A 115,343-nucleotide genomic window follows, 5' to 3' on the forward strand; every position below is an offset into this window, starting at 1 on the left:
TCGGCGGCATCCACCTCGGGGCCGACCTCGGCCAGCGTTCCCGGGCCCTTGAGTACCAGCAGATTGAACAGCATGTCGATGCCGCTGAGCACCGCACCGACAATCCCGGCCTTGCGCTCGGCGGCGGTTTTGCCATTGACCGCCTGATCGATGTTCAGCCCCATGTTGGCAATGCTGGCGCCGATCACCGGCAATGCGATTGGCCAGCCGACCACGGCCATTGGCCCAAACACCTTGACCCCAGCGCTGAGGTAGCCGATCCACAGCTTCTTGCGCAGGTCACCGTTGGAGGTCAGGGACAGGCTGGCCTCGGCAAACATCGCCGCGCGGGTCGAGTCACTCAGCCAGGTGAAGGCGTCGCCACTGACCGCGCGGTTGTTCTGATTGATCAGCGAATGATCGTAGCGGCCCCACGTGGCCACCAGGCGATTCATCAGGTCACCAAGATTGGCGCTGATCTGCTGCCGGTCGGCCAGCGAGAAATGCGCAAGGAATGTCTCGCGCGCGGCGGGTGTGTTCATCCGCTGCAGGATCCAGAAGTGCAGGTCGGTGTTGCTTTCCAGTACCTGGAAGGTATCGCTGTCGCCGGGCAGGTAGAGGATCTGCCGACCCTGGGGCGCGACGAAGCGCAGGACGCTGGTAGCGGCGTAACCGGTCAGATCCAGTGTGCGCACACTGTTCGGGCAAGGGTGTCGGGCCTGCAGCATTGGCAGGCTGACCGGCCACGTCAGCGGGCCGACCACCGCTTGCGTGACGAACTGGAAATCCTCGCCACTCAGCTGACGTTTGTTCCGCGCCTGCAGCGCTTTGATCAGGAAATTGCACTTGGCCAAGGTACGAAAGTCGCTGCCGCTGGTGTTCCAGAATGCGTTCAGTTGAGCGTCGTACAGCGCGCTGAAGTTGATGCTCCAGAAGTCCTTGAGCACGTCGTTACCGTGCAGGCGCACTTCATTGCGCTCATCGAAGGTGCGGGCATCGGGACCGGCAGTATAGAAACCGCCATAGACGTCGAGCAGGTCGGCGTTGTCTTGATCGGCCGCGCGGAAGCGGTGAATCACCAACTGGGTCAGGGTCATGCTTGAAGTGGGCGTGGCGTGCACATGCTCCCAGCCGGTGAAGGCTTTCGGACTGCTTTGCGAGGCGTTGAAGCGGTGGAAATACACTTGATCCGGATCCAGGCCGTGGACCTGGTATTTGTTCAGCAGGTCGCTGGCGACCTGTCGAGCGGCGTCCTGCAGGCTCGGGCAGGTCTGGATGACGGTGGCGGCAATCGCCTTGAGCGCGGCCTTGTCGGCGGCGTTGGGCATCGGGTTGGTCATGTGATCGGGCTCTCTGTCCTTGAGAAACGGGTGGCACAGGATGGCCCGGCTGTTCGATGCATGTGCACTACATAGTTATGTCACCTGAGCAGTTGAAATCGTGTACGCGCGAGGCGCAACTGCGTCCATCCGCCGCGCTGCCCTTACTGTTTCGCAATTGCAGGTGTATCGTATTTGCCTTTTGCGGGCCCGGTGCCCGACGCAGATACGTGAGGTAGTTGAGTTCATGTCCTTTACCCGTCGCCAAATCCTCGGTGGCCTGGCCGGTCTTGTTGTCGTTGGTGTCGGAGCGGGAGGCGCGTCGCGCTACTGGCTGGGCAAGATGGCCGATGCTGACGCGGGCCACGACTACGAGCTGATCGCGGCGCCACTGGACGTTGAGCTGGTGCCGGGGCACAAGACCGAGGCCTGGGCGTTCGGCCCATCGGCGCCGGGCACTGAATTGCGCGTGCGTCAGGGCGAGTGGCTGCGGGTGCGTTTCATCAACCACCTGCCGGTGGCGACCACCATTCACTGGCACGGTATCCGTCTGCCGCTGGAAATGGACGGCGTGCCGTACGTCTCGCAATTGCCGGTGCTGCCCGGTGAATACTTCGATTACAAATTCCGCGTGCCGGACGCCGGTAGCTACTGGTATCACCCGCACGTCAGCAGCAGCGAAGAGCTGGGGCGCGGGCTGGTCGGGCCGTTGATTGTCGAAGAGCGCGAGCCGACCGGTTTCAAGTACGAAAAGACCCTGAGCCTGAAGAACTGGCACATCGACGAGCAAGGCAATTTCGTCGAGTTCAGCATTCCCCGTGAAGCGGCGCGTGGCGGTACGGCGGGGCGCTTGTCGACCATCAACGGCGTGCCAACGCCGGTGATCGAGTTGCCGGCCGGGCAGATCACCCGTGTGCGTTTGCTCAACCTCGACAACACCCTGACGTATCGCATCAACATTCCCGGCGTCGAAGCGCAGATCTATGCGCTGGACGGCAACCCGGTCGAGCCGCGCCCCTTGGGCAAAGAATACTGGCTGGGGCCGGGCATGCGTATCTGCCTGGCCATCAAGGCCCCGCCGGCCGGTGAAGAATTGTCGCTGCGCAATGGCCCGGTACGTCTGGGAACCTTACGCTCGGTGGCCAATAACGATGCACCGACCGAGTGGCCGAAAGCCTTGCCCGCCAACCCGGTGGCCGAACCGGATCTGGCGAATGCCGAGAAACTCAACTTCAATTTCGAATGGGTCGGTTCGGTGTCGGTGAATGTCGACAACGGCAAGCCGCCGAGCCTGTGGCAGATCAACGGCAAGGCCTGGGACATCACGGACAAGACCTGCGCCGATCGGCCGATCGCCAGCCTGAAGCTGGGCCAGAGCTACATCTTCGAACTGAAGAACATGACCCAGTACCAGCACCCGATTCACCTGCACGGCATGAGCTTCAAGGTGATTGCGTCGAACCGGCACAAGATCACTCCGTACTTCACCGACACTTATCTGCTGGGCAAGAACGAGCGTGCGCAAGTGGCGCTGGTGGCGGATAACCCGGGGGTGTGGATGTTCCATTGCCACGTCATCGACCACATGGAAACCGGCCTGATGGCCGCCATCGAGGTGAAGTGATGCGTCAGATTCGCCCCGCCGCGATCATCGACCGCAGCCGTGACCGCGATTTCATGCGTGAAGCGCTGGAGCTTGCTGCCCAAGGCGCAGCCCTTGGCGAAGTGCCGGTGGGGGCGGTGCTGGTGCAGGACGGTGAAATCATCGGTCGTGGCTACAACTGCCCGATCACCACCAGCGACCCGAGTGCCCACGCGGAAATGGTCGCGATCCGCGCCGCTGCGCAAGCGGTGAGCAACTATCGCCTGCCGGGCAGCACCCTCTATGTGACGCTGGAACCGTGCAGCATGTGCGCCGGGCTGATCGTGCATTCACGCATTGCGCGGGTGGTGTATGGCGCGCTGGAGCCGAAGGCCGGGATCGTGCAGAGTCAGGGACAGTTCTTTACCCAGGGCTTTTTGAATCACCGGGTGTTGTATGAGGGCGGGGTGCTGGCCGAAGAATGTGGTGCGGTGCTGACCGAATTCTTCCGCGCCCGTCGGGCAAGTCGGGATTGAGATCAAAAGATCGCAGCCTTCGGCAGCTCCTACAGGGATCGATGTAGGAGCTGCCGAAGGCTGCGATCTTTTGATTCTGCTTTATTTGCGGGCGACGATGACCGCACGCATCGGCGCCGGCAGCCCTTCGATGGTCTTGCTGTGATCCTCGGGATCAAGGAAGTCGCTCAACGATTGATACTTCATCCACTCGGTACCGCGCTGTTCTTCAACGGTGGTGGTGCTGACGTCCACACATCGAATATCAGTGAAACCGGCGCGGCGCAGCCACAATTCCAGTGCCGGTACCGAGGGCAGGAACCACACGTTGCGCATCTGCGCGTAGCGATCTTCTGGCACCAGCACTTGATGCTTGTCGCCTTCAACCACCAGCGTTTCCAGCACCAATTCGCCGCCCTTGACCAGGCAATCCTTCAGCGCCAGCAAATGCTCGATCGGCGAACGACGGTGGTAGAACACGCCCATCGAGAACACTGTGTCGAAGCCTTCAAGGTTCGGCGGCAGGTCTTCGAACGGGAACGGCAGGTGCCAGGCATTCGGTTCCGACAAATAGCGCTGCACAGCCTGGAACTGGCAGAAGAACAGCCAGTTCGGATCGACGCCGATCACGCTGTCGGCACCGGCGCCGAGCATGCGCCACATGTAGTAGCCGTTGCCGCAACCGACGTCGAGGATGCGTTTGCCCTTCAGGTCCAGATGTGGGGCGACCCGCGACCACTTCCAGTCCGAGCGCCATTCGGTGTCGACGTGCACGCCGAACAGGTCGAACGGCCCCTTGCGCCACGGCGACAGGCCCATCAGCGCGGTGCGCATTTGCGCGCGGGTTTCGTCGTCGCAATCGGTATCGAGTTTCAGGCCGTTGAGCAGATCGACTTCGCTCGGCTGGAGTTTCGGCAACGCGTCCAGCGCACTCTGCCAGCGCTCCAGATCGCCGTGGCCCTTCTGCATTTTCTTGTCGAGTTGCACTTGCAGGGTGTTGGCCCAATCGGCCAGCGGGGTGCCAGCCAAACGGCGGGCGAGGGGGGACAGATCAATCATGGCAAGGCAATCAACGAGGCAAAGTTAAGACACTGGAACCACGGCACGACTTTCGAGAACCCGGCGGCCAGCAGGCGTTCACGGTGTTCTTCGAGGCTGTCGGGCTTCATGACGTTTTCGATGGCGCTGCGCTTCTGGGCAATTTCCAGTTCGCTGTAGCCGTTGGCGCGTTTGAACGCGACGTGCAGATCGGTGAGCAGCGCGTGCTCTTGCGCATCGTTGAAGCGCAGCTTCTCTGACAGAATCAGCGCGCCGCCGGGCAGCAGCGACTGGCGGATACGCGAGAGCAACGCGGTGCGCTGATCCGGGGCGATGAATTGCAGGGTGAAGTTCAGCGCCACCACCGAGGCCGGTTTGAATTCGAGCGCGAGAATGTCGCCTTCGATCACCTCGACCGGGAGCAGCTCCTGGAACATCGAATCCTGACCGTTGAGGTATTCACGGCAGCGTTCGACCATCGCCGCCGAGTTATCCACCGCGATCACCCGGCAACCGTCGGTGCGCACGTGACGGCGCAAGGCCTGAGTCACGGCGCCGAGTGAGGCGCCGAGGTCGTACAGCACGCTGTTCGGTTGGGCGAACTGCGCCGCCAGCACGCCGAGGTTTTCGACAATGGTCGGGTAACCCGGCACCGAACGCTTGATCATGTCCGGGAACACCCGCACCACGTCCTCGTTGAAGGCGAAGTCAGGCACCTGGGCCATCGGCTGGGCGAAAATGCGATCGGGTTCTTTGCTCACGGTGGTTCCGGCGGTGTCGGTGGAAAAGGCCGGCATTTTAGCCAAAGTGGCGCTGGGATGCTTGGGTTGTCTGATAAAGCGCCGCACGCAAGCCTTAAGCACACGCCTGTGGCGAGGGAGCTTGCTCCCGCTCGGCTGCGCAGCAGTCGCAAAACCTGATTACGAGATATACCTGCAGTCGCGTGCACCGAGTTTGGGGTCGCTTCGCAACCCAGCGGGAGCAAGCTCCCTCGCCACAGGGGTTAGTGGGTTTTTTGGGAGAAAGCTGAGGCCGTGATCCCCCACTGCCCCAGCCAGTAACTGAGGATGATCACGTATGGCGCGGCGTGGAATGGGGATACGAAGCGATCGATACCGATCACACTGTCCGAGAACACGAACGCCAGCGCACCCGCCGTCGCCAAGAGCGCCGAACGCTGCGGCACATCGGTGCCGAGACGGGCGAGGGCGCGCCAGAGCATCGCGCTGATTGCCGTGCCGTAGACGATCACTGGCACCAATAAAGGCCCAAGACCGCTGGAAATCAAAAGTCCCAGCAATATCGCGCCAACGCCAAGGGCAAGCACCAGCGGCAGCACCGCCAAACGCTTGCAGTCACTCAGGTAAGCCTTGAGATACGCCAGATGCGCCACCAGAAACGCACCGAGGCCAAACACAAACAAATCCCCCGGCCACGCCAGCAACACGTCACCGAGCACAGAGAAAATCAGCCCCAGACTGATCCAGCGCCGATAGTCGCTGGGCGGTGCATCATGCAGCCAGCCGAGCAGCGCCAGCACCGGTAACGGTTTGACCAACAGGCACAGCAACGCCGCATGGGTACTTACCCCATAAAGGAACGTCACCGCGCCCATCAGCGCCAGAATCAGCCAGCCCACGATCAGTTCACCGAAATGGCGCAGTCGAAGGTTTCTGCCGGCTCGACTTCCGGTTCCCAGGGCTGCTGCGAAGTCAGGCGCAGGCGTCCGGTGCCGGTGGCGAAGGCCTGAAAGCGCCAGGTGGAAAAACCGCCCGCACCGACCATGCCCGAATCTTTCGGACTGCTGTAAACCTCGGGGCTGAGGGCATGTAGCACGCCGCCGGCCGAATCCTGAATAGCCCAGCGATAGCCCGTGGTCGGGTTGCTCGGCAGCATGACGATCAGGTTTTGTCCGTTAGTGAGACGCACGGGGCATTCGCTCTGGTTTTCCACGGTCACGTTCTGTTTTGGCTGCGTGGCGCAGGCGGCCAGCAAAGAGAGGGCGAGAGGGACAAGCAGGCGAGTGGCGGACATAGGCTCAGTGGCTCCGGCGTTGACGACGAACGGCGAGCATAACTGAAGATGAGACAAAGTGTGACAGTCGGGCAGGTTCAGTGTTGTCAGCACCGACGCCATCGCGAGCAGGCTCACGCCTGCAAGGGTAGGCGGTGTTCACAATATTTGTGTTCACTACAAAACCCTGTAGGAGTGAGCCTGCTCGCGAAAGCGCTGTATCAGACACTACATGATGATCAGAACAACACCTTCGCCACATCCGCAAAGCGCTTGGCAAAGTGCACGGTAATGCCTTCCTTCAGATAGTCCGGCAATTCCTCGAAGTTGCCGCGGTTCGGCTCCGGCAGGATCAGTTCGAAGATCTTCTGTCGCCGCGCCGCAATCACCTTCTCGCGCACTCCGCCAATCGGCAGTACATGCCCGGTCAGCGTCAGTTCGCCGGTCATCGCCACGCCTTTTTTCGGCGGTTGATTGCGGGCAAGCGAGAGCAGGGCGCTGGCCATGGTCACGCCGGCGCTCGGGCCGTCTTTCGGTGTGGCACCTTCCGGTACGTGCAGGTGGACGAAGGCTTCGTCGAAGAACTTCGCATCGCCCCCGAACTGCTTCAGGTGCGAGCTGACGTAGCTGTAGGCGATCTCCGCCGACTCTTTCATCACGTCGCCCAGTTGCCCGGTGAGTTTGAAGCCGCGATTGAGCGTGTGAATTCGAGTGGCTTCGATCGGCAGGGTCGCGCCGCCCATGCTGGTCCACGCCAGGCCGGTGATCACACCGGTGCCGGACAGCACTTGTTCGTTGCGGAACACCGGATGACCCAGCGAAGCTTCGAGGTCTTTCGGGCCGAGCTTGATCACCGCTTTCGGGTCGTCGATGAGTTTCATCACCGCTTTGCGCACCAGTTTGCCCATCTGTTTTTCCAACTGGCGCACCCCGGCTTCACGCGCGTAACCGTCGATCAAGGCCTTGAGCGCGCTGTCGCTGATGCTCAGGCTGCCTTTGGACACGCCAGCCTTTTCCAGCAGCTTCGGCCACAGGTGACGCTTGGCGATGGCGACTTTTTCTTCGGTGATGTAGCCCGACAGGCGAATCACTTCCATGCGGTCCAGCAACGGCCCGGGAATCGAATCCAGGGTATTGGCGGTGCACACGAACAGGACTTTCGACAGGTCCATGCGCAGGTCGAGATAGTGGTCGAGGAATTCGACGTTCTGTTCCGGGTCGAGGGTTTCCAGCAGCGCCGAGGCCGGGTCGCCCTGGTAGCTCTGGCCCATCTTGTCGATCTCGTCGAGCATGATCACCGGATTCATCACTTCGACGTCCTTCAACGCCTGCACCAGTTTGCCCGGCTGCGCGCCAATGTAAGTGCGGCGGTGGCCCTTGATCTCGGCTTCGTCACGCATGCCGCCGAGGCTGAAGCGGTAGAACGGCCGGCCGAGGGATTCGGCGATGGATTTGCCGACGCTGGTTTTACCCACGCCCGGCGGGCCGACCAGCAATACGATGGAGCCGCTGATCTCGCCTTTATAAGCACCGACCGCGAGGAATTCGAGGATGCGATCCTTGATGTCGTCGAGGCCGGCGTGGTGTTTGTCGAGCACTTTGCGCGCGTACTTGAGGTCGAGTTTGTCCTCGCCGTACACCCCCCACGGCACCGAAGTCGCCCAGTCGAGGTAATTGCGGGTGACCGCGTACTCTGGCGATCCGGTTTCGAGGATCGACAGTTTGTTCATTTCCTCTTCGAGGCGTTTCTGCACCTGTGCCGGCAGCACTTTGCCTTCCAGGCGTTGCTCGAACTGTTCGAGATCGGCGCTGCGGTCGTCCTTGGTCAGGCCGAGTTCCTGCTGGATCACCTTGAGTTGTTCTTTCAGGAAAAACTCGCGCTGATGCTCGCCTATCTTGCGGTTGACCTCGGCGGAGATCTCTTTCTGCAGGCGCGCGACTTCGACTTCCTTGCGCAGCATCGGCAGGACTTTTTCCATGCGTTTGAGCATTGGCACGCAGTCGAGCACTTCCTGCAGCTCATTACCTGTCGCCGAAGTGAGGGCGGCGGCGAAGTCGGTCAGCGGCGACGGATCGTTGGGGCTGAAGCGGTTGAGGTAGTTCTTCAGCTCTTCGCTGTACAGCGGGTTGAGCGGCAGCAGTTCCTTGATCGCGTTGATCAGCGCCATGCCGTAGGCCTTGACCTCGTCGGTCGGCTCGGTCGGCTGGTGCGGGTATTCGACTTCCACCAGATATGGTGGACGGTGGTGTTTGAGCCAAGTCTTGATGCGCACGCGGCTCAGGCCTTGGGCGACGAATTGCAGTTTGCCGTTTTCGCGGCTGGCGTGGTGCACCTTCACCAGCGTGCCGTATTCCGGCAGGGCTTTGGTGTTGAAGTGGCGCGGGTCCTCCTGGGGCGTGTCCATGAAGAACAGGGCCAGGGAGTGGTGTTCGGATTTGCTGACCAGATCGAGGGTTTCGGCCCAGGGTTCTTCGTTGACGATGACCGGCAGTACTTGGGCCGGGAAGAACGGGCGGTTGTGGATCGGGATGACGTAGACCTTGTCCGGCAGGTTCTGGCCGGGCAGGGCGAGGCCTTTGCCGGTGGAGTGATGTTCGATGTGCTCAGCTTCGGTGTAGTCGTCGGGGTTGTCGGGGAATTCTTGCTGGTCGCTCATTGGGGCACCTGCGCAATGGGGTATGGGTCTTAGATGGGGCAGGCTTTGGGTGGTTTCAATGGGGGGCGGTGTTTCTGCTTGGGTGTTCAGGGTTTTGACAGGCGTCACGCTTTGGGCTTGGCGGCCTTTGGGCCGACCAGGTTCTTGGTTTTTTGTGTACATATCCGTTTTTTCGGTAACGGCTACTTAGGGTTTCGCCCTTACGGCGACTCACTTTTTTGACAAACGCCTCAAAAAAGTAAGCAAAAAAAGGCTTGCTCCTGCGTTCGGCCCGCTCGCTGGGGCTCGGGGTTCCTTCGCTGCGGGACTGATCCGTGGGGCAGCGCCTCCGGTTTGCTTCGCTGCACCTCCTCTCGCTGTGTTTGGCTGCGCCAAACGGTCGCTGCGCTCCCACCCCCGGATCAATCCCTCCACTCAGCCTTCCGACGTCGCCCGTGGATCAAGATCAAGATCAAGATCAGGAGCTGCAGCCGAGCTAACGCTCATCCTGGAGTGGGGCGGCTGCGCCGCATGGGGCATACACAAATCAAAACTGTGGGAGCTGGCTTGCCAGCGATGGCGGCCTGACAGCCGACCATTCTCCAACTGGCTGCATCCAATCCCTCTGTAGGAGCTGCCGAAGGCTGCGATCTTTTGATCTTCAAAATCAAAAGATCGCAGCCTTCGGCAGCTCCTACGCAGTTACATCGTGTAATGGCTTCGCTTCGCGAGCGGGATCGCTCCCACTGGGGGATTAGTTGTGTGTGGGAGACTGCGAGATTTCGTGGTTATCCAGCACTCGGTTCACCGCCAGTTCGGCGAGCATGATGATTTGCTGAATGGCCAGAATCGTCCGGCGCTGCGGGATGTCGATGTACTTGGCGATGTCGCTGGTCATGAGGCTGGCTTGGGCCAGTGATTCGCAGGCGTGAACCAGCAGGCTTTCGTTGTCCATGTCCGGGGCGACCTGGAACATGTTGCTGGGGTTGTGGAATCTCACCGCGGCGGCGAAGGGTTTCAGGTAGTGGTCGAGGGCGCGTTCGGCGGCGTCGTGGAGTTTTCTGGAATCGAGGGATTCGTAGGGGGACGTGCTTTCCGCTGCGGGCGGATCAGGGGTTGGTTTGATCATGGTGAAGCTCCGAATGAGAAGTGGAGCTGCCACATATAGCCGCGACGCGATAACAGGAGGCAGCTGTACGCGGGTTCGCGGACCGAGCCATTCGGCAATCTCGGCATACCCGAAGGTATCCCGCGCACAGCCACCATCAAACCAAACACAGAGCACCTGAGCGCTCCCGTTTGGGCTGGCGATTATGCATCAAATCGAATGGACTACGGGCCGCGACGCCCGGCCGCTGAATTTCCAGCGACCCTCAGAGCCTATCCAGTCGATTTCCGAGGCACAACCGACGCGACCTGTCGGAAAACTCCGTGCAATCACCAGCATTTGTAGGACGAGCACATTTCCCACAGACAAACACTTTTCAACCTGTGGGAGCGAGCCTGCTCGCGAAAGCATTGTGTCAGGCACCGTAGATGTGGAATGTGCTGACGCCTTCGCGAGCAGGCTCGCTCCCACAGGGTTCTCAGGTGTATGCAGAAATGGTGTGCACAAAAAAGGCGATGCCCCTCACGGAACATCGCCTTTCCTTTACCGCCGCTAAAACTTATTCCGGCAGTTTGTACGCAATCACATAGTCACCCATCTTGGTGCCCAGCGAGCCGTGACCACCCACAACGAGCAGCACGTATTGCTTGCCGTCCTTGCCGGTGTAGGTCATCGGAGTCGCTTGGCCGCCCGCAGGCAGACGCGATTTCCACAGTTCTTTACCGGTGTTCACGTCGTAGGCGCGCAGGTACTGGTCGAGGGTGCCGCTGAGGAAACCGACGCCGCCGGCAGTGACCATCGAGCCGCCCATGCTTGGCACGCCAAGGGTGAAGCCGATCGGGATTGGCGAGCTGTCGCGGCTGGTGCCGTTTTTGCGTTTCCACACGACTTTGCCGGTGGTCAGGTCGATACCGGCGACGTAGCCCCAGGCCGGGGCCTGGCACGGTACGCCCAGTGGCGACATGAACGGGTGCATGATCACCGCGTATGGCGCGCCGGTGTTTGGCTGCACGCCAGCGGTTTCGCTCTCGCGTTTGCTGCCGGCGGCGACTTTCTCGCGTGGCACCATTTTCGAGACGAAGGCCATGTAGTTCGGGCTGGTGAACAGCATCTGGCGAACCGGATCGACCGAGACGCCGCCCCAGTTGAACACGCCGACGTTACCCGGGTAGATCAGGCTGCCCTGTTCCGATGGAGGCGTGTATTGGCCTTCGTAGCGCAGTTCCTTGAACTGGATGCGGCACAGCATCTGGTCGAACGGGCTGGCGCCCCACATGGCTTTTTCGGTGAGTTCCGGGGCCAGCAGGTTGAGGTCCGAACGGGCCTGGGTCGGTGCGGTGTGGTCGCCTTTCACGGCGCCTTGCGGTACCGGGATTTCCTTGATCGGGATGATCGGCGTGCCGTCACGACGGTCGAGGACGTACAGGCTGCCCTGTTTGGTCGGAGCGATCAGCGCCGGTTTCACGCCGTCGGCGGTTTTCATGTCGAGCAGGGTTGGCTGGCTGCCAACGTCCATGTCCCACAGGTCGTGGTGGGTGAACTGGTAGTTCCAGCGCACTTTACCGGTGGCCAGGTCGAGGGCAACGATGCCGGCGCTGAATTTCTCGGCGCCCGGGGTGCGGTCGGCGCCCCACTGGTCAGGGGTCTGGTTGCCCAGTGGCAGGAAGACCATGCCGAGTTTTTCGTCGACGCTGGCCAGCGACCACATGTTGGCCGAGTTGCGGCTGTAGGTTTCGCCCGGCGCCAAAGGCTCGGTGGCGTCTGGCTTGTCGCTGTCCCAGTTCCACACGAGGTGGCCGTCGCGCACGTCGAAGGCGCGGATCACGCCCGATGGCTCGTTGGTCGACTCGTTGTCGGTGACGTGACCGCCCATGATCACCAGATCACGGGTAATCGCCGCTGGCGAGGTGGAGTAGTAGCCACCGGCGGTGAACGGGCCGATGCCTTGGGTCAGGTCGACCACGCCGTTTTTGCCGAAGCCTTCGCAGATCTTGCCGGTGTCGGCGTTCAGGGCGATCAGGCGCGCATCAGCGGTTGGCAGGTACAGGCGACGCGGGCAAGCCTGAGCAACGGCTTTGCCGGCGTCGGAGATGACGGCGGAAGCGGCGTTTTCCGACTTGGCGTAAGCGGCTTCGTCGTAGTACGACACGCCACGGCAGGTCATGTGGGCAAAGCCCTTGAAGCCGACCGGGCTCTTGATCTGCGGGTCGAAGCGCCAGATTTCCTTGCCGGTGTCCGGGTCCAGCGCCAGCACTTTGCTGTGCGCGGTGCAGGCATAGAGCATGCCGTTGGCTTTGAGCGGGGTGTTTTCGTTGGTCAGCTCCACCGGGTCATCAGCGGTCGGCAGGTCGCCGGTCTGGATGCGCCAGGCTTCTTGCAGCTTGCCGACGTTGGCCGGGGTGATCTGCTTCAGCGGCGAGTAGCGGTCACCGAACTCGGTGCGGCCATAGGCCTGCCAGTCACCATCAGGCATGGCTGGCGCGGTGCTGGTCATGTCCGCGGTGTCACGGCCCAGTTCGCCAAAGGTTTCGCCCGGGTGGGTGAACAGGCTGGCCAGGGCAGTGACGCCGGCCAGAACCACGGCCACACTCAGACCGCCAGTGCCCGTCGGCGCCGGGCCGTTGAGCAGCAGCGGACGACGGAACCACGGCAGCAACATCACGATACCGAGGACGAACCACAGCGCCAGTCGCGGCACCAGTTGCCACCAGTCCAGACCGACTTCCCACAGGGCCCAGACCGTGCTGGCGAACAGCACGATGGCGTACAGGCCCAGCGCGGCACGACGACGCAACAGCAACAGAATGCCGCTCAGCGCAATGCCGATACCGGCCAGCAGGTAGTACAGCGAGCCGCCGAGCATGCTCAGCTTGACTCCCCCGGCCAACATGGCCAGGCCCATCAGTAGAAGCAGAATGCCGAGCAGGCTCGGTAGCAGACGGCCCCGACTCGAAGCACTTTCGGTGCTCATAGTGTGATTCTCCGTGACGTTTATGTAGTCCCGCGCTGTAGTCACTTTAGATGACGATTGGGCACAGGTATGGTTCAGATAAAAACTTGTCTAGCTAACGAATTTCTTCTGTAGGAGTGAGCCTGCTCGCGATAGCGGTGTGTCAGTCACTGGTAATCTCGCCTGAAACACCGTTATCGCGAGCAGGCTCACTCCTACAATGGATTTGCGTCAGTCGTTTAGAACGACGACTGGATCTTGATCCCCGCGATCAGTGCGTCATCAACCTGATCCACGCCGCCCGGATGGCGGATGTATTGCAGGTTCGGGCGCACGGTCAGCCAGTTGGCGAGGTGCACACCGTAATAGAGCTCGGCGCTGTATTCAGTGTCCTGCGGTGGCAGGAAGGACGGATCGTCGTAGTCGTAAACGGCGTGCGCTTGATTGCTCGCTTCGGCGTTCTTGCGAAAAGCCGGGTTGACGTGGACACGGGCCAGGGCGAAACCGATGTCGTCCTTGGCGCGGGCATCGAACGGGCCTTTGTAGACCACGCCGGCCTGCACGTAGTTGTCGATCGCGTTGGTTTTCTTGTCGTGCATCGTCGCGTTGGCGAACACGCTCAAACCGCGCGAATGGTCGCTGGCGATGCTGGTGACTTGCTGCTGGGCACCGAACCACACGCCGTGTTTGCTCGACGCGCTGCGGTAGGCTTCGCCGCTCAGTGCGGCAGGCTGGCCGTTCTGGTCTTTATAGACGTCAGAGGCCTTGGCGCTGCTGTAGTAGTAACCGGCGCGGTATTCGCCCGGCAGGCCATTGAGCTTCGGCGTCCACACCAGCTCCACCGGCAACACGGCGCCCTGGGTGCCGCTGCCGCTGAGCTTGAAGCCGTTGCCGCGATCGAGGTTCGACGGGTTCTGTTCGTAGGCGCCGACCTGCGCGTACAGCTCTGGGGTCAGGTGATATTTGACCCGCAGCGCCCATTGGCTGACCGGCCAGTTGTACCAGATGCCGCCGACCCAGTTGCCGACCTGCGAGCCGCAGAATGCCAGGTTCTGGAAGTCGCACGGGAAGCTGTTGAAGTCTTCGCCTTCACCGAAACGGCCGACCTTGATGTCGAGCTTCTGGTCGAAGAATTTCTGCTGGTACCACATCTGCGTCAGGCGCGTGGTCTGGCCGCGGCCCCAGACTTCCTGGGCCGAAGTGAAGCCGCCAACGCGTGGATCGTTGATCCGGTCGTTGCTGATGTTGTTGCCGCTGCGCTTGGTGATGGTCAGCTGAAATTCGGCATCGTCCCAGCCGAGGATTTTTTGCAGGTCAAGATGCGTGCCCAGACCGAACTGATCGCTGTAGCGTGCGGTGCGATCGTGGTCGTAGCCGCCGTGCAGGTTGCTGCCCATTTCGCCGGTGTAGTCGAGTTTGAAGTCGTAGCCTTTTTCCGCCAGTTCGGTACGGCTGCCGTTCCAGTCACCGAGCATCCACGGTGAGTCGCTGTCGAAGGCGGGGGCCGTCTGGGCGTAGGTGGCGAAGCCTAGCGCGGTGCAGCCGCCGATCAGGCGCAGGGCTGAGATAGCGCTGTCTCGGGAGAAGGAAAAATCAAGCATGGGTCAGTCTTTTTTTGGTGTTTTCCGGGGGTAAACCGAGCGCTTCAATTTGACGCAGGCAGTGAAGCGATTCAGCTGAAGGGCGGCAGGATAATGATCTGTAACAAAAAGACAAAGCGGTTTTGTGGACATGCAGCTTTTCGCAATCTGTAACAGTGGCAAAAGATCGCAGCCTGCGGCAGCTCCTACATTGAAATGCATACATCTGTAGGCGCTGCGATCTTTTGACCTTGACCTACATTTGAAGGAAGACCTTCCACCGCGCCGGCCCCTCGGCTAAGGTGCGCGGCTTGTGCATTTTCACTCCGTCCAAAGGCCTGGCATGAACGACCACACTCCCGATCCGCTGCATGGCGTAACCCTCGAACAGATCCTCAATGCGCTGGTGGCGCATTACGAGTGGGCGGGGTTGGCCGAGCGCATCGATATCCGCTGCTTCAAGAGCGATCCGAGCATCAAGTCGAGCCTGACCTTCCTGCGCAAAACCCCGTGGGCGCGGGAGAAGGTCGAGCGCTTGTACGTGAAACTGATGCGCACCAAGCGTCCGCTCTGAGATGGACGCCGTTGCGCGGCGACGCCTGATCACACTCATCGCCACCCTCGGCTGGGCCGGGCTGAGCATTCAGTTGTACCTGATTTTCCTTGCGCGACTGAGTGTCGATGCCAGCCTGCTGGGCGGGCTGGTGAGTTTCTTCAGTTACTTCACGGTGTTGACCAACACCCTGGTGGCGACCGTGCTGACCTGCGCGGTCACCCGGCGTGAATCCGTTGCGCAGCGCTGGTTTCTGCAGCCGTGGGTCAGTAGCGGGGTGGCAGTGAGCATTGCTGTGGTGGGGCTGGCCTACAGCATTTTGCTGCGGCATTTGTGGCACCCCGAAGGCTGGCAGTTTATTGCCGATGAATTGCTGCATGACGTGATGCCGCTGCTGTTTCTCGGCTATTGGTGGTGTTGCGTGCCCAAGGGGACGTTGCGCCTGAAGCACCTGGCGCTGTGGCTGGTCTATCCGCTGGTGTACTTCGTTTACGCCTTGCTGCGCGGGCATCTGCTTGGCGCCTACGCGTATCCGTTCATTGATGTGGCGATGCTCGGTTATGCACAGGTGTTCATCAATGCCGGGGGGATATTGGTGGGATTTGTGGTGATTGGGTTGTTGGTGATTGGCTTGGATCGCTGGAGATTTGCACGAAGTTAGAGCACCTGTAGGAGCTGCCGCAGGCTGCGATCTTTTGACGTTGATTGTTCAAAAACAAGATCAAAAGATCGCAGCCTGCGGCAGCTCCTACAGGGGATATCACTCTTCTGCGCAACCCTCGGCGCGCCAGTAGCCGACGGCTTTGATGAGCTGTTCATCCAGCCCATGCTCATCCAGCAGCACCCGGCGGATCTGCCGCGAGACCTTGGTTTCGGTCGCCACCCATGCATACAGATTGCCCTTGGGCACTTGCAACTGTTTGACGGTGGTCAGCAGGTTGTCCTTGCCACCTTCGCGCAGGACCCAGATCACGTTGATCTGCGCTGCACTTTCCAGCCGTTGTTGCTCGGCACCATTTTCCACTTCGATGACCACCAGCGCCTTGCGATTGCTCGCCAGACCTTCGAGGCGGCGGGCGATGGCGGGCAGGGCGGTTTCGTCGCCGATCAGCAGGTAGCTGTCGAAGATATCCGGCACGATCATCGAACCGCGCGGCCCGCCGATGTGCAGGAATTGCCCCGGTTGGGCCTGTTCGGCCCAGGTCGAGGCAGGGCCGTCGCCATGCAGGACGAAGTCGATGTCCAGCTCGAGTTTGTCCAGGTCATAGCGACGCGGGGTGTAGTCGCGCATCTCGGGCAGCGGGCCGTTGTCCTTGCCGGCGCCGAGCACCATGGTCTCCAGTGCTGCAGCCTGTTCGGCGTTCTGCGGGAACAGCAGTTTGACGTGATCGTCGGTGCCCAGGCTGATGAACCCGGCCAGCTCCGGCCCGCCGAGGGTGATGCGGCGCATGCGCGGGGTCAGGTCGACCACGCGCAGGACTTCGAGTTTGCGACGTTTGATTTCGTGCATCACGCGGTGAATGGTTTGGGTATCGACTGCAGTCATTCGGCTTTCTCCGGGGCAGTTTGAACGGCAGGGCCGTCGACGATGGCTTTGGCGGTGTCGTTGAGCAGCGTGGCAACCCGTTGGATTTCTTCCGCGCTCCAGCGTCCGTGGTGCAGTTGCAAGGCGTGACGCAGGTTGTGCACTGCCTCGTGGATTTCCGGCGGCCGGTCATGGCCGCGCAACGAACGTTTGCTGACGTCGATGCGCATACGCACGCCGTCCAGTGCTACCGCTTGCTCGCTTAAAGACAAACGACCGGCGTCGGTCACGCTGTAGCGTTTTTTGCCGGCCTCGGCGTCGCCGCTGATCAGGTCGCTTTCTTCAAGAAAGGTCAGGGTCGGGTAGATCACGCCGGGGCTTGGGCTGTATGCGCCGTCGAACATGCCTTCAATCTGGCGGATCAGGTCATAGCCGTGGCACGGCTGCTCGGCGATCAGCGCCAGCAGCAACAATTTCAGATCACCGGGGGCGAAGACCCGTGGGCCGCGTCCGCCGCGTTCACGGCCGGGGCGTTTTTCAAAGCCGTCACGGCCGTCGCCGTGTTCGCGGTGATGGTGGGGGGAATGATGGTCTCTCATTTGCCTGCTCTCTCGTCGTGTTTAGATACAACTTAAGATATATCTTTACGTACTGGCAAGGGGGCCTGACCAACGGCACACACCTGACCGATCGAATCTGCGGCGGCAAAACCCGGAAAATGATCAAGAAAACGCAGTATTAAATCCCCCGGCAAAGGCGCAGATTAGTGCTGATTCTCTAATATTCCGTTTCGCCCTTTATTTACGGGAAAGTGTGGTACATGTCTTACGGAAGTTGCTGCGAAGTTGTGGCGCGTGCAGTCATTCGGCTGGCGCGCTGTAGTCTGGTTCTTACAGTTGGACAGGAACTTTCCTGAATTTCACGGTTTTTTCTTTCTCATCTAATGGCGTCCAGGCTACAAGGTCGCAGGACGTTGCCTGCTTACTTTAAAGATAAATTGGTTGAACATTCTTCGGCGTTGAAAGTTAACGGTGAGCACTGACTGCTCGTGACTGTTCTGTTCGCCTTGACTGCTCGACGACTCAACTAATTTATATAAGACAGGTATTCAATGATGCTCAAGAAACTCGCCTTTGCCGCCCCTCTGACTGTCCTGGCCATGAGCGCCTCGATGGCGTTTGCCGCCACTGAAGCCAAGCACTCCATCAGTCTCGTGGCGCACGTACCGGCTGACGACTTCTATGCGGTGCCGGTGGATGCCGACCTGGTCAACAAGGATCAGGACATGAGCTACAACCCGGCCACCAATTCGATGCGCGAAGTCAACGGGCACTTCGACGTGCTGCACACTGCCGGCAAGGTTCATGCACGTCTGGAAGGGGTGCCGAAGCTGATTGGCGGTAACAACACCATCGACCTGAAGGTCGAACTCAACGGCAGGACGCTGACCACCACTTCGCAGGAAGTCGTGGGCGATACCGAGTCCAATACACGTTATCGCGCGCCGTTCAAGATCAGCGCCACCGGTGCCAAACCGGCCGCTGGCGACTACACCGGTGTGGTCATGCTGGTCGTCGAACCTTCGGTTTGAGTCATAACGGCAATACCTGACGTTACTTGTCCAGTAACGTAACCGGCCGGCAACTTTCAAGTTGCCCGGCCGGGCTTTTACTTCCGGTAATCAGAGTATTAATCCATGTATCCGATGACGCCCATCGCGGCTGCGCTTGCGTTGCTTTTGAGCAGCAGCGTACTGGCGGCGCCGCCTCCAGTCGATAATACCCCGCGAAGTTTGCTGGCTCAGGCGAAAGGTCTTCCGGCGGACTTTGAAGAGCATTTCTTTGATGTGCCTTTGGCGGTTCGTGTCGAACTTGATCAACAACCGCTGGGCGAGGCAATGATTGTATTGTCGCGCGATGATCGCATTACCTTGCTCGACTTCACCGACACCAGCGACAGCCGTATCAGTGCCGCCGAGCGCGAAACCTGGGCCAGCCTCCTCAAATCCGGCGTAGCCCTGGGCAGCTGCAGCGGGCAGTGCCCCGAGCAACTGCTGGCGGTGCATTACAACCTGGAAAATTCACTGCTCTCGATCGCCACCGAAAACGCCGAGCGCGATCTGCAGACGCAACGCTTCCATGAGCAGCCCGAGGGGGGGAGCAGCGGTCTGATGCTGCGTAATCAGTTGAACCTCAATGGCGGCCAGAACCAGGATCTGGGCGGACGTTTCGGTCTGGAAGCCAGTGCCAGTCTCGGCAACTGGAGCCAGGCCTTCAATATGCAACTGGCGCGCCTCGGCGGGCCGGACACCAAGACCTATCATGCGGTACACGAGCTCTACACCCAGCGCGAACTGCAGGGCAGTTTTTTCCGCCTGGGCTATTTCACCCCCAATTCCGAAGGCCTGACCCGCCAGCCCCGTTCGTTCGGCACCAGCCCCGACACGGCGGTCGGCGTGATGTATGGCAGCTCCGACAGCCTGGCGGTCGACAGCCCGCGGCCCAGCGTCTACCCGATATTCGTCACGGCCAATCGCCAGGCGTCGGTGGAAGTCTATCGCGATGGCCTGTTGATCAACACGCAAGCCGTGCCGGCCGGTTTACAGACGCTGGATACCCGGCCCTTGCCCGGCGGCATCTACGAAGTCGAAGTCCGCCTGATCGAGGATGGCCAGACCACTTCAACCACTCAGGAGCTGGTCTACAAACCGGTCAACTGGCAAAACCTCGACCAGCGCTGGCGCTATAACGTGTTCGCCGGGCAGGAAAGTAAACTGCTGAGCAATTGGGAGGAACAGCAAAGCGGTGATCTCACCGCCGGCGCCGCGCTCAACTACCTGCTGCACCCGCGCGTGATCCTCGGCCTGTCGGCGCGTCAGGTACGCGACACCTTGCAGTACGGCACCTCGATCGACTGGAGCCTGGCCGACAGCATCAGCCTCTTCGCCAACCTCTATCAGACCGAAGACCACGGCACCGGCGCCGATGTGCAGGGCCTCTATAACTATGGCGCCGGCAGCCTGGTGGTCAGCCACAACCGCAGCTGGCTCGACACACGCAACATCTACGACACGCTACCCGACGGGACTCGCGTACGTCAGCGCAATGTGTTCACTGGCGAAACCAGCAACTCGTCGCTGGCGCTCAACCATCGCATCAGCCGCAAGGACTCGCTGAGTGCGCGGGTCTCGCACAGCACGGGCAACGTCGAAGGCGTGGGCATGGACCTGGGCTGGACGCAACGCACCGAGCTGTTTGGCAGCGATGCCAACTGGCGCTTGTCGCTGTTCGACCGGCCGGGCAGTTACAGCAGTGGCGAGGCCCGTAATCGTGGGGTCGACCTGAGCATCAACATGGCGCTGGGCGGGCCGGGCCAGCAGATTTCCGGCAGCATCGGCAGCCGCACCGCCCGCGATGGCGGGCGCGACAACAATGGCTCGATCGGCTATCGCAAGGATCTGCAGAATCACATTCTGCAAAGCGTTTCGGTCACGGCGCTGACCGACACCTACGGCGTCGGTCTTTCGAGCCTGGCCAACTTCCGTACCGATTGGGTCAATGGCGACGGCTTCGTGCAGCGCTCGTCCTACAACGGCAACTTTACCGGCGGTGTGAACCTGGACAGCAGCGTGATCGTCGGCGGTCAGCAACTGGTCATGACCAGCCAGCATCAGGGCCGAGGTGCCGGGATGATCGTCGATGTCGAGTCGGATATCGCCGACATCGCCCTGCGCGCCGACGACCTCAGCGGCGGCAGTTCAGCGCTGCGGCCAGGGCGCAATTTCATCCCGCTCACGGCGTACCGCAACAGTTCGGTGAGTTTCGATTTCGAAGGCAATCACGTTCCGGCCGCCAACATCGAACCGTCCCGCGCCCGCTATCACCTGAACAAGGGCGGCGTGGCGTACCGCAAGGTGCGGGTGATGAAAACCGTCACCGTACTCGGACGTCTGCTCGATCCGCAGGGCCAGCCGCTCAAAGGCCATCACGTGATCAATCACGCCAGCCGTGGGGTCAGCGAAGTCGACGGGTTTTTCTCGATGGAAATGCACGCCGGCTCACCGACCCTCGAAGTGCGCTACGCCGATCAACTGCTGTGCCAGTTCCGGCTCGACCCCGACCAACACCGTAGCGAAAACAACGTGCTGATGATCGGCGATTTGCGCTGCTCGCCGGACACGTTGGCCGACGTCACCCAACAGGCCCACACCGCGGGTTGATACGGCCTGCTTCAGGAGATTTTGCAGACATGAACGTCTCACCCTTGGCTACATACCTGCGTCGCGGGCTGGCCGCTGTTGTGCTGGTTGCCGGCACGGTATCTGCGGCTCACGCCGAACAGGTGTCGATCACCGCCGAGTTCAAGCCGGACTCGTCTTATCCGCACCGCAACAAGTTCCAGAACACCACGCCCTCCAGTGGTTACTGCACCTACGACCCGGCGCAGTGCGAGCAGCACGAAATATTCAGCTTGCAGGTGCCGATTCAGTTCAACGCTCGTGTGCCGATTGCGGCGAATCATCCCTCGCCGCGGCAAGGGGCAACGTTTCAGGTACCCGTGCAGTGGCGTGAGCTGACGGTCTATCACGAGACCACCCGCGAGCCAAAAATCGTCAAGGTGCGGATCGTCGGTATCGGTTCGCGCTATGTGACCGAGAATGTGATGAAACTGGTGGAGGGCGCCGAAGACGATCGCAGCGCCCACAACCTGTTGTGGGGCTTGAGTTGGGTCTATGCACCCGAACCCTGTCAGTACAGCGGTGTGGGTTGGTACTCCCCCGATTCATACTCGTTTTTCTGGAAGACTCCCGCAGCCACTGCCTGCACCAAACAGGCGAAGTTCGATGTGCCGTGGTTGCGACTGGAACACCTCGATTTTGCCTATGAACTGGTCACCCCCGACCCGCTGGGCATGTCGTCGGGGGACTACAGCGGTTCGCTGACCTACCGCGTCGGGCCGAATGCGGATTTCGATTTTGGCGATGTGATGTTGCCGTCGAGTTCGTCTCTGACCTTGAATTTCAATCTGAATGTGCAGCACACCCTCAAGGTCGACATCCCGCCCGGTGGCGAGAAAGTCCGCCTGGTTCCCAACGGTGGCTGGCAGAGCTGGCTGCAGGCCGGACGGCGGCCGGTCAGCCTGTTTCGAGACCAGACTTTCAACATCTCGGCGTCGTCACGCTTCAAGATGCTGATCAATTGCGGCCCCGGAATAGGTGCCGAGTGCGGATTGCAGGACAGTAATAATTACCGTCGAGTCGAGCTGCACGTCAGCGTCAGCATGCCCAATGGCATAACCGATCTTGCCGGCCAGCCGGTGCGGCGCATGCCGTTGAAGCCCGGCGCTGGGAGTGCTCTGTATTTCAAACCGGGTTTTTATGTGGATCGAGCCCCGGGAACCCTGCATTTCGAAGTTCCGCCGCATTCGATGGAAAGCATGCTGCAGCCCGGCGTGAGCGACAGCTATTCCGGCACTGTCATTGTGATCTGGGATTCGGATATCTGATGGGCCATTCAGCGATGAGTCGATTCGGCATTGTGTTCAACGACCAAGGAATCAAGGTGATGAAACGTCTGGTGTTATTGATGGTTTTGAGCGGGCTGCCCTTTGCCCTGCAGGCCGGCCCGCAGATCAATGTCGGGACGGTCTACGACTACCTCGACGGTGACAAGAGCACGTACCTGAAACGGGTATTCAACAGCGGCGACAGCACCGCATTCGTCAAGGTCAACATCCTCGAAATCCTCTACGACGCCGACGGCACCTCGCGGGAAATCGAGGTCAGGAGCCAGGCTGACATGAGCAGTCGAGACGGCCTGATGGCCAGCCCCGCGCGGCTGATCGTGCCGGCCAACGGCATGCAGGGTACGCGTCTGTTGATGATGGGCGAGCGTGACCAGGAACGCTATTTTCGCGTGCGGTTCATTCCGGTGGTCCCGGAAAAGGAAGACGAATTCGCCGTGTCCGCCGAGGAGCGTGAGCAATACAAAAACACCTTGTCGGCCGGGGTCAACGTCATGACCGGTTTCGGTACGGTGTTCTTTGTGCGCCCGAAAGACAGGCGTTTCGACAGCGTGATCGAAGAGACTCCGGCGACGTATCGAGTGCGCAATAACGGCAACACCGTGGTGCTGATCGACGAGTTTCGCAATTGTGCGCTGAAAGACGAAACCGCCTGCCAGCCAACCACCAAACACCACATCCGCGCTGGCAACAGTTTCGAGTTCGACAAGCAGGCCGGACGTGAATACCGCTTCAATCTGGTGGAAGGCGACAGCAAGAAGTCCCTGCGCGTAGCCGGCCTCTCATCACGGGGTGACCTGAGATGATCAAGCCATCGTTGATGACTCTGTGCGCGGGCGTTCTGACCCTGTTCAGCGCAGAATCGTTTGCGGCACGCGAAGAGCACCGGTTCGAGGTGTCGGTGGATATTCCGACGCTGGGTTTTTATGTGATACCGGCCGAAACGGACTGGATTCATCGTGCGCAGATCCTGCCGTGGAATATCAGCACCAAGAGCCTCGGCGGATTGCGCAAACACTTCGACCTCAGGCACGACACCAGTGCCATCGAGGCTCGCCTGGAGAACGTAGCGTTTCTGTCCAATGGTCGCGAGGAGCAGAACATTTATCTGCGCGTCAGCTTCGCCGATACCGTGCTGACTCACGAGACGCCACGTCAGGTGGTTTCTGCGGAGCAGGCCAGGGCCGGCGGGCGTTACGCGCTGGAGATCCAGCCGATCACGCCCGCCGGCGGCTACAAACCGGGGAATTACTATGGCAACGTGCACCTGATCTTCAATGCGGCGGCGCCCTGAGATTGCCCGGCCTGCCCGATGTGCAACGGGCAGACCGGCGCGCCGTTATCAAAGACCGGCGCGGGTCAGGGCTTCACGGGTCAGGCGACGCGCGAGCTCTTTTTCGTCATCCGCCAGATCGACCAGCAGCCGGTCGAACAGCGTGTCGCTGATCGGTTCCTCATTGAACACCACGGTTGCCGGCGCCGGCAGATCGTTCATCAACGTCTTGAGCTGTTCGCGCAAGGCTGCGCGTTCCTCGGCCACGGTCGATTGCACCCACTGGTGCTGGATTTCGCGCAGCGATTCAAGGGCTTCGTAGCGGTGCTGGAACAGACGCTTGTTGCTTTCCAGGCGCACGGGATAGCGCTCGCTCAGGTACTCTTTCCAGAAGTCGAGCTCAAGCATCTGGTTGACCAGACCATCGCCTTCACTCAGCGCCAGTACCGTGTCGCAGGCCTGATCGATCATCGCGTCAGTGACGCCGGACACCGGCCGGTACAGCATGCCCTCGGACTGCCAGGGCAAGCCGAGACGTTTGGCCAGGCCGGTCTGGTAGGCCAGATAAACCTCCACGTCGTCGGGATTGCCGCCCCGGCTGGCAACATCGGCCCGGGCGATTTCGTTGACCTGCTCCAGGCGCGCTGCGCCTTTGGCCAGCGTCACCAGCTTCAGTTCCAGTTCCTTCGGCTCGACCGAATAGGCATGCGCCTCGTAGGCCAGGACGTTCACCCCCATGTGGTTGAACAGCTGCGCACCGGCATCGGCGCAATCCACCGGCGCCACCACCATGGTGAACAGTTTTTCGCGCAAGCGACTGTCGACGTGCACGGCATCGAGCATGCGCCAGACGCGTTGCATCAACTGCTCGCGCGCCGTTCCACCCGCACGGAAATCGGCAAACTCACGCACGCTGAGTAACGTCGCCATGAACGGTTCGGCCATGGGATCTTCCACCAGCTCTGTCCACGGTGTTTCGCGATCAACGCCCCAGCCCGGTACGTCGGCCCAGTAGTCGGCGCCATAGTTGGAGATGATCGAGGTGCCTGGGATGGCGACCGGCATGATCGGCTCCGGTGGCAGTGCCATCGAACGGCGGCTGTCCTGGTAGCGCAACTGGTTGAGGTCTGACAGGGCGGCGACGTCCAGACGCGTGCGCGCCACCAGCCATTGCCCATCGGAACCGCTCGGCACGTCGGGGATAACCGTCAGCGGGTTGCCGCGCAGATCGAGCAGCAAACCGCGTGGCCGTGGCTTGGCCAGAATGCCGTCCGGCCAGGTGGTCAGGCCGGTGTTCTTCAGCGCCACCACCTTGAGGCGCGGCATGCGTGACAGATCGGGCGACAGCCCCAGCGGGTTGTCGTCCATTCTCAGCACTTCGAGGTAGGTCAGGTTGCCTAGCCGTTCGACGGCGGCGCGGTCCAGCACAATGTGGTTGTTGTTCAGACGCAGACGTTCGAGGCGGGGCATCGTGATCCCGACGCGTTCCGGCAAGCGCGTCAGCTCGCAGTATTTGGCACTCAGCTCGACCACGTTCGGAAAATCCTTGAGCAGGCCGTTGGCGTCGGGGGAAAACCGCGCGTTGTCGAGATTGAGCAGCGTGACCTTGTCGAGAAACTTCTTCAGCGGCGGACGTTTCGCCCACCAGGTTTCCAGATCCGTGGAGAGCAGTTCCCGCGACAGGTCCAGCGCATAGGCCGATGGGTCGGCGCGGTTGCCCAGGTGCGCGTTCTTGCGTTCGAAGCAGTTCAGCAGACTTTCGTAGATATGCAGCCCGCCACCGTCACGGAATCCCTGACTGCCCGGCCCCCAGGTCTGCGGTTGCTGATAGCGCCAGCGATGGACGATGACCCGCAGTTCATCGAGTTCATCTTCATGTGCCTCGATGGCCTTGAGCGGCTCGCCGCGTTCGGTCAAGGCATTGGCAAACGCTTCGACCTCGCTCGGGCTGAAATGCGGATGCAGATCCTGGATGCGTTGCTCCAGCGTGGCGGCATTGCGGCTCAGGCCCGGGCCGCGCACCAGAAACAGGGTGTTGTATTCAGCGATCGGGCGGATCGGCGGACTGGCGAGTAGAGTGCGCCGCTCGCTGGGGGCCTGGGTTCTGGCGATGATCCACTGCTTGAACGGTTCGATGTCGTCGGTTCGATACCCCAGGGCACTGCGGCCATCGTGATTGATCGCCTGCAGGATTGCCTCGTACAGGCCACTGGCGGGGTGGATCGGCAGGTTCGCGCCATCGCGCACTTGATAGCGATCGGCAGCGACCCGCACCAGCACCCGGATGCGCTCGGCGATCGCCGCACCGGCCTCGCAACGCAACTCGCCGTCGAACGTGCCTTCACGGATTTCAATCCGCAGCGCCCCGAAGGTATCGCTGTAATGCCGCAGCGCGCCGAGTATCAGCCGTTCGCTGTCGATGTTGCTCAGGGCTTCCTGCTGCAGACCCTGGGCGGCGCGCACGGACTGCAATTCAAACTGCACCTCGCGGGCGGTCGTGCGCAAACGCAAGGGCAAACGGCGTTGCGTCGTGGCTTGCTGCTGTTCCATCGGCCGGGCATGGGTAACCACCCGTTCGGCGAGAACCGGCGTCAATTGTGGACAATCCACCAGCACCTGGCTGGCCGCCGGCGACAGTGGCGCGTCGGGCTGCACCGGACGCGCCGGGCCGAGTCGATCCAGCATGTCGCTGAGCAACGGCGGCGGCGGGGTGTTGTCGACATGCATGCGGCGTAGCATGTCCTCGTCGGTACCGCTCAGCAGGCGCATGTGCTCCAGTTGCGCGTCGCTGAAACCATCGGTGCGATGACCGATGCGCCGCAGCAGTTTTCGCCCGTCCCACAGACGCGGATTTTCCGTTTCACAGACCCAGGCGCCGTCGGCGTTGTGTGCAAGCGTCGGCGCGTAGGCCCGGGGACGTCGCGGATGGCGCAGGCGGTGTTTCCCGGAAACCGGATCCTTGCTCACCTCGAAGACGTGTTGATCCAGGCGCAGCAGGTGTTTGTCCCCCAGCGTATGAACGCCGTTCGCATCGGGACGGGGCGGGCTCGGCAGTGTCTGTTCCGGCAGGCGATAGGGCGCCAGATCCGGGTGCCAGAGGCGGGTCTGGCCATCGCCCAACTGCACCGGTTTCAGGCCTTCGACAAACGAGGACAGCTTGACCCGTGCGACACGTCCCAGGCTGGCGCCAGCGGCGAAGGCGCCGAGCTGGACGATGCTTTGCAGCACGCCGATGGCTTGCTCACCCGCTTCGGCCAAGTGCCCTTCGGCCATGTCGACGATGCCTTCAAAGACGCCGTCGAGCAGTTGATACGTGGTGTAGGCCAGCATCAATTCGCCGAGCCCCGGCACCAGCGGGGTGACTACCAGCAGCGCCACGTTGAAGATGTCCGAGAAGATTTTCCCCAGGTTGTCCCACCAGGCCCAGCGGGCCATGCGGTCGGCATACTCGGTCGAAATGGCGATCTCCCGCGCGTCATTGAAAATCTTGTTGAGCTTCTGCTGATGGAAGTAAGCCCAGAGACTGCCGGTGTAGCGGGTGTCGCGGTCGTCCTGGATTTTTGTCAGGCGAAAGCGCAGGTCGGGGTGATCCACAGGCGTTTCGCGCCAACTGGGCAGGTGGGTTCCCGGCGGTACGGCGTGCCATTTCACGGTGCTCAGGCGGGCGTTCAAGCCTGCAAAAAAATGCCCGCGCTGCTGATGGTTCACGAACTGGCTGAAAAACCGCTGATAGCTGCCGGAAGCGTCGCGGTCGCGCAGTTGTCGCGTCAGTTCCGCCATGAAGTCCAGTGCCGAGGGGTATTGTCTGAGCGGGTGCTCCGGGTCATGGGGCACATAGGCAATCACCGGGACCGGGGCATCGGCGGAGTCCACATCAGGGGCGATGAGGGTGATACCGGTCAGCGCCGTATCCATCATGGCGAGGTTGTAGTAGTTGATGGCGCGCCCGCGCCAGCGCAGGTTGCGGCGATCATCGAGCATGCCCTGGATGACCTCGTAGGCGTCGCGGTCAATGTCCTTTTTCGCCAGGGCCAGTTGGGCACAGACGCTCAATGTACTTTTCTGACTGAAGATGACCCGGTACTGCAAAACCTGGTGGGCCACACGGTTGCCCGAGCGCAGAAACTCGTGCAGATGCTGCTCGTATCGGGCGCCGATATTCAGCTCGCGGCACAGTGACTTGAACTGCTCGATACTCAGTTTGTGCTTGAGCGGCCTGACCGTGAAGTGGCCGTTGGCATCGGGGCGGGTGGTGAACTCCGAGTCCGGGCTGAACGCTTCGTCGCGGGAAAAATTATGCAATGCAGCGTCGAGCAGCGAGACGGTCCGGCTGGTGGTTGCACCGACAAAGTCATGGGCCCACCACGCACTGTTGACGGGGGCGTACAGACGCAACCAGGTGTTTTCGACGTCGTCCTCGACGCCGAAGCGCTGTTGCAGCGCCTGCTGCAATAACGGCCTGGCGAAAGCGTAGACGTCTTGCAGACGGCTCAAGGCCTTGTCCACTTCGTTTTGTGCTTTCCAGGCATTTTGCATCTGTTGTTGCAGACGCCGATGTTCGGCGTCCGATACCTGTTGATACCAGGCTGGCAGCTTCAGTCGGTGCAGCTGCAACTCATTGACCCGAGCCGCTGAGCTTGCGCGCAGCCAGGCCGGAATGGCTTTTTCGATCGTCTGATAATGAACACTGACATCCGGTGAGACGAGGTGCGCCGTGCGTGGCGGTTGCCCCTGCGGGGAAAGGGTGGGCATTGCTGGATCGTCCTTGATCAAAAATGGAGCGATCAGCCTAGGCAAGGACAGTGGGTGAAAAAAGCGCAAATACCCGGTTGAAACCGCCGGGGTTGCGCACGGAGCCTTCGAAAAACACGGAGTGAAAAATACACAGTTACCACCCCGTCACAGCGCTTTCGTGCTTAGCGGGCGGCAGTGACCTCCGGTGCCTGGCACATCGTGTGCGTACCCGGTTGCAGGTACGGCGAGAGGATCGGCGCCATGCCCTTGAGCACCTGCACCGGCAGCGCCGAGGTGAACTTGAAGTTCTCCGCCGAGCGCCCGGGGACGAATGCGGTGAGCGTGCCGAAGTGGTTGTTGCCGATGTAGAACACGAATGTCGCGGTACGGTTGATCGACTTCGAACTGAGGATCCGCCCGCCGGAGCCGATGGCTTCGATGCGGTTGTCGCCGGTGCCGGTCTTGCCGCCCATCACCAGCGGGGTGCCGTCGGCGATTTTGAAACTGCCGGAAACCCGTTTCGCCGTACCCGAGTCCACCACTTGCGAGAGCGCCTCGCGCATCGCTGTGGCGACCTCCGAAGGCATCACCCGTTTGCCCACATGCGGGTCGTTGGTCAGGCGCGTTTCATAGGGTGTGCCTGCGGCAAAGTGCAGGCTGTCGATGCGCAGCGTGGGCATGCGCACGCCATCGTTGAGGATGGTGCCGATCAGTTCGGCCAGCGCGGCAGGGCGATCGCCGGAGCTGCCGATGGCGGTGGCCAGCGACGGCACCAGATGGTCGAACGGATAGCCGACTTTCTGCCAGCGCTGGTGGATTTCCAGGAACGCTTCGATCTCGAGCATGGTGCGGATGCGGCTGTCACGGGCGCCCTTGTGCTTGCTCTTGAACAGCCAGCTGTAAACCTCCTGACGCTCGAACTGGCTGGCCTTGACCACCTGGCTGAAGGTGGCGTCCGGGTTGTGCAGCAGGTAGCCCATCAGCCACAGATCCAGCGGGTGCACTTTGGCAATGAAGCCCTGATCCGGCAGATCGTAGGTGCCCGGGCCGTAAGCGTCGTACAGCCGGATCAGGCGATCGTCGGTGAGTTTTTCAGTGAGCTTGGCGCCTTTGAGGTGCGCGCGCACGAAACTGTTGAAATCTTCCTGACTGGCATCGGGCAGCAGATAACGGTGCACGGCGGCCATGCGGATCGGGGTCGGGCGCATGCTGTCGAGGAAGGTGTCGAGGCGCGCCTGAGTGTCCTTGTTCTTGTACTTCTTCCAGAACTTGAGCAGGAACGAAGTCCCTTCGCGATCGGCAAAACTGGCGAGGTATTCCTGACGCCGCGGGTCACGGTCGTCCTTGAGCAACTCGGCGCTGCTGTTGGGGCCGGAGTAGGTGACGTAGCGCACCACATCGCGCATCAGGCGAATGAATGGCAGGTTGATCGACTCGCGCAGCGCATCGCGCAGGGTCGGCAGGCGGCCGTTGTCTTCCTTGCGAAAGTTGTGGAACACATGCAGGCCGCCACCGGTGAAAAACGCCTCGCCGGGGCTGGCCGAATACTTGCGGTCGAGTGCGGCGCCGAGCATTTTCGACAGATCATGGTCCTTGTTCTGGATCAGGTAGTCGATCACCCACTGGCTGAGGCGGTCCTGATCCGGCACTTCGACTTTCTTCAGTTCCGGCACGCTCATGGCGCCGTACTTGTCGTGCAGTTCAGAGATGATCTGCAGGTAAGTGGTGAGCACGCGCATCTTCGCTGTCGAGCCGAGCTCCAGTTTGCTGCCTTCATTGATGTCGAACGGCTGGTCGGTGCTGTCGGTCTGCACGCGCACTCGCGAGCCGTCCGGCGTGAGTTCGAACAGGGTGAAGCTATAACGCACCTGGGTGGTGCTGGTCGGGGTGAGCAGGCGTTCGCCGATCAAACCGATCTGCCCGGCAAACGTGGGGTCGGCGAGTTTTTTCAGGTAGTCGGTGGTCTGGGTCTGCAATTCGCTCTGCAAGGTGCTGGTGGCCGACAGGTCGAGGCGATCGAGGTCATACAGCGGACGGTTGAGCATACTCGCCAGACGGCTGCGGGCGACGCTGATGCCTTTGTTGGTTTCGATCGGTTGAATGGTCGGCTGGGTCTGCCAGTCGCGGTAAGTGACCTTGCTCGCCAGTGCGGCATCGGCCAGCGCGCCGTCGATTACGCCGTTCTGCTTGAGCAGGCGCAAGTGGCTGTCGGTGAGGTTGGCGAGTTCTTCACGGCCCTTGTTCAGGTAATGCGAAGGGCGACGCTGGGCGATCATCAGCGAGAGCATTTCGCGCAGGGCCAGACCTTTGTCGGCCATGGTTTTCGGATCGGTGGCCGGGCTGTTCAGCTGTGCATTGGCCTGGTTGAAATCGCTGCCGTACCAGACCCGCAAACCTTCGGCCATGCCATGTACTTCGCCATGCCCCGGCACGGCGGAGAGGGGCACGCTGTTGAGGTAGTCGCGGATGATGTTCTGCCGCGCGCCGAGGGTTTCCGGCCCGGGCTGATAGGCGCGCACGCTGGCGGAAATCATCTGACGGATCTTCTCGGCGCCGGACACCGTCAGGCCATCGGGTGAGTGCCGGTACTTCTCCAGTTGCGTCGCCAGGGTGCTGCCCCCCGCCGATTGCCCCGGCAGGCTCAGCAACTTCGCCACCTGCGACCAGGCGGCCATGCCGAAGCGCGGCCAGTCCACCGCCGGGTTGGCCAGCGGTTGTTTGGGGTCGAGCAGAAAACGGTTTTCGATGAACAGCAGACTGCTGACCACTACCGGTGGAATCGCCGCGAAACTCGAATACAGCTGCTGCGGGTACTTGTACTGATACAACGGCGCAGCGCGGCAATCGGTAATCGACAGCCCGGCCTGGATCTTTTCCGAATAGGGCACGAACAGGCCTTTGTCGGTGTAGCTCAGCAGCGCGGGTGAAAACCGGGATTGCTCGGTGATCACATAATTGCGCTTGAGCAGACGCGGCAGGAATTCATCGAGGGCGCTGTAGCCCAGACGCAGATCGAACGGCCCGTTGCCCGGATAGCGGATCGCTTCGCTGGGGCCGGGCTCCAGCTGATATTTGAGCGAGGCGGCGTACTGGCTCAGCTCCCGGGACTGGAAACGCGAGGTGCGCATCTCCTTGCTCGCGGCCAGACCCACCACGATGGCAATAATCAGCAGCAATAACCAGAACGCCTTCCAGCCATGCCGGTTGCGGCGTTTTTTGGGGGGGACAGGCGCTTCATCCACACGTTCAGTCGGAACCACGGCTTTACTCGAATCGGTTTGCCACAAAGCGCCCATAGTCGATTGATCCATTCACGCAGATTGATCGGACTTGACTGAAGCTTAGACGGTGGTTGGTGATGGGGGAAAAAAAGTGCGGGGTTTGAGTGGGGTGGTTTCTGAAGAAAACTGCACCTGTGGCGAGGGAGCTTGCTCCCGCTGGACTGCGCAGCAGTCCCAATCCCTGTAGTCGCAATTTGTCTGAAACACCGCCTGCGCGGGTATTACGACGGCTCCGCCGCCGAGCGGGAGCAAGCTCCCTCGCCACAGGGAGAGTGGGAGGTTTAGAGCCAGCAGGCGTCCCAAAGCGGGTAGTCGCCAATCCGCTCCACCAATCCTGCCCGTAGCGGATTGGCGATGATGTATCGGGCGAAGGGTTTCAAGTCTTCGCCATCACGGATGGCGCGGTCGTGGTAGCCGGTTTGCCAAAACGCGCCTTTTCGGTTCAGGGCGCGATTAATCGACAATGTGCTGCGGGACTTCACCGCTTGCATCAGGCCTTCCATGTGCATTGCTTCCAGCTGGACCAACCAGTGGAGGTGATCAGGCATCACCACCCAGGCGATCGAGTCGACCCATCGCTGATCATGAGCTCGCCTGAGCTCCGCTACCAATAAACGGCCTACCTGCCAATCGCTGAATATCCTGCGGCGCTGATACACCACTGCAGTTATCAGATAGGCACGTCCCGATTCCGAATAGCGCCCTCGGCGTAGCCTGTGTGAATGTAGATGTTTACGCATTCCGTTGCGTCCTTTGCGAGTTCAATCCTTATTCACGCTAGTCGCAGCATTCAAGAATTGGGTCGGCGATGACTGTACGAAATTTCCGAAAATTTCCAGATGTCGGATCCTCTGTGGCGAGGGAGCTTGCTCCCGCTGGGTTGCGTAGCAACCCCAATCCCCCTAATCGCGACGTGTTTGAAACGCCGCGTGCGCAGGTTTTACGACTGCTTCGCAGTCTTGCGGGAGCAAGCTCCCTCGCCACAGGGGATTTGACAGTCAATTCATCGAAACCGCTGTGCTAGAGCCATTCCCCATGCAATACCACCAACGCAGGGGCATGACGGTGCACCCATGCTGTGCAATACTCGGCGGCCTTTTTGGTGGCGACTATTCCTACGTAAAGCAGTTAATGCCTCTCCGTAAACCGGCTTTCTGCCGAGAGTTCCCGCTGAATGTTGTGGTTTATAGAGTGAAAAGCCCTGTCACAAGCTTTTTATACTGCACGCCCCGCTGATCTTGCAGGTCGGGACCTGCAAGGCGCGTTTGCCCACGAGGCCGGCGCGGTTTCGGCAAGCCAGGGCCTATCGGTCGACGCTTCGCCACTCGGTGGTCATATCCAATAACAAGACGAGGTTGTATCCCTATGCCAGTCGGCAATCACCTGCCCCATGGCGAGACCGCTCACGGCGGCTCGCTCAAACGCGAACTCGGTGAACGGCATATCCGCCTGATGGCGCTCGGCGCCTGTATCGGCGTCGGCCTGTTCCTGGGTTCGGCCAAGGCCATTGAAATGGCCGGTCCGGCGATCATGCTGTCGTACATTCTCGGTGGCCTGGCGATCCTGGTGATCATGCGCGCCCTCGGTGAGATGGCCGTGCACAATCCGGTGGCCGGCTCGTTCAGCCGCTATGCCCAGGATTACCTCGGTCCGCTGGCGGGCTTTCTCACAGGCTGGAACTACTGGTTCCTGTGGCTGGTGACCTGCGTCGCGGAAATCACCGCCGTCGCCGTGTACATGGGCATCTGGTTCCCCGATGTGCCGCGCTGGATCTGGGCCCTCGCTGCGCTGATCAGCATGGGCTCGATCAACCTGATCGCGGTCAAAGCCTTCGGTGAATTCGAGTTCTGGTTCGCCCTGATCAAGATCGTCACCATCATCGCCATGGTCATCGGCGGCGTCGGCATCATTGCCTTCGGTTTCGGCAACGACGGCGTGGCACTGGGGATTTCCAACCTGTGGGCCCACGGCGGCTTCATGCCCAACGGCGTGACCGGTGTGCTGATGTCCCTGCAAATGGTCATGTTCGCCTACCTCGGTGTCGAGATGATCGGCCTGACCGCCGGTGAAGCGAAGAACCCGCAGAAGACCATTCCCGATGCGATCGGCTCGGTGTTCTGGCGCATTCTGCTGTTCTACGTGGGTGCGCTGTTCGTGATCCTGTCGATCTACCCGTGGAACGAAATCGGCACTCAGGGCAGCCCGTTCGTGATGACCTTCGAACGTCTGGGCATCAAGACCGCCGCCGGCATCATCAACTTCGTGGTGATCACTGCGGCGCTGTCGTCGTGCAACGGCGGCATCTTCAGCACCGGGCGCATGCTCTACAGCCTGGCGCAGAACGGCCAGGCCCCAGCCGGTTTCGCCAAGACCTCCAACGGCGTGCCACGCCGCGCGTTGCTGCTGTCGATTTTCGCGCTGCTGATCGGCGTGCTGCTCAACTACCTGGTGCCGGAGAAAGTCTTCGTCTGGGTCACCTCGATTGCGACCTTCGGCGCAATCTGGACCTGGGTGATGATCCTGCTGGCGCAACTGAAATTCCGCAAAGGCCTGAGCGCCAGCGAACGTGCCGGCCTGAAATACAAGATGTGGCTATACCCGGTCAGCTCGTACTTCGCGCTGGCGTTCCTGGTGCTGGTGGTCGGCCTGATGGCGTACTTCCCGGACACCCGCGTGGCGCTCTATGTGGGGCCGGCATTCCTGGTGCTGCTGACGGTATTGTTCTACGTGTTCAAGTTGCAGCCGACCGGTGAAACGCAGGGCGCGGTGCGTTCGGCCACTTGATCTAGCGCGATAGCAAAAGCAAAAGATCGCAGCCTGCGGCAGCTCTACACGGGACATGTATTCACCCTGTAGGAGCTGCCGCAGGCTGCGATCTTTTGCCGTTTTACCACCGCTCAGGAAGAGCGATACAAAACCCGAAGCAAGGCTCAAACCTGTAGCACTTTGCATTCTCGCGCGGCAGTGAATCGAGGCGCAGACATGAAGGTGAGCGCATTTCTCCAACGAGAGCTCAGTCACCGGCCGCTCGTGCTGTTCTTCCTGCTGGCCACCGTGTTGTACGTCCTGCCCCTGATCCTCGCCGACTTCCGCTACATCGACGACAACTGGCGATTACGGTTTCATCGTCATGAAAGAGCCGCCTCACGGCAGGTTGTTGCAGTGGTAACCCCGACCGTCCGTCGCAATCCACCCAGCACCTGTAATTTCTGACAGTAGACCACTCAAGCGCCATGCCCTAGCTTCGAAATTTGGCCGGACGAAGCTACGGCAAGGAGCGGTAATGAAGGGATTTCCTGCGCTGACAGTGATTGGAATCGCTGATGCACTTATCCACTGGCAGATTTTTTTCGTCCTGTGCAGCGCCATCGGATTCACCCAGGCGGCCAGTAACTTCGCCGCGTTCTGCGTGGCGGCAGCGTTCTCGTTTTACGTGAATATGCTCTACACCTTCGACAGCAAAACGCCGGTATTCGGCTACTTGCTGTTTATGGGAGGGATGGGGGGAGCAAGCTTCGCCATCGGCTCGATTGCCGATACGTGTGACTGGCATGGATTGCTGACGGTGACGGTGTTTACCGCGCTGAACCTGATATTGGGGTACTGCTTTTTCCGGTTTGTGCTGTTTCGTGGACAACGGACATGAAACCCTGGGTGGCCGTACCTTTTTTCAAAGACGCGAATGTTTCAGTGCGGGCCGATCGGCTGGCTCTGGCGGCAGTTCTGATTATTGCGCTGTGCGTGCGGTTCTACTCCATCACTGTCCCCGTGATCTGGTATGACGAGGCCTACAGTCTGCTGCTGGCTCGAGAAACGCCGGCGCGTATCTGGGCGTTGACCGCACTGGATGTGCATCCGCCGCTCTATTATGTGCTGTTGCATTATTGGTTGGCGGTGTGGGGAGAGTCTCCTTTGGCGGCTCGCGCATTCAGTGTGTTGGCGGATATCGGCACGTTGCTGCTTTGCGTCAAGCTGATGAGCCTGATCTCGACACGCAGGGCTACCTGGATTGCTGCCGTACTGCTGGCGCTACTGCCGATATCAGTGCGTTACAGTCAAGAAGCACGGATGTACACATTGCTTGGATTCTGGCTGATGGCCGCAACCGTGGCATTGCTATGTTGGGCAAGACATCCTGAGCAAAAACGCTTTGCGTTGATCTACGTTTTGCTGATGACTGCTGCGTTTTATACCCACTACTTCGCAGGATTGTGTGTGCTGGTGCATTGGCTGTTCTGGTGGCAGAGCCGGGCCACTCGGGACGGGGCGGCGATTTCAGCGCAATCATGGTTAGTTGCCAATATTGCGATCGTGTTTCTGTATTTGCCTTGGATTCCCCGTTTCATCCAGCAGCTAAGTGGCACCGGCAGCTTCGACTGGATAGAACCTGTGACGTTGCAGGGCGCCTTGACGCTTGTCTGGCAGTACACAGTTCTCGGGGAGGCTGCTTCAATACCTCTGACATGGCAACTGCTGCCGTGTGGGCTGATGTTGGTGTTTGCCGGAACAATCATCATCAGCAACCCCGACAAACGTCACTTCAGTGTTTTGCTGGTCAGTTACTTCTTTGTTCCGCTGGTCGCACTGTATCTGATTGCCTTGGCGCTTCCTTTATTTGTACCCCGATACCTGGTGTTCTGCGCGCCGGCCCTCGCGCTGATTTCTGCGGCGGCGATGGATATCTGGGGACGGCGTCGAATCATTCTGGCGAGCGCGGCGTTGCTATTGTTGGTCATTATGCAAGTTCACGGTCTGACGATGGTGTACCTGCAAACCGATGGATTAAACGGGACAGGCGCACGCAAGGACACAAGCTTCAGCTCATTGGTGACTCAGTTGAATCAGCTGGCGCATCCAGGAGACGAGATCGTGATCGCCAGTGCTTTCTGGTATCCGAGCTTCGCTTATTACAACACCACCGGTATTGATCCAAAGTTCGAGATCCGCTCATCGATTGATGGATTCTTGCAGCTCACCCGTCAGGGTGTGTTGAGCCTACTCAATGATCCGGTAATGAATGTCTATATCGATGGTGTGACGGTACTTGATTGTCCAGGCCGAAAAATCTGGTGGATTACCAATACGGTTTTGCCGAATGAACCACCGCGCCTTGCAAAAGTGAGGAGACCTTTGCAATCGTTGCAGGAGGGGAACGTTTCGTTGTATTCGTTTGCCTGCGACCGGAGTGCCGACCTCAACTGAAGCCGGCACTCCGGTTGCGCTCATGCAGCCACCACCTCGCTTGGCTCAAAACTGTCCGCCCGCGCCATCTGCCACATCCGCGAGTAAAACTCGCCATTCACCTCACCCGTGAGCAATTCCCCCGGTTTCAGAAACACATGCAGTTGCGAGAACAGTTTGATCTCGGTCGCCGACATGCGTCGCACCAGGTGCTTGGCCGACAGTTGCGACGGATGTTCGAGGCCTGCCGCCGCCAACATTTCCGCCAGTGCCTTGAGCGTGTTGCGGTGGAAGTTGTAAACGCGCTGGGCCTTGTCCGGGACGACGAGGGCGCGCTGGCGCAGGGCGTCTTGCGTGGCGACGCCGGTCGGGCATTTGTTGGTGTGGCAGCTTTGCGACTGAATGCAGCCGATGGCGAACATGAAGCCGCGCGCGGAATTGGCCCAGTCGGCGCCGATGGCGAGGACGCTGGCGATGTCGAAGGCGCTGACGATCTTGCCGCTGGCGCCGAGTTTGATCTTGTCGCGCAGGTTCAGGCCGACCAGGGTGTTGTGCACGAATAGCAGGCCTTCGCGCATCGGCACGCCGATGTGGTCGGTGAATTCGACCGGCGCCGCGCCGGTGCCGCCTTCCTTGCCGTCGACCACGATGAAGTCCGGCAGGATGCCGGTTTCCAGCATGGCCTTGGCGATCCCCATGAACTCCCACGGATGCCCGAGGCAGAACTTGAAGCCCACTGGTTTACCGCCGGACAGTTCACGCAGTTGCTGGATGAAATGCATCATTTCGATCGGCGTGGAAAACGCGCTGTGGCGTGACGGCGAGATGCAGTCTTCGCCCATCAAGATGCCGCGGGTGTCAGCGATTTCCTGGGTAACCTTGTGCTTGGGCAGGATCCCGCCATGACCCGGTTTGGCGCCCTGGCTCATCTTGATTTCGATCATCCGCACCTGCGGATTCTGCGCCTGAGTGGCGAAGCGTTCCGGGTCAAAACGGCCGTCGCTGGTGCGGCAACCAAAGTAGCCGCTGCCCAGTTCCCAGGTCAGGTCGCCGCCGTGTTCGCGGTGATACGGGCTGATGCTGCCTTCGCCGGTGTCGTGGGCGAAGTTGCCGAGCTTGGCGCCCTGGTTCAACGCGCGGATGGCGTTGGCGCTGAGCGAGCCGAAGCTCATCGCCGAGATGTTGAACACCGAGGCCGAATACGGCTGCGTGCACTGCGGCCCGCCGACGGTGACGCGGAAACTGCTCGGGTCGCTCAACGGCGCCGGGCGCATCGAATGGCCGATGAACTCAAAGCCCGATTGATAGACATCGATCAGGGTGCCGAAGGGTTTGTCGGCGCTTTCATTCTTCGCCCGCGAATACACCAGCGAACGCTGGGCGCGGGAGAAGGGCAGGGCGTCGCTGTCGGATTCCAGCAGGTACTGGCGAATTTCCGGGCGGATGCCTTCGACCAGATAGCGGATGTTGCCCAGGATCGGGTAGTTGCGGCGCACCGCGTGCGGGCTCTGCAGCAGGTCGAACAGACCGAGCAGGCTCAGCACGCCGGTGACGGCGGTGATCGGCCACAGCCAATCGTGTTCGAGAAAGGGCAGGCTGGCGAGGGTGAACATCACGCAGACGGCAAAGAAGGCGTAGCGGCTCAGGAGTGACAGGCTCATACGGTTTCCTTGGTTCGGACTCAATGGTTACCCATGGCGCGCAGACTGGCTTGCTCTTGTGGCGAGGGAGCTTGCTCCCGCTGGGTTGCGCAGCAGCCCAAAACCTGGCCATCACGGTCTGTCTGCTGCATCGCGTGACCAGGTTTTGCGACTGCTGCGCAGTCGAGCGGGAGCAAGCTCCCTCGCCACAGGGGATTCCAAGCTTCAGATATCTCCTGCGTACCAAGGCTTTTTCAGGCGTTCTGCGCCTGGAGAAAAATCGAAAACAGCTCCGACTGGGACTTGATCCCCAGCTTGCTGTACATGTGTTTCTTATGGACTTTCACGGTTTCTACGGAGATTTCCAGCTTACGGGCGATTTCTTTACTGGAGCAACCGCTGAGCATCAACCGACCGACATCCAGCTCCCGGGCGGTCAGCTGCGCGCCTTTGAGTTGTTGCACCGACGCTTCCAGTTGCACCCGCCAGTCGGCCGCTGCTGGTGCGGCAGCGAGAGCCACGGTCTGGTTGATCTCGTACGGCAGGCGCTGACGCAACAGGCCCAGCACCCAGGGCTGGATCAATGACAGCAACGCAATCTGTTCGCCAGTGAAACGTTTTTCACTGCCCAGCGACAGGCACAACGTGCGTTCGCCTTCAAGTTGGCAATTGAACTGGATTTCGTCGGCGACCACATTCAGACGAAAGTATCGCTGGTAATACTCGGTCAGCTCGAAATGCTCCGGCGCCACCTCGGACAGGCGCAACAGCCCGGTGCGCGACTGCTCGCGGCAGGCGATGTAGAACGGGTCGAGCAGGTACAACCCGCGCAGATAATCCTGAAACAACGGGTCAGGGCTGCCGTCGTCGCCGGGGCATTCGGCGAACACCTGCGGGTGTTGATCGGCGCTGAACAGCAGCACCACCCAGCTATCGAACGCCACGTACTGGTCGAGCAGGCGCACCAGTTGCGCCCAGAAATTCGGCTTGTCGAGGGCGTCGATCAGTTGGCCGACGGCGCGGTGCCAGGTGATGTCATCAAACGAAACGGACATGGACTACCCCTATCGGGTTACCCCGGCCGCGTGATTCCCTGGCCGGTTGCTTGCTGCGCATACTGGCCCACAGACAGCCACCGGGCAATCTTTCAGCGCCCGGCCATGACCACAAGGACTCGCGATGAAAGTCGAACTCGCCCAATTGGCGGGCCGTGACAAAGACACGGCGTACAACCTCGAACGTGCCCTCGCGGCGATTGCCGCGTGCGCCGCCGACACGCAATTGATCGTATTCCCGGAAACCCACCTGATGGGCTTCCCGACCACCGACACCGTGGCGCAGATCGCCGAACCGCTGGAGGGCCCGACCGTCAGCGCGGTGCTGGCCGCCGCCCGCGAGCGCAATATCGCCGTGGTGATCGGCATGGCCGAAAGCGACAACGGGCGCTTCTACAACACCACGCTGCTGATCACCCCCGAAGGCATCGCGCTCAAATATCGCAAGACCCACCTCTGGGCCTCGGATCGCGGCGTGTTCGACCCCGGCGATCGTTATGCCACCTGCGAATGGCACGGTGTGCGCGTCGGCCTGCTGATCTGCTACGACATCGAGTTCCCCGAATCCGCCCGCGCACTGGCGCAACTGGGGGCCGAGTTGCTGATCGTGACCAACGGCAACATGGATCCGTACGCCCCGACCCACCGCACCGCGATCATGGCCCGCGCCCAGGAAAACCAGGCGTTTGCACTGATGGTCAACCGCGTCGAAGCCGGGGATGACGGCTTGATGTTTGCCGGTGGCAGTGCGCTGGTCGATCCGCTGGGGACGCTGCTGTTCGAAGCGGGGCGTGAGGAAGGGCAGTTCAGCGTCGAGCTGGATTTCGACCGATTGGAGATTGCGCGCAAGGATTACCGCTATCTGGAGGATCAGCGGTTGAAGCTGCCGGGGGAGGTGGTGGAGCACGCGTGCGGATTGCGTGAGTGGCTGATCCCTGCGCGCTGAAGATCAACAGATCGCAGCCTTCGGCAGCTCCTACACCATTGCAAAGCGTACCCCTGTAGGAGCTGCCGAAGGCTGCGATCTTTTATCGATTCATCTGACTCACCCAAAAACATTTCAGGCAGCGGGTCGGCTCTGGCGCATCGGCAACTCGACGCGAAAGGTCGTGCCCACGCCGGGTTCGCTACGGACCGAAATGTCCCCGCCGTGTTTTTTCACGATGCCGTAGGACAGGGACAGGCCAAGCCCGGTGCCCTGACCGACCGGTTTGGTGGTGAAAAACGGATCGAAGATTTTTTGCAGGATGTCCGGCGCGATCCCCGCACCGGTGTCCGCGACTTCCACCCAGGCCGTGTCCTGCTGCTGCCCGGTGCGCAAAGTGATGGTGCCGCGCTCGGGCCCCATGGCCTGCGCCGCGTTGACCACCAGATTCATGATCACCTGATTGATTTGCGAGGGCAGGCACTCTATATCCGGCAACGGCTGATACTCCTTGATCACATCGGCCTTGTACTTGAGTTCGCTGGCGACAATATTCAGCGTCGAGTCGATGCCTTGTTGCAGATTGGCCCACTGCCATTGCTGATGGGTATCGACCCGGGAGAAGTCCTTGAGATCCTTGACGATCTGTCCGACCCGACCGATGCCTTCCTTGGATTCGCGGATCAGCACCGGGATGTCTTCGAGCAGAAAATCCAGATCGGCGTCTTTGCGCAGTTGCTCCAGCCGGGCCACGGATTCGCTGTCCGGCGTGGGGCCCAGCGTCTGCCAGGCATCGAGTACGCTCAGCAATTGGTTGAAGTAGCCGTCGAGGGTGCCGAGGTTGGAGGAAATGAAGCCGATCGGATTATTGATTTCATGGGCCACGCCGGCCGCCATTTGCCCCAGTGAAGCAAGCTTTTCCGACTGCACCAACTGACTTTCCAGTTGTTTGCGTTCATCGATTTCCCGTTGCAGTTCTTCGCTGGCCTGCTTGAACTGGGTGGTGCGCTGATCGACCAGATGTTCCAGGTGATGCATCTGCAACGAGGCGCGTTCGGTCATCTGCCATTTGGTCAGCAGGGTGTTGGCCATCTGCTGCACTTCGATGTTGTCGAACGGCTTTTTCAGGATCAGCAAACGGTCATGCGCCTGCAGGCGTTCGAGCAGTTCATCCCACGAGTAATCCGAGTAGGCGGTACACACCACCACCTGCAACTGCGGATCCTGTTGCCAGAGGTGTTCGATGGTCTTCGCGCCGTCCCAGCCATCGGGCATGCGCATGTCGACGAAGGCCAGCGCGTAGGGGCGTTGTTCCTGCAAGGCCTGCATCAGTTTGCCCAGGCCTTCCTCGCCGCCGTAGGCCGAGTCCAGCTCGAACGGCGGACGTTCGGCGCGAACCTGAGCGCCAAACAGTGCTGCTTCCATCTCGTCCAGTTCGACTGACTGTGCTGGCGGTGGCGCGAGGATCTTGCGGAAGTCTTCATGAATCGACGGCATGTCGTCGATCAGCAGAATGCGGCGGTTCGACAGCTCGCTCATGCGTTCTCCGTGACGCTGATCAGGGGGATCTGCAAGGTGAACAGCGCGCCCTTGCCCGGTCCGTCGCTGTGCGCGGTGAGGTGCCCGTTCATCTCGATGGCCGCCAGCGCGCAGCTGTGCAGACCAAAACCATGACCTTCCTTGCGGGTGGTGAAACCGTGGGCAAAGATCCGCGTCATGTTTTCCGGCGCGATGCCCTCGCCATCGTCCTTGACGCTGATTTCGAGGAAGTTGTCATCGACGATCCTTACCGCCAGGGTCATGGTGCGGGGGCGGTTGCTGAGGTCGGACATGGCGTATTTGGCATTGCTGATGAGGTTGATCAGGATCAGCAGCAAACGGTGTTTGTCGCCCATCACCTGCGGCACCTCGGCGTATTCCTTGACCACCGTGACGTGATGCCGGGTCAGGGCTCCGGCGTTCATGCGCAGCGCGTCTTCGAGCAACTCATTGATGAACAGCGGCTCGGTCATGCTGTTGGCGCCGGCATAGGACTGTTGGGTGGCGACGATGTCCTTGATGTGATCGACGCTTTTGTTCATCTGGTTCAGTTCGTCGACCATTTCCTGCTGTTCCTGGGCAATCGCGCCGACCAACTGATTGAGGTATCCGGGGAGCAATTTGCCCTTGGCGTCTTCGCTGAGAAAGGCGCCGAGGTCATGCGGATGTTCGTTGATCAGCTGCATCGCCTTGCCCAGACCCTGGGTCTTGCTGCTGCGTAGCTTGCGCGCGATCAGGTCGCTGGAAATGTTTACGCTGTTGAGCACGTTGCCGACGTTGTGCAGCACGTTGGTGGCGATTTCCGCCATGCCGGCCTGACGTGCCGCGTCGAGCAGCTCGCTCTGGGCGTCCTTGAGTTCCCGGGTGCGCTCCTCGACGCGTTGCTCCAGTGCATCGTTGGCGGATAGCAGGGCCGAATTGACCCGATTGATCTCGGCGAAACTGCCGATCAGGCGGATGGCCAGCCAGACCAGCGACAGCATCAGCAATACCGAAAACAGCAGCAGGTAGAAGTGGTATTGGCGGTCGATCCGATCGGCGCGCTGCTGGTCGTGATCAAGCATGGTGGTGATGTTGTCGAGGCTGTCGGCCACGGGAATGCCTTCGATGCTTTCGAGCAACTGGTTGACCAGTGGCTGCTCGCGAGCAATCAGTGAGATATGGCTGCTCAGGATTTTGATCGGGGTCTGAAACGCCGACGGCAGACGTTGCGCATTGACCTTCAGCTTGTTCAGGCCAACCTCGATATCGGCGGCCCGGTCGTCGGAGGTGACCTGGGCGAACTCGAGGGCGCTGAGCAGCAGGTCGTAAGTGTCGGTGGTGATGTTTTGCAGCTGCAATTTATCGAAATCCGACAGGCTGGCCAGTTGCTGCTGGATGTCGTCTTCGGCGGTGGGCAAAAAGGCCAGGGAGTTGCGCAACAGCGCGTTGTGCGATTTGAACTGTTCGACCAGTCGGGTCTTTTCCTGCATCGCCTGCAGGAAGCTCTCGTGAGCTTCGTTCCACTGCGCCGAGTTGCTGCGACCATGGCCGGACTCGATCGCGCCGAAGCGCGCCCAGAGCCGGTTCATCTCGTTCATCGGTGACACCAGCGGATCGTAGTTGTGGGTCAGTGCCACCCTGGCCTTGAGGATCTCATTTTCCCACAGCGAGTTCTGCTGTTTGATCTGCCGGATCAGATCCCGCGACTCGGTGTACGTCATGGTCTGGTCGGAGCTGGACTTGAAGTACAGAAACAGCAGGATCGAGGCCAGCGCCAGGGCGACCAGGGTCAGCAACAGCAGGCTGCGCCGCCGCGAGACGTTGTTCATGGCTTGCCTTCCGATTGGCCGGTCAGGGTCGTGAGAAACAGAATGATCAGTTTTTTATCCTCAACGCTGGGCATGCGCCCCAACTGGTACTGGAACATCACATCCACGGCCCGTTCGAGGGTGGGCGCCGAGCCGTCGTGAAAATACGGTGCGGTGATCGCGACATTGCGCAGGCTCGGCACTTTGAACACGGCCCGATCCGCCTCGTCGCCGGTCACATTGAAACGGCCCTGATCGGCCACGGTCGGGTTGCCGCGATCGGCAATGTAATCGCCGAACACACCGAATTTCTGGAACATGTTGCCGCCGATGTTCACCCCCTGATGGCAGGCGATGCAGCCGTACTCCTTGAAGCGCTGGTAACCGTACTTTTCCTCCAGAGTGAGGATATCGGTGTTGCCCAGCAGGTATTGATCGAAGCGTGAGTTGGGGGTCAGCAAGGTACGTTCGAAACTGGCCAGCGCCTGCTGGACATTGGCCCGGGTTACGCCGTCCGGGTAGGTGGCAGCGAAGTCGCGACGGTAGTCGGGGGCGTTGGCGATCCGCTCGATAACGGTGCGCCAGTCGCTGCCCATTTCATGCGGGCTGGTGATGACAACATTGCTCTGTTCTTCCAGCGTCTCGACGCGGCCATCCCAGAACTGGCGGAAGTTGAGGGCGGCGTTGAACACGGTCGGCGTGTTGACCGCCACCGGTTTGCCGTCGAACCCCAGAGAGAGCGCCCCGCTGTCGGCACCGTTCTTGTCCAGTTGATGGCAGCTGGCGCAGGACAGCGTGTTGTTGATCGATAACCGAGGATCGTGGAACAAGCGCCGTCCCAGTTCCACGCGCCTGGCGTCCTGCTGCGGCACGGCGGGCAACGGTTTGAGCGGCTCGTCCAGCGGCTCGGCAGCGGCGCCGGCGCAGAGTCCGCAAAGCAGCACCGCCATGGCTTGGCGAAAAACCATCATCGGTATTTGTCTCCTTGACTCAAGGCCGCTCTCGAGGCGTTCATGGCGTCGTCCTCGGTGGCGGGGCAGCACTGGCCAGCCAGTGCGCAAAGTCGTCAGCCGGCAGCGCCTTGCTGAAAAAGTAGCCCTGGCCTTCTTCGCAGTCGTGGGCCTTGAGGAACGCCAGTTGCTCGGCGGTTTCGATGCCTTCGGCGATGACGTTGAGCCCCAGACTCTTGCCCAGGCTGATGATGGCGCTGACCAGTGCTGCATCATTGCTGTCGTTGCACAGGCCGCGAATGAACGACTGGTCGATCTTCAGCACATCAATGGGAAAACGGCGCAGGTAACTCAGGCTGGAATAACCGGTGCCGAAGTCATCGATGGCCAGGCGGGTGCCCAACGCCTTCAAGCGATTGAGCGCAGCCATCGTTGTTTCGACGTTCTGCATCAGCACACCTTCGGTGATTTCGATCTCCAGCCAGTCAGGGGCCAGGCCTGTCTGCTCAAGCACGCGTTCGATACCCGCGACGAAGTCACGCTGGCGAAAATCGATGGGCGACATGTTGACCGACATGCGGATCGGCGGCAGGCCGGCTGTTTGCCAGGCGCGGGTCTGACGACAGGCTTCGCCCAATACCCATTTGCTCAAGGGCACGATCAGCCCCGTGTCTTCGGCCACCGGAATGAAGTCCGCCGGGTAGATCCAGCCGTGTCCCGGTTTCTGCCAGCGCACCAGTGCTTCGGCGCCGACCACTGTGCCGCTGCGCAGGTCGATTTTCGGCTGATAGTGCAGGACAAACTCGTGCTCTTGCAGAGCGCGGCGAATGCCCGACTCGATGCTGTGCTGCTCGCGGGCGTGCTGGTTCATGGCTTCGATGAAGAAGCCAATGCTGTCATGGCCGTGTTCCTTGACGTTGCGCATCGCCGTCTCGGCTTTCTTGATCAGCTCGATGGCTTCGAGGCCGTCATCGGGGTAGACGCTGATGCCCAGGCTGGCGGTGACGCTGACGTCATGTCCGGCAATCGTCTGCGGCAGACGAATGGCGGCCAGCAGTTTTTCCGCGACGCCGTGGGTTTGCTGAGGATGGTTGATGTCGCCGAGGATCACCACGAACTCGTCCGAGCCATAGCGAAACACCGAGTCGGAATCACGCACGCATGACAGCAGTTGGCGGGCGGTGCGTTTGAGCATTTCGTCGCCCGCCGGATGGCCCAACGCATTGTTGATGCGCTTGAAGCGATCCAGACCGAGGAACATCACCACCAGTTGCTTGTCATGGCGCCGGCAGACAGCCATGGCCTGGCTCAGGCGATCACCCAGCAAGGTGCTGTTGGGCAGCTCCGTGAGGCTGTCGTATTGCAACAGATGCGAGACCTTGAGCAATTCGTGAACCCGCGCTTCGATGGTCCGCTCAAGGCTGAGCATCTTCAGCGCTGCGTCCTGCGCCAGTTGCCATTTCCAGGTCAGGGCGTTGGCCATCTGGCGGATTTCCAGACTGTCGAACGGCTTTTTCAGGATCAGCAACTGGTCGCCGAATTCCAGCCGTTCGGCCATCGCCTCCCAGCTGTAATCGCTGTACGCCGTGCACAGGGCGATCTGCAGGTTGGGGTCGACTTGCCATAATTGCTCGATGGTTTCCAGGCCATCCCAGCCCGGTGGCATGCGCATGTCGATGAACGCCAGAGCATACGGACTGCCATGGCTCAGCGCCTGTTTGACCAGGGCCAGGGCTTCCTGGCCCTGATAGGCGGAATCGAGCTGGAAGGTCAGGTGCGGCGATTGGCGAGTGCCGAACAGCGTCTGTTCCAGCTGATGCAAGTCGGCGTCGTCCTGCGGGGCCAGAATCTTGCGAAAGTCCTCATGAATCGCTGGCGTGTCATCGATGATCAGGATGCGCCGGTTGGTCTGTGGGAAGGGCGCTTTCATGCCTCATCCTCCTTGGGGGAGGGCGCCGGGCGGGGCACGTCCCGGAGCAACCGACCCGCCTGTTCGGCGTTGACCGCTTCGCTGAAATACAACCCCTGTGCGCTGGGCAGCGGTGCTTCGGCACGGGGTACATCGGGTCGATTCAGCGGTGTCTGGCCTTCGGCGATGATGCCGATGTCCAGATCCCGGGCGAAATTGACGATCGCTCGCAGAGCGTTGGCTCCGGCCACATCCTGGGACGCACTGGCGATAAAGCTCTGGGCCAGTTTGAGGTGATTGACCCGGTAGGTTTTCAGGTAATCGAACGAGGAATATTCGGTGCCGAAATCATCGATGGCGATCGCCACGCCCAGCTCACGCAGGCGTGGCAATGCATCGTTGTGGGTCCATTTGGTCTGGGCCAGCGTGGCCTCGGTGACATCGAATCGCAGGTCCCAGGGGGCGAGTTCCCAGCGGGCGGTGGTGCGCAGCACGTCATAGATCAGTTCGGGGCCGCTCTTGAGCTGTGCCAGGGAAATCTTGATCGCCATCACCGGCGGGGCGACCCCGTCATTTCGCCACAGGTGCATCTGGTGGCAGGCGTGATTCAGTACCCAGCGTCCGAGCGGAATGATCGCGCCGGTTTTCTCCGCAATCGGTACGAAGGCGGAGGCGGGTAGCAGGCCGAGGCGCGGATGTTGCCAGAGGATTTGTGCCTCCATGCCCAGAATCCTGCCGCTGTGCAGATCAATTTCCGGCGCGTAATGCAGCAACAGTTCATTGCCCTGAAGGGCGCTGGTCAATTCGTCGACGAGGGTCATGCGTTCGGCCACTTCCCGCGAGATGTCCTCGGAGTGGAAGTGATACTGATTGCGCCCCATTTCCTTGGCGCGGTACAGCGCCATGTCGGCCTGCCCGAGCAGGCTGTCGGCGTCGAGACTGAGCTCGCTGTAACTGCTGATGCCGATGCTCACCGAAATGTGCAGCGCATTGCCGGCCAGGTTGTAGGGGGCCAGCAGCGTGTCGCGGATATTGGCCGCCATGGCGGCTGATTGGGTCGGATCGCTGACGTCCAGTTGCAGGATCGCGAATTCATCGCCGCCCAGACGCGCCACCACGTCGCTTTCGCGCACGCCTGATTTGATGCGTCGGGCGACTTCCTGCAGCAGCAGATCGCCCACCGGGTGGCCCAAGGTGTCGTTGATCCGTTTGAAGTGGTCAAGATCCAGATAAAACACCGCAAAAGGCGCAGCACCCCGACGCGCGGCGGCGAAGGCCTGATGCAGGCGTTCAATCAGCGTGGCGCGATTGGCCAGGCCTGTCAGGCCGTCGGAGCGGGCCAGTAACGCCAGTTTTTCTTCGGCCACGCGACGCTCGGTGATGTCGAGGATGATGCCTTCGACTTCCAGCAGACGGCCGTCATCATCGCGCACCGGGATGTAGCGGTTCTCCACCCAGCGCCAGGTGCCCTGGCCGGTTCTCAGGCGAAACTCGATCGACGCGCCCGACGCATGCCGATCCAGCACCCGGGCCATGGCGGCATCGACGCTGGCCTGATCGTCCGGGTGAATCAGTTCCTGCGCCCAGTTGGGCGAGCGCAGCAGGTCGGCGGCGACATGGCCGTAGCGGGTGATGTTGTGGGAGATGTACATCAGGGCAAACGACGGATCGCCGCGCAGCCGGTACAGGATGGTCGGGCTGTTCTGCACAATCATGTTGGCGTCGGACAGCTCGCGGGTGCGCTCCTGAACCGCCTGTTCCAGCTGGTTCATCTTCAGCTCGGCGTCTTCGGTCATCTGCCATTTGACCGTGAGCGCGCTGGCCATCTGCCGGATCTCGATCGCGTCGAACGGCTTTTTCAGAATCAGCAAGCGGTCATTCAGTGCCAGACGCTGGTCGATGTCCTCCCAGGAATAGTCGGAATAGGCCGTGCACAGCGCGACTTGCAGCTTGGGGTCGACTTGCCACAGCCGTTCGATGGTCTCCAGGCCATCCCAGCCTGGCGGCATGCGCATGTCGATGAACGCCATGGCATAGGGGCGGTTTTCAGCCAGCGCGGCTTCGAGTTTTTCCAGGGCCTCGCGCCCCTGAAAGGCCGAGTCCAGCTCGAAATGCTGGGACGGTGTCGCGGACTGGGTGCCAAACAACAGATTCTCGGTTTCGCCCAGGCCATCGTCAGCGGGGACGAGCGGGCAGAGAATCTTGGCGAAATCGCCATGGATCGACGGGCTGTCGTCGACGATGAGCACTCGGCGATTGATCTGCGCTGCTGGCTGGTTCATGCCGCGCCGCCTATGGGGCCGCTGGCGGGTGTCATCCGGGGCATCCTTTTCCCTCACAGCTTGTCGGTTCGACCGATGGAGTATTGCGCCGTGTTCAGCATAGTCGTCCCGGCGCGACGCTGTTGCCTGTGAGTGAAGATTTGCGTGAATGCAGTCAAAAATCATCTAGCCTTGGACTCAGGCGCGGGCCAGTGAGGCGGTCGGTCGATGTGTCGTTAACCCTGTTTCTTGAGGCCAAGCCATGGAAGAACAATCCACCCCGTTGCCGGTACATCGACCCAAGGTGTTGCTGGTCGATGATGAGGAATCGATCCTCAACAGCCTGCGCCGTCTGCTGCGGGGGCAACCCTATGACGTCCTGCTGGCGACCAGCGGTGCCCAGGCGCTGGAGATGCTGGAGCAGCAGCCCGTGGACCTGGTGATGAGCGATGCGCGCATGCCGAACATGGATGGCGCCTCGTTACTGGCGCATGTCCGTCAACGCTATCCGGCGACCGTGCGCATCATGCTCACCGGTTATGCCGACCCGTCGGCAATCATCAAGGCGATCAACGACGGGCAGATTCACCGCTACATCAGCAAACCGTGGAATGACGAGGAGTTGCTGCTGATTCTGCGCCAAGCCCTCGAACATCAGCATTCCGAGCAGGAGCGCCAACGTCTGGAGCGCCTGACCCGGGTGCAGAACGACCAGCTCAAGCTGCTCAACAGCACCCTGGAAAAGCACGTCGCGGCGCGTACCGCCGAGTTGCAGCAGACCGCCGACATGCTCGATCTGGCCTACGAAGAACTCAAACACAGCTATGTCACCGGCACCGAGGTGTTCTCGCTGCTGGCCAATCTGCGTCTGCCACCTGCCAAACAGACCAACCGGCAGATCATCGAACTGGTGCGCAGCTACTGCAAACAGCATGGTCTGGACGAGGCCACCAGCCGCGACATGACCATGGCCGCCGCGCTGTACAACATCGGCAAGCTGAGCTGGACCGACGGCATGATGACCACGCCTTCGGACTTGCTGCGTCACACCGATCGCGAGCGATATCGCAGCTACCCCAAACAGAGCGAATCGCTGCTGATGACGCTGGACCCGATGAAGGACGCCGCCCGCCTGATCCTGCATCACCAGGAGCGCTGGGACGGCAGCGGGTTTCCTGATCGGCTCAAGGGCGAGGCGATTCCGTTGGGGTCGCGTTTGTTGAAACTGGCGGTGGATTTCGTCGAGTTGCAACGCGGTCTGATCCTCGAACGGCATTTGAACAGCGACGAAGCGCTGCTGTACCTGCGCCAGTACGCCGGGCGTTTGTATGATCCCGAGCTGGTCGAAGATTTCGTTCAGGTGTGCGCGGCATTTCTGGGCGACGTCACCCTGGCCGACCCGTCGGTCAAGGTGCTGACCACCCGGGACCTGGCGGCGGGGATGATTCTGGCGCGTAATCTCAATGCCGATAACGGCATGCTGCTGCTCAACGCCGGCAAGGTCCTCAGTGCGCTGTTGGTGGAAAAGCTGATTGCCTTCGAAGCCATGGAGGGCGGCAAATACAAGATTTTCGTCAAGGTGCCCGAGGAGGATGAAACCGCGCTCAAGGCTCAGGGGGAGTGACCTGTGAGGTGACGGGATCAGGCCAGGCATGGGATCCTTGCGGTTTTTCCAGGCCGGTGGCTGACCCATGACCTCTGCATCCGTTGTCGCTCCAAACCTCATCCGTATCGCCGCTGCGCTGCTGCTCAACGCCGAAGGCCAGACCCTGCTGGTGCGCAAGCGCGGCACCACGGCGTTCATGCAGCCGGGCGGCAAGATCGAAGCGCATGAGTTGCCGGTGCACGCACTGGCCCGCGAGCTGGAAGAAGAGCTGGGCCTGCAGATCGACCCGGCGCAGGCCTCCTTCGTTGGCCAGTTCTCGGCACCGGCAGCCAACGAGCCGGGGTTTGTCGTGCAAGCGGAGATCTTTCAGCTGACCATCGACACTGACGTGACCCCGGCTGCCGAAATCGAGGAAGTGCTCTGGATCGATCCGGCGACTGACGCGGATCTGGTTCTGGCGCCATTGACACGCGACCTGATCCTGCCGTTTTATCGCAACTCGCTGACGGTGCTCGCCTGATCATTCACGCAAAGGACATTGCCATGATCCCGCTTCAAGACCTGCTGATCTTCGCCGCCGCGGCGCTGTTGATGGTACTGACGCCGGGGCCGAACATGATTTACCTGATCTCGCGTTCGATCTGTCAGGGACGCAAGGCCGGGGTCACTTCTTTGCTCGGTGTGGTGGCGGGATTTTTCGTGCACATGTTTGCCGCGGCTGCCGGTTTGACCGCAGTGTTTCTGGCGGTGCCGATGGCTTATGAAGTGCTGAAGTGGGCCGGTGCGCTGTACCTGCTGTGGCTGGCCTGGCAAGCGGTCAAACCCGGTGCGCGCTCGCCGTTCGAAGCACAGCAACTGCCGCCGGACTCGTCGCGCAAACTGATCACCATGGGTTTTCTCACCAGCGCGCTGAACCCGAAAATCGCCGTCTTCTATCTCTCGGTGTTTCCGCAGTTCATCACCCCGGAACACGGTTCGGTATTCACCCAGAGCATCATTCTTGGCCTGACCCAGATCAGCGTCAGTTTCAGCGTCAACCTGCTGATCGCGCTCTTCGCGGCGGGCATCGCTTCGTGGTTCGTCAACAACCCGACCTGGCTGGCGGCGCAGCGTTATTTCATGGGTTTTGTGCTGGGCGGTCTGGCCGTGCGGCTGATGCTTGAACAACGCAAGGCAGGCTGAACATGTGGATCGAACGCCTCGACGCCAGCCACGCGCTGGCTTACCGCGAGCTGATGCTTGAAGCCTATGACCGTCATCCGCAGGCCTTCACTTCTAGCGTGCGCGAGCGCGCGGTGATGCCGTTGAGCTGGTGGGAAGGGCGCCTGACCAGCAAGCTCGACGCGGTGTTCGGTGCGTTCGAAGACGGTCGGCTGGCGGGCATCGTCGGCCTGGCGTTCGAACCTCGGGAAAAGGCCCGGCACAAGTCGACCCTGTTCGGAATGTATGTGTCAGCCGACTTTCGCCAGCACGGTCTGGGACAGAAACTGGTCGAGGCGACCATCGCCGAAGCACAAAAACATCCAGAGCTGAAACTGATCCAGTTGACCGTCACCGCCGGCAATGACGCTGCGTTCAAGCTGTACCAGCGCTGTGGCTTCGTCCAGTTCGGCCTTGAACCGCTGGCGGTGCGGGTCGGTGAGGATTATTTCGACAAGATCCATATGTGGCGCGATATCACGGTGCAGCAGGGTGGGGGGGAAACAGTCGCCTCCTCCCGGCCCCAGTGATTGATCAAGGGTAGGCGATCGACAGCACTGGCCCGGTATAAAGCGGCAGTTCGAGTTTGGCTGCAGACGCGCTCATGACTCCGCCAGAACTGTTGAGCTGTTCGACTTTGATGTTGCGCAAGCCGAAGTCATTGCCGTTACTGCCGTCCTGGTAGTTGCTGATGTACAGCCGTGCCGTCTGCTGCGTGGTAATGGTGAATGCCTTTAAAAACAGGTACCAGATACCATTCTTCGGCACTTCACGGCGATCGCCGATGTGTTGCGGGTCTTCGGCGCTCAGGATCGGGTTGACCAGGGACGAGTTGGGGCTGTCGGCAACATGCGTGCCCTCGAAGGTGAACTGGTATTGCCCGGGAACGAAAGTGAAGTCGCGATAAAGGACAACCCCGACGAAGCCGTTCGGGGTGCCCTGATCGGTGAAGTTGAAAAAGGCCGTTACCGGTTTACCGTCCATGGGGAACTGACGGATGGATCCGGAACGGGCTGCGGTATGGGCGATCCAGCCGTTATAAGTCTCCGCCAGTGATGTGCAGTGATCCTGCCAGAGGGTGACCGAACCGGTCTGTGACAGGCTGATGTTGTCCAGTTGATCCACCAACTGTGCGCTGACCGGATGGGTGCCACCACCGATTTGCTGGAGGTCGGCGGCGGTCAAGGTGTAGGTGAACGATTTGGCAGCAGGCAGATTGGCAATGGTTTTACTCCAGGTGCCTATGGTCAGTGTCACCCGGTCGTAATCGCGGGGGTAGGTGCGGGTCAGGGTGAATGTGGCCGGTAGTGTCGGGCCGAGGCTGGGCGGATGGCTGACCGAGATGTCGGAGACCGGGTTATTGAACAGCAGGTTCAGCACGGGTGTTGAGTCGGCGAAGTTACCGCTGATGCGCTTCACTCGGTAAAACATCTGATTGAGGCCGTCTTTCAGCCATCCCCATGGCAATTCCATTGTTATCGTGTCGTTCTCTTCGCCGTTCTCGATGGACTTGATCGCGTCAGTCGGCTTGCCGTTGACATAGACCTGGAGGGAGTCGCCGACGGCCAGCGCTAATGAGCGAGTCTTGAGAGGGTCGATCACCATGTGCAGAGGTGTGGGCGGCGAATAAATGCTCGACGCAATCCCCCCATCGTACTTCCCTGTCGGCAGAACCGGTTCTTTCCACCCAGGTATGGACATGGGCGACAGCGCGAGCGTTGCGTTGGCTTGCGATGATTTGAGATCGCTGTTCATCTTCTGTCCTCGGCTGTGGTGCCTGAAGCGTTTTGGCGGCAGACACCATCAGAACGCGAGGGTAAGGATGTGTCACCTGTCAGATCTGACAGGTCAGCAGTGTTTCAAGACCAGCGGTCACCCCCTCAGAGCAAAAGATTGCAACCGGCGGCAGCTCCTGCACCGATCCCTGTAGGCGCTGCCGCAGGCTGCGATCTTTTGCTTTTGACTGTCAGCGCACCGCGCTGACCCCATCCAGCGTCGAGAACGAAGTGTCCTTGGCTGTCAGCAGGAAATCGCGCATGTACGGCGCATCGAGCATGTCCGCACGAATCGCCGCATACAGCGTGGCGAACAGACCTTTCTCGCCCAGGCGCTTGGCCTTCACGTAACCGCGCGAGCTGTATTCGTGCAGCGCCCAGTGCGGCATGCCGCAGACGCCACGGCCGCTGGCGACCAGTTGCATCATCATCACCGACAGCTCCGAGGTGCGCACCTGCGCGGGTTCGATGTCGGCCGGTTCGAGGAAGCGGGTGAAGATGTCCAGCCGATCGCGTTCCACCGGATAAGTGATCAGGGTTTCAGTCAGCAGGTCTTCGGGAACGATGTACGGTTTGCTCGCCAGCGGGTGCTGGTTGGCCACCGCGAGCATCGCTTCGTAGGTGAACAGCGGCACGTAAGTGATGCCGGCGATGTCCAGCGGATCGGAGGTCACCACCAGGTCCAGATCGCCGCGGGCCAGCGCCGGCAGCGGGGCGAAGGCGAAGCCCGAGGCAAGGTCGAGTTCGACCTCCGGCCAGGCGTCGCGGAACTGGTCGATGGTCGGCATCAGCCACTGGAAACAGCTATGGCATTCGATCGCCATGTGCAGGCGCCCTGCGGTGCCGCCGGCCAGACGACTGATGTCACGTTCGGCGGCGCGCAGCAGGGGCAGGGTCGCGTCAGCCAGTTGCAGCAGGCGCAGGCCGGCGCTGGTGAAACGCACCGGTTTGGTCTTGCGCACGAACAACGGCATGCCCAGGCGTTCCTCCAGTTCCTTGAATTGGTGCGACAGCGCCGATTGGGTCAGGTGCAGGCGGTCGGCGGCATCGACCAGGCTGTCGGCCTCGCGCAGGGCATGCAGGGTTTTCAGATGACGGATTTCAAGCACGGCTGACCCCATGAGGAAAATTTGTGACAAATTCGAAAGCGGTGAGTTTGTCTCATGTTGATCAGCCTGTCGACCGCTCAAACAGCAGCGGGGCACAGTCAGTGCCCCGCTGCTTTTGTTCTAGAGATCAGCGAAGTGCTGGTTGCCCAGCGGTTTGCCGATGTCGCCGCGCCAGATCGTCTCGACCTGAGTGCCACCGGCTGCCTGGGCCTGCTGCCATTGCAGGCCGAGATTGCGTTGCTCCGGCAATTTCAGATGAGCTTTGACGAAGTCGGCGAACGGCACCTTGTCCGAGGTGTAGTGAAAGTGTGCGAACCATAGCGTGCGCGGTGGGGTGCTGGTGAGGTCGCGCACTTGGTATTCCTGAAGGAAATCCTTGCGTCCGTCAGCGCGTTTGCCCAGTGCCCGCAGTGAACCTTCGCGGCGGATATCCACCACTTGTTGTTACAGCAGATAGTCCAGATAGCCTTCCGTGGGTGTCTTGCTGCGCAGTGACTGATCAATGCGCAGCGTACGACCGGTACGTCGCAGTTCACTGGCCTTGGCGTGCAATTGCAGCACCAACGGTTCGCTCGGCGATAGCCGTTCGATGGCCTGGGCGCGGGTGCTCAGCTCGGTCGCTTCGCTGCTGAACATGTGTTCCAGATCCACCGGCAACATGTCCTGACGAGTGTAGCCCTGCACCTTGGCGCTGTAGGCCGTAACCGCCTCCAGACGTTTTCGCGCTTCTGCGAGCAATGGTTGAACATCGGTCGGCAGCGGTGTTGCGGCGGGTGCGGGGGGGGGTTGCAGATGATATTTGCCGCTGGAGCGCGGCAGCCAGGTTTCGCGGAAACCGTCGATGCCTTCGACGGTGAAGCGTTTTTCCCGGGTGCCGGCGTCAATGCTTTCGGTACCGATCAGCAATTGGTTGTCCTCGGTTTCGAACAGTTGCCTGCCGCCCGGCTCTCTCGGTTTGATCGGCGGTCGCTGTTTGATCGAGTGCCGCGCGTGTGCTTCGACCTTGGTCAGGCCATCGAGGAATGGCCCGACCTGTTCCAGATCCAGATGCTGCGCATAACCCAGCGTCCAGGCGTTGAGCTGACGACGGAAGCCGGCATAGATCTGCAGGCAATCTTCGATCACCTGTTTGCGCTCGACCAGGCTGGCGCTGACTTCTGGCAGGTGATGCTGGGTCAGCAGCGCGCGCCCGACCTTGACCCGGGCGTCTTTGAGCTGGGTATGAAAATACACCCAGGACAGGTCGGTGACTGCGTCGTAGCGGGTAATGATTTCCAGCAGATGCGCAGTCCTCAGGTAGTGGTGCGTGTTGTCGCCCAGGTTGCGGTTGAGCGCGGTCATGTCTTTCGCCATCCGGACTTTCTGCGCGTGTTTGCTGATGCGGTTGTTCCACAGGTTGGCCTGCTCGGTGATCGCGTGCAGTTGATCGAACTCCTTGAGGAAATCCTTGCGTACCTGCTTGCGCCGGGCCATGAGTTTGATATGGGCCGCTGTATTGCCGAAAGGGGTGGCATCGGACTCGGCGACCAGTGCGTCGATCCGGTTCAGGTGTTCCAGCAAGCGATCGCGGGCGACGGTGACGCGCTGTACGGCGCGGCCGACCACGATCCAGGCACAGCGGCTCTGGATGTCTTCGATCTGCAGACGCTTGCGGCCGTGGCTCAGGGGCAACAGTTCGGCAAGGTTGTCATATTGGGCGATCGCGATGTCGATGTCGTTCAGGCATGCTGCGTCGACTGCTGTGTGTAGTGGCTTACGCTGGGCGACGTCGAGTTTCTGGTAGTTCTCCAGCAACTGGTTGGTAGCACGTGTCTGGGTTTCAAGGCGCCGGGTATAGGCGTCGGCGGTGTTGGTCAGGGTCAATTGCCGGCGCAGTTGCCGATCGGTCCACCAGCGCGGTAGCCACGCACGGATCGGCGCGGGCCAGAGTGGGTCCATACCGTCGGCCAGATGTCCGAGCACGGCGCCGCCGCCGGCACCGCCGCCGTCCAGAACGGTGCCGTATACCGCGTAATGGGTGTTCCACTGGCCGTTTTCGTCGAGGGCGATCGGTTGTTTGTAGCTGCGCATCCACGTGCCGTAAAGCCTCCAGCCACGTGGCGCATCATTGAGCTGAACCCGATAGATGCGACCCTGACGAACGATGAAGTCACCATCGGCGTGGCGGTAGACGTTGCGATAGACACCGTGGGTGGCGGGGTGCAGGCCGGCGAGGGAGATTTCGAATTCGTACTCGTAACCCTTGAAGCGCTTGAGCGACTGCCTGGCCCATTGCCAGGATGTTGGCATCGCGGCGGATCTGCCCAGTGCCGCGCGTTGTCGCTGACGGCTGGCCAGACGTGTGGCAGCGGGTGCCGAGACAGTTGCGGGAAGTACATCCATTGCCGCGTCGATCAGCGACAGCAGCACCGCTTCCACCTCCGCCAGACCATGCCCGAGCTCGCCGCGCAAGAACGCCGCGACGGCCAGATTAGCGCTGTTCCAGGCGTCATACAGGGCCACGGCCGTGCCCACGAACGGCAGCATGCCGATGGCCATTTTCAGATAGTTGAACAGCGCGCCGGACTTCAAGGCACAGCGTTCCAGGTACAAGGCATCGTTGGACCGAGAACTGCTGCGATGGGCCTCCAGCAACCGGCCCATGTGCACGTTCAATAGATGCAAGGCCAGCGATGTGGTCGCCGGCCAGGCCATCCCGACGCCGATCAGGGCATCGAAATTACGCAGCTGGGCCTGGTTGATCCGGCTGACATGGCTGGCTAAGTCGCCACTCACGGCACGTCCGGCCAGGTAATTGACCACTTTGCTGTCCACACAACGCCGGAACAGATCCATACGCGCCAGTTCCAGCGTTTCGTACTGACGCAGGAAGATGGCGTCGGTGCTGTCGGGCAGGTACAGCAGGGTCAGGCCACTGGTTTGCTCGACAATGAACGTGACACCCGCGAGCGTGCTCGGTCCCTGATGCGCGGTGTCCTCTCCACCGACCGTCAGGTGCACCGGCAGCAGCGCGATGCGTTGTCCATCCACGGCATACGCTTGAGGTGTAGTCGCATCGATGGCGATCTTCAGCATGGCATGACCGGCACTGTCGATGTGCCGTTGCAGCAGGGCGAATTCAGCTTGCAACCGGAGCATCAGGCGCCACGGTTCGCTCAGGCATTCGCGGCGCCAGGCCTGCTGAAATGCAGGTTCTGCCGGTGCGCCGAAAAACGTCTGGCGAATCAGTTCTTCGTAACGTCCGGGCAGATCCAGTTCTGTCACCAGTTTGCTCAAATAGGCCGGGGTGATCCCGTTTTCGAGGTTCTGTCGATCAGCTGGATTCTCGGCGCGGATCTTCGCCTGCATGAACGCCAGTCGCCACTGCACGTCCTGATCGATGTTTTCCTGTGCCAGTTGTTCAAGGGTGAGATCGCCGCGTGTGTCGCTCGCGGTCAGGATATTGCGTTGCGGTGTGCCGGGCGCAGCGCCTTCCATCACGGTTTTTTGCCAGAAGGTCGAATCGGGCAGATCAAGGCTCACGCTCACGCTTTGTTTGAGCGCGAAGTCTGCGCGCAAGCGGGCGTCGATGCGCTGTTCGGCGAAGGCCTGACGCGGCGGTAATTCCCGTTCGAGCAACGCATGAGCGCGTTGCATGGCGCCGAGGTACTGGCTGATCAGCGTTTTGATTCGTGCACGTGGCGCGTCGTCCAGCTTTTCAAACCATGCAGGCAGGTTGTCGGCCAGCGCCGCGCTGCGGTCTTGCGCCTGACGTTCGGCAAATGCCTGTTCGCGAGCCTGCGCGACGGCCACGGTCAGGCGTGGCAGGTGTTGTTCGCGCAGCTTTTCCATCTCGGCCCGGCGTTCGTCGGCCCGGCCGGGGAGCGGGTTGTCGCGCAGAATCTGCGCGGCCTGCTGTTCGCACGCATAGAGCTGCTGATCAAGCGACCAGACGAGCGGGTCGCCCGTCAGTGGCGTCAGGTGCAGGGTCAGCCCGCCGTCGTTGGGCGAGCGTTTGAACAGGTTCTGCTCCAGCGCCATGCGCGAGGTAAAACGCTGCAGTCCGCCGAACTGGCCGGGCCAGTAAAGCAGCAGGGCGTCGGTCGAACCGGACGCCAGCGCCGCAGTCGTCGCGATGATCAGTACACCTTGAAGATCCTCGACGGCAGTGATGCCCTGATCTGCCGCCGCCAACGATACACGGGCGATAACCCCGTCCGCTGTCGGCAGGTTGCGCCCCGGTGCGTCGAGCAACGCGATAACGCGCCGATGCTCCTCGACGGTCAGTTGATCCAGCACCCTTTGCAGTTCGACCTCGGCGCGCAGCCCCGCGACACGCGCCTGGAGCAGGGCGTGGTAGTTCACGTTGCTGGCCTGGCGCAGTTCGAGCATCGTCAGCGGATGGTGGCTGTCGAGCAGGGCGGATGCCGCGTCCTGACTGGCTTGCCGAGCCTCGCTCAAGGCGTCGAATCGTTGCGCCAGTTGTTGGCGTTGCGGGCTGTCCGGCTCGGCGTCACCAAACAGGCGGTCAAGAGCACGTTGTTCAAGCGCCAGCGTCTGCCGGCGCAGGTCCAGGGGAATGTCGGCAACCAGCAAGCCGAAGGGTGCAACCTCATCGACGGTTTGCCCGGCACTCTCCGGCAGGGTCGGCGCGACCGGGAAGAATTTGTCGAGCGCGGCCCAGCTGGCACCAGTGCTTGCCGATGTGGACATCAGTGGTTCAATTCCGCGTGTGAGCGGATCGCTACCGAACTCGATGAAGTCCAGCGAGGTGATGCGTAGCGGTTCCGCGTGCAGGTCAATCAGCCTGCGTTCAAGAGCAGTCTGCTGTTCGAAACGGATCAACGGTTGCGGGTGCGCGGGCAGATAAAGCAGCAACGTTTCCTCCAGCTGGATGAGCAATGTGCCGTACACGCGCAGACGGCTGTTATCGACACGGTTGAGTACCGGTTGCGCAACCCGCAGGTCCGCCGCGATCTTGCTTGAAGGTGTGAGGAGCGGCGCCAGCCTGTGTCGTTGTGAGGTGTCGAGCTTGCCTTCGGCCACCGCCCATTGAAGCGCGGCCTCGAAATGCAGGTGATAGAGACTCAGGGCATGCGCGCGCCGCGACATCGCAGTGCCGGGCGCGCGGCCCCCCCACCAGGCGCTTTCGGGCTGTTGGGGATGGTGGGCCATGAGATCCCGCCATTGCTGGTGACAGTCGTTCAAACGAGCCGTCGCCAACAGGTAAAGATTTTGATCGACGATTGGCTGTAGCCGCTGATCAAGGCCAAAGTCGGCTGTTACGTGGGGAAGGGAGTGGGACATGCGGCAGGGCTCCAGAGGGCATGCAGACCGGGTAATCCCGGCCTTCATGACTATTAGAGGCGCGCTGTCACAAGCCCATGCGGTACATGGTTATCGCTTGGAAGTGCTTTTGTTTCAGAGGGTGTACAGACCGCTCCGGCCTGACTCGTTGTCGTCATCGCGTTGGTTATTCTTCGCCACGGCCAGCGCGCTATCCATGCAGAGGATCGTGGCGGACGGCAGGACGCTGTGCAGATTGACCGCTCGGCAAACTTCATCAAATTGTCATGCAACTGTGGCAGCGCGCTTGAACAAACTTCATCAGACTCGCGCTCTACTGGGGTTCTGCGTTTCGGTGTTTCTTCATGCGTTTATTTTTTCTGTTGGCCGCGCTGTTGTTCGGCCTGCCGTCGATGGCGGCTTCGCGTTGCGACGTCAATGTTCCGACTGAACGGGTCGATCTGGCACAGGTGAGCCTGGCGTACCAGAGCATCGGCCGTGCCTCGGATCCGGCGCTGTTGCTGGTCATGGGCCTGGGCGGGCAGTTGATCCACTGGCCGGACGAAGTGGTGGTTGCGCTGTGTCAGCAGGGTTTTCGGGTGATCCGGTACGACAACCGCGATGTCGGTCTGTCCACCTGGCGTCAGGCCCCGGCCGACGCCAACCTGACGTTTGAAGTGCTGCGCTACAAGCTCGGCTTGCCGGTGTCGGCGCCGTACTCGCTGACGGACATGGCCGACGATGCGCTGGGTTTGATGGACGCGCTGCACATCGACCAGTTTCACGTACTGGGTGCCAGCATGGGCGGGATGATCGCCCAGCATCTGGCGGCGATGGCGCCGCAACGGGTGGAAAGTCTGACGCTGATCATGACCAGTTCCGGCGCCGAAGGTTTGCCGGCACCCAGTGCCGCGCTGGTGCAATTGCTGGCTCGGCGCGGTGCGCCGAATCGCGAGGCGGCGCTGGAGCAGCAGGCTGATCTGCTGGCGGCACTTGGCAGCCCGTTGGTCACTGATGATCGGCAAGCACTGCTGCATCAGGCGGCGATTGCTTACGATCGGGCATTCAACCCTGAAGGCGTGAAGCGCCAGATCATGGCGATCCTCGCCGAGCCGAGCCGGGTGACTTTGCTCAATCAACTGCGGGTGCCGACTCTGGTGGTACACGGTACGGCCGATCCGCTGTTGCCGGTGATGCACGGCGTGCATCTGGCGGCGCATATTCGTGGCAGTCAGCTGAAGCTGATTCCGGGGCTGGCCCATCGTTTTCAGGAAGCGTTCAAGGCGCCGTTGCTGGCGGCGGTGTTGCCGTATTTGCAAGAGCACCGTGAAGACACCTCGCATTGGGCGCAGATCGAACCGGGGGCGGCGGGCAATCTGCTCTGAGCGCTTTTGTTGACGCGTGAAAAATCCCGCCGTGCGCTTGAGAACGGCGGGATTTTTTATGCGCAGCAGCTCTGACGGAGTGTCAATTGGTCAACTGCCGTACAAGCAGGTTGTTGATCAAAAAGTCATTGCCGATGTCCCCGGTCTCAAGGTTGTGGACATGGAAGTTGGCAGATGTGTAGGTCGCCATGAACGTGCCGGACAGCGTGACCCAGCCTCTGCCCTTTTCGATGTTGGTGTGAGGCGGATGGAGCATGTAGTCGACCCTCAATGCGATTTTCGGGTCGACGTCGTAGCCGTTGACCGCTGTGTTGTAGATCTGGCAGGAAAACTCATAATACGCACCGAGCAGCAGGTCGAACTTCTGGATGAAGATGATCCCGCTGTTGTCGATTTTTCCCGGAGTGTCGATGTAGTACTGATAGTGCGGGGCAGACCCGTGCAGTCGCCCGCTGTGCGCACCGACGCCGGGAATCCAGCCATTGAAATTGCCGTTGTAGAAATTGGTCAGGGAATACAGATCCGCTTGCACCGTCACACTCCACAGCGGTGACTCCTGTTGTCCGTCCGCTGTTTTCGCGATCAGGCTATGGTGACCGACACCAATGGGGGCCTGAATCTGCCACAAACCGTTTGCATCAGTAATGGCCGAGCCCATTGGTGTTTGCACATCAAACAGATTCACCGTGCTGGCTGGCGTCGCGGTGCCCACCAGCCAGGGATTGGGATCATCACAGGTGCCGCCGTTCCTGACCTGTCCGTTGATGCTCCCCTGATTGTCGATCAATTGGGTAATCGCCGGACGCGCGAGCATTTCGGTTTTGATCGTCAACTCGCGCACGGCAAAGAATGTGTCAGCCCCCCCGGTGTCGCTGAAGTTGGCGACCGATAATCCGAACATCTGGGTGCCGTCCTTGAACAGTTTCAGTGGTGCACGGTCGATCAACCCGCTCAGTCCGGTGTCGACGTGGTTGGCGGTGATGACCCCGTCGAACAGGTTGATCACATATTCGCTGTCGTCCTGCTTCAGGCCACTCAGGGCGACACGCATGCGGGTACCGACGGCAATGAACAGCCAGGGGATCAGGCTCCAGTGCGCATCACCGGAAAAATTGTTGAGGTTGAGCACTTTGTGGTCCGGGGCTTCGACAATGCTCATGCGCGGGTAGTTGAGTTCCGGGCTGGCAAGCGAGCGGACCTGATATTTGGCGGCGGGAGAGCGTTGATCCTGAATGCCTTCCTGTGTCACCTCGTACCAGAAAGACATGAATGTGCCGATGTTTGCAGGAATGGCGGTCAACGGCAGAGCAAACAGCAGCGTGCCGCTGGCATTGCCTTGCAGGCTGGTCAGGGCCGGACTGCCGAAACCTTCACGTCCTTTGACGAACAGCGTCACGCGATGCGATGGATCCATCCCGGTGTAGCGCACACTCACCGTGGCGGTTTTCAAGGTGTTCATCGGGTCAATCAGCAGGCCGGCCGAGGCTTGCATCAGCTCCGGTGCCGGCAGCAGCAGGGCCTTGGAACCGATGCGCAGGGGCAGTTCCGGAGCCGTCAGCGGCAGTTCCCGAGGGCGTTCGATGTACCAGTCGACACTGATGACACGATTGAGCAGCGGCTGGATAAGTTCCAGTGCCAGACGGAACTCAATGTCCTTGCCGACATTGCCGCTGCTGATTGGCAGCGAATCGAAGAATACCGGGCGATCTTGCGGATCGAGGTTGTTGCCCAGTCTCCAGACTTCCAGATGCACGGTATCGCCGATCCGCGTGTGAGCGGCGGCGGGACAAATGGCGGGAGTGCCGAACGGAATATCCTTGGGATCCAGAACGCCTGCCGAGTGCTTGCCGACTTCGACCACGCCCAGCATGTCCTGAGTGCGACCAATGCGAAAGTGACTGGTGAAGGACAGTAAAGGTTGGTCATGGCTGTCACCGGTGACGCTGTAGTCGACGGTGATCGAGCCATTGGGGTAGGTACTGAAGTGTGCCGTTTCAATATCGAAAGGCACCACTATGCCGACACCGGGAATGTCCATTGAACGCGTGACAATGCGCTCATAGGTCTGCAGTCGGGTGGTGCCGCCGGCGCTGGAGCTCAGGCAGGTGAGCGTTACCGTTTCGCCGACCACGATCCCCTCGATCCCGGGCCCGGCATAGATAACCGTGCTGTCGAGTTCGGGAGGGAACACCGCACCCCGCGCTTCGGGAGCCGTGGGGGCCGGTGCCCGGTATTGCTCGCCTGCCAGTCGTGGCGAGTAAGGATAGGACGGTGTGCGAACTTCGCTGCCAGCGACCATCCGGATGCGCTGATAGCTCAGGGTCAGGGTCGTCGGGGCCAGTCTCTTCGCCAGTGCAAAAGGCACGTCGAAGGTCACGACTCCGGCCCTGTAATCGAGCGGGCCGAACACTTCGCGATACCCGCTTGCGCTGTCCACAAGGGTCAGTTCCACCCGATCACCGGCGATGGCGTCGGCGCGCCGCACCAGCACGTCGACTTTCATGGCAGCGCCCTCGAGGTCGTCGAGTTCCAGGATGTCTTCAATGCTCAGCGGTACAGAAGGGGCTTCCAGGTAGGTGGTATCGGGATCGAGTATCCCCACGCCGACTTTCGAGGTCAGGCTCGCGTCATGTACCTGGTCGGTGATCCTGTAGCTCACCAGCAATGGGTCGGCGGGGCCGATCAGCTTGAGAATCTCGGAAGAGACGAGCATTACAATGTCCTGGCCGATTTGCTCGAGTTTGATGGCGTAGGAGGGGACCTTCTGATCACCAACATCCAGTGTGATCACGTCACCGCGCGTCATCTGCGGCCAGGCCGGAATAATGCATTCGACACCGGATTCGACCATGTCCTTGTCGATCAGCGCCGGAAAACGCGGAGCCTCCAGTGGCACGCGTTCGCGACTGTTGCCGGTGGGGTCGAGGCTGTCGGGAAAGGTCGGTTTGAACCACACGTTGATGCGGTCGGACGGCACCGGCTCCGAGGCACCCACCCGTTCGATGCTGTACCACATCTGATGGATGCCGGGTCTCTCGACAACAGTCCTGGGGATAATCCCGAGAATGTTCTTATTGTTGTGGTCGGCAGGCACAATCACCGTCTTGACCAAGGTGCCAGGCTCATCCGGGTCGGGCGTCTCGACCGGTGCAACGCGTTTGCCCATATACAGGCGTACGGTGTCGAATTCTTCCATGACCAGGTAGGAAGGAATCAGCACTTTCCACCCCAGGCCAATGCCCGCCGTTTCATCAGCGCTGACGCCATATGACGCCTGGGGATAGTCCACCTCGTGCCAGCCTGGAATTTTGATCGGGAACAGCCTGAGTACCCCGTTTTCGGTAAACAGACCCGCCGACTTGACCCCCGCAAACGGATCAACCTGCTGTTGCGGACTTTCCGCCTGCAGGGCAGCGAGTTGTTCTCGGGTGTAGATAAACAGGGCAGTCATGGCGCTCTCCGATGCGGCTGATGCGCGCGAACCGCAGTGGTCAAGGCGCGTCTTCTGATTGAGCGGGAAAAACCCGTTGCGCACCACTGTCAGAAATAACAGGTCAGGCGAACTTCCGGACGAGCGGTGTCAACTCTGATACAACAACAGCCGGCTGACACGCCCAGGCATACCCGGTGTATCGTGCAGACTTTCCCGCACGATTTCCGCCCGCGAGGTGTGTGATGAGTTCCGATTTGAAAATCGATTTTGTCAGCGACGTTTCCTGCCCGTGGTGCGTCGTCGGTCTGAATGGCTTGCTGCAGGCGCTGGAGATTCTGCGCGATGAAGTGCAGGCCGAGATTCATTTTCAGCCGTTCGAACTGAACCCGAAAATGGGGCCGGACGGGCAGAACATCACCGAACACATCAGCGAAAAATACGGCTCGACCCCGGAACAGTCACAGAAGAACCGCGAATCGATTCGTGCCCGTGGCGCCGAGGTCGGCTTCGCCTTTCGCACCGACGGCAACAGCCGCATCTACAACACCTTCGATGCTCATCGTCTGTTGCATTGGGCCGGGCTTGAGGGGTTGCAGTTGCCGTTGAAGGAGGCGCTGTTCAAGGCCTGTTTCACTGACGGCGGCAATCCGTCCGATCACGCGCAACTCACGCAGATTGCCGACAGCGTGGGTCTGAACCGGCAACGTGCCGAGGCGATTCTGGCCTGCGACGAGTTTGCCGAAGAGGTACGTGAAGAAGAGCGGTTGTGGCTGCAACGCGGCGTGAGTTCAGTACCGACCGTAGTGTTCAACGGTCAATATGCGGTGACGGGCGGGCAGCCGGTGGAGACTTTTGTCGGGGCGATCCGGCAGATCATGAGTGAAGCCCGTGGCGGCTCCGTCAGTAATTGAATCTCCAACCCTGTAGGAGCTGCCGAAGGCTGCGATCTTTTGCCTTTAAAGAGCAGGATCAAAAGATCGCAGCCTGCGGCAGCTCCTACAAAGATCAGCTGTGCAGGCGCACCCACACCGAGACCAGCACGGTGGCGGCGATCAGCCACGCGACCACGGCCACGGCGAGTGACGCCTCCAAACGCATGCGGTCAACCATCACGTACAGCGTCGCCAGATAGATGAAGTACGGAATGATCGACCACATGCCGAACACAATCGTCGCCTTCAGATCGTCGATCGAACGGCCCTTGCCGACGATGTAGTGGGCGATCAGGGCGAAGGTCGGAAACAGCGGCACCAGTCCGGCGATGTAATAGTTTTTGGTCTTCGACAGTGCGGCGAGGATCAGCACCACCGCCGCGCCGAGTGCCGCTTTGAGTATCAGATCCATCAGTGGCTCAACCCGTACTTTTTCACTTTGTCGAACAGCGTGGTCTTGGCCATGCCCAGCTCCAGACTGGCCTGGGTCAGGTTACCGCCACTGCGTTGCAAGGCATCGTTGAGCAGGTTGCGCTCGAAGGCTTCCACCGCTTCGGCGAACGCCAGCCCCTGACCGCCGCTGCTGGCGCCGGACTTCTTGAACGCCGGCAGGCCGAGGGCAAAGCGCTCGGCGACGTTACGCAGTTCGCGCACGTTGCCCGGCCAGTCGTGGCTCATCAGGTTCGACAGGGTCTGGTTGTCCAGCTCGGGCAACGCGCGGTCGAAACGCAGCGCCGACTGCTGGGTGAAGTGTTCGAACAGTTGCAGGATATCTTCACGGCGCTCGCGCAGCGGCGGCAATTCCAGCGTCACCACGTTGAGGCGGTAGTACAAGTCGCTGCGGAACTCGCCGGCCTTGCTCGCATCGTCGAGGTCGGATTTGGTCGCGGCGATCACCCGGCAATCCACCGCCACGCTCTGGTTCGAACCGAGGCGTTCGAGGGTGCGTTCCTGCAACACGCGCAGCAGTTTGATCTGCAACGGCAGGGGCATGCTTTCCACTTCGTCGAGGAACAGCGTGCCGCCGTCGGCATGTTCGATCTTGCCGATGCGCCGTTTGCCGGCACCGGTGAAAGCGTTGGCTTCGTGGCCGAATATCTCGCTTTCGAAAAGGTTTTCCGGCAGACCGCCGCAGTTCAGCGCGACAAATTGCTTGGCATGCCGACGACTGAAGTCGTGCAGGCAACGGGCGACCAGTTCCTTGCCGGTGCCGGTTTCGCCTTCGATCAATACGTTGGCCGAGGTGTCGGCGACGTTGGCGATCAGTTCGCGCAGGTTCTGCATGGCTGGTGAGCGACCGATGATCCGACCTTCGAGAGAATCGCGTTCGGCCAGTTGCCGACGCAGCGAGGAGACTTCGCGGGCGAGGCTGCGTTGCTCCAGGGCGCGACGAGCGACGTCCACCAGACGCTCCGGCGAGAACGGTTTCTCCATGAAATCGTAGGCGCCTTTCTGCATCGCGCCGACGGCCATGGAGATATCGCCATGACCGGTGATCAGCACCACCGGCAGACTGCGGTCGCGCGCCTTGAGGCGGGTCAGCAGTTCCAGGCCATCGATGCCGGGCAGGCGAATGTCGCTGATGACGATCCCGGCAAAGTTGTCGCCGACCCGCTCCAGCGCTTCTTCGGCACTGCCGACGCCGATGCAGGGAATGTCTTCCAGAGTCAGTGCCTGCTGGCAGCCGAGCAGCACATGGGGGTCGTCTTCGACGATCAGCACACTAAGGTCGTGGTTCATATTGGCTCGGCAGGAGTAGGGCTTACCAACGGTAAACTGAGGACGAAGGTGGTGCCACCGCTGGCCGGGTGTTCGACACCCAGATGCCCGCCGGTGGCAGCAGCGAGGCTGGCGGAGAGGGTCAGGCCGAGGCCCAGACCCTGCTCGCCGGGTTTGGTGGTGAAGAACGGCTCGAACAGATGCTTGCGCGTTTCGGCATCGACCCCGTGGCCGTTATCGCGTACCCGCAGGCGATATTTGCCGTTGAACTCTTCGCCTTCCAGCCAAAGCTGCGGTGCGGGTTGCGCCTGCATGGCGTCGAGGGCGTTGCCGATCAGGTTGACCAGAATCTGTTCGAGGCGGGTCTGGTCGATCTGCACCTGTACGTCGCTGAACTGACGATGCAGTTGCAGCGTTATGCTCTCGACCCGCGCGCCGAGCAGTTGCAGGGCAGCGTCCACCGCTTTGCCGAGACTGGCCTGGCCTTCGTTGTCGCCGCGCCGGGCGAACGAACGCAGACTGGCGGTGATCCGGCCCATGCGGTCGATCAGGTCGTTGATGGTCTTGAGGTTGGTGCTGGCGACGTCGAGCTGGCCGCGTTGCAGAAAGCGAATGGTGTTGCCGGACAGGGTGCGCATCGCCGCCAGCGGCTGGTTCAGTTCGTGGGCGATGCTGGTCGACATCTGGCCGATGGCTGCGAGTTTTCCGGCCTGCACCAGTTCGTCCTGGGCGCGGCGCAGGGTCTCTTCGGCCTGGCGTCGCTCGCGGATCTGGCTCTTGAGGCGTTCGTTGCTGGCGCGCAGGTCACCGGTGCGTTCGGTAATCCGACGCTCCAGTTGATTGTTGGCTTCCTGCAAGGCTTCCCGGGCGGCGAGGCGCGTGGCGATGACCTTGCGTCGCTCGTTCCAGGCAATCAGCAGGAACGCCACCAGAGCGAAGGCCACGGCCACCAGGATGCCCTGATTGATCGCTTCACGACGCAAATCCTGCAACGGTGTGAGCAGGGTGAAATTCCATGGCGTGTCGCTCAGCGGCCGGGTCTGCGCCAGGTAGCTGATGCTGTCGTCATCGGCGCTCAGTTCGCTGTTGGCCGGGAAGGTCAGCTTCTCCACACCGTCGGCCAGAGTTTCCCGGGCCAGCGGTTGCAGTTCGTTGAGCGGGAACCAGTAATACTGCAGGCTGCGCGCGAGTTTCTCTTTGGTTTCATCGCTCAGCGGCACCACCGATTTCAGGCGCCGCGCCGGGTCGCTGGAAAGAATGATGATGCCGTTCTCGTCGCTGACGAAGGCTTCCAGGCGGGCGCGTTGCCAGCGTTCTTCCAGGGCTTCGAGGCGCACCTTGACCACGGCGACGCCGATGATCTTGCCGTGTTCTTCCAGGCCATGGGCGAGGTAATAACCGGGTTCGCCGCTGGTGCTGCCGATGCCGTAGAAACGTCCGGGTTCGCCGCGCACGGCTTTCTGGAAGTAGGCGCGGAAGGACAGGTCTTCGCCGAGGTAACTGTCGACGTCGCGCCAGTTGCTGGTGGCCATCACGCGGCCGGTGGTGTCCATCACGTAGATGGCCCGACTGCGGCTGCGCCGGTTCAGGCCTTCAAGGTAAGCATTGACCGTTTGCCGGTGCTCCGGAGTCGGGTCGGCCAGCAGTTGCGGGACACTGGTTTCCAGTTCCAGCAGGCTGGGCAGGTAGGTGTATTTGCTGATCTCGCTTTCGACCGTGCGCGCGTGCAGTTCGAGCTGACGCTGGCCGTTTTCGCTGAGGCTGCGGATGCCGAAATGCTCACTGGTCCAGAAGCCGATGTAACCCAGTCCGATCATCAGGATGATGATCAGCGGCGGCAGGAACAGATGGCGAATCAGACGGGGCTTCACGGCAAGTGATGGCGGCGCTGCGCGATAGAGATTGGGGTCGCATTTCATCACAGTTGCCTTGGGTCAACCACCACAACAAACCTCACCAATCTCCTGTAGGAGCTGCCGCAGGCTGCGATCTTTTGACTTTGCTGTTTGAAGGCAAAAGATCGCAGCCTGCGGCAGCTCCTACAGAAAGAGCGGCGGTATTGCTTTTAGTGCTGCAGGATTTTCTCGAGGAAGTGCTGCGCGCGTTCGGAGCGGGCGCTGATGTCGCCGAAGAACTCCTCTTTCGGGCAGTCTTCGATGATTTTGCCGGCGTCCATGAAGATCACGCGGTCAGCCACTTTGCGGGCGAAGCCCATTTCGTGGGTCACGCACATCATGGTCATGCCCTCCTGGGCCAGTTGCACCATGACGTCGAGCACTTCGTTGACCATTTCCGGGTCGAGCGCCGAAGTCGGTTCGTCGAACAGCATGACGATCGGGTCCATCGCCAGCGCACGGGCAATCGCCACACGCTGCTGCTGACCGCCGGACAGTTGCCCCGGATGCTTGTGGGCATGCGCCGACAGACCGACGCGCTCAAGCAGTTGCAGACCTTTCTTGGTCGCCTCTTCCTTGCTGCGGCCCAGCACCTTGATCTGCGCGATGGTCAGGTTTTCGGTGATGGTCAGGTGCGGGAACAGCTCGAAATGCTGGAACACCATGCCGACGCGCGAACGCAGTTTCGGCAGGTTGGTCCTGGAGTCGGCAATCGAGGTGCCGTCGACGACGATGTCGCCTTTCTGGAACGGCTCCAGCGCGTTGACGCACTTGATCAGGGTCGACTTGCCCGAACCCGACGGGCCGCAGACCACGATCACTTCGCCTTTTTTGACCTCGGTGCTGCAATCAGTCAGCACCTGGAAGTCGCCATACCACTTGTTGATGTTTTTGATAGAGATCATACGGCGAACCTTTTTTGCAGACGCTTGACCAGCAGCGAGGCGGAAAAGCTGATGATGAAGTAGACGACACCGGCAAAGATCAGGAACTCGTTGGACCGACCGATGATGTCGCCGCTGGAACGGGCGGAGTTGAGGAAGTCCACCAGGCCCACGGTGTAGACCAGCGAGGTGTCCTGGAACAGGATGATCGACTGTTGCAGGAGCAACGGGGTCATCTTGCGGAACGCCTGGGGCAGGATGATCAGACGCATGGTCTGGCCATAGGTCATGCCCATCGCCTGGGCGGCGGCCATCTGGCCTTTGGGGATCGACTGCACGCCGGCCCGGACGATCTCACAGAAGTACGCGGCTTCGAACATCATGAAGGCCACGACGCAGGAGGTGAACGCGCCGATCGGGGTGTCTTCGCCGGTGATCCAGCGCAGCACGAACGGCACCGCCAGGTAGAACCAGGTGATCACCAGCAGCAGCGGGATCGAGCGGAAGTAGTTCACATAGGCGCCGGCGACGCGCGACAGCAGTTTGCTCGACGACAGGCGCATCAGCGCCAGGATCGTCCCTAGCACGATGCCGCCGACCACGCCCATGACCATCAACTGCAAGGTCATGACCATGCCGTTCCACAAGCCGGGGATTGCGGGGATGATGCCGCTGAAATCGAAGTCCATTATTTACCCCCCACGGAGATCAGGCCGGGCACTGCGACTTTCTTCTCGACCATGCGCATCAGCAACATCAGGCTCATGTTCAGGGTGAAGTAGATCAGCGTGGCCAGGGTGAAGGCTTCAAACAGGTTGGCCGAGAATTCGGCGGTCTGCTTGGTTTGCGCCAGCAGTTCCATCAGGCCGATCAAGGACGCCACGGAGGAGTTCTTGAAGACGTTGAGGAATTCCGAGGTCAGCGGCGGAATGATGATGCGGTAGGCCTGGGGCAGCAGCACGTTCCAGTAGATCTGCGGCAGCTTGAAACCCATGGCGCGGGCGGCGGATTCCTGGCCGCGTGGCAGCGCCTGGATGCCGGTGCGCACTTGCTCGCAGACCCGGGCGGCGGTGAACAGGCCCAGGCACACGACGACGCTCAGGTAGGCCGAGGTGGTCGGGTTCAGATCCTGTTTGTACCAGTCCTGCAGGTTCTGCGGCAGCAGGTCGGGCACCAGGAAGTACCAGATGAACAGCTGCACCAGCAGCGGCACGTTGCGAAACAGTTCGACGTAGCAGGTCGCGATGCCCGATACGAGGCGGTTCGGCACCGTGCGCATGACCCCCAGAATGGAGCCCAGCAGCAAGGCGATGATCCATGCCACGATGGCGATGGCAATGGTCCAGCCCAGGCCGGCGATGTACCAGTCGAGATAAGTCTCGCTGCCCACGCCGGTGGACTTGAAGAACACGCCCCAGTCCCAGTTGTAATTCATTAGGGTCTCCCCTCGAAATCGATCGATGTACAAGCACCCGCGTGGGGAAGATCCTTTCCCGTCCGACGTTGAACGCCGGGCACACGCGATCGGCTCGAAAACCGCCAGGTCGAGTGTTCCACTGTAAAACCAGCAGGTAACAGACGCCTGAGGGAGGGTGGCTCCCTCAGGGGATAAGGTTAGTCAGGAATCAGATTTTTACGTCAGGCGCCGGCTTGTCGCTCGGGTTGGCGATCAGATCTTTTACCTTGTCGCTCATCGGGAAGTTCAGGTTCAGGCCTTTTGGTGGAATCGGGCTCTCGAACCACTTGCTGTAGATCTTGTTGATCTCGCCGGACTTGAACAGGCCGACAATGGCGTCATCCACAGCCTTCTTGAAGGCTGGGTCGTCCTTGCGAACCATGCACGCGTAGGCTTCGAACGACTGCGGCGTACCGGTGATGATCCAGTCGGCCGGCTTCTTGGCCTTGGCTTCTTCACCGGCCAGCAGGGCGTCGTCCATCATGAAGGCAACGGCACGGCCACTTTCCAGCATGTTGAAGGATTCGCCGTGGTCTTTGGCGGAGATGATGTTCATGCCCATCTGCTTGTCGGCGTTCATCGCTTTGATGATGCGCTCGGACGTGGTGCCGGCGGTGGTCACGACGTTTTTGCCTTTGAGGTCGGCAAAGTCTTTGTAGGACGGGTTGCCATCCTTGTCTTTCTTGACCAGCAGGCGGGTGCCGATTTCGAAGATGTTGACGGTGAAGTCGACTTGCTGGGCGCGTTCGGCGTTGTTGGTGGTGGAACCACACTCGATATCCGCGGTGCCGTTCTGGATCAGCGGGATACGGGTTTGCGAGGTCACCAGGTTGTATTTGACCTGCAGGTCTGGCTTGTTCAGGTCTTTTTTCAGGGCTTCAACGATGGCCACTTGAATGTCGTGGGAGTAGCCCACGGGTTTGCCGGAAGCATCCGCGATGTAGGAAAACGGGATGGAGCTGTCGCGGTGAGCGAGGGTGATGGTGCCGGAATCGTTGATTTTCTTCAGGGTGCCGGTGAGTTCGGCGGCGAAAACTGGTGTGCTGATCAGAGCGGCAGCAATGGCTGCGCCCAGGATATGGGGAACGATGCGCATCAAATTTTCCTCGAATTGTTTTTTTTATGGAGCCAGTTCGTCGGCCCTTTTGTGCTTCGAATGCCTGACGGCTCCTGAAGTGTTGGCACGGCAGGCATTCGTCGAGAGAGTGTAGAGCATGAGTCGTGCCAGAGCAGTCGATAGTGGCTAATGGCTTGATTAATAAGGTGATTAAAGTTTTGTGTCGGTGTTTTTGGCTGAAACTGATCCGGTTAACCGAATTGACCGGGAGGTCGCGTTCGGAAATCCGAACGATCTATCGTCGGTTGTTTTCGGCAGCGCGACCTTTGTGGCGAGGGAGCTTGCTCCCGCTGGACTGCGCAGCAGGCCCGCTTTTATAAATGGGGCCGCTTCGCGACCCAGCGGGAGCAAGCTCCCTCGCCACAGGTAAAGTGGCCGGCCCGGATAAACAAAAAAGCCCCTGAATCGTGAGATTCAGGGGCTTCGTTTCAAGCGCTGTAAACGTCAGGCCGCTTCAATCTTGCGGTTCTGCTCGACCTTGCCCAGGTACGCCGCCAGTTTCTCTTGCTCGGCCGGGGTGGTGAACAGGCCCAGCTTGCTGCGGCGCCACAGAATGTCGTGCGCCGTGGTCGCCCATTCTTCGCTGCACAGGTAATCGACCTCGCGGGTGTAGAGCCCGCCACCGAGGTGTTCGCCCATGTCGGCCAGGGTTTCCACGCCTTCGAGCATGCGCCAGGTGCGGCTGCCGTAGGTGGTGGCCCAGCGGCGGGCGATCTCGGTCGGGACGAAGTCGAACTTGTCGCGGATCTGCGCGCTCAAGGCTTGCGGGGTGGTCATGTCTTCGCCGCCGGGCAGGGTCGCGGTGGCGGTCCAGCTCGGGCGCATCTGGGTGAAGTACGGCATCAGCTGGGCCATCGCCGACTCGGCGAGTTTGCGGTAGGTGGTCAGCTTGCCGCCGAACACTGACAGCAGCGGCGCTTCTTCGCCGCCACCGGACAGCGCCAGCGTGTAGTCGCGGGTCACGGCGGACGGGTTGTCGGACTCGTCGTTGCACAGTGGACGCACGCCCGAGTAGCTGTGCTGGATGTCGTCGCGGCTGATCTGCTGCTTGAAGTGGGCGTTGACCACTTTCAGCAGGTAATCGGTTTCACCATCGGTGATCGCTACTTTTGCTGGATCGCCCGTGTATTCACGGTCGGTGGTGCCGATCAGGGTGAAGTGGTTCAGGTACGGAATAGTGAAGACGATGCGCTGATCTTCGTTTTGCAGGATGTGCGCGTGATCGCCTTCGTACAGTTTCGGCACGATGATGTGGCTGCCCTGAATCAGGCGGATGCCGTACGGCGATTCCATTTTCAGGTCGTCGCGGATGAACTTGGCGACCCACGGGCCGGCCGCGTTTACCAGTGCTTTGGCGGTGATCGAAAACAGGCTGCCGTCGGCGCGTTCCAGGTTCAGGTGCCACAGGCCCTTGGCACGCCGGGCGCTGACGCAACGGGTCTGGGTGTGCACGTGAGCGCCTTGTTCCCGGGCGGCCATGGCATTCAGAACGACGAGGCGGGCGTCATCGACCCAGCAATCGGAATATTCGAAGCCCTTGGTGATTTCGCTTTTCAGTGCGCTGTCGGCACCGAACTTCAGGCTTTTCGAACCTGGCAGCTTTTCACGCTTGCCGAGGTTGTCATAGAGGAACAGACCGGCGCGGATCATCCACGCCGGACGCAGGTGCGGACGGTGAGGCAGCACGAAACGCATTGGCTTGACGATGTGCGGCGCCTTGGCCAGCAACACTTCGCGCTCGGCCAGCGCTTCACGCACCAGACGGAATTCGTAATGTTCGAGGTAGCGCAGGCCACCGTGGATCAGCTTGCTGCTGGCCGACGAGGTGTGGCTGGCCAGGTCATCCTTTTCGCAAAGGAACACCGAGAGACCGCGACCGGCGGCATCCGCTGCGATCCCCACGCCATTGATCCCGCCGCCAATCACGGCAACATCGTAGATTTCGGCAATAGGGGGCGTACGCAAGGTAGAGGTGGACATCGGCAGGCCTCGGGCTCTTTTGATTTTATGTCTTGGAAATCGAACATAAATGTTCATTTGCGAAAATGGTAGCCCATAAAGACGCGCGCAGCCAGTCGCGTTCGATTGAAAAAACTCATCGAAGGGCGGCTAAAGGAAAATTTCCGAACATTTTTGAGGCGCAGATGATTTTTGTGGCGAGGGGATTTATCCCCGATGGGCCGCGTAGCGGCCCCTCAATCAACTACCGTGGAGTCTCAGGCACACCGCATTGGGTGGTTTTAGGACTGCTTCGCAGCCCATCGGGGATAAATCCCCTCGCCACAGGGGAATGTCGACGGGGTTAAACGACTTCCAGGCGAATCTTGTGCTGGTTCAGCAGTTGCGCCAGAGCTGGTACCGGTTGCTGATCGGTCACCAGGCAGTCGATCAGGCTGATCGGACCGAGGCGGATCATCGCGTTACGCCCGAATTTGCTCGAGTCCGCCGCCAGAATCACCTGCCGCGCATTGGCGATGATCGCCTGGGAAACGCGCACTTCCTGATAATCGAAGTCGAGCAGGCTACCGTCTTCGTCGATGCCGCTGATACCCACCAGGGCGAAATCAACCTTGAACTGATTGATGAAATCCACGCTCGCCTGACCGACCACGCCACCGTCACGGCGCACGTTGCCGCCAGTCAGCAGCACATCGAAATCATCCTTGGCACTGAGCATCGAGGCGACGTGCAGGTTGTTGGTGATGATCTTCAGATGGTTGTGATTGAGCAGGGCGCGGGCAATCGATTCGGTGGTGGTGCCGATGTTGATGAACAGCGAGGCGTGATCGGGGATCTGCGCGGCGATGGCTTCGCCGATGCGTTGTTTTTCGTCGCGCATCTGGTCGGCGCGCATCGCATAAGCCGTGTTTTCGACGCTTGAATCATAGGCTGCGCCGCCATGGTAGCGACGCAACAGATTGGCTTCCGCGAGCTGATTGATGTCGCGGCGGATGGTTTGCGGGGTAACAACGAACAGCGTAGCCATCTCCTCGATGCTCACATAGCCGCGTTCGCGGACCAGTTCGAGGATTTGCTGCTGACGGGGAGGCAGATTCATGGGGCTTCCTTTGGGCTGCCGTGCAAAATTTGCCCATGATGCCGCAGGAATCCGCTCCCTACCAGTTAGATGCCTATCTGGATCTGAAGGTTGGCTTATTCAGCGTCTTCACGCGCCCAGTCACGGGTGCGGCTGACGGCTTTTTTCCAGCCTTTGTACAGTTTCTCTTTCTCGACTTCTTCCAGGCTCGGTTCGAACTCGCGCTCGATGACGGCCTTGCCGCGCAGTTCGTCCAGGCTGCCCCAGAAGCCGCACGCCAGACCGGCCAGGTACGCCGCGCCGAGTGCAGTGGTTTCGCGCATTTGCGGACGCTCGACCTGGGTGCCGAGGATGTCGGCCTGGAACTGCATGAGGAAGTTGTTCGCGACCGCGCCGCCGTCCACACGCAGGGCCTTGAGGCGTTCGCCGGAGTCCTGTTGCATGGCGTCGAGCACATCGCGGGTCTGGTAGGCGATCGATTCCAGCGCTGCGCGGATGATGTGATCCACGCGCACGCCGCGCGTCAGGCCGAACAGTGCGCCACGGGCATACGGATCCCAGTACGGAGCACCGAGACCGGTGAAGGCCGGTACCAGATACACGCCGTTGCTGTCCTTCACTTTATTGGCGAAGTATTCGGTGTCGTGAGCGTCGTTGACGATCTTCAGTTCATCGCGCAGCCACTGCACGGTCGAGCCACCGTTGAACACCGCGCCTTCCAGGGCGTAAGCCACTTCGCCACGCGGGCCGCAAGCGATGGTGGTGAGCATGCCGTGTTGAGATTTCACCGCTTTGTCGCCAGTGTTCATCAGCAGGAAGCAGCCAGTGCCGTAGGTGTTTTTTGCCTGGCCCGGCTCGACGCACATCTGGCCGAACAGTGCCGCCTGCTGGTCACCGGCGATACCGCCGATGGCGATGCCGCTCTTGGTGCGACCGTAGATTTCCGAAGAGGCTTTGACTTCCGGGAGCATCTCGCGCGGGATGTCGAGGATCTCCAGCATCTTCGAATCCCATTCCAGCGAGTGGATGTTGAAGAGCATGGTGCGCGAGGCGTTGGTGTAGTCGGTGACGTGCACCTTGCCGCCGGTGAATTTCCAGATCAGCCAGCTATCGATGGTGCCGAACAGCAATTCGCCGTTGCGCGCACGCTCGCGGCTGCCTTCGACGTTGTCGAGGATCCACTTCAGCTTGGTGCCGGAGAAGTACGGGTCGGTGACCAGGCCGGTGTTGTCGCGGATGTAATCTTCGTGGCCATCGCGCTTGAGCTGCTGGCAGATCTCGGTGCTGCGGCGGCACTGCCAGACGATGGCGTTGTACACCGGACGACCGGTGGTCTTGTCCCAGACCACGGTGGTTTCACGCTGGTTGGTGATACCGATGGCAGCGACCTGATCGTGATGCAGACCGGCCTGAGCCAGCGCTTCGACCATCACCGCGCTCTGGGTCGCAAAGATTTCCATCGGATCGTGTTCGACCCAGCCTGCTTGCGGGTAGTGCTGGGCGAATTCGCGTTGGGCGGTGCAGACCACGTTCGCATCGCGGTCGAAAATGATCGCGCGGGAGCTGGTCGTACCCTGATCGAGGGCAATGATGTAGTTCTTATTCTGAATGTCGGTCATGTCGATTGCCTTGGACTAAATAAGGGAGAGTGGGCCGGGGCGCAGGTTCGAAATGGTCGGGAACCCACGCCGACTGTTTCAAGAAGTTCTTGGTTTGCCGTCAATGGCCGGTTCTGCATCCTTTGTAGCAGGTGTGGCGCCGGTCAGGTGACGGGCGATGAGCCCGCGATACCCGGCAGCGCCGAGGCAGGCACCGACAATCGGTGCAAAAATCGGAATCAGGAAGTACGGAATATCGCGGCCGCCAGTGAAGGAAATTTCACCCCAGCCGGCGAAGAAAGTCATCAGTTTCGGACCGAAGTCACGGGCCGGGTTCATTGCAAAACCGGTCAGCGGGCCCATCGAGCTGCCGATCACGGCAATCAGCAAACCGATCAGCAGCGGGGCCATCGGGCCTTTCGGCAGACCGTTGTTGTCATCGGTCAGGGCCATGATCACGCCCATCAGGATCGCGGTGATGATCATCTCGACGAGGAATGCCTGGGCGGTGGACAGCACCGGATTGGGGAACGTCGAGAATACCGAGGCCAACTCAAGGCTGGCGGCGGTGCCACGCATCATGTGGTGGGTTTGTTCGTAATCGAAGAACAGGTTGCTATACAGCGTGTATACCAACAGCGCACCGCAGAAGGCGCCGGCGATCTGCGACAGGATATAGAACGGCAGTTTGCGCTTTTCGAAGTCGGCGAAAATGCTCAGGGCAATGCTCACGGCGGGGTTCAGATGCGCGCCCGAAACCCCGGCGGTCAAGTAGATCGCCATGCTCACGCCAACGCCCCAGATGATGCTGATTTCCCACAGGCCGAAGCTGGCGCCCGCGACTTTGAGCGCGGCGACACATCCGGTGCCGAAAAAGATCAGCAGTGCAGTCCCCAGAAACTCGGCCAGGCATTGGCCGGAAAGCGATGGTTGCTGTAAAGCAGTTGTCATTGAAAACCTCGATTTTTGTTGTTGTCTGGCGCGTTTGCCGTCAGGGCAGGGCGCGATTTTCCCCGGGGCAGGATCCCCATCCTGTTCCCGGTTTACTGCTGGGTGCTGCGGTGATGATAATTCTTACATTATTCAGATTCGAAAAAATATAGACAAGAAACAAACCTGTCAAAGGTCGAAAGTGAACCATCGGTCACAATTAAACTATCAGCTTGCTGAATGATCCTGCGGATAACTGCGGCGATAGTCCGGCGATTCGCCTGCAAAGCCCGGAAAACGGGGCTTGTGCTAGAGCCTTTTACGATGTGATGGCCTAGAATCCGGCGCAGGATTTTTCAGTTGATGCCGAGCCTGGAGCTGCCATGACCCCTGCGTTGGACTTGTTGAAAAAAGTTCGTGCCGAACATCGCGTGCACAGTTACGAACATGACCCCAAGGCCGCGTCCTATGGGCTGGAGGCCGCAGAGAAACTGGCGCTGGAGCCGGCGCAGGTGTTCAAGACGCTGCTCGCTGCCAGCGAAAAAGGTGAATTGCTGGTGGCGGTGGTGCCGGTCGTCGGAAGTCTTGACCTCAAAGGCCTGGCCCACGCGGCGGGCGTGAAGAAAGTCGAAATGGCTGACCCGGCTGCGGCGCAGCGTTCCACCGGTTACCTGTTGGGCGGCATCAGTCCACTGGGGCAGAAGAAGCGTCTGCGTACCTTCATCGATAACTCGGCCCAGGGCTTTGCGACTATTTATGTCAGTGCTGGCCGACGTGGCCTGGAAGTCGAACTGGCGCCGGCGGTTCTGGCTGAACACACCCAAGCCAAATTCGCCGACATCGGCCGCGTGTAACGCTGATTTCTGTATGCAGAAAAATCGCCGGTTCTGTCACTGGTACGGATCCGGCCGGCGCTGCATGCTCTGCCCACGGACTTAGGGAGAAGGTTATGCAGCTTGAGTTTCATCAGGTCGATGCGTTCAGTGATCGGCCGTTCAGTGGCAATCCGGCGATGGTGTATCGGCTCGACGCATGGCTTGCGGATGAGCTGATGCAGAAGATCGCCGCCGAGCACAATCTGGCGGAAACCGCGTTTGTGGTGCGCGAAGGCGCGGCGTGGCACATCCGCTGGTTCACCCCGACCACCGAAGTGCCGTTGTGTGGGCACGCCACACTGGCCAGCGCCTATGTGTTGTTCGAGGTCTACAAGGAAAACGTCGAGCGTCTGGACTTCATCTGCAAGTCCGGGCCGCTGAGCGTCAGTCGCGAGGGCGATCGCCTGTGGCTGGACTTCCCGTCGATTGTGCCGTCAGAGATTGGCGTGACGCTGGATGTCGAGCGCGCGCTGGGCGTCGAGGCAGTGGATGTGCTCGGTTCCAACGAGTTGTTTGTGGTGCTGGAGTCGGAGCAGGCAGTGCTCGACTGCACGCCGGACATGGCTGCACTGGCGAAACTGCCGTGGCTCGGCGCCATCGTGACGGCGCGCGGCAATCAGCACGATTTCGTTTCGCGCTACTTCGCCCCGGCGATCGGCATCAATGAAGATCCGGTCACTGGATCGACGCATTGCAGCTTGATTCCGTACTGGTCGAAACGTCTGGGCAAATCCAGTTTGACTGCGTGCCAGCGTTCGGCGCGGGGCGGGGAGCTGTTCTGTCGGCTGGAAGGGGAGCGGGTCAAGATCGGCGGGAATGCGACGCTGGTGGCCAGCGGTACCTTGATCCTCGGTTAAAAGCTAAAAGATCGCAGCCTTCGGCAGCTCCTACAGGGATGAATGTAGGCGCTGCCGAAGGCTGCGATCTTCTGATCTTAGAGGGCGGCGCTGTAGCGGCGGACGCCGTTTTCCGCCGCCGGGATTTGTGCCGCGGTACTGCCGCTGGCCTGGAACAGAACCAGGTGTTCGGCGGCAACACGAATCCCCACCTCCGCACCCACCTGATGGTCGGCATGGCTCGGGAAGATCGATTCCAGCTGCGCACCGGTCGGCAGTTGCAGGCGATACAGGGTCGAAGCACCGAGGAAGGTCTTGCCGACAATCCGTGCTTTCAACCCACTGTCCGGGGCATAAACGATGTCATCCGGACGCAGCAACACATCCACCGCGCCGCCCACCGGCCAGGTGTAGGCCCGGTTGCCGCGCAGTTCGCCGAGTTCGGTCTGCACCGATTCCGGGCTGCCGAGCTGGCCGCGAATGAAATAGCCCTGACCGATGAAGCTGGCGACAAACGGCGTCGCCGGCTCATGGTAAAGGTTGTAGGGCGTGTCCCACTGCTCCAGCCGACCTTCCTTGAATACGCCAACGTGATCGCTGACGGCGAAGGCTTCTTCCTGGTCGTGAGTCACCAGAATCGCACTGGTGCCACGGGCCTTGAGGATGTCGCGCACTTCGTGGCTGAGCTTGCGGCGCAGTTCGCCATCGAGGTTGGAGAACGGTTCGTCGAGCAGCAACAGTTGCGGCTCCGGCGCCAGGGCGCGGGCGAGGGCAACACGCTGTTGCTGGCCGCCGGACAGCTCGTGCGGGAAGCGTTTGCCGAGGTTCTTCAGGTTGACCAGTTCCAGCAGCTCCTCGGTGACGCGCTCCTTGTTCGGGTGCTTGCGGATACCGAAGGCGATGTTGTCTGCGACGCTCAGGTGCGGGAAGAGCGCGTAGTCCTGGAACACCATGCCGATCCGGCGCTTTTCCGGGGCCAGGGTGAAACCGGCGCTGGAGATGGTCTCGCCGCCGAGCTGGATTTCCCCTTCGTGCACCGGTTCGAAACCGGCAATCGCGCGCAGAGTGGTGGTTTTGCCGCAGCCGGACGAGCCGAGCAGGCAACCTATGTCACCGGCGTTGAGGTGCAGATTGAGGTTCTGCACCACGCGTTGATCTTGATAGCCGCAAGCGAGGTTGCGCAGGTTCAGCAGTAGTTCATGGCTCATGCGTGGTGATATGCCGGTTCGACGAGGAACTCGAGCAGGGCCTTCTGTGCGTGGAGACGGTTTTCTGCCTGATCCCAGGCGACGGAGCGCGGGTCATCAAGCAGGTCGAGGCTGATTTCTTCACCGCGGTGCGCCGGCAGGCAATGCATGAACAGCACATCTTCAGCCGACAGATCGAGCAGGGCGCGGGTCACCTGGAACGGTGCGAACAGTTTCAGGCGCTTGGCAGTTTCCTCTTCCTGACCCATCGAAGTCCAGACATCGGTGCTCACCAGATGCGCACCGCGCACGGCGTCTTGCGGATCGCGGACGATGGTCACGCGATCGCCGGCGCGGGCGACGAACTCAGGATTGGGCTCGTAGCCCTGCGGGCAGGCAACGCGCAACTGGAAGTCGAACTGGATCGCCGCTTCTATATAGCTGTTGCACATGTTGTTGCCGTCGCCGATCCACGCCACGGTCTTGCCCTGGATCGAGCCACGGTGCTCAAGGAAGGTCTGCATGTCGGCCAGCAACTGGCACGGGTGCAGGTCATCGGACAGGCCATTGATCACCGGCACGCGTGAATTGGCGGCGAATTCGGTCAGGGTGCTGTGGGCAAAGGTACGGATCATCACCGCGTCGAGCATGCTCGACATGACGATGGCGCAGTCACCGATCGGCTCGCCACGGCCCAGTTGGGTGTCACGTGGCGAGAGGAAGATCGCCTGACCGCCGAGCTGGATCATGCCGGCCTCGAAGGAGATCCGGGTACGGGTCGAGGATTTTTCGAAGATCATCCCCAGGACGCGGTTTTTCAGAGGCTCGAACAGTACGCCGCGGTTACGCAGGTCCTTGAGCTCAACGCCTCGACGGATCACGCTGACCAGCTCTTCGGGCGTGCAATCCATCAGGGAGAGAAAGTGCCTTGCGCTCATCATTGACTACCTTTTTGCTACAGACCGCAGATGCTCAAAGCCTTGTTTAACGGAACAACGGGCGAGACCTGCGGCGTAAGCCGCACGGGGCGACGAAATAGGGGGAGGCGCGATATTGACACTAAATGTCGCGTTACGCCAATAGGCTACGGTTTTTGCGGGATTCGGAGGGCGCACTGGATGTTGCAGTACGCAGTTGAAGCCGGGTTCAAGACAGCAGCGAGCCTCTTTGTACACTGGCCTCGCGGGGCTTGGCAATGCAGCGTGGCGGGGATCAGGTCGACCAGGTCGGTTTACGACCGTGGCGCCACGCCATCACTTGGTCGGATGCTCAGACTGAAACATTTGCTAAAGCAAAGTGCTGGGTTATAAATAAGTTTCGAGCGACGCAGGAAGCCTCCGCATGGAATCGAAAGAACAACTGTTAATGGAACTGCTGGGCCACACGGCGCGCTCACTGACCCATCTCACCGCTTCGGTGACTTCAATGTCCTTCGAACTGCTGCGCAGCGAAGACGAAGTGGTCAAGACCGCCGGCCGCCACATGATCGATCGCATGGCGACCATCAGTGCCGGGCTCGACGAGCACTGGCGACTGATCGGCGAACTCACCGGCGTGCACGTCGCCCACGAGCAGATCGAAACCATTCAGGAAATCCAGCTGCAGGCGCCGCCGCAGTTGCCGTCCAACTGAGCCTGGCGGGCTATCGGCTCGCCTGATAGCCGTCGATTCACAAGACGAACATCGCTGGCGTCACTCCCGTACACGGGCCATAGTTTTGTTCCCGCAGGCATGCCCGTTGCCTGCCCAGAACAAGACAGAGACTGGCCATGACCAAGACTCTCCATCACCGTGCCTGCCACCTGTGCGAAGCTATTTGCGGCCTGACTATCGAGACCACCGAAACCGATGGTAGCGTCGCGATCACCTCGATCAAGGGCGATGCCCTCGACACGTTCAGTCGTGGGCACATCTGCCCCAAGGCCGTGGCCCTGCAAGACATCCAGAGCGATCCCGATCGCCTGCGCCAGCCAATGCGCCGGGTCGGCAGCGAATGGCTGCCGATCGAGTGGGACGAAGCCTTTGCGCTGGTGGCCGAACGTCTGGCGGCGATTCAGGAGCGTCACGGGCAGAACGCCGTGGCGGTCTATCAGGGCAACCCGAGCGTACACAACTACGGGCTCATGACCCACAGCAACTATTTCCTCGGCCTGCTGAAGACGCGCAACCGCTTCTCGGCGACCTCGGTCGATCAGTTACCGCATCACCTGAGCAGTTACCTGATGTATGGCCACGGCTTGCTGTTGCCGATCCCGGACATCGATCACACCGATTTCATGCTGATCCTCGGCGGCAACCCGCTGGCGTCGAACGGCAGCATCATGACCGTGCCGGATGTCGAAAAGCGTCTGAAGGCGATTCAGGCGCGCGGCGGCAAAGTGGTGGTAGTCGACCCGCGGCGCAGCGAAACGGCGGCCATCGCCGATCAGCACTTGTTCGTGCGGCCCGGTGGCGACGCGGCGTTGCTGTTCGGGGTGCTCAACACCTTGTTCAATGAAGGCCTGACCCGTGACAGTCACTTGCCGGTTGATGGCCTCGATGAAGTGCGCGCAGCCGTCGCCACGTTCACTGCCGAAGCCATGAGCCCGCTGTGTGCGGTGCCGGCGGAGCAGATCCGCCAACTGGCGCGGGATTTCGCCGCAGCGCCGAGCGCGGTGTGCTACGGGCGCATGGGTGTTTCCACTCAGGCGTTCGGCACCTTGTGCCATTGGCTGGTGCAGTTGATCAATCTGGTCACCGGCAACCTTGACCGGGTCGGCGGAGCGTTGTGCACCGAGCCGGCGGTGGATCTGGTGGCATCGACCTCGGGCGGGCATTTCAACAAATGGCAGAGCCGGGTGTCCGGGCGCCCTGAGTACGGCGGCGAACTGCCGGTGTCGGCGCTGGCTGAAGAGATGCTCACCGAAGGTGAAGGGCAGATTCGCGCGCTGATCACCGTCGCCGGCAATCCGGTGTTGTCGACGCCGAACGGCCGGCAACTGGAGCAGGCGCTGGATGGCCTGGAGTTCATGCTCAGCATTGATCTGTACATCAACGAAACCACGCGTTACGCCGATTTGATCCTGCCATCGACCTCGGCGCTGGAGAACGATCACTACGACACTACGTTCAACCTGTTCGCGGTGCGCAACGTCACCCGCTTCAACCGGGCGATTCTCGCCAAACCCGAGGGCGCATTGCACGACTGGGAGATCTTTGTCGGCCTGGCCAAGGCGTTTGCCGAGAAGACCGGCAAGGAGCTGAAACCGACGATGCCGCCGGCGAAGATGATCGACATGGGCCTGCGCATGGGTCTGTATGGCGATGCATCCGAGCAAAAGCTGTCATTGGCGACGTTGTTCGATCATCCGCACGGGATTGATCTTGGGGCGTTGAAACCGAATCTTGCCGCTCGCCTCAAGACGCCGAATCAACGGGTGCAGGCTGCGCCGCCGGAGATCCTCGCAGACCTCGCACGCTTCGCGGCCTTGCAGGCGCCAGCCGCTGATGAGCTGTTGATGATTGGCCGTCGGCATGTGCGCAGCAACAATTCCTGGATGCACAATTATCATCGTCTGGTGAAGGGCAAGCCACGGCATCAATTGTTGATGCACCCGGATGACCTCGCCAGCCGTGGGCTCAACGATGGTCAGTTAGTTCGCGTCAGCTCGCGGGTAGGGCAGATCGAGGTCGAAGTGCTCGGCAGCCTGGATATGATGAAGGGCGTGGTCAGCCTTCCGCACGGGTGGGGGCATGCGCGGCCGGGCGTGCAAATGGCGATTGCCAGCGGTCAGCCGGGGTCGAGTGCCAACGACCTGACGGATGAATGCCAACTCGACGAGTTGTCGGGCAACGCCGCGCTCAATGGCGTACCGGTGACGGTGGCGGCGGCCTGAACATGACCGTCGGGGAGACCGAGCATGGCGCTCGGGATTCCGTTACAATGCGTCACCGTGCCGACCCATGAGTCGGAAAGTTCAGCCGAGGTGCTCCATGGATATCATCGAAACGATTAAAGAGCAGATTGCCAACAACACCATTCTGCTTTACATGAAAGGCTCGCCGAATGCCCCGCAGTGTGGCTTCTCCGCGAAAGCTGCGCAGGCCGTGATGGCGTGTGGCGAAAAGTTTGCGTACGTGGATATCCTGCAGAACCCGGAAATCCGCGCCAACCTGCCGAAGTACGCCAACTGGCCGACTTTCCCGCAACTGTGGGTCGGCGGTGAGCTGGTCGGCGGTAGCGACATCATGACCGAGATGGCTGCAGACGGTTCGCTGCAAAGCACCATCAAGGCGGCGGTCGAAGCCGCTGCTGCGAACAAGTCCGAAGCTTGATCCCGCTTCACTCGGCGCTGGTTCCTCCTGTAGGAGCTGTCGAGTGAAACGAGGCTGCGATCTTTCGATCTGCAGCCAATAAAAAGCCCCGCACCTCGAAAGAGGGCGGGGCTTTTTAGTGCGCTGGAAAAGTTAATGCGAGTTGCCAGTGCAATCTGAAAAGATCGCAGCCTGCGGCAGCTCCTACTCTTCGCCCATCTGTGATTGCAGATAGTTCTCGAGACCGACTTTATCGATCAGGCCCAGTTGGGTTTCCAGCCAGTCGATGTGCTCCTCTTCGGATTCGAGAATGTCTTCGAGCAGTTCACGGCTGCCGAAGTCGCCAACCGATTCGCAGTGGGCGATGGCGGCTTTCAGATCGGCGTGGCCGGTCTTCTCGATACGCAGGTCGCATTCCAGCATTTCCCGGGTGTGCTCGCCGATGTGCAGCTTGCCCAGATCCTGCACGTTCGGCAGGCCTTCGAGGAACAGGATGCGCTTGATCAGCTTGTCCGCGTGTTTCATCTCGTCGATGGATTCGTGGTACTCGTGCTTGCCCAGCTTGTTCAGGCCCCAATCTTCATACATGCGCGCATGCAGGAAGTACTGATTGATCGCGACCAGCTCATTGGCAAGGATCTTGTTGAGATGCTGGATGACTGTAATGTCGCCTTTCATGATGGGAGTCCTGCCCTGTATTAGCTGTATATAAAGCGGAGTTTGAGCTTGGTATTTATAAGTGTCAAACCTAAGTTATTGAATAATAAATGAAATTAAATCTGAATAAGAATGTTTGTGTTCCGCGTCTAGCGTCTAACCGATTGATTTGCAGGCATAAAAAAACCGGACATTAGTCCGGTTCTTCGAAATGGGGGGTAATTACGCAGCAGTAAATTCTACCGGATAGGGGATCGCGGCCTGAGCGGTTTGTAGCTTGGTCAGGGTTTCGCGCACCACTTCCTTGGCAAGGCAGGCACATTTGCCGCATTGACTGGCGACGCCGGTGGCCTGGCGGACTTCTTTGTAGCTGCAGCAACCTTCATAGATCGCTTCGCGGATTTGTCCGTCGGTGACGCCAGTGCAGAGACAAACATACATAAGTGAGAACCGTCGCTGGTTGTGACTCAATTGCGATGGATCTTAATGTTAACGAGAATGATTGTCAAAGTGCTTTCTGAATGGTTTTCGATCGGAAGGCTGGTCACTGACGAACGGTGATTAATGGCGAATTGCCTGGCCCCGAAAATGCTGCCCGGTTATCCGCTTTGGGCAAAAAACCGTTAAGGACAGGCGAAAAACGCAGTGTATGATGGTCGGCCCTTGCGAAGAGGGTTCGTGTCACAGGGCTGTCGCCTCAGGGTGGCAGGCTGGCCCGGACCCTGAACTTCAAGTTATTCACCAGGAGATATCCATGAGCGTACTCGTAGGCAAACAAGCCCCTGACTTCACCGTCCCGGCCGTACTCGGCAATGGCGAGATCGTTGACAGCTTCACCCTGTCCTCGGCCATCAAAGGCAAATACGGCCTGGTGTTCTTCTACCCACTGGACTTCACCTTCGTCTGCCCGTCCGAGCTGATCGCTCTGGACAACCGCATGGCTGACTTCAAGGCGCGTAACGTGGAAGTGGTTGCCGTGTCGATCGACTCGCACTTCACCCACAACGCCTGGCGCAACACCCCGGTCAACAACGGCGGCATCGGCCAGGTGAAATACACCATGGCTGCCGACATGAAGCACGAAATCGCCAAGGCCTACGACGTCGAGTCCGAAGGCGGCGTGGCTTTCCGTGGAGCGTTCCTGATCGACGACAAGGGCGTTGTCCGCTCGCAGATCATCAACGACCTGCCGCTGGGCCGTAACATGGAAGAGCTGATCCGTCTGGTCGACGCTCTGCAATTCCACGAAGAGCACGGCGAAGTCTGCCCTGCCAACTGGAAGAAAGGCGACAAAGGCATGAACGCTTCGCCAGAAGGCGTTGCGGCTTACCTGACCGAGAACGCTGCTGCCCTGTAAGGCGCAACGTCGAGGTACAAAAAACCGGCCCACGTGGCCGGTTTTTTTATACGTCGCATTATGAGACACAGCCTCTCGGCATCATTTGTATCAAATGCCTGGAAAAAATACTGGATGACTGAACAGTGGCTGGATAGGGTTGTGGTCTAGCGAAATTGAGGTGCGAGGTCTATCGCCTAGGCCCGCATCGCGCCTCACTTCAGGTAAGGACGGTGCAATGGATTGCATGACGCAGAAGGGGATTCAAATGCCGAGTAGCTTGGACGTTGCGGATTATTTCCTTTGCCTGGAAGGGCATGAAGGCGAGATATCCAATCTCAAAATTCAAAAGATGGTTTATTACGCTCAAGGGTTCAGTCTGGCCGTCCATGGCGAGGTTCTATTCCCTGAAAAGCTGGAAGCGTGGATGCACGGGCCAGTGGTTCCGGATCTGTATCGAAGATTCAGCCAATTTGGGTCGGGTTCAATTCCACCTCCAAGTGATTTCAATCCCGATGTGTTCAGTGCCAAACAACAAAGTCTGCTCAACGAAGTATTCGACGTTTATGGCCAATTCTCGGCGTGGAAACTACGTCAGTTGACGCATGAAGAATCCCCTTGGCGTAGAAACTACAAGGAAGGGGAGTTCAGTCGGGAAATTCCCGTCTGCGAGATGCAGGAGTATTTCCGGGAGCATTGGGTGAACTGACAAATGGCCAAGCTCAAACGCAGGGAAAGCGATGCGGCGGTTAAAGTAACGGCACGGACGTCAAGCATCGAAATAGATACATCGGAAGCGCGACCTCCGGTTTTCTCATTTGAGTATTTGCAGAATGGCTGGTGCATCCAAGATTGCGAGGCCAACGAAAGGTCGAAAATGCTTGAGCGCCTGAGGATTCTGGGAAAAATGCCTTGGAGAGAGTTGCGCAGAGAGCATAGGCATCGTTATGGCTGTGAAACAATTGAGAGGAACAGCCTGAAAGTGGGAATGCCTGCTTTTTTAACCGGTGATGTCAGATTGTTGGTGTTTAGGGCTTTTGAGCGCGTAGCGATGGTCGGTTACAAGAATCATCGGTTTTTTTATGTCGTGTGGATTGACCGAGAATTCAAACTCTATAAGCATTAAAAAACCGGCCCACGTGGCCGGTTTTTTAATGCGCGGGATTCGCCCGGACGAGGATCAGTCGTCGAAGTCTTCCCAGCCGCCCATCTGCTTCCAGCGGTTGACGATGCCGCAGAACAGTTCGGCGGTCTTCTCGGTGTCGTAACGCGCCGAATGCGCTTCACGGCCGTCGAAGTCGATGTCGGCTGCCTGACAGGCCTTGGCCAGGACGGTTTGACCGTAAGCCAGGCCGGCCAGCGTCGCGGTGTCGAAACTGGAGAACGGGTGGAACGGGTTGCGCTTCATGTCCAGACGCGCAACCGCAGCATTCAGGAAGCCGAGGTCGAAGCTGCTGTTATGCCCGACCAGAATCGCGCGCTTGCAGCCATTGGCCTTCAGCGCCTTGCGGATGCCACGGAAGATGTCGGTCAGCGCGGTTTCTTCGCTGACGGCCATGCGCAGCGGATGATCGAGCTTGATCCCGGTGAACTCCAGGGCCGCCGCTTCGATGTTGGCGCCTTCGAACGGCTCGACGCGGAAGAAGTAGGTGTGATCCGGATAGACGAATCCCTTTTCATCCATGGCGATGGTGGTCGCGGCAATCTCCAGCAAAGCGTCGGTAGCCGAGTTGAAACCACCGGTCTCTACGTCGACGACTACCGGCAGGTAACCGCGAAAACGTGCTGCCATTGGGTGACGGGAACCGCCGCCGCCACCTTGACCGTCCAGTTCGTCGTCGAAATGGTCTTCACTCACGCGTGTTCCTCCAGCAGGCGCCAGCGCAGTTTTTCACCGGCGCGCAGCGGGATAACGTTCAGCTCGCCAAACGGCAGGCTGGTCGGGGCGGTCCACTCTTCGCGAACCAGGGTGATGCGATCGGTGTTGACAGGCAGACCGTAGAAACGCGGGCCGTTGAGGCTGGCGAAGGCTTCGAGCTTGTCCAGCGCGTTGCGCTGTTCGAACGCTTCGGCATACAACTCGATGGCGGCGTACGCGGTGTAGCAGCCGGCGCAGCCGCAGGCGGCTTCCTTGGCGTGCTGGGCGTGCGGCGCCGAGTCGGTACCGAGGAAGAACTTCGCGCTGCCGCTGGTGGCGGCGTCGAGCAGGGCTTCCTGATGGGTATTACGCTTGAGGATCGGCAGGCAGTAGAAGTGCGGCCGAATCCCGCCCACCAACATGTGGTTGCGGTTGTACAGCAGGTGATGCGCGGTGATGGTCGCGCCGACGTTGGCCGAAGCCTCGTTGACGAACTGCACGGCGTCGCCGGTGGTGATGTGTTCGAACACCACTTTGAGTGTCGGGAAACGCTCGACGACACGGCGCATGTGCTCATCGATGAAAATCTTTTCGCGGTCGAAGACGTCGACATCGCCACGGGTGACTTCGCCGTGGATCAGCAGCGGCATGCCGACTTCGGCCATGGCTTCCAGCGCCGGGAAGATCTTGTCGATGCTGGTCACCCCGGAATCGGAGTTGGTGGTGGCGCCGGCCGGGTACAGTTTGGCGGCGTGCACGAAACCGCTGGCCTTGGCTTCACGAATTTCTTCGGGCTGAGTGCGGTCGGTGAGGTACAGCACCATCAGCGGTTCGAAGCGACTGCCGGCCGGGCGGGCAGCGAGAATCCGCTGGCGATAGCCATCGGCTTCAGCGGCGTTGCGCACCGGTGGTACCAGGTTGGGCATGATGATGGCGCGGCCAAAGGTGCGCGCAACATCGGCAACGGTATTGGTCAACACGGCACCATCGCGAAGATGAATGTGCCAGTCGTCGGGACGCAGCAGGGTCAGGCGGTCGGACATGAGGGGATTCCAGGCGGGTCAAACTGAGGGGAATGCTACCGGAAAAGACTCTTGCAGGCACTCGCTATCAAGTTTTGCAGGAACCTTCCGATATCCCGTAGGTATGCCGTAAACATAGTGTGAATCGGTCTTTGTGTTACAGAAGCCAATGGAGCCTCCCGTGCGCCAGCGATATTTAGCCTTGCTCAGTGTGTTTGCCAGCCTCCCCGCGATGGCGCTCACCTACCAGACGCGTCTGGAGAACATTGAGTGGACGGTCGAGGGCGACAAGTTCGAGTGCCGCCTGACCCAGCCGATCACCGATTTCGGCTCGGGCCAGTTCGTGCGCAAGGCCGGCGAGCAGGCGATATTCCGCCTCAATGCCTACAACGCCATGCTCGGTGGCGGTTCGGCGACGTTGCTTGCGGCGGCGGCGCCATGGCAGCCGGGGCGCAACGACATCAATTTGGGCAGCGTCAGGCTCGGCACCGGCAACGTGCTGTTCAACAGTTCACAATCCCAGGCCGGCGGGCTGATCAGCGGTCTGCTGGATGGCCGCAGCCCGGTGGTGCGCCGTGCGTCTGGCGATGGCCGGGTTTCGGAAGTGCGTCTGCTGCCGGTGAAGTTCAGCAAAGCGTTCAATGATTACCAGACGTGTGTGGCGAAATTGCTGCCGCAGAATTTCGATCAGGTCAAACAGTCTCAGGTCGGCTTCCCCGGTGAAGGCACTGACCTGGACGCCGCCGCCAAGGGCAGGCTGCAAGTGATGCTCGAGTACATGAAGGCCGATCCGACGGTCAATCACATCGAACTCGATGGCTACTCCGACAACAGCGGCAACCGTCTGACCAACCGTGAACTGTCGCGGCGTCGGGCGCTGGCAGTGGTCGATTTCTTCAAGGCCAACGGCATCGCCGAATCGCAGATCACTGTGCGTTTCCATGGCGAGCAATACCCGCTGGTGCCAAACAACAATGCGGCTAACCGGGCGAAGAATCGCCGGGTCAGCGTGAAGCTCGCGCGAGTGGCGCCAACTACCGCGCCAGCGCCACAAGCCAGCACGCCAGCCAACGCTGCGGCGACTTCCTGACCTGCCGGTCATCGTCGCGCTGTCGACAGATTCTGTCGCTTTGTCGTCTTAAGCTGTCGCGCCCCTGTAAATTATCGCATTTGAGCGGTAGACTCCTCGGCTTTCCGTAGAACCCCGTGGAGTGATGGCATGGCGGACGTAAACAAGGTCGTTCTGGCGTATTCCGGCGGCCTGGACACTTCGGTGATCCTCAAGTGGCTGCAGGATACTTATAACTGTGAAGTGGTGACCTTCACCGCTGACCTGGGTCAGGGCGAAGAGGTCGAGCCGGCTCGCGCCAAGGCTCAGGCCATGGGCGTCAAAGAAATCTACATCGACGACCTGCGCGAAGAATTCGTGCGAGATTTCGTGTTCCCGATGTTCCGCGCCAACACCGTTTACGAAGGCGAGTACCTGCTGGGTACTTCCATCGCACGTCCGCTGATCGCCAAACGCCTGATCGAAATCGCCAACGAAACCGGCGCCGACGCCATTTCCCATGGCGCCACCGGCAAGGGCAACGACCAGGTGCGTTTCGAACTGGGTGCCTACGCGCTCAAGCCAGGCGTAAAAGTGATTGCGCCATGGCGTGAGTGGGATCTGCTGTCGCGCGAGAAGCTGATGGATTACGCCGAGAAGCACGCGATCCCGATCGAGCGTCACGGCAAGAAAAAATCCCCGTACTCGATGGACGCCAACCTGCTGCACATCTCCTATGAAGGCGGCGTGCTGGAAGACACCTGGACCGAGCACGAAGAAGACATGTGGCGCTGGACCGTCTCCCCGGAAAAGGCTCCCGACACCCCGCAATACCTGGAACTGACCTACCGCAACGGCGACATCGTCGCGCTGGACGGCGTCGAAATGACTCCGGCCACCGTACTGGCAACGCTGAACAAGATCGGTGGGCAGCACGGTATCGGTCGTCTGGACATCGTTGAAAACCGTTACGTGGGCATGAAGTCCCGTGGCTGCTACGAAACCCCGGGCGGCACCATCATGCTGCGCGCGCACCGCGCCATCGAATCGATCACCCTGGACCGCGAAGTCGCTCACCTCAAAGACGAGCTGATGCCGAAATACGCCAGCCTGATCTACACCGGTTACTGGTGGAGCCCGGAGCGTCTGATGCTGCAACAGATGATCGACGCTTCGCAGGTCAACGTGAACGGTGTGGTTCGCCTGAAGCTGTACAAAGGCAACGTGATCGTTACCGGCCGCAAGTCCGACGATTCGCTGTTCGACGCCAACATCGCGACCTTCGAAGAAGACGGCGGCGCTTACAACCAGGCCGACGCGGCGGGCTTCATCAAGCTCAACGCGCTGCGCATGCGCATTGCCGCGAACAAGGGCCGCAAGCTGTTCTAAACCTCGCGGACCTGTAAAGAAATGGCGGCTTGTCCCAGTGACAAAGCCGCCATTTTTTTTCCTGTGTGACTGGCCTGACCCCGGAGCGTTGGTCGGTACGGTCAATTTCATTATTTTCTTGAATGTCCACTTCAGGCATCAACTCTGCGTTTCATACCCCTCTTAATACCGTAGTACTTTGCGTGGTCACGTTGTAGGCAATGAAAAGTCTGGCACCGCCGTTTTTTTTCGATTGCTTGATAAGACTGAGGGTGATTTGTTTGAGCAAAACGTCGGACGCCGAATCGGTCAAAAAAACCACTGCCTTGGCCGATTGCCTGCCAAGGTGCGGAAAGTGTCCGGCCAGCGTGTTGAATGCCTGCGCGCTGCTCATCGGACGTATATCTATCGCACGCAATGTGCCCATGGGTTTGGGCAGTTGAATGTTGTGCTCAATCCAGGGGCGCTCCGTGCAGGATTCACCTGTGCCGTCCGGATAGCGACGCCTCGGATCAGTGTTGTGTTCAGGCAACGTCCATTGCAAACCGTTTGGAGTTGCTGTCCCGCCTGGCGCTGCACAAGCACTTGGTGAAGGCGAACACGGTGTGGGCTCGGCCGGTTTCAACTCGTCAAAGACTTTCAGAAAACTGTCGTCCTTGTCGAAGTCCGAGGGGGCATACAATGATCGGTAGTTGAAATTGAGCGTTAAAAAAAATAGCAGCAGCAAGTAAAACGGGAAGCTGATCAGGAACCAGACATAAACTTCTCTTTCGTCGTTATCAAGAAAGGGTAAGGAGATGGCTGCCGATGATTCGGAAATGAATGCAAATATCGCAATGACAGTCATGGGGTTGGTAATTTTCTTTCTGGTTTTTATCATGGTGGTTGCTCATTAAGTGTGTATTCCATTGTGTTTGTTGAATGGTTTTTTATGTGGTTGAGGTTTTGCGTTTGATGTTCTTTTTTATATTAAAAGAAAACCGTTGGGTAGAAGTATCTTGTTTCAGGTGTTGATTTATTAAAGTGTGTAGATGATTTTTTCTATCTTCTTGGTAATTGATTGTTTGTCTGGTTTTTTCAGAATGTCAGTCATGCGTTGTCATGCAATAACAGCGCTTTTGCAGACGTTTGGTGGGCTTGCCGCTTGGAGGCGTCGCCACGCATGGCCTCTAGGGCGTAGTATTTTTCACGTCGAAGTCGCTGTCAGAGAAACAGTGGGCGCATGCCAATATCCCCGTTGTCGGGTTTTTTGTAGGAATAATCTTTTTTTGTTGTAGGGAATGTCTTTGGCTGGGAGTGCGATGGAACTCTCTTGTGCCATGTTGGAAGTGACTAGGCTATTGTGCGGGCTCTAAAAATTCGAACAGCGAAACTGGACTTGCCCATGAATAAAGTGCTGATCGTGGATGATCACCCCGTCATTCGTCTTGCTGTGCGTATGCTGATGGAACGTCATGGCTACGAAGTTATTGCCGAAACAGATAATGGCGTGGACGCGTTACAACTTGCTCGTGAACAGATGCCGGATATCGTTATTCTGGACATAGGAATTCCCAAGCTCGATGGCCTGGAAGTTATCGCGCGTCTGAACTCGACACCGATGCCCTTGAAAGTTCTGGTACTGACTTCCCAGGCACCGGGACATTTTTCGATGCGCTGCATGCAGTCGGGTGCGGCGGGATATGTCTGTAAACAACAGGATCTGACTGAGTTGCTCAGTGCGATCAAAGCCGTACTGTCCGGGTACAGCTATTTTCCAAACCAGGCCCTGCATACTGTGCGGACCAGTCTGGGCAACGCCAGTGAAGCCGATATGGTGGATCGTCTTTCCGGCCGGGAAATGATGGTGTTGCAGCAATTGGCGCGGGGCAAGACCAACAAGGAAATTGCCGACGGCATGTTTCTCAGCAACAAGACGGTCAGCACGTACAAGACCCGTCTGTTATTGAAGCTCAATGCCCGGTCGCTGGTGGACCTGATTGAGTTGGCGCAGCGCAACGGACTGGTCTGATGATCCTGAGCGCCGACGAATCATGGGCCGCTCAGTGTCGTATTTCCCAGACATTAAAAAGCCTCCGGTTCGGGAGGCTTTCAAGTGTCAGAGGTCAAAATCGTAATCAGCCAATTGCTTTTGCAGTCGGCGCTCCTCAAGCAGGTTATCGATGGTGCGACGTTTGCTCAGATTGGTCTTGGCGACCTCGACCACCGGTTCGGCGTCGTCGGTTTCCGCAGCGATGAAATCTTCTTCTACATCCAGTTCTTTGCTGTCAGTCATAAGGTGAACTCCAGGCTAAGGCTGCCTTTGGCGCTCCTTATAGCGATATTCCTGCTGCGGGTAAAAAAGATTTTTTCAATCGACGAATCAATAATTCCAATAGCCAATCAATCGTCCGAGGTTTTTTGTTTGTACTCGCACAAGTCTTCGATCCGGCAGCTGCCACAACGTGGCTTGCGCGCCAGGCACACATAACGACCGTGCAGAATCAGCCAGTGGTGAGAATCCAGCAGGTAGTCTTTTGGCACAAACTTCATCAGCTTGTTTTCCACTTCAACCACATTTTTACCCGGTGCAATGCCGGTGCGGTTGCTCACGCGAAAAATGTGCGTGTCGACCGCCATGGTCAACTGGCGAAAAGCGGTATTGAGAACCACGTTGGCCGTCTTGCGGCCGACGCCGGGCAGCGCTTCCAGTTCTTCACGCGTCTGCGGGACTTCGCCATTGTGCAGTTCGACCAGCATGCGGCAGGTCTCGATCACGTTTTTCGCTTTGCTGTTATAGAGGCCGATGGTCTTGATGTATTCGGACAGCCCTTCGACGCCCAGCGCGTGGATCGCTGCCGGGGTATTGGCCACCGGGAACAGTTTGGCCGTGGCCTTGTTGACGCCGACGTCGGTTGATTGCGCCGAAAGAATGACCGCGATCAACAACTCGAACGGCGAGGAATAGGCCAGTTCGGTCTTCGGCTCGGGATTGTCTTCATGAAGTCTGCGGAAGATTTCCAGACGTTTTGCGGCATTCATGGATGATGAGTTTCCTTGGAGAGAGCGGTCGAGCGGGTCCAGGCCTGGCGGGCTGCGAGCAGTAGCCCGAGCACGATAAACGCACCGGGAACCAGGGTGAGCAGGTGCAGCCCTTGGTTGAACAGAACCAGGCCTTGCCAGTGCTCGGCCAGGCCACGGCCGATGTAGCCCTGACCGAACAGTTCACGCAGTGCAGCCAGCGCGAGAAGAAGTCCGCTCGACAGGCCAAAAAACTGCAGGCGCTGGACAAGCGCCTGACGAAAGAATCCATTGTATTCCAGCACCACGCATTGCAAGGCGATCAGCCCGGCATAGATGCCGAGTGATTGTTGCCACTGCAACGCCCAGCGCTGCGCGAGGATATTGGCGCAACTGGTCAGGGTGGCGGCCAGCAGCAGACTGGCGAGCATCAGGTTGTTACCAGACAACCTCGAGCGCAGCGGGCGGCTGCATGCGCCGTAAACCACCCCCACTGCGCCCAACATCAACAGAATGCCCAGCGCGCCGGCCAGTGTCGCGCTGGTGCCAAGTAGCAGAGCCAGCATCAAGGCATTCGTCAGATTCGTCGGCCGGTTCATGATCCGCTCTCCAGCAAGGTTGCACGGCGCTCATCAAAGTAGCGCAGGGCGTCATGGATGGCATTGACGGTGGCTCGGGATGTGATGGTGGCTCCCGCCAGTTGATCGAACTGTCCCTGATCCTTTTTCAGGGCCCAGCCTGCGTCGTCAGGTGAGTTGCGCGATTTACCGGTAAATGTCGCCAGCCAGTGGTTCGGCCAGTCGCCGATGAGTCCGCCGAGCGCCGGTGTTTCGTTGTGCTGCAGGGTTTTCACCCCCAGCAGTCTACCGTTGGCATCGATGGCGATCAGCAGTTCGATAACGCCGGCATAGCCCTCGGTTCGCGTGCGCAACAACACCGCCACTGGCTGCCCGGCTTTGCTTGCTCGGTAACCTGCCAGCAGCGTGCTATGGCTCAACATCGTACCAGTCAACGCCAGCGGCTGTTCCAGCGGCTGATTGTCGTAGGCATCGGGCGCGAGCATATCCAGCAGCTTGCGGCTGTCGAGCAGGCGTTGCTCGCTGGCAATCTGCGGCGCACTGGCGCGCTGCACCACATAAGTCAGGCCGAGACCGGCGCCGGCCAGCAGCACCAGTGTCACAACAGAAACCGCACGATTCATGATTGCACCTGTGTCTGGCGTGCGGCGGCAAAACGTTCCAGAGCCGGTACACAGAGATTCATCAGCAACACCGCAAACGCAACACCGTCCGGGTAGCCGCCCCAAGTGCGGATCAAGTAGGTCAGCAAGCCGACACCCACGCCGAACAGCAGCCGGGCCAGCGGACTTTTGGCGCCGGACACTGGTTCGGTAATGATGAAAAATGCACCGAGCATGGTTGCACCGCTCAGCAGATGAAACAGCGGTGAGCCATGGGAATCGGAACCCGAGCCATTCCAGCAGATCAGGCTGATGACAAACAGGCTGGCCAGCATGCCGACCGGCGCCTGCCAGGCAATCACCCGGCGCTGCAACAGCAACAGCCCGCCGCCAAGAAACGCCAGATTGATCCACTCCACACCGCGTCCGCCGAAGCGGCCGAACGCTTGGTTGGCCGCGAACAGTTCATCCATGGTCAGGCTTTTGTTGATGCGCAGACTGTCCAGCGCAGTGGCCTGCACCCAGGCGTCCGGGGCCAGGCCCGGATTCAAGACTTGTGTAAAAGCGGCCTGCAGATTGATGCCATGCGCCGGCCAGTGGGTCATCGACTGCGGGAACAGCAGCATCACCAGGGCGAAACCGAGCATGGCCGGATTGAACGGATTTTTGCCGATGCCACCGTACAGATGCTTGCCGAACAGCAGGCCTGAAGCCACCGCGGTCACGGTCAGCCACCACGGACAATAAGGTGGCAGGGCTGCGCCCAGTAGTGTCGCGCTGACCAGTGCGCTGCCATCGCTGAGCGTTGGTTGCAGTGGCTGTCGGCGCAGGCGGGCGACGCTGGCCTCGACCAGCAGCGCGGTGCTCCCCGCCAGGATCAGGTTGATCAACACGCCCCAGCCGTAAAACCAGAACAACGCCAACAGCCCCGGCAGCGTGGCCAGTAGAACCCACTTCATCGCCTGTTGCAGGCGAGCGTCCAGTGCCTCACGTGGCGACATGATCTTGCACCTGACGCTCGGCGGCCTGCAGGCGAGCGCGGGCCTTGTCGAGGATGTCGTTCGGCGTGTCGGCGCGGCGTTCGAGTTTGCTCAGGTCGGCGCGGGCGTAGGCCAGTTCGGTTTTCAACTGGCGAAGCTGGTTGTCGATCGGGCGTTTTTCCACCCGCACCAGATCAGGCACAGGTTGCTCACTTGACGCCTCGGCCGCGTGAAGGGCTTGCTCGGCATCACGCAGTGCCTGTTCCAGCGTGGCAATCTGATCCGCTGGTGCTTCGGCGGTCTGAGCCTTTTTAAGTTCGGCGCGACGCATGGCCAACTGGATTTTCGCCCGCTTCAGGTCGGCGTCTTTCGTCGGAACCGGGGCCGCAGCGGCTGGAGCGGTGGCGGCGCTGCTTTCGAGTTTCGCCAACGCCTGTTCGGCGGCTTCAAACTGCTGTTGCAACACGATCAGTTGCGATTGCTGTTCGAAGGTCGGCGGATGGCCGAAGGCTTTCAGCGATTTGTGCAATTGTGCGCGGCTCATGGCGACATCGATCTTGGCTTTCTTCAATGCCGCATCGGCGGTTGCGGCTTTCTGCGCGCGCACCCGTTCCAGAGCGGCCTGCACCGGATCGAGAGTTGCCACCGCCGGTTGCGCTGCACGCTGCGCCCGGGCTTCACGCTCAGCCTGTTTCTGCTGTTCCTCGCGTTGCAGGCGGGCGTTGCGGCGTTCAAAACGCTGGCGCGCATGATCGCGTTTGGCCGTGCGTGCGCGCTGTTCTTCAAGGCTGGATGCCAGGCCACCGACTACCGGCAAGGTGCCGAGCGGCAGCGGATGCATCTCGATGCAGTCCACCGGGCACGGCGCCACGCACAGGTCGCAACCGGTGCATTCGTCGATCAGTACGGTGTGCATCAGTTTCGCCGCGCCGACGATGGCGTCGATCGGGCAGGCCTGGATGCACTTGGTGCAGCCGATGCACTCGGCTTCGCGGATGTAGGCCACTTGCGGCGGTGCCGAACCACGGCTGACGTCCAGTTCCTGTACCGGCACTTTCAACAGGTCAGCCAGGGCGGCGATGGTTTCGTCACCGCCGGGCGGGCACTTGTTGATCGGTTCGCCGTCGACGATGCCTTGTGCATAGGGCTTGCACCCGGGGTGGCCGCATTTGCCGCATTGGGTCTGCGGCAGGAGGGCATCGATGAGTTGAATCAGACTCATGTTTTGATCAGTCCACTGAATCCGAGAAAAATCACTGCGATCAGTCCGGCGCCGATCAGGTCGATCGGCAAGCCGCGAAAGGGCAGGGGAATGTCGTTGTCCGCCGTGCGTTCACGCAAGTCGCTGAACAGGCTCAGCACCAGCCAGAAACCCAGCCCTGCACCCAGGCTCAACGCTGTTGCCTGCAGCAGGCCACGATCATTTTGTGCATTGATCAAGGCCAGCCCCAGCACGCCGGCATTGCCCAGCAACAACGGCCATAGCCCATCGAAGGGCCAGTCAGGCAGCGCGCGAGTCAGCAGCTTCAGCAGCGGCGCGATCAGCAGCACGCTGAGCGGCAAGAACACAAACAGCTGCAGGGCCTGCAGTTGCAGCGGCACCAGCAGCCAGTGCCAGAGCACATAACCGATGAAGCCGACGCTCAGCATCAGGCACGACGTCGCCAGGCCCAGCGCATGCACCTGGCGCCGAGTGCCGGCCAGCAACGGATCGACGCCCAGCGGCCAGTGCAACACGAAGTTGTTGAGCAGGGCGGCACTGATCAGCGTAAGCGCAAGTTCGGTCATGGTTCTGCCGGCAGCAACGGGCGGGTGTCACTTAAGGTTAGGCATTATCCGGCACCCGCGATGGGTGGGCCAGATATGAAAAATCCCACAGGCCTGCAGAACATGCCTGTGGGATCGTTTTACCGCTGGGTCTTACTTGATGCGTTGACCCGGCTTGGCGCCGCTGTCCGGGCTCAGCAGGTAGATTTCTTCACCGCCAGGGCCGGCTGCCATCACCATGCCTTCGGACATACCGAACTTCATTTTCCGCGGCTTGAGGTTGGCGATCATCATGGTCAGGCGACCGTCGAGTTTCGACGGGTCCGGGTAAGCGCTCTTGATCCCGGAGAACACGTTGCGCTGCTCGTCACCGATGTCCAGGGTCAGGCGCAGCAGCTTGTCTGCGCCCTCCACGTGCTCAGCCTTGACGATCAGAGCGACGCGCAGGTCGACGGCGGCGAAGGTGTCGAAGTCGATTTCCGGCGACAGCGGATCCTTGGCCAGTTCGCCGTTGCCCGCAGGCGCGGCAGCGCCGGTGTCGGTCTGGCTGGCGGTCAGGTCTTCTTTCGAGGCGTCGGTCATGGCTTGCACTTTTACCGGGTCGATGCGGGTCATCAACGGCTTGAATTCGTTCAACTGGTGGTTGGCCAGCAACGTGGTGTGGTCGTTCCAGGTCAGTGGGGCGACGTTGAGGAATGCCTCGGCGTCGGCGGCCAGCAGCGGCAGTACCGGTTTGAGGAAGATCACCAACTGGCGGAACAGGTTGATGCCGGTGGCGCAGATCGCCTGGACTTCATCCTGCTTGCCTTCCTGCTTGTTCAACGACCATGGCGCCTTGTCGGCGATCCACGCGTTGGCGCGGTCAGCCAGGGCCATGGTTTCACGCATGGCGCGAGCGAAGTCGCGCGCTTCATAGGCGTCGGCAATGCTTGGCGCAGCGGCGAGGAAGGCTTCGGTCAGCTCCGGCGCGGCATTGTTGTCGACCAGCAGGCCGCCATTGCCTTTGTGGATGAAACCGGCGCAACGGCTGGCGATGTTGACCACTTTGCCGACCAGGTCGGAGTTGACCTTCTGCACGAAGTCTTCGAGGTTCAGGTCGAGGTCATCGACGCCACGCCCCAGTTTGGCCGCGTAGTAGTAGCGCAGGTATTCCGGCGACAGGTGATCCAGGTAGGTACGGGCCTTGATGAAAGTGCCACGGGACTTGGACATCTTCTGGCCGTTGACGGTCAGATAGCCGTGCACATTGATTCCGGTCGGTTTGCGGAAACCGGCGCCTTCGAGCATGGCGGGCCAGAACAGCGCGTGGAAGTTGACGATGTCCTTGCCGATGAAGTGGTACAGCTCGGCGGTGGAATCCTTGCCCCAGAACGCGTCGAAGTCCAGCTCCGGGGTGCGGTTGCACAGGTTCTTGAAGCTGGCCATGTAGCCGATCGGCGCATCCAGCCACACGTAGAAATACTTGCCCGGCTCGTCCGGAATCTCGAAACCGAAGTACGGCGCATCGCGGGAGATGTCCCACTGTTGCAGGCCGGCGTCCAGCCACTCGGCGATCTTGTTGGCCACGGCGTCCTGCAAGGTGCCGCTGCGGGTCCAGGTCTGCAGCATCTGCTGGAAGTCTGGAAGTTTGAAGAAGAAGTGCTGGGAATCCTTGAGCACCGGGGTGGCGCCGGAGATGGCCGACTTCGGATCCTTCAGATCGGTCGGGGCGTAGGTCGCACCGCATTTTTCGCAGTTGTCGCCGTACTGGTCTTCGGTGCCGCATTTCGGGCAGGTACCCTTGATGAAGCGGTCGGCCAGGAACATTTTCTTTTCCGGGTCGAAATACTGGGTGATCGAGCGCTGGGCAATGTGCCCGGCATCACGCAGCTTCAGATAGATCTGGCTCGACAGCTCACGGTTTTCTTCAGTGTGAGTGGAGTGGAAGTTGTCGAAATCGACCAGGAACTCGGCAAAGTCGGCGCTGTGTTCAGCCTGCACGTTGGCGATCAGTTGTTCCGGGGTGATGCCTTCCTTTTCCGCGCGCAGCATGATCGCCGAACCGTGTGCGTCGTCGGCGCAGACATAGATGCATTGATTGCCGCGATGCTTCTGGAAGCGCACCCACATATCGGTCTGGATGTATTCCAGCATATGGCCAAGGTGAATCGAACCGTTGGCGTAGGGCAGGGCGCTGGTGACGAGGATCTTGCGTGGTTCGGACATGTGGGGCTTCGCTACTTGATGAAACGGAGGTCGGCCACTATAAAGCGCTGGCGCATATTTTTCACCCTGTGCACCTGTTTCATTGGATGAGCAGACAGAAAAGATCGCAGCCTGCGGCAGCTCCTACAGATGTGCGCCGATCTCCTGTAGGAGCTGCCGAAGGCTGCGATCTTTTCAGGTACGATACTCATCATCTTTTCCCAGTCTTGTTATCGGAGTTGCCCATGAGTGCCGTCACTCGCGCAGCGGTGGAAGCCGTCCTCAGCCAATACACCGACCCCTACCTGAACCAGGATCCGGTCAGTGCCGGTTGCGTGAAGCACATCGAGATCGTCGGTGATCGCGTCAACGTGCAGCTGGAAATCGGTTATGCCGCCGGTCTGTTCAAGAGCGGCTGGGCGCAGTTGCTGCAACTGGCCATCGAAAACCTCGATGGGGTGACGATCGCCAGGGTCGAGGTCAACAGCGTGATCGCCGCGCACAAGGCCCAGGCACAGATCCCGGGTTTGGCCAACGTCAAGAACGTGGTCGCCGTGGCTTCGGGCAAGGGCGGCGTGGGCAAGTCGACCACTGCGGCCAACCTCGCGCTGGCGCTGGCCCGTGAAGGCGCCAAGGTGGGGATTCTCGACGCCGACATCTATGGGCCGAGCCAAGGCATCATGTTCGGCATCCCCGAGCGCACCCGCCCCGAGGTCAAGGACCAGAAGTGGTTCGTGCCGCTCAAGGCCCACGGTGTCGAAGTCATGTCGATGGCGTTCCTGACCGACGACAACACGCCGATGGTCTGGCGCGGGCCGATGGTCTCCGGCGCGTTGTTGCAGCTGGTTACGCAAACCGCGTGGGGCGACCTGGATTATCTGGTCATCGACATGCCGCCAGGCACCGGCGACATCCAGCTGACCCTGGCGCAGAAAGTCCCGGTGGCCGGTGCGGTGATCGTCACCACGCCGCAGGATCTGGCGCTGCTGGACGCGCGCAAAGGCGTGGAAATGTTCCGCAAGGTCAACATTCCGGTGCTGGGCGTGGTGGAAAACATGGCCGTGCATATCTGCTCGAACTGCGGACATGCCGAGCATCTGTTCGGTGAGGGCGGTGGCGAGAAGCTGGCGACCCAATATGGCGTCGAACTGCTGGCCTCGCTGCCGCTGTCGATGCTGATCCGCGAGCAGGCCGATGGCGGCAAGCCAACGGTAATCGCCGAGCCGGATAGCCAGATCGCGATGGTCTATCAGGAACTGGCCCGCCACGTCGGCGCGCGCATTGTGCTGCAGGAAGCGGCGACACCGGCGATGCCGAACATCAGCATCAGCGACGATTGATCAGCGTCGTTTGCTAAAAGATCGCAGCCTGCGGCAGCTCCTACAGAAAAGCTCTGTGTAGGAGCTGCCGCAGGCTGCGATCTTTTGATCTTGCTTTAGATCCGCAACCCGCCATCCATCTCCAGAATCCGTCCGGTGTAGTAGTCGTTCTCGAAGATGTACGCCGCCGAATGGGCGATCTCTTCCGGCTTGCCCATGCGCTTGAGCGGGATACCCGAGGTCATCTTCTCCAACGCTTCCGGCTTCATGCCCAGGGTCATCTCGGTTTCGATGAAGCCCGGCGCAATGCCTGCCACGCGAATACCGTAGCGCGCGAGTTCCTTGGCCCAGGTCACGGTGGCTGCGGCCACGCCAGCCTTGGCGGCGGAATAGTTGGTCTGGCCGACGTTACCGGCGCGGGAGATCGACGAGATGTTGATGATCGCGCCGCTGTTTTTCAGCTCGACCATTTTCGCCGCCACTTCACGGGTGCACAGGAACACGCCGGTCAGGTTGACGTCGATCACCGCCTGCCACTGGGCCAGACTCATCTTGGTCATTTCGCCGTCCTTGACCTTGAGCAGCAGGCCGTCACGCAGGATCCCGGCGTTGTTGATCAGGCCATGGATCGCGCCGAAATCTTCGGCGACCTGGGCGACCATGTGCTCGACCTGTTCTTCATTGGCCACGTTGCACAGATAGCTGCGCGCCTCGACACCCTTGGCTTTGCAAGCCGCGACCGCGTCGTCGAGTTTTTCCTGGTTGAGGTCGACCAGCGCGAGCTTCGCGCCTTTGCCGGCGAAATACTCGGCCATGGAGCGGCCCAAACCCTGGCAACCGCCGGTGATAATGATTACTTTGTCGTTGAGTTGCATTCGCGTGCCCCGATAGCCAGTCTGAGTGGTTTTTGTTATTGGCGACGCTCGATCTGTACCGGTGATGGCCAGATTGCCTATGAGCATTGCCCGATGGCGTGACCGGGACTTATCCCCAGGCGCCTGTCCGTTTTTTCGACGGATTCTATTTAAGGAGTCATAAATTGAGCGTTGAAGCGGCCAAGAATGCCCGAGAATTGCTTCTCAAGGAATACCGTGGCGTATTGTCCACCCACTCCAAATCGATGCCCGGTTTCCCGTTTGGCTCGGTGGTGCCGTATTGCCTGGACGAGCAGGGCCGCCCGCTGATCCTGATCAGCCGCATCGCCCAGCACACCCACAACCTGCAGAAGGACCCGAAATGTTCGCTGCTGGTGGGCGAGCGTGAGGCCGACGACGTGCAGGCCGTTGGTCGCCTGACCTATCTGGCCGAAGCGCAGAAGCTCGAAGACCCGGCTGCCATCGAAGCCGCCGCCGAGCGTTACTACCGGTATTTCCCCGACTCGCAGAACTATCACAAGGCCCACGACTTTGATTTCTGGGTGCTCAACCCGGTGCGTCACCGCTACATCGGCGGTTTCGGTGCGATTCACTGGGTTGATCAGCTGACCCTGGCCAACCCGTTTGCCGGCAAGGCCGAAATCAGCATGGTCGAGCACATGAACAGCGATCACGCCAAAGCCATCGCCCACTACGTGGAACTCTGCGGATTGCCGAAAACCGTACCGGCGCAGCTGGCCGGAATCGACAGCGAAGGCATGCACTTGCGCATTGGTCAGGCACTGTATTGGCTACCGTTTCCAGCGCCTTGTCATACGCCGATACAAGTGCGCGAAGCCTTGGTTTCTCTGGCTCACGCCGAGGTCTGGCCAAAAAATGCGGTGGCCGACGCTTGAATTCACGAAAGGGCGACGTCATCTAAGGCTTACTGCAAGGCATTTCTTGCGTTGAGGAATCTTTGATGCGCCCTTTTTTGTTGCTCTTTCTGCTGTTTCCGGTGCTGGAGCTGTTCGTATTCGTCAAAGTGGCAGGGGCGATCGGGTTTTTCCCGGCCCTGCTGCTGATCATTCTCGGCTCGATGTTCGGTGTGTTCGTACTGCGCGTCGCCGGTCTGGCCACGGCCCTGCGTGCCCGTGAAAGCCTGAATCGCGGTGAACTGCCCGCGCAGACCATGCTCGAAGGCCTGATGCTGGCACTGGCCGGTGGCCTGTTGATCCTGCCGGGCTTCGTCAGCGACGTGGTCGGTCTGGTGATGTTGCTGCCGTTCACCCGTCGCCTGCTGGCCAATAAAATGCGCCAGCGCGCCGAAGAGCAGGCGATGCGTCAGCGTGCCTTCGCCGACGACCTGCAACCCCGTGGCGGTCCTGCACCGCGCCAGCCTCTGGGCCGAGAGGGTGATGTGATCGAAGGCGAGTTCGAACATCGCGACAGCAAGTAACCTCTGCATCGACACGGCACCTTCGGGTGCCGTTTCTTTGTGCGCGGCATTCAAGGGGCAAATGATGAAAAATTTTCTGCCCCCGCCCTTGTAATAAGCTTATGCGCCCTTATGTATCGGTCACCGAAAGGTTTCCGGCATTTGAGTCGGACAGACTTCCGCGGCTCGCTCGACGAACCGCAACCGGCGCAGGCCGGATTTGTTAAACCCGCCGGGACTACACCGGCCGATGAAAACCACAATTAGGAGAGATCGACAATGAAGCTTCGTCCTCTGCATGACCGCGTCGTCATCCGTCGCAGCGAAGAAGAAAAGAAAACCGCTGGCGGTATCGTCCTGCCAGGTTCGGCTGCTGAAAAAGCCAACCACGGTGTGATCGTCGCTGCAGGCCCGGGCAAGACCCTGGAAAACGGTGAAGTGCGTGCGCTGGCCGTTAAAGTCGGCGACAAGGTTGTGTTCGGTCCTTACTCCGGCAGCAACACTGTGAAAGTCGACGGCGAAGACCTGCTGGTAATGGCTGAGAACGAGATTCTCGCTGTACTGGAAGGCTGATACCCCGCTCATTTTCCCGCTACTACAAAGTATTTAAGGAATATCGATCATGGCTGCTAAAGAAGTTAAGTTCGGCGATGCCGCCCGCTCCAAGATGCTCAAAGGCGTCAACGTTCTGGCTGACGCGGTAAAAGCGACCCTGGGCCCGAAAGGCCGTAACGTGATCCTCGAGAAGAGCTTCGGCGCTCCGACCATCACCAAGGACGGCGTTTCCGTCGCCAAAGAAATCGAACTCGAAGATCGCTTCGAAAACATGGGCGCGCAGCTGGTCAAAGACGTTGCCTCCCGTGCCAACGATGACGCTGGTGACGGTACTACCACCGCGACCGTTCTGGCTCAGTCGATCGTCAACGAAGGCCTGAAAGCCGTCGCTGCCGGCATGAACCCGATGGACTTGAAGCGCGGTATCGACAAAGCGACCATCGCGATCGTCAAAGAGCTCAAAGCCCTGTCCAAGCCATGCGCTGACACCAAGGCTATCGCTCAGGTCGGCACCATCTCCGCCAACTCCGACAACTCCATCGGCGACATCATTGCCGAAGCCATGGAAAAAGTCGGTAAAGAAGGCGTGATCACCGTTGAAGAAGGCTCGGGCCTGGAAAACGAACTGTCGGTTGTAGAAGGCATGCAGTTCGACCGTGGCTACCTGTCCCCGTACTTCGTCAACAAGCCGGACACCATGGTTGCCGAGCTCGACGGCCCGCTGATCCTGCTGGTCGACAAAAAGATCTCGAACATCCGCGAAATGCTGCCAGTGCTGGAAGCCGTTGCCAAAGCCGGCCGTCCACTGCTGATCGTTGCCGAAGACGTTGAAGGCGAAGCCCTGGCGACTCTGGTCGTGAACAACATGCGTGGCATCGTCAAGGTTGCAGCCGTCAAGGCGCCAGGCTTCGGCGACCGTCGCAAGGCCATGCTGCAGGACATCGCCGTTCTGACCGGCGGTACCGTGATCTCCGAAGAGATCGGCCTGAGCCTGGAAAGCACCACCCTGGAGCACCTGGGTAACGCCAAGCGCGTGACCCTGTCCAAGGAAAACACCATCATCGTTGACGGTGCTGGCGTACAAGGCGACATCGAAGCTCGTATCGCTCAGATCCGCGCCCAGGTTGCCGAGACTTCCTCGGACTACGACCGTGAAAAACTGCAAGAGCGTCTGGCCAAGCTGTCCGGCGGCGTTGCAGTGATCAAGGTTGGCGCTGGTTCCGAAGTTGAAATGAAAGAGAAGAAGGCCCGCGTTGAAGACGCCCTGCACGCAACCCGTGCAGCCGTTGAAGAAGGCGTGGTACCTGGCGGTGGCGTTGCGCTGATCCGTGCTCTGGAAGCCCTGACCGAACTGACCGGCGACAACGCTGACCAGAACGTCGGTATCGCTGTGCTGCGTCGCGCTGTTGAAGCGCCGCTGCGTCAGATCGCTGCCAACTCCGGCGACGAGCCAAGCGTAGTGGTCAACGAAGTGAAGAACGGCAAAGGTAACTTCGGTTACAACGCTGCTTCGGGCGAATACGGCGACATGATCGAAATGGGCATCCTGGACCCAACCAAGGTAACCCGTTCCGCTCTGCAAGCTGCAGCCTCGATCGGCGGTCTGATCCTGACCACCGAAGCGGCTGTTGCTGATGCACCGAAGAAAGAAGGCTCGGCTGGCGGCGGTATGCCAGACATGGGCGGCATGGGTGGCATGGGCGGCATGATGTAAGCCAGCCTTGACCCTGTAACGAAAAACCCCGCCTGCGATGAGCAGGCGGGGTTTTTTATTGCCCGGATTTCAAGCTTCACACCGTCCCCTGTGGGAGCGAGCCTGCTCGCGAAAGCAATCCAGTGTCCACTACAGCTGTGACGCATACACAGCATTCGCGAGCAGGCTCGCTCCCACATTGGGATCTGGATTTCCTGTGATAACCGGTTGAACAAAAAAAACGCCCCGGTGCATCAGCCCGGGGCGTCTCTATTGACGATTACTGCTCGCTGACCTGGACAGTGCTGTCCTTCGCCGGCTTCCAGCTCAACAACTGCTGTTTGAAGCCATAACTGGCCGCCTGGTAATACGCAATCGCCCGACTGACCAGCGGGTCGTCGCTGCTGACCCGCGACTCGCGGCTTTCGGTCAGCGCGTCATCATGCCGGCGCAAGCTCTGGTGCGGACTGAGAATCGCCAGATCCTTGCCATCGAACAGACCCAGATGCTGATAGTTGCCGACCACCACACGCGGTGGCAGCGGGTTGTCCTGCAGCAGGTTGCGACCGAAGAACGTCGAGGTGTAATCCAGATTGAGCAAACCCAGCAGCGTCGGGGCCAGATCGATCTGGCTGGCCAGTTGCGCGCTCTCGCGTGCCTCGATGATTTTCGGCGCGTAGATGAACAGCGGGATCTGATAGTTGGCGATCGGCAAGTCTTCCTTGCCGGCGCTGCCCGCGGTGTGATCGGCGACGAAGATGAAGATCGTGTTGTCGAACCACGGCTTCTGCCGCGCCTGCTCAAGGAACTGACCAATCGCGAAGTCGGTGTACTTCACCGCGCCATCACGGCCGTTGCCGGATTTGATGTCGATCCGGTTGTCCGGATAGGTATAAGGACGATGGTTGGACGTGGTCATCAGTTGCAGCAGGAACGGTTGTTGTTTGGCGTAGTCGGCATCCGCCAGTTTCAGAGTCTGGCGGTACAGATCTTCGTCGGCCATGCCCCAGGCGTTCTTGAAGTGGATCTCGGCTTCATCGACGCTGCTTTGGTCAACGACGCGATAGCCGTTGCCGCTGAAGAATGCGTTCATGTTGTCGAAGTAACCGCGTCCGCCGTAGACAAACACGCTGTCGTAACCCACCGCGCTCAACTGCTGGCCAAGGCTGGCGAAACCGCTTTCACGGCCGATGCGCTTGACGATCGAACGGCCGGGCGTCGGCGGGATGGCCAGGGTGATCGCTTCCAGACCGCGGTCGGTGCGGGTGCCGGTGGCGTAGAAGTTGTTGAAGTACAGGCTCTGCTTGCGCAAGGCGTCGAGGTTGGGCGTCAGGTTGCGACCGTCGCCATTGCTGCCCAGGTACTTGGCGCTGAGGCTTTCGATGGTCACCAGCACAATGTTCGGCTTGCGCGGGGTGCCCGGGTTGTCGATCACCCGGCGGATGTCCTGTGGATCCTTGCCGATGAAGCGTGCGTCGCTTTCGCTCAACTCGGCGCGGATCTGGCTGGCGACTTTTTCTGCCGGCAGGCTCTTGTAGAACTGGGTGTAGTCCAGTTCATTGTTACGGAACGCGGCGAAGAACTGATACGGGCCGTTGCTGGCCAGTTCGTTCTGGTAGGCGTTGCCGCCCTGGGCGCGCGGTGCGTCCTGACTGAGCAGTTGCAGGCTCAGACCCGCGACGATCAACAGGCCCAATGCACTGAGCAGACGCCCGCGCAGCGCTGGCAGCGGAGCATTCATGGCAGCATTGAACGGCTTGCCCAAGGCAAAACTGATCACCACGGCGAGTACCGCGAGGAGACTCAGCAGCTTGCCGATCGGGTACGACTCGAGGACGTTGTTCAGCACCTCGTCCGAGTACACCAGGTAATCGACGGCGATGAAGTTGAAGCGCACGCCGAACTCGTCCCAGAACAGCCATTCGGCCACCGCCACGAACAGCATGGCGAACAGGCTGATGGTCAGCAGAGCGCGCAGGAACCCGCGATGTCCACGACGCCGCCACAGGCCCGGCGGGCAGAGCAGCAGGTACAAGCCCATCGGCAGCGCCGCGTAGGCAAGGAAACCCAGGTCGTAGAGCGCGCCGATGCCGAACACCGACAGGGCGAAGCCGCCGGCCTCATCCAGGTGAGTCAGCAGTAATACTGCTCGGGTCAGAAGAAAGAAGACCAGCCAGGCGCCGGTGATGAGCAACAGAAAGCGCAGGGGCGCAGTCTTGAAAGGGGCCATTGTCTGGTTTTCCTGATATCAGTGGCGCGCGAGTTTCGCGGCGTCACTGTCGTCAGGTTGTGAATCGACAGTGAAAACTTTGTTAAACATTTAATTTGCCTGGGCAAATTGATTTGCACGCCTGTCGGCCCTAGCCCTGAGCCGGCGATGGCCTTAAGCTGCGCGGGCCATGACGGCCGTCACTGTGTACGGAGGAGATGCCAATGCGAATTCTATTGGTCGAAGACAACCGCGATATCCTGGCCAACCTGGCCGATTACCTGGGGCTCAAAGGCTATACCGTCGATTGCGCCCAGGACGGCTTGTCGGGCCTGCATCTGGCTGCCACCGAACATTACGACCTGATCGTGCTCGATATCATGCTGCCGGGGATCGACGGCTACACCCTGTGCAAGCGCCTGCGTGAAGACGCCCGACGCGATACGCCGGTGATCATGCTCACCGCCCGCGATCAACTCGACGACCGCCTGCAGGGCTTCAAGTCCGGGGCCGACGATTACCTGGTCAAACCGTTTGCGTTGTCGGAACTGGCGGCGCGCATCGAAGCCGTGATGCGTCGCACCCAGGGTGGCGGCCGTCGTGCGCTGCAGGTCGGCGACTTGTCCTATGACCTCGATACCCTGGAGGTGACCCGCGAGGGCAAGCTGCTCAAACTCAACCCGGTCGGCCTGAAGCTGCTGGCGGTCTTGATGCAGAAGAGTCCGCACGTCCTGCGCCGGGAAATTCTCGAAGAAGCGCTTTGGGGGGATGACTGCCCGGACAGCGACAGCTTGCGCAGCCACGTCCACCAATTGCGTCAGGTGATCGACAAGCCCTTCGCCAAGCCGTTGCTGCACACCGTGCACGGCGTGGGTTACCGCTTGGCCGAGGGGCGTGATGGAGTTTAAGCAGAGCCTTTCCCAGCGGATCATCATCGCCTTTGCGCTGATGAGTGCGCTGGTGGCCGGTGCCTTCGCCATGGGCATCGTGGCAACCGTGCACCTGGTGGAGGAGAAACTGATTTCGGCAGGACTGGGCGGTGACCTGCAACGTCTGCTGTTGATGGACAACGTCTCGGACTGGAGCCATCGCCCGGAACCGGACCAGTTGTTCTATTTCAGCGGCGGGCCGGGTGATTTCGAACTGCCCAAGGATCTGCGTCACCTCGATGCGGGGTTCCACGAAGTGTTCCGCGAGCAGCTGTCGTATCACGCGATGGTCGAGATCGTCGACGGTCGTCGTTACGTGTTGCTGCAGGATCAAAGTGATTTCGAAGAGCGCGAACGCGTGCTGTTTGCCGTGGTGCTGGTGGGTTTTGTGCTCAGTCTGGCGCTGGCGGTGTTCCTCGGCTGGGTGCTGGCGCGAAAAGTCATGGCGCCAGTGGTGCGCCTGGCACGGCAAGTGCGGCATCGCGATCAACTGCTGGGGCTGGCGCCGCCGCTGGCACCGGACTATGCGGCTGACGAAGTCGGCGAACTGGCGGTGGCGTTCGATGCCACGCTGGGGCGCTTGCGTCAGGCGCTGACCCGCGAGCGGCTGTTTACCAGCGATGTCAGCCACGAACTGCGCACACCGTTGATGGTACTGGCCAGTTCCTGCGAACTGCTGCTGGAAAATCCGGGACTGGATCAACGCGGCCGTGCCCAGGTCGAGCGCATCGCTCGCGCCAGTGAAGAAATGCGCGAACTGGTGCAGACCTTCCTGATGCTCGCCCGCGCCCAGCGTGAAGATGCCGGTTCAGCGCCGCAGCAGAACCTTGCCCAAGTGGCCGACGGACTGCTGAGTATCTGGCGCGAACCGATCAAATCGAAAGGTCTGCAGCTGTTGTTCGAGCCGGGCAACCCGCCGGACACGTGCTTCAACGCCACCCTGCTCGGCGCGGTCATGGGTAATCTGCTGCGCAACGCCTGCCACTACACCGAGCACGGATTCATTCGCCTGACACTCAACGACCACGGTTTCGTCGTCGAAGATTCGGGCGTCGGCATTCCCGAGGAAAAGCGCGAAGCCATGTTCCAGCCATTCGTGCGCGGCAATGAGAAGCGCGGCGAAGGCCTGGGCCTGGGCTTGTCGCTGGTCCAGCGGATCTGTGAAAACCAGGGCTGGGAGGTGACGTTGAGCACCATGCAGCCCAATGGCTGCCGTTTCGAGGTAACCCTGGGTCAGCGTTGAACCCCAAACCCAGGCGGCCGCACCCTGAGTGCTGGCATTTGATGACGCCTTCGCGAGCACGCTCGCTCCCACAGAGATCTGCGGTACAAAGGTGGGAGCGAGCCTGCTCGCGAAGGGGCTGAACGGCGGTCTTGAATCAGCAGTGGCCGCCGGATTCAGCTAATGGCCCCGCGCTATTGCTTTCTCCCTGTAAAACCCTGTAATAATTTGCCGGTTTACCTGACGTAATTTTCACAAAGGGACGACCTGACGCTGACATGCCAGTACCTATGGTAAGGGCATCAGTTATTCAGGAGTTCCGCAATGAGCAGACCGATCAAGCTCGATTTTTCCGAAAAGTATGATGACCAGCATGCGCAAAAATATTTGCGCAAGCATCAGGACGGCCTCGGTCGTCGGTTGTCACATTGGCGCGACGAGCAGTTGGCCCGCAAGGCGTTGACGCTGGCGGGCGAGCCGGGGCTGGTGCTTGATCTGCCCTGCGGTGCAGGACGCTTCTGGCCGTTGCTGGCGGAGAAACCCAATCGAGTGATCATTGGCGCGGACAATTCCGAGTCGATGATCAAGACCGCGCTGCAGGCGCAACCGGCTGATGTGGTGAAACGGGTACAACCTTTGCACACGTCTGCGTTCGACATTGCCTTGCCGGATAACGCCGTCGACAGCATTTTCTGCATGCGTTTGCTGCATCACATCGGTGAAGCCGAACATCGGCAGACGATTTTGCGCGAATTCGAGCGTGTCACCCGTGACAGTGTGATCATTTCGTTGTGGGTCGACGGTAATTTCAAGGCCTGGAAACGCAAACGCGCTGAACAGCGTCGTGGGCAGGAAGGTTACCAAAACCGGTTTGTGTTACCGGCTGTGACAGTAGAAAAAGAATTCGAAGCGGCAGGTTTTCGCATTCAGGAACAACTGGACTTTATTCCGCTCTATGCCATGTGGCGGGTCTACGTATTACGCAAGAGGTAGCAGGATGGCGGTGCAAATAGCAGCAGAAACGGAAGTCGCTCCCCAGGATCGCTTCGATTACTACTGGAACCAGCGCGGTGAATGGGTGGAAGAACCCAACGTGCGCCGTGGCGGGGAAAGTGGTGTGCAACGAGTCGTGGGCCGTGACGGCCAGTTAATGTATGCCAAGCGCCAGACCGGACATATCTATCGCAGTTGGTTGCACCCATTTGGCCGGCCGACAGTCCTGCGTGAGCTGGATGCGCTGACCGGTGTCAGCCGCCTCGGCGTCCGTGTCCCGCAAATCGTCTTCTGCGGCGCGCAGCCCGATCCGCAATACAAGTGGCGCGCGCTGTTGGTGACCAAGTCGCTGGACGGTTTCGACGAACTGGAAAAGTGGGAAGCCGCTGGCGGCCGTGCCCAATATGGCGAAGCGGTTTACGAGCGCGTCCTTAAAGACCTCGCCGAAAACCTCGCGCGCATGCACAAGGGCCGTTGGCAGCACAGCTGCATTTACATCAAACATGTATTTGTACGGGTGACTGGCGCAGGTGATTCGGCCCAGGTCGAAGTGGCATTGATCGATCTGGAGAAATGCCGTCAGCGTCTGACCGCTTATCGCGCGGCCTCCCATGACATGAAGCAATTGCGTCGCCATTCGTCGTTCAGCGACACGGACTGGAAAAAACTCGTCTACTTTTACGAGACGGCGTTTGGCAGCGCTATCAAAGGTTTATAGCGATGAAACTCGAAATTGCACGAGGTTTGTTTTTGGTTGGAGCCTTGGCAGTTGCTTCATTGGCGGTGGCGGCCTGGGAGCAGCCCCGCATGCAGGTGATCGGTGCTACCACAGGCGATGCTCACTGCGCAGTACCACGGGTGGCGAAAGCCTCCGTGGCCACTAAACCTGATCATGATTTATTGCTGTTCATGTTCGGACTTTCTCAAGGGATGAGGCCACAGAGTTGAACCGATTGAAGCCAAAATGAAAGGCCTCGCAAATGCGAGGCCTTTTTTATGGATGAATGAAAACTTCCTCTGATAAAAATTCACTCTGTAGGAGCTGCCGAAGGCTGCGATCTTTTGCTCTTTGTTTTCAAGATCAAGATCAAAAGATCGCAGCCTTCGGCAGCTCCTACAGGGTCAGGGTCAGGGTCAGGGACAGGGGAAGGGGAAGGGGCAGGGTCATGATTTGGGATCGGGCTTTGCCAGCAGCGTGTAGATGCACGGCAAAACGAACAGCGTGAACAGCGTCCCGATCGACATCCCCGTGGCAATCACCATCCCGATATCGAACCGGCTCACGGCGCCCGCACCGGTCGCCAGAATCAACGGCACCATGCCGAACACCATCGCCGCCGTGGTCATCAACACCGGGCGCAAACGAATTGCCGCGGCTTCCTCGACCGCTTCGCGCGCATTCAGGCCTTTGTCCTTGCGTAACTGGTTGGCGAATTCGACGATCAGGATCCCGTGCTTGCTGATCAGCCCGATCAGGGTTACCAGCCCGACCTGGGTGTAGATGTTCATGCTCGACCAGCCAAGGAACAGCGGAATCAACGCACCGCAGATCGACAGCGGCACCGTCACCAGAATCACCAGTGGATCGCGGAAGCTTTCGAACTGCGCCGCCAGCACCAGGAAAATGATCGCCAGCGCCAGGGCGAAGGTTACCCACAGTGCGCTGCCTTCCTGCACGTATTGTCGCGAGGCGCCGCCATAGTCGAAGGCAAATCCGGCTGGCGCTTCTTCCCGGGCGATCTGCCGCACGGTGTCGATGGCTTCGCCCATGCTGACCAGCGGGAATCCGGAAATCTTCGCCGCGTTGAGTTGCTGGAACTGGTTGAGCTGGCGCGGTCGCGCCCGGTCGCTGAGCTTGATCAGGGTCGACAATGGCAGCAGCTCGCCCTGGGTGTTTTTCACGTAGTAATTGTTCAGCCAGCCGGGATTTTCGCGGTACGGTCGTTCGACCTGGGCAATCACCTTATAACTGCGGCCTTCGATGGTGAAACGGTTGATTTCCGCCTCGCCCAGCAGCGTCGCCAGGGTACTGCCGAGGTCAAGCATCGACACGCCCATCTGCGCGGCTTTGGCACGGTCGATATCAACCACCACTTCCGGCTTGTCGAACGCCAGATCAAGGTCGACGAAGGCGAACTTGCCGGACTCCATGGCGCGTTTCTTGATCCGGTCGGCCACTTGCAGCAGCAATTCGTAGTCGTTGGCAGTATTGACCACGAATTCAAACGGCAAACCTTCACCGGTGCCGGGCAGGGAGGGCAGGTTGAAGCCAAAGATCTGCAAGCCTGGAATGCCTTCCAGTTTGCCTTGTACTTCGGGCAGGATCTGCATCTGGGTACG

The 115,343-nt window shown here is 60.2% G+C and carries 96 protein-coding genes (2 of these 96 cut by a window edge); 41 read left to right on the top strand and 55 right to left on the bottom strand.

The genetic code is table 11. The features are described 5' to 3' along the window. Positions 1 to 1,319, bottom strand: the 5' portion of a protein-coding gene (locus tag BW33_RS12745; RefSeq protein WP_047599312.1) for a membrane-targeted effector domain-containing toxin. It extends 1,621 nt beyond the left edge of the window; the window shows 1,319 of its 2,940 coding nt (coding positions 1-1,319); its start codon is at positions 1,317 to 1,319; its stop codon lies beyond the left edge, outside the window. Positions 1,320 to 1,545: 226 nt separating this feature from the next. Here BW33_RS12745 and BW33_RS12750 point away from each other — a divergent pair, with 226 nt between their 5' ends. Together BW33_RS12750 and tadA are read left to right on the top strand one after the other, a co-directional pair. Further along, the gene (locus tag BW33_RS12750) at positions 1,546 to 2,922 is read left to right on the top strand and encodes a multicopper oxidase family protein (protein ID WP_027612120.1); all 1,377 of its coding nucleotides are present in this window, start codon (positions 1,546 to 1,548) and stop codon (positions 2,920 to 2,922) included. Further along, a complete protein-coding gene (gene tadA, locus BW33_RS12755) occupies positions 2,922 to 3,416 on the top strand; it encodes a tRNA adenosine(34) deaminase TadA (RefSeq protein ID WP_047599313.1) in 495 nt (164 codons plus the stop codon). Before BW33_RS12750 ends, tadA begins: the two co-directional genes overlap by 1 nt. An 81-nt stretch (positions 3,417 to 3,497) precedes the next feature. On the opposite strand, the gene cmoB is transcribed toward tadA, so the two are convergent. From cmoB to BW33_RS12795, 8 genes are all read right to left on the bottom strand, one after another. Further along, the gene (gene cmoB, locus BW33_RS12760; protein ID WP_047599314.1) at positions 3,498 to 4,454 is read right to left on the bottom strand and encodes a tRNA 5-methoxyuridine(34)/uridine 5-oxyacetic acid(34) synthase CmoB; all 957 of its coding nucleotides are present in this window, start codon (positions 4,452 to 4,454) and stop codon (positions 3,498 to 3,500) included. Beyond that, complete coding sequence (gene cmoA / locus BW33_RS12765; RefSeq protein WP_177327480.1) at positions 4,451 to 5,230, bottom strand: carboxy-S-adenosyl-L-methionine synthase CmoA; 780 nt, start codon at positions 5,228 to 5,230, stop codon at positions 4,451 to 4,453. Before cmoA ends, cmoB begins: the two co-directional genes overlap by 4 nt. Before the next feature lie 206 nt (positions 5,231 to 5,436). Continuing rightward, entirely contained in the window at positions 5,437 to 6,072 is a 636-nt protein-coding gene (locus BW33_RS12770) for a lysoplasmalogenase (protein WP_177327481.1), read from the bottom strand. 2 nt (positions 6,073 to 6,074) lie between these two features. Continuing rightward, positions 6,075 to 6,467, bottom strand: coding sequence for a protease inhibitor I42 family protein (locus tag BW33_RS12775; RefSeq protein ID WP_047599316.1), 393 nt, complete (start codon positions 6,465 to 6,467; stop codon positions 6,075 to 6,077). A 218-nt stretch (positions 6,468 to 6,685) separates the two neighbouring features. After that, the gene (gene lon / locus BW33_RS12780; protein ID WP_047599318.1) at positions 6,686 to 9,103 is read right to left on the bottom strand and encodes an endopeptidase La; all 2,418 of its coding nucleotides are present in this window, start codon (positions 9,101 to 9,103) and stop codon (positions 6,686 to 6,688) included. A gap of 733 nt (positions 9,104 to 9,836) precedes the next feature. Then, positions 9,837 to 10,211, bottom strand: a complete 375-nt coding sequence (locus BW33_RS12785; RefSeq protein ID WP_047599320.1) for a DUF6124 family protein — start codon at positions 10,209 to 10,211, stop codon at positions 9,837 to 9,839. A 538-nt stretch (positions 10,212 to 10,749) separates the two neighbouring features. Beyond that, positions 10,750 to 13,161 (bottom strand): glucose/quinate/shikimate family membrane-bound PQQ-dependent dehydrogenase, encoded by a 2,412-nt coding sequence (locus BW33_RS12790; RefSeq protein ID WP_047599321.1) that lies wholly within the window; start codon positions 13,159 to 13,161, stop codon positions 10,750 to 10,752. A 218-nt stretch (positions 13,162 to 13,379) separates the two neighbouring features. Next, positions 13,380 to 14,741 carry a carbohydrate porin gene (locus tag BW33_RS12795; RefSeq protein WP_047599322.1) on the bottom strand — a complete coding sequence of 454 codons (1,362 nt, stop codon included), beginning with the start codon at positions 14,739 to 14,741 and terminating at the stop codon, positions 13,380 to 13,382. Between the two features lie 322 nt (positions 14,742 to 15,063). Here BW33_RS12795 and BW33_RS12800 point away from each other — a divergent pair, with 322 nt between their 5' ends. Continuing rightward, positions 15,064 to 15,294, top strand: coding sequence for a VF530 family DNA-binding protein (locus tag BW33_RS12800; protein ID WP_047599323.1), 231 nt, complete (start codon positions 15,064 to 15,066; stop codon positions 15,292 to 15,294). Between the two features lies 1 nt (position 15,295). Further along, a complete protein-coding gene (locus BW33_RS12805; protein ID WP_047599325.1) occupies positions 15,296 to 15,934 on the top strand; it encodes a Pr6Pr family membrane protein in 639 nt (212 codons plus the stop codon). A 99-nt stretch (positions 15,935 to 16,033) separates the two neighbouring features. On the opposite strand, the gene BW33_RS12810 is transcribed toward BW33_RS12805, so the two are convergent. Together BW33_RS12810 and BW33_RS12815 are read right to left on the bottom strand one after the other, a co-directional pair. Continuing rightward, on the bottom strand, positions 16,034 to 16,819 hold the full coding sequence (locus tag BW33_RS12810) for a siderophore-interacting protein (RefSeq protein WP_047599326.1): 786 nt from the start codon (positions 16,817 to 16,819) through the stop codon (positions 16,034 to 16,036). Further along, entirely contained in the window at positions 16,816 to 17,397 is a 582-nt protein-coding gene (locus BW33_RS12815) for a PadR family transcriptional regulator (protein ID WP_047599328.1), read from the bottom strand. Before BW33_RS12815 ends, BW33_RS12810 begins: the two co-directional genes overlap by 4 nt. Positions 17,398 to 17,912: 515 nt before the next feature. Between BW33_RS12815 and BW33_RS12820 the strand changes: the two genes are divergently transcribed. From BW33_RS12820 to BW33_RS12840, 5 genes are all read left to right on the top strand, one after another. After that, the gene (locus BW33_RS12820; RefSeq protein WP_177327482.1) at positions 17,913 to 18,389 is read left to right on the top strand and encodes a CS1 type fimbrial major subunit; all 477 of its coding nucleotides are present in this window, start codon (positions 17,913 to 17,915) and stop codon (positions 18,387 to 18,389) included. 105 nt (positions 18,390 to 18,494) lie between these two features. Further along, positions 18,495 to 21,017: a CS1-pili formation C-terminal domain-containing protein gene (locus BW33_RS12825; protein WP_047599330.1), complete on the top strand. Its 2,523-nt coding sequence runs from the start codon at positions 18,495 to 18,497 to the stop codon at positions 21,015 to 21,017. Between the two features lie 29 nt (positions 21,018 to 21,046). After that, positions 21,047 to 22,303 carry a hypothetical protein gene (locus BW33_RS12830; RefSeq protein ID WP_047599331.1) on the top strand — a complete coding sequence of 419 codons (1,257 nt, stop codon included), beginning with the start codon at positions 21,047 to 21,049 and terminating at the stop codon, positions 22,301 to 22,303. A 59-nt stretch (positions 22,304 to 22,362) separates the two neighbouring features. Continuing rightward, on the top strand, positions 22,363 to 23,127 hold the full coding sequence (locus tag BW33_RS12835) for a pilus assembly protein (protein WP_047599726.1): 765 nt from the start codon (positions 22,363 to 22,365) through the stop codon (positions 23,125 to 23,127). Continuing rightward, positions 23,124 to 23,615: a CS1 type fimbrial major subunit gene (locus tag BW33_RS12840; RefSeq protein ID WP_047599333.1), complete on the top strand. Its 492-nt coding sequence runs from the start codon at positions 23,124 to 23,126 to the stop codon at positions 23,613 to 23,615. The genes BW33_RS12835 and BW33_RS12840 overlap by 4 nt, the downstream gene beginning before the upstream one ends. Positions 23,616 to 23,663: 48 nt before the next feature. Here BW33_RS12840 and BW33_RS12845 read toward each other — a convergent pair whose 3' ends face one another. From BW33_RS12845 to BW33_RS12855, 3 genes are all read right to left on the bottom strand, one after another. Continuing rightward, positions 23,664 to 28,346: an NEL-type E3 ubiquitin ligase domain-containing protein gene (locus BW33_RS12845; RefSeq protein WP_047599334.1), complete on the bottom strand. Its 4,683-nt coding sequence runs from the start codon at positions 28,344 to 28,346 to the stop codon at positions 23,664 to 23,666. Positions 28,347 to 28,510: 164 nt separating this feature from the next. Then, positions 28,511 to 31,624: a transglycosylase domain-containing protein gene (locus tag BW33_RS12850; RefSeq protein WP_047599335.1), complete on the bottom strand. Its 3,114-nt coding sequence runs from the start codon at positions 31,622 to 31,624 to the stop codon at positions 28,511 to 28,513. A 266-nt stretch (positions 31,625 to 31,890) separates the two neighbouring features. Continuing rightward, positions 31,891 to 32,349, bottom strand: coding sequence for an REP-associated tyrosine transposase (locus BW33_RS12855; protein WP_047599336.1), 459 nt, complete (start codon positions 32,347 to 32,349; stop codon positions 31,891 to 31,893). Positions 32,350 to 32,974: 625 nt separating this feature from the next. Here BW33_RS12855 and BW33_RS12860 point away from each other — a divergent pair. The 4 genes from BW33_RS12860 to BW33_RS12875 all read left to right on the top strand — a co-directional run bounded on the left by BW33_RS12860 (position 32,975) and on the right by BW33_RS12875 (position 36,811). Then, the gene (locus BW33_RS12860; RefSeq protein WP_047599337.1) at positions 32,975 to 34,393 is read left to right on the top strand and encodes an amino acid permease; all 1,419 of its coding nucleotides are present in this window, start codon (positions 32,975 to 32,977) and stop codon (positions 34,391 to 34,393) included. Between the two features lie 198 nt (positions 34,394 to 34,591). Further along, on the top strand, positions 34,592 to 34,822 hold the full coding sequence (locus BW33_RS12865) for a hypothetical protein (RefSeq protein ID WP_047599339.1): 231 nt from the start codon (positions 34,592 to 34,594) through the stop codon (positions 34,820 to 34,822). A gap of 70 nt (positions 34,823 to 34,892) precedes the next feature. After that, the gene (locus tag BW33_RS12870; protein ID WP_047599340.1) at positions 34,893 to 35,255 is read left to right on the top strand and encodes a GtrA family protein; all 363 of its coding nucleotides are present in this window, start codon (positions 34,893 to 34,895) and stop codon (positions 35,253 to 35,255) included. After that, positions 35,252 to 36,811: a glycosyltransferase family 39 protein gene (locus tag BW33_RS12875; RefSeq protein WP_052032717.1), complete on the top strand. Its 1,560-nt coding sequence runs from the start codon at positions 35,252 to 35,254 to the stop codon at positions 36,809 to 36,811. The genes BW33_RS12870 and BW33_RS12875 overlap by 4 nt, the downstream gene beginning before the upstream one ends. A 20-nt stretch (positions 36,812 to 36,831) precedes the next feature. Here BW33_RS12875 and BW33_RS12880 read toward each other — a convergent pair whose 3' ends face one another. Then, positions 36,832 to 38,451, bottom strand: a complete 1,620-nt coding sequence (locus BW33_RS12880) for an FMN-binding glutamate synthase family protein (RefSeq protein WP_047599342.1) — start codon at positions 38,449 to 38,451, stop codon at positions 36,832 to 36,834. Between the two features lie 233 nt (positions 38,452 to 38,684). Continuing rightward, positions 38,685 to 39,485 carry a helix-turn-helix transcriptional regulator gene (locus BW33_RS12885; RefSeq protein ID WP_047599343.1) on the bottom strand — a complete coding sequence of 267 codons (801 nt, stop codon included), beginning with the start codon at positions 39,483 to 39,485 and terminating at the stop codon, positions 38,685 to 38,687. Between the two features lie 124 nt (positions 39,486 to 39,609). Here BW33_RS12885 and BW33_RS12890 point away from each other — a divergent pair, with 124 nt between their 5' ends. Continuing rightward, positions 39,610 to 40,431, top strand: a complete 822-nt coding sequence (locus tag BW33_RS12890) for a carbon-nitrogen hydrolase family protein (protein WP_047599345.1) — start codon at positions 39,610 to 39,612, stop codon at positions 40,429 to 40,431. A 114-nt stretch (positions 40,432 to 40,545) separates the two neighbouring features. On the opposite strand, the gene BW33_RS12895 is transcribed toward BW33_RS12890, so the two are convergent. From BW33_RS12895 to BW33_RS12915, 5 genes are read right to left on the bottom strand one after another with little or no spacing between them, the layout of a single operon-like run. Continuing rightward, entirely contained in the window at positions 40,546 to 41,949 is a 1,404-nt protein-coding gene (locus BW33_RS12895) for an ATP-binding protein (protein ID WP_047599346.1), read from the bottom strand. Next, positions 41,946 to 43,760 (bottom strand): DAHL domain-containing protein, encoded by a 1,815-nt coding sequence (locus BW33_RS12900; protein ID WP_047599347.1) that lies wholly within the window; start codon positions 43,758 to 43,760, stop codon positions 41,946 to 41,948. Before BW33_RS12900 ends, BW33_RS12895 begins: the two co-directional genes overlap by 4 nt. After that, a complete protein-coding gene (locus tag BW33_RS12905; RefSeq protein WP_047599348.1) occupies positions 43,757 to 44,710 on the bottom strand; it encodes a cytochrome-c peroxidase in 954 nt (317 codons plus the stop codon). The genes BW33_RS12900 and BW33_RS12905 overlap by 4 nt, the downstream gene beginning before the upstream one ends. Before the next feature lie 40 nt (positions 44,711 to 44,750). After that, the gene (locus BW33_RS12910) at positions 44,751 to 46,619 is read right to left on the bottom strand and encodes a putative bifunctional diguanylate cyclase/phosphodiesterase (RefSeq protein WP_047599350.1); all 1,869 of its coding nucleotides are present in this window, start codon (positions 46,617 to 46,619) and stop codon (positions 44,751 to 44,753) included. Beyond that, complete coding sequence (locus BW33_RS12915; RefSeq protein ID WP_047599351.1) at positions 46,616 to 48,880, bottom strand: GGDEF/EAL domain-containing response regulator; 2,265 nt, start codon at positions 48,878 to 48,880, stop codon at positions 46,616 to 46,618. Before BW33_RS12915 ends, BW33_RS12910 begins: the two co-directional genes overlap by 4 nt. Positions 48,881 to 49,121: 241 nt before the next feature. Here BW33_RS12915 and BW33_RS12920 point away from each other — a divergent pair, with 241 nt between their 5' ends. The 4 genes from BW33_RS12920 (at position 49,122) to BW33_RS12935 (ending at position 52,195) form a co-directional block, all read left to right on the top strand. Next, positions 49,122 to 50,483 (top strand): HD domain-containing phosphohydrolase, encoded by a 1,362-nt coding sequence (locus BW33_RS12920; protein ID WP_047599353.1) that lies wholly within the window; start codon positions 49,122 to 49,124, stop codon positions 50,481 to 50,483. A gap of 67 nt (positions 50,484 to 50,550) precedes the next feature. Further along, positions 50,551 to 50,985 (top strand): NUDIX hydrolase, encoded by a 435-nt coding sequence (locus BW33_RS12925; RefSeq protein ID WP_047599354.1) that lies wholly within the window; start codon positions 50,551 to 50,553, stop codon positions 50,983 to 50,985. Positions 50,986 to 51,008: 23 nt separating this feature from the next. Continuing rightward, entirely contained in the window at positions 51,009 to 51,647 is a 639-nt protein-coding gene (locus tag BW33_RS12930; protein ID WP_047599355.1) for a LysE family translocator, read from the top strand. A 2-nt stretch (positions 51,648 to 51,649) separates the two neighbouring features. Beyond that, positions 51,650 to 52,195, top strand: coding sequence for a GNAT family N-acetyltransferase (locus tag BW33_RS12935; RefSeq protein ID WP_047599356.1), 546 nt, complete (start codon positions 51,650 to 51,652; stop codon positions 52,193 to 52,195). 4 nt (positions 52,196 to 52,199) lie between these two features. Here BW33_RS12935 and BW33_RS12940 read toward each other — a convergent pair whose 3' ends face one another. The 4 genes from BW33_RS12940 to BW33_RS12950 form a co-directional block, all read right to left on the bottom strand. Beyond that, positions 52,200 to 53,420, bottom strand: coding sequence for a hypothetical protein (locus BW33_RS12940; RefSeq protein WP_152546119.1), 1,221 nt, complete (start codon positions 53,418 to 53,420; stop codon positions 52,200 to 52,202). A 211-nt stretch (positions 53,421 to 53,631) separates the two neighbouring features. Further along, entirely contained in the window at positions 53,632 to 54,549 is a 918-nt protein-coding gene (gene metR, locus BW33_RS12945) for a transcriptional regulator MetR (RefSeq protein ID WP_007968856.1), read from the bottom strand. Positions 54,550 to 54,669: 120 nt separating this feature from the next. Next, positions 54,670 to 54,984 (bottom strand): hypothetical protein, encoded by a 315-nt coding sequence (locus BW33_RS30365; RefSeq protein WP_330217171.1) that lies wholly within the window; start codon positions 54,982 to 54,984, stop codon positions 54,670 to 54,672. Between the two features lie 9 nt (positions 54,985 to 54,993). Beyond that, positions 54,994 to 59,703 (bottom strand): dermonecrotic toxin domain-containing protein, encoded by a 4,710-nt coding sequence (locus tag BW33_RS12950; protein WP_330217172.1) that lies wholly within the window; start codon positions 59,701 to 59,703, stop codon positions 54,994 to 54,996. Positions 59,704 to 60,179: 476 nt separating this feature from the next. On the opposite strand from BW33_RS12950, the gene BW33_RS12955 reads away from it, so the two are divergent. Beyond that, entirely contained in the window at positions 60,180 to 61,199 is a 1,020-nt protein-coding gene (locus tag BW33_RS12955) for an alpha/beta fold hydrolase (protein ID WP_047599359.1), read from the top strand. Between the two features lie 82 nt (positions 61,200 to 61,281). Here the strand turns inward: BW33_RS12955 and BW33_RS12960 are convergent, their stop codons facing one another. After that, entirely contained in the window at positions 61,282 to 64,650 is a 3,369-nt protein-coding gene (locus BW33_RS12960) for a hypothetical protein (RefSeq protein ID WP_047599361.1), read from the bottom strand. A 224-nt stretch (positions 64,651 to 64,874) separates the two neighbouring features. Between BW33_RS12960 and BW33_RS12965 the strand changes: the two genes are divergently transcribed. Further along, on the top strand, positions 64,875 to 65,543 hold the full coding sequence (locus tag BW33_RS12965; protein ID WP_047599362.1) for a DsbA family oxidoreductase: 669 nt from the start codon (positions 64,875 to 64,877) through the stop codon (positions 65,541 to 65,543). A gap of 94 nt (positions 65,544 to 65,637) precedes the next feature. Here BW33_RS12965 and BW33_RS12970 read toward each other — a convergent pair whose 3' ends face one another. From BW33_RS12970 to BW33_RS13020, 11 genes are all read right to left on the bottom strand, one after another. Beyond that, positions 65,638 to 65,967, bottom strand: a complete 330-nt coding sequence (locus BW33_RS12970) for a GlpM family protein (RefSeq protein ID WP_177327487.1) — start codon at positions 65,965 to 65,967, stop codon at positions 65,638 to 65,640. Between the two features lie 8 nt (positions 65,968 to 65,975). After that, on the bottom strand, positions 65,976 to 67,304 hold the full coding sequence (locus BW33_RS12975) for a sigma-54-dependent transcriptional regulator (RefSeq protein WP_047599366.1): 1,329 nt from the start codon (positions 67,302 to 67,304) through the stop codon (positions 65,976 to 65,978). After that, positions 67,301 to 69,202 carry a sensor histidine kinase gene (locus tag BW33_RS12980; RefSeq protein ID WP_047599368.1) on the bottom strand — a complete coding sequence of 634 codons (1,902 nt, stop codon included), beginning with the start codon at positions 69,200 to 69,202 and terminating at the stop codon, positions 67,301 to 67,303. Before BW33_RS12980 ends, BW33_RS12975 begins: the two co-directional genes overlap by 4 nt. A 146-nt stretch (positions 69,203 to 69,348) precedes the next feature. Beyond that, entirely contained in the window at positions 69,349 to 70,083 is a 735-nt protein-coding gene (locus BW33_RS12985; protein ID WP_047599369.1) for an amino acid ABC transporter ATP-binding protein, read from the bottom strand. Beyond that, positions 70,080 to 70,751, bottom strand: coding sequence for an amino acid ABC transporter permease (locus BW33_RS12990; RefSeq protein ID WP_003227756.1), 672 nt, complete (start codon positions 70,749 to 70,751; stop codon positions 70,080 to 70,082). The genes BW33_RS12985 and BW33_RS12990 overlap by 4 nt, the downstream gene beginning before the upstream one ends. After that, on the bottom strand, positions 70,751 to 71,497 hold the full coding sequence (locus tag BW33_RS12995; protein WP_027612077.1) for an amino acid ABC transporter permease: 747 nt from the start codon (positions 71,495 to 71,497) through the stop codon (positions 70,751 to 70,753). Before BW33_RS12995 ends, BW33_RS12990 begins: the two co-directional genes overlap by 1 nt. A 190-nt stretch (positions 71,498 to 71,687) precedes the next feature. Then, positions 71,688 to 72,614 carry a glutamate/aspartate ABC transporter substrate-binding protein gene (locus BW33_RS13000; RefSeq protein WP_047599372.1) on the bottom strand — a complete coding sequence of 309 codons (927 nt, stop codon included), beginning with the start codon at positions 72,612 to 72,614 and terminating at the stop codon, positions 71,688 to 71,690. Positions 72,615 to 73,079: 465 nt separating this feature from the next. Further along, positions 73,080 to 74,615: a glycerol-3-phosphate dehydrogenase gene (gene glpD / locus BW33_RS13005; protein WP_047599373.1), complete on the bottom strand. Its 1,536-nt coding sequence runs from the start codon at positions 74,613 to 74,615 to the stop codon at positions 73,080 to 73,082. Between the two features lie 322 nt (positions 74,616 to 74,937). Next, positions 74,938 to 75,693, bottom strand: a complete 756-nt coding sequence (locus BW33_RS13010) for a DeoR/GlpR family transcriptional regulator (protein WP_047599375.1) — start codon at positions 75,691 to 75,693, stop codon at positions 74,938 to 74,940. Between the two features lie 95 nt (positions 75,694 to 75,788). Continuing rightward, positions 75,789 to 77,291 (bottom strand): glycerol kinase GlpK, encoded by a 1,503-nt coding sequence (glpK, locus tag BW33_RS13015; protein WP_047599376.1) that lies wholly within the window; start codon positions 77,289 to 77,291, stop codon positions 75,789 to 75,791. A gap of 78 nt (positions 77,292 to 77,369) precedes the next feature. Further along, entirely contained in the window at positions 77,370 to 78,221 is an 852-nt protein-coding gene (locus BW33_RS13020) for an MIP/aquaporin family protein (protein ID WP_047599377.1), read from the bottom strand. A gap of 362 nt (positions 78,222 to 78,583) precedes the next feature. Between BW33_RS13020 and ybaK the strand changes: the two genes are divergently transcribed. Both ybaK and BW33_RS13030 read left to right on the top strand, forming a co-directional pair. After that, positions 78,584 to 79,054: a Cys-tRNA(Pro) deacylase gene (ybaK, locus tag BW33_RS13025; protein WP_041068352.1), complete on the top strand. Its 471-nt coding sequence runs from the start codon at positions 78,584 to 78,586 to the stop codon at positions 79,052 to 79,054. A gap of 95 nt (positions 79,055 to 79,149) precedes the next feature. Further along, positions 79,150 to 79,932, top strand: a complete 783-nt coding sequence (locus tag BW33_RS13030; protein ID WP_047599378.1) for a PhzF family phenazine biosynthesis protein — start codon at positions 79,150 to 79,152, stop codon at positions 79,930 to 79,932. A 77-nt stretch (positions 79,933 to 80,009) separates the two neighbouring features. Here BW33_RS13030 and BW33_RS13035 read toward each other — a convergent pair whose 3' ends face one another. Beyond that, entirely contained in the window at positions 80,010 to 81,119 is a 1,110-nt protein-coding gene (locus BW33_RS13035; protein WP_047599379.1) for an ABC transporter ATP-binding protein, read from the bottom strand. After that, positions 81,116 to 82,036 carry an ornithine carbamoyltransferase gene (gene argF / locus BW33_RS13040; protein ID WP_047599381.1) on the bottom strand — a complete coding sequence of 307 codons (921 nt, stop codon included), beginning with the start codon at positions 82,034 to 82,036 and terminating at the stop codon, positions 81,116 to 81,118. Before argF ends, BW33_RS13035 begins: the two co-directional genes overlap by 4 nt. Positions 82,037 to 82,439: 403 nt before the next feature. Here argF and BW33_RS13045 point away from each other — a divergent pair, with 403 nt between their 5' ends. The 3 genes from BW33_RS13045 to grxD all read left to right on the top strand — a co-directional run bounded on the left by BW33_RS13045 (position 82,440) and on the right by grxD (position 85,412). Beyond that, a complete protein-coding gene (locus BW33_RS13045; protein ID WP_047599382.1) occupies positions 82,440 to 82,730 on the top strand; it encodes a hypothetical protein in 291 nt (96 codons plus the stop codon). Positions 82,731 to 82,867: 137 nt separating this feature from the next. Further along, positions 82,868 to 84,973 (top strand): molybdopterin oxidoreductase family protein, encoded by a 2,106-nt coding sequence (locus BW33_RS13050; RefSeq protein ID WP_047599383.1) that lies wholly within the window; start codon positions 82,868 to 82,870, stop codon positions 84,971 to 84,973. Between the two features lie 97 nt (positions 84,974 to 85,070). After that, the gene (gene grxD / locus BW33_RS13055; protein WP_016773402.1) at positions 85,071 to 85,412 is read left to right on the top strand and encodes a Grx4 family monothiol glutaredoxin; all 342 of its coding nucleotides are present in this window, start codon (positions 85,071 to 85,073) and stop codon (positions 85,410 to 85,412) included. A 183-nt stretch (positions 85,413 to 85,595) separates the two neighbouring features. Here the strand turns inward: grxD and bfr are convergent, their stop codons facing one another. After that, a complete protein-coding gene (gene bfr / locus BW33_RS13060; protein WP_007963971.1) occupies positions 85,596 to 86,069 on the bottom strand; it encodes a bacterioferritin in 474 nt (157 codons plus the stop codon). 201 nt (positions 86,070 to 86,270) lie between these two features. Further along, on the bottom strand, positions 86,271 to 86,489 hold the full coding sequence (locus tag BW33_RS13065) for a bacterioferritin-associated ferredoxin (RefSeq protein ID WP_003227725.1): 219 nt from the start codon (positions 86,487 to 86,489) through the stop codon (positions 86,271 to 86,273). Positions 86,490 to 86,802: 313 nt separating this feature from the next. On the opposite strand from BW33_RS13065, the gene BW33_RS13070 reads away from it, so the two are divergent. The 3 genes from BW33_RS13070 (at position 86,803) to BW33_RS13080 (ending at position 88,510) form a co-directional block, all read left to right on the top strand. Then, positions 86,803 to 87,405 carry a peroxiredoxin gene (locus BW33_RS13070; RefSeq protein WP_007963972.1) on the top strand — a complete coding sequence of 201 codons (603 nt, stop codon included), beginning with the start codon at positions 86,803 to 86,805 and terminating at the stop codon, positions 87,403 to 87,405. 217 nt (positions 87,406 to 87,622) lie between these two features. Next, positions 87,623 to 88,093, top strand: a complete 471-nt coding sequence (locus BW33_RS13075) for a Panacea domain-containing protein (RefSeq protein WP_047599386.1) — start codon at positions 87,623 to 87,625, stop codon at positions 88,091 to 88,093. Positions 88,094 to 88,096: 3 nt separating this feature from the next. Beyond that, positions 88,097 to 88,510 carry a hypothetical protein gene (locus tag BW33_RS13080; RefSeq protein WP_047599388.1) on the top strand — a complete coding sequence of 138 codons (414 nt, stop codon included), beginning with the start codon at positions 88,097 to 88,099 and terminating at the stop codon, positions 88,508 to 88,510. 54 nt (positions 88,511 to 88,564) lie between these two features. Here BW33_RS13080 and rnt read toward each other — a convergent pair whose 3' ends face one another. Next, positions 88,565 to 89,242 (bottom strand): ribonuclease T, encoded by a 678-nt coding sequence (gene rnt, locus BW33_RS13085; protein ID WP_007963973.1) that lies wholly within the window; start codon positions 89,240 to 89,242, stop codon positions 88,565 to 88,567. Then, positions 89,239 to 90,285: a dihydroorotase gene (pyrC, locus tag BW33_RS13090; RefSeq protein ID WP_047599389.1), complete on the bottom strand. Its 1,047-nt coding sequence runs from the start codon at positions 90,283 to 90,285 to the stop codon at positions 89,239 to 89,241. The genes rnt and pyrC overlap by 4 nt, the downstream gene beginning before the upstream one ends. A gap of 160 nt (positions 90,286 to 90,445) precedes the next feature. On the opposite strand from pyrC, the gene BW33_RS13095 reads away from it, so the two are divergent. Beyond that, positions 90,446 to 91,354: a flagellar protein MotY gene (locus BW33_RS13095; RefSeq protein WP_047599390.1), complete on the top strand. Its 909-nt coding sequence runs from the start codon at positions 90,446 to 90,448 to the stop codon at positions 91,352 to 91,354. 129 nt (positions 91,355 to 91,483) lie between these two features. Continuing rightward, on the top strand, positions 91,484 to 92,701 hold the full coding sequence (locus BW33_RS13100; protein ID WP_007963976.1) for an argininosuccinate synthase: 1,218 nt from the start codon (positions 91,484 to 91,486) through the stop codon (positions 92,699 to 92,701). A 151-nt stretch (positions 92,702 to 92,852) separates the two neighbouring features. On the opposite strand, the gene BW33_RS13105 is transcribed toward BW33_RS13100, so the two are convergent. After that, complete coding sequence (locus tag BW33_RS13105; RefSeq protein ID WP_047599391.1) at positions 92,853 to 93,560, bottom strand: hypothetical protein; 708 nt, start codon at positions 93,558 to 93,560, stop codon at positions 92,853 to 92,855. Between the two features lie 504 nt (positions 93,561 to 94,064). Here BW33_RS13105 and BW33_RS13110 point away from each other — a divergent pair. Beyond that, positions 94,065 to 94,691: a response regulator transcription factor gene (locus BW33_RS13110; protein WP_003227711.1), complete on the top strand. Its 627-nt coding sequence runs from the start codon at positions 94,065 to 94,067 to the stop codon at positions 94,689 to 94,691. Positions 94,692 to 94,778: 87 nt separating this feature from the next. Here the strand turns inward: BW33_RS13110 and BW33_RS29980 are convergent, their stop codons facing one another. From BW33_RS29980 to metG, 8 genes are all read right to left on the bottom strand, one after another. Further along, on the bottom strand, positions 94,779 to 94,955 hold the full coding sequence (locus tag BW33_RS29980; RefSeq protein ID WP_047599392.1) for a PA3496 family putative envelope integrity protein: 177 nt from the start codon (positions 94,953 to 94,955) through the stop codon (positions 94,779 to 94,781). 107 nt (positions 94,956 to 95,062) lie between these two features. Then, complete coding sequence (gene nth / locus BW33_RS13120) at positions 95,063 to 95,701, bottom strand: endonuclease III (protein WP_047599393.1); 639 nt, start codon at positions 95,699 to 95,701, stop codon at positions 95,063 to 95,065. After that, the gene (locus BW33_RS13125; RefSeq protein ID WP_047599395.1) at positions 95,698 to 96,279 is read right to left on the bottom strand and encodes an Rnf-Nqr domain containing protein; all 582 of its coding nucleotides are present in this window, start codon (positions 96,277 to 96,279) and stop codon (positions 95,698 to 95,700) included. Before BW33_RS13125 ends, nth begins: the two co-directional genes overlap by 4 nt. Beyond that, positions 96,276 to 96,881, bottom strand: a complete 606-nt coding sequence (locus tag BW33_RS13130) for an RnfABCDGE type electron transport complex subunit G (protein WP_047599397.1) — start codon at positions 96,879 to 96,881, stop codon at positions 96,276 to 96,278. The genes BW33_RS13125 and BW33_RS13130 overlap by 4 nt, the downstream gene beginning before the upstream one ends. Continuing rightward, complete coding sequence (locus BW33_RS13135) at positions 96,878 to 97,861, bottom strand: RnfABCDGE type electron transport complex subunit D (RefSeq protein ID WP_047599398.1); 984 nt, start codon at positions 97,859 to 97,861, stop codon at positions 96,878 to 96,880. The genes BW33_RS13130 and BW33_RS13135 overlap by 4 nt, the downstream gene beginning before the upstream one ends. Then, the gene (rsxB, locus tag BW33_RS13140; protein WP_047599399.1) at positions 97,848 to 99,062 is read right to left on the bottom strand and encodes an electron transport complex subunit RsxB; all 1,215 of its coding nucleotides are present in this window, start codon (positions 99,060 to 99,062) and stop codon (positions 97,848 to 97,850) included. Before rsxB ends, BW33_RS13135 begins: the two co-directional genes overlap by 14 nt. After that, positions 99,059 to 99,628, bottom strand: coding sequence for an Rnf-Nqr domain containing protein (locus BW33_RS13145; RefSeq protein WP_047599401.1), 570 nt, complete (start codon positions 99,626 to 99,628; stop codon positions 99,059 to 99,061). Before BW33_RS13145 ends, rsxB begins: the two co-directional genes overlap by 4 nt. 132 nt (positions 99,629 to 99,760) lie before the next feature. Next, positions 99,761 to 101,812, bottom strand: coding sequence for a methionine--tRNA ligase (gene metG, locus BW33_RS13150; RefSeq protein ID WP_047599403.1), 2,052 nt, complete (start codon positions 101,810 to 101,812; stop codon positions 99,761 to 99,763). 224 nt (positions 101,813 to 102,036) lie between these two features. On the opposite strand from metG, the gene apbC reads away from it, so the two are divergent. Then, positions 102,037 to 103,131, top strand: coding sequence for an iron-sulfur cluster carrier protein ApbC (apbC, locus tag BW33_RS13155; protein WP_047599405.1), 1,095 nt, complete (start codon positions 102,037 to 102,039; stop codon positions 103,129 to 103,131). 95 nt (positions 103,132 to 103,226) lie between these two features. Here apbC and BW33_RS13160 read toward each other — a convergent pair whose 3' ends face one another. Beyond that, complete coding sequence (locus BW33_RS13160) at positions 103,227 to 103,985, bottom strand: SDR family oxidoreductase (RefSeq protein WP_016773416.1); 759 nt, start codon at positions 103,983 to 103,985, stop codon at positions 103,227 to 103,229. 164 nt (positions 103,986 to 104,149) lie between these two features. Here BW33_RS13160 and BW33_RS13165 point away from each other — a divergent pair, with 164 nt between their 5' ends. From BW33_RS13165 to groL, 4 genes are all read left to right on the top strand, one after another. Further along, positions 104,150 to 104,881: a HugZ family pyridoxamine 5'-phosphate oxidase gene (locus tag BW33_RS13165; RefSeq protein WP_047599406.1), complete on the top strand. Its 732-nt coding sequence runs from the start codon at positions 104,150 to 104,152 to the stop codon at positions 104,879 to 104,881. Positions 104,882 to 104,946: 65 nt separating this feature from the next. Continuing rightward, entirely contained in the window at positions 104,947 to 105,423 is a 477-nt protein-coding gene (locus BW33_RS13170) for an FxsA family protein (protein WP_003227687.1), read from the top strand. 258 nt (positions 105,424 to 105,681) lie between these two features. After that, positions 105,682 to 105,975 (top strand): co-chaperone GroES, encoded by a 294-nt coding sequence (locus BW33_RS13175; RefSeq protein ID WP_003227685.1) that lies wholly within the window; start codon positions 105,682 to 105,684, stop codon positions 105,973 to 105,975. 49 nt (positions 105,976 to 106,024) lie between these two features. Next, positions 106,025 to 107,671: a chaperonin GroEL gene (groL, locus tag BW33_RS13180; protein WP_007964008.1), complete on the top strand. Its 1,647-nt coding sequence runs from the start codon at positions 106,025 to 106,027 to the stop codon at positions 107,669 to 107,671. A gap of 259 nt (positions 107,672 to 107,930) precedes the next feature. Here groL and BW33_RS13185 read toward each other — a convergent pair whose 3' ends face one another. Further along, positions 107,931 to 109,880: an LTA synthase family protein gene (locus BW33_RS13185; protein ID WP_047599407.1), complete on the bottom strand. Its 1,950-nt coding sequence runs from the start codon at positions 109,878 to 109,880 to the stop codon at positions 107,931 to 107,933. Positions 109,881 to 110,083: 203 nt separating this feature from the next. Between BW33_RS13185 and colR the strand changes: the two genes are divergently transcribed. From colR to BW33_RS13210, 5 genes are all read left to right on the top strand, one after another. Further along, positions 110,084 to 110,767 carry a two-component system response regulator ColR gene (colR, locus tag BW33_RS13190; protein ID WP_047599408.1) on the top strand — a complete coding sequence of 228 codons (684 nt, stop codon included), beginning with the start codon at positions 110,084 to 110,086 and terminating at the stop codon, positions 110,765 to 110,767. Next, positions 110,757 to 112,031, top strand: a complete 1,275-nt coding sequence (locus BW33_RS13195; protein WP_047599409.1) for a sensor histidine kinase — start codon at positions 110,757 to 110,759, stop codon at positions 112,029 to 112,031. Before colR ends, BW33_RS13195 begins: the two co-directional genes overlap by 11 nt. 303 nt (positions 112,032 to 112,334) lie before the next feature. Beyond that, the gene (locus BW33_RS13200; protein ID WP_047599411.1) at positions 112,335 to 113,003 is read left to right on the top strand and encodes a class I SAM-dependent methyltransferase; all 669 of its coding nucleotides are present in this window, start codon (positions 112,335 to 112,337) and stop codon (positions 113,001 to 113,003) included. Positions 113,004 to 113,007: 4 nt separating this feature from the next. Continuing rightward, positions 113,008 to 113,721: a lipopolysaccharide kinase InaA family protein gene (locus BW33_RS13205; RefSeq protein ID WP_047599412.1), complete on the top strand. Its 714-nt coding sequence runs from the start codon at positions 113,008 to 113,010 to the stop codon at positions 113,719 to 113,721. 2 nt (positions 113,722 to 113,723) lie between these two features. Beyond that, positions 113,724 to 113,951 (top strand): hypothetical protein, encoded by a 228-nt coding sequence (locus BW33_RS13210; protein WP_025111684.1) that lies wholly within the window; start codon positions 113,724 to 113,726, stop codon positions 113,949 to 113,951. 216 nt (positions 113,952 to 114,167) lie between these two features. Here BW33_RS13210 and BW33_RS13215 read toward each other — a convergent pair whose 3' ends face one another. Continuing rightward, positions 114,168 to 115,343 carry the 3' portion of a multidrug efflux RND transporter permease subunit gene (locus BW33_RS13215; protein ID WP_047599413.1) on the bottom strand. 1,854 nt of this gene lie beyond the right edge of the window, so 1,176 of the gene's 3,030 nt are visible here — the last part of the coding sequence; its start codon lies off the right edge, out of view; its stop codon occupies positions 114,168 to 114,170.

The sequence above is a fragment of the Pseudomonas sp. RIT288 genome, assembly GCF_000631985.1.
Lineage (GTDB): Bacteria > Pseudomonadota > Gammaproteobacteria > Pseudomonadales > Pseudomonadaceae > Aquipseudomonas.

Excerpts from the sequence above, each read along its gene's own strand:
- BW33_RS13160 (WP_016773416.1), bottom strand. The coding sequence starts at position 103,985 with ATGCAACTCAACGACAAAGTAATCATTATCACCGGCGGTTGCCAGGGT.
- BW33_RS12805 (WP_047599325.1), top strand. The coding sequence starts at position 15,296 with ATGGACGCCGTTGCGCGGCGACGCCTGATCACACTCATCGCCACCCTC.
- BW33_RS13125 (WP_047599395.1), bottom strand. The coding sequence starts at position 96,279 with ATGAACCGGCCGACGAATCTGACGAATGCCTTGATGCTGGCTCTGCTA.
- BW33_RS13195 (WP_047599409.1), top strand. The coding sequence starts at position 110,757 with ATGGAGTTTAAGCAGAGCCTTTCCCAGCGGATCATCATCGCCTTTGCG.
- BW33_RS13105 (WP_047599391.1), bottom strand. The coding sequence starts at position 93,560 with ATGATAAAAACCAGAAAGAAAATTACCAACCCCATGACTGTCATTGCG.
- BW33_RS13100 (WP_007963976.1), top strand. The coding sequence starts at position 91,484 with ATGGCGGACGTAAACAAGGTCGTTCTGGCGTATTCCGGCGGCCTGGAC.
- BW33_RS12890 (WP_047599345.1), top strand. The coding sequence starts at position 39,610 with ATGAAAGTCGAACTCGCCCAATTGGCGGGCCGTGACAAAGACACGGCG.
- BW33_RS13010 (WP_047599375.1), bottom strand. The coding sequence starts at position 75,693 with ATGAATCTGCCTCCCCGTCAGCAGCAAATCCTCGAACTGGTCCGCGAA.
- nth (WP_047599393.1), bottom strand. The coding sequence starts at position 95,701 with ATGAATGCCGCAAAACGTCTGGAAATCTTCCGCAGACTTCATGAAGAC.
- BW33_RS13170 (WP_003227687.1), top strand. The coding sequence starts at position 104,947 with ATGCGCCCTTTTTTGTTGCTCTTTCTGCTGTTTCCGGTGCTGGAGCTG.
- BW33_RS12940 (WP_152546119.1), bottom strand. The coding sequence starts at position 53,420 with ATGAACAGCGATCTCAAATCATCGCAAGCCAACGCAACGCTCGCGCTG.
- BW33_RS12870 (WP_047599340.1), top strand. The coding sequence starts at position 34,893 with ATGAAGGGATTTCCTGCGCTGACAGTGATTGGAATCGCTGATGCACTT.
- apbC (WP_047599405.1), top strand. The coding sequence starts at position 102,037 with ATGAGTGCCGTCACTCGCGCAGCGGTGGAAGCCGTCCTCAGCCAATAC.
- pyrC (WP_047599389.1), bottom strand. The coding sequence starts at position 90,285 with ATGTCCGACCGCCTGACCCTGCTGCGTCCCGACGACTGGCACATTCAT.
- BW33_RS12955 (WP_047599359.1), top strand. The coding sequence starts at position 60,180 with ATGCGTTTATTTTTTCTGTTGGCCGCGCTGTTGTTCGGCCTGCCGTCG.
- BW33_RS13070 (WP_007963972.1), top strand. The coding sequence starts at position 86,803 with ATGAGCGTACTCGTAGGCAAACAAGCCCCTGACTTCACCGTCCCGGCC.
- groL (WP_007964008.1), top strand. The coding sequence starts at position 106,025 with ATGGCTGCTAAAGAAGTTAAGTTCGGCGATGCCGCCCGCTCCAAGATG.
- BW33_RS13175 (WP_003227685.1), top strand. The coding sequence starts at position 105,682 with ATGAAGCTTCGTCCTCTGCATGACCGCGTCGTCATCCGTCGCAGCGAA.
- glpD (WP_047599373.1), bottom strand. The coding sequence starts at position 74,615 with ATGTCCACCTCTACCTTGCGTACGCCCCCTATTGCCGAAATCTACGAT.
- BW33_RS12810 (WP_047599326.1), bottom strand. The coding sequence starts at position 16,819 with ATGACTGCAGTCGATACCCAAACCATTCACCGCGTGATGCACGAAATC.
- BW33_RS12820 (WP_177327482.1), top strand. The coding sequence starts at position 17,913 with ATGCTCAAGAAACTCGCCTTTGCCGCCCCTCTGACTGTCCTGGCCATG.
- BW33_RS12985 (WP_047599369.1), bottom strand. The coding sequence starts at position 70,083 with ATGATCTCTATCAAAAACATCAACAAGTGGTATGGCGACTTCCAGGTG.
- BW33_RS12800 (WP_047599323.1), top strand. The coding sequence starts at position 15,064 with ATGAACGACCACACTCCCGATCCGCTGCATGGCGTAACCCTCGAACAG.
- BW33_RS13045 (WP_047599382.1), top strand. The coding sequence starts at position 82,440 with ATGGAATCGAAAGAACAACTGTTAATGGAACTGCTGGGCCACACGGCG.
- BW33_RS12790 (WP_047599321.1), bottom strand. The coding sequence starts at position 13,161 with ATGAGCACCGAAAGTGCTTCGAGTCGGGGCCGTCTGCTACCGAGCCTG.
- BW33_RS12895 (WP_047599346.1), bottom strand. The coding sequence starts at position 41,949 with ATGAGCGAGCTGTCGAACCGCCGCATTCTGCTGATCGACGACATGCCG.
- BW33_RS13135 (WP_047599398.1), bottom strand. The coding sequence starts at position 97,861 with ATGTCGCCACGTGAGGCACTGGACGCTCGCCTGCAACAGGCGATGAAG.
- BW33_RS13110 (WP_003227711.1), top strand. The coding sequence starts at position 94,065 with ATGAATAAAGTGCTGATCGTGGATGATCACCCCGTCATTCGTCTTGCT.
- BW33_RS12885 (WP_047599343.1), bottom strand. The coding sequence starts at position 39,485 with ATGTCCGTTTCGTTTGATGACATCACCTGGCACCGCGCCGTCGGCCAA.
- BW33_RS13080 (WP_047599388.1), top strand. The coding sequence starts at position 88,097 with ATGGCCAAGCTCAAACGCAGGGAAAGCGATGCGGCGGTTAAAGTAACG.
- BW33_RS12920 (WP_047599353.1), top strand. The coding sequence starts at position 49,122 with ATGGAAGAACAATCCACCCCGTTGCCGGTACATCGACCCAAGGTGTTG.
- colR (WP_047599408.1), top strand. The coding sequence starts at position 110,084 with ATGCGAATTCTATTGGTCGAAGACAACCGCGATATCCTGGCCAACCTG.
- BW33_RS12925 (WP_047599354.1), top strand. The coding sequence starts at position 50,551 with ATGACCTCTGCATCCGTTGTCGCTCCAAACCTCATCCGTATCGCCGCT.
- BW33_RS12850 (WP_047599335.1), bottom strand. The coding sequence starts at position 31,624 with ATGGGCGCTTTGTGGCAAACCGATTCGAGTAAAGCCGTGGTTCCGACT.
- BW33_RS12865 (WP_047599339.1), top strand. The coding sequence starts at position 34,592 with ATGAAGGTGAGCGCATTTCTCCAACGAGAGCTCAGTCACCGGCCGCTC.
- lon (WP_047599318.1), bottom strand. The coding sequence starts at position 9,103 with ATGAGCGACCAGCAAGAATTCCCCGACAACCCCGACGACTACACCGAA.
- BW33_RS12995 (WP_027612077.1), bottom strand. The coding sequence starts at position 71,497 with ATGAATTACAACTGGGACTGGGGCGTGTTCTTCAAGTCCACCGGCGTG.
- BW33_RS12910 (WP_047599350.1), bottom strand. The coding sequence starts at position 46,619 with ATGAAAGCGCCCTTCCCACAGACCAACCGGCGCATCCTGATCATCGAT.
- BW33_RS29980 (WP_047599392.1), bottom strand. The coding sequence starts at position 94,955 with ATGACTGACAGCAAAGAACTGGATGTAGAAGAAGATTTCATCGCTGCG.
- BW33_RS12855 (WP_047599336.1), bottom strand. The coding sequence starts at position 32,349 with ATGCGTAAACATCTACATTCACACAGGCTACGCCGAGGGCGCTATTCG.
- grxD (WP_016773402.1), top strand. The coding sequence starts at position 85,071 with ATGGATATCATCGAAACGATTAAAGAGCAGATTGCCAACAACACCATT.
- BW33_RS13205 (WP_047599412.1), top strand. The coding sequence starts at position 113,008 with ATGGCGGTGCAAATAGCAGCAGAAACGGAAGTCGCTCCCCAGGATCGC.
- BW33_RS12975 (WP_047599366.1), bottom strand. The coding sequence starts at position 67,304 with ATGAACCACGACCTTAGTGTGCTGATCGTCGAAGACGACCCCCATGTG.
- BW33_RS13030 (WP_047599378.1), top strand. The coding sequence starts at position 79,150 with ATGCAGCTTGAGTTTCATCAGGTCGATGCGTTCAGTGATCGGCCGTTC.
- cmoA (WP_177327480.1), bottom strand. The coding sequence starts at position 5,230 with ATGCCGGCCTTTTCCACCGACACCGCCGGAACCACCGTGAGCAAAGAA.
- metG (WP_047599403.1), bottom strand. The coding sequence starts at position 101,812 with ATGTCCGAACCACGCAAGATCCTCGTCACCAGCGCCCTGCCCTACGCC.
- bfr (WP_007963971.1), bottom strand. The coding sequence starts at position 86,069 with ATGAAAGGCGACATTACAGTCATCCAGCATCTCAACAAGATCCTTGCC.
- BW33_RS12990 (WP_003227756.1), bottom strand. The coding sequence starts at position 70,751 with ATGGACTTCGATTTCAGCGGCATCATCCCCGCAATCCCCGGCTTGTGG.
- glpK (WP_047599376.1), bottom strand. The coding sequence starts at position 77,291 with ATGACCGACATTCAGAATAAGAACTACATCATTGCCCTCGATCAGGGT.
- BW33_RS13130 (WP_047599397.1), bottom strand. The coding sequence starts at position 96,881 with ATGAATCGTGCGGTTTCTGTTGTGACACTGGTGCTGCTGGCCGGCGCC.
- BW33_RS12950 (WP_330217172.1), bottom strand. The coding sequence starts at position 59,703 with ATGGCCCACCATCCCCAACAGCCCGAAAGCGCCTGGTGGGGGGGCCGC.
- BW33_RS12980 (WP_047599368.1), bottom strand. The coding sequence starts at position 69,202 with ATGAAATGCGACCCCAATCTCTATCGCGCAGCGCCGCCATCACTTGCC.
- argF (WP_047599381.1), bottom strand. The coding sequence starts at position 82,036 with ATGAGCGCAAGGCACTTTCTCTCCCTGATGGATTGCACGCCCGAAGAG.
- BW33_RS12880 (WP_047599342.1), bottom strand. The coding sequence starts at position 38,451 with ATGAGCCTGTCACTCCTGAGCCGCTACGCCTTCTTTGCCGTCTGCGTG.
- BW33_RS12905 (WP_047599348.1), bottom strand. The coding sequence starts at position 44,710 with ATGATGGTTTTTCGCCAAGCCATGGCGGTGCTGCTTTGCGGACTCTGC.
- BW33_RS12840 (WP_047599333.1), top strand. The coding sequence starts at position 23,124 with ATGATCAAGCCATCGTTGATGACTCTGTGCGCGGGCGTTCTGACCCTG.
- cmoB (WP_047599314.1), bottom strand. The coding sequence starts at position 4,454 with ATGATTGATCTGTCCCCCCTCGCCCGCCGTTTGGCTGGCACCCCGCTG.
- BW33_RS13145 (WP_047599401.1), bottom strand. The coding sequence starts at position 99,628 with ATGACCGAACTTGCGCTTACGCTGATCAGTGCCGCCCTGCTCAACAAC.
- tadA (WP_047599313.1), top strand. The coding sequence starts at position 2,922 with ATGCGTCAGATTCGCCCCGCCGCGATCATCGACCGCAGCCGTGACCGC.
- BW33_RS12860 (WP_047599337.1), top strand. The coding sequence starts at position 32,975 with ATGCCAGTCGGCAATCACCTGCCCCATGGCGAGACCGCTCACGGCGGC.
- BW33_RS12785 (WP_047599320.1), bottom strand. The coding sequence starts at position 10,211 with ATGATCAAACCAACCCCTGATCCGCCCGCAGCGGAAAGCACGTCCCCC.
- BW33_RS12915 (WP_047599351.1), bottom strand. The coding sequence starts at position 48,880 with ATGAACCAGCCAGCAGCGCAGATCAATCGCCGAGTGCTCATCGTCGAC.
- BW33_RS12775 (WP_047599316.1), bottom strand. The coding sequence starts at position 6,467 with ATGTCCGCCACTCGCCTGCTTGTCCCTCTCGCCCTCTCTTTGCTGGCC.
- BW33_RS13020 (WP_047599377.1), bottom strand. The coding sequence starts at position 78,221 with ATGACAACTGCTTTACAGCAACCATCGCTTTCCGGCCAATGCCTGGCC.
- BW33_RS13185 (WP_047599407.1), bottom strand. The coding sequence starts at position 109,880 with ATGGCCCCTTTCAAGACTGCGCCCCTGCGCTTTCTGTTGCTCATCACC.
- BW33_RS13075 (WP_047599386.1), top strand. The coding sequence starts at position 87,623 with ATGGATTGCATGACGCAGAAGGGGATTCAAATGCCGAGTAGCTTGGAC.
- ybaK (WP_041068352.1), top strand. The coding sequence starts at position 78,584 with ATGACCCCTGCGTTGGACTTGTTGAAAAAAGTTCGTGCCGAACATCGC.
- BW33_RS13000 (WP_047599372.1), bottom strand. The coding sequence starts at position 72,614 with ATGCGCATCGTTCCCCATATCCTGGGCGCAGCCATTGCTGCCGCTCTG.
- BW33_RS12795 (WP_047599322.1), bottom strand. The coding sequence starts at position 14,741 with ATGCTTGATTTTTCCTTCTCCCGAGACAGCGCTATCTCAGCCCTGCGC.
- BW33_RS13050 (WP_047599383.1), top strand. The coding sequence starts at position 82,868 with ATGACCAAGACTCTCCATCACCGTGCCTGCCACCTGTGCGAAGCTATT.
- BW33_RS12750 (WP_027612120.1), top strand. The coding sequence starts at position 1,546 with ATGTCCTTTACCCGTCGCCAAATCCTCGGTGGCCTGGCCGGTCTTGTT.
- BW33_RS12835 (WP_047599726.1), top strand. The coding sequence starts at position 22,363 with ATGAAACGTCTGGTGTTATTGATGGTTTTGAGCGGGCTGCCCTTTGCC.
- BW33_RS12965 (WP_047599362.1), top strand. The coding sequence starts at position 64,875 with ATGAGTTCCGATTTGAAAATCGATTTTGTCAGCGACGTTTCCTGCCCG.
- BW33_RS12825 (WP_047599330.1), top strand. The coding sequence starts at position 18,495 with ATGTATCCGATGACGCCCATCGCGGCTGCGCTTGCGTTGCTTTTGAGC.
- BW33_RS13035 (WP_047599379.1), bottom strand. The coding sequence starts at position 81,119 with ATGAGCCATGAACTACTGCTGAACCTGCGCAACCTCGCTTGCGGCTAT.
- BW33_RS12935 (WP_047599356.1), top strand. The coding sequence starts at position 51,650 with ATGTGGATCGAACGCCTCGACGCCAGCCACGCGCTGGCTTACCGCGAG.
- BW33_RS12875 (WP_052032717.1), top strand. The coding sequence starts at position 35,252 with ATGAAACCCTGGGTGGCCGTACCTTTTTTCAAAGACGCGAATGTTTCA.
- BW33_RS13210 (WP_025111684.1), top strand. The coding sequence starts at position 113,724 with ATGAAACTCGAAATTGCACGAGGTTTGTTTTTGGTTGGAGCCTTGGCA.
- BW33_RS12900 (WP_047599347.1), bottom strand. The coding sequence starts at position 43,760 with ATGAACAACGTCTCGCGGCGGCGCAGCCTGCTGTTGCTGACCCTGGTC.
- BW33_RS12960 (WP_047599361.1), bottom strand. The coding sequence starts at position 64,650 with ATGACTGCCCTGTTTATCTACACCCGAGAACAACTCGCTGCCCTGCAG.
- rsxB (WP_047599399.1), bottom strand. The coding sequence starts at position 99,062 with ATGAGTCTGATTCAACTCATCGATGCCCTCCTGCCGCAGACCCAATGC.
- BW33_RS12930 (WP_047599355.1), top strand. The coding sequence starts at position 51,009 with ATGATCCCGCTTCAAGACCTGCTGATCTTCGCCGCCGCGGCGCTGTTG.
- BW33_RS12815 (WP_047599328.1), bottom strand. The coding sequence starts at position 17,397 with ATGAGAGACCATCATTCCCCCCACCATCACCGCGAACACGGCGACGGC.
- BW33_RS12845 (WP_047599334.1), bottom strand. The coding sequence starts at position 28,346 with ATGCCCACCCTTTCCCCGCAGGGGCAACCGCCACGCACGGCGCACCTC.
- BW33_RS13065 (WP_003227725.1), bottom strand. The coding sequence starts at position 86,489 with ATGTATGTTTGTCTCTGCACTGGCGTCACCGACGGACAAATCCGCGAA.
- BW33_RS12830 (WP_047599331.1), top strand. The coding sequence starts at position 21,047 with ATGAACGTCTCACCCTTGGCTACATACCTGCGTCGCGGGCTGGCCGCT.
- BW33_RS13200 (WP_047599411.1), top strand. The coding sequence starts at position 112,335 with ATGAGCAGACCGATCAAGCTCGATTTTTCCGAAAAGTATGATGACCAG.